This is a genomic window from Phenylobacterium sp. GW821-FHT12F10 (assembly GCF_058806695.1).
The window spans coordinates 217,643-327,901 of record NZ_JBXAPY010000003.1 but is presented as its reverse complement, the minus strand read 5'-3'; the positions used below and the strand labels follow the sequence as shown (position 1 = coordinate 327,901).

General features: G+C 69.7%; 109 protein-coding genes and 2 tRNA genes (2 of these 111 only partly in view). 41 read left to right on the top strand and 70 right to left on the bottom strand.

The genetic code is table 11. From position 1 onward, the window contains the following. From AC1RN5_RS17635 to AC1RN5_RS17625, 3 genes are all read right to left on the bottom strand, one after another. Positions 1-521: the 5' portion of a F0F1 ATP synthase subunit delta gene (locus AC1RN5_RS17635; RefSeq protein ID WP_493042446.1), read on the bottom strand. Its footprint begins 34 nt before the window's first position; 521 of the gene's 555 nt are visible here — the first part of the coding sequence; it begins with the start codon at positions 519-521; its stop codon lies off the left edge, out of view. 191 nt (positions 522-712) lie between these two features. Next, positions 713-1,012, bottom strand: a complete 300-nt coding sequence (locus tag AC1RN5_RS17630) for a PaaI family thioesterase (RefSeq protein WP_421933958.1) — start codon at positions 1,010-1,012, stop codon at positions 713-715. Positions 1,013-1,317: 305 nt separating this feature from the next. After that, complete coding sequence (locus tag AC1RN5_RS17625; protein WP_421933957.1) at positions 1,318-1,656, bottom strand: DUF8200 family protein; 339 nt, start codon at positions 1,654-1,656, stop codon at positions 1,318-1,320. Between the two features lie 298 nt (positions 1,657-1,954). Between AC1RN5_RS17625 and AC1RN5_RS17620 the strand changes: the two genes are divergently transcribed. Beyond that, entirely contained in the window at positions 1,955-3,910 is a 1,956-nt protein-coding gene (locus tag AC1RN5_RS17620; RefSeq protein ID WP_493042444.1) for a transglycosylase domain-containing protein, read from the top strand. Between the two features lie 50 nt (positions 3,911-3,960). Here the strand turns inward: AC1RN5_RS17620 and AC1RN5_RS17615 are convergent, their stop codons facing one another. The 3 genes from AC1RN5_RS17615 to AC1RN5_RS17605 all read right to left on the bottom strand — a co-directional run bounded on the left by AC1RN5_RS17615 (position 3,961) and on the right by AC1RN5_RS17605 (position 6,896). Next, positions 3,961-4,698 (bottom strand): M48 family metallopeptidase, encoded by a 738-nt coding sequence (locus AC1RN5_RS17615; RefSeq protein WP_493042442.1) that lies wholly within the window; start codon positions 4,696-4,698, stop codon positions 3,961-3,963. 105 nt (positions 4,699-4,803) lie between these two features. Further along, positions 4,804-6,084, bottom strand: a complete 1,281-nt coding sequence (locus AC1RN5_RS17610) for a polyhydroxyalkanoate depolymerase (RefSeq protein ID WP_493042441.1) — start codon at positions 6,082-6,084, stop codon at positions 4,804-4,806. A 221-nt stretch (positions 6,085-6,305) separates the two neighbouring features. Continuing rightward, on the bottom strand, positions 6,306-6,896 hold the full coding sequence (locus AC1RN5_RS17605; protein ID WP_493042440.1) for an SCO family protein: 591 nt from the start codon (positions 6,894-6,896) through the stop codon (positions 6,306-6,308). Between the two features lie 54 nt (positions 6,897-6,950). Between AC1RN5_RS17605 and AC1RN5_RS17600 the strand changes: the two genes are divergently transcribed. Both AC1RN5_RS17600 and AC1RN5_RS17595 read left to right on the top strand, forming a co-directional pair. Next, positions 6,951-8,333, top strand: a complete 1,383-nt coding sequence (locus AC1RN5_RS17600) for an ActS/PrrB/RegB family redox-sensitive histidine kinase (protein ID WP_493042438.1) — start codon at positions 6,951-6,953, stop codon at positions 8,331-8,333. A gap of 94 nt (positions 8,334-8,427) precedes the next feature. Next, positions 8,428-8,985: an ActR/PrrA/RegA family redox response regulator transcription factor gene (locus tag AC1RN5_RS17595; protein WP_421933951.1), complete on the top strand. Its 558-nt coding sequence runs from the start codon at positions 8,428-8,430 to the stop codon at positions 8,983-8,985. 7 nt (positions 8,986-8,992) lie between these two features. Here AC1RN5_RS17595 and mmcB read toward each other — a convergent pair whose 3' ends face one another. From mmcB to AC1RN5_RS17550, 9 genes are all read right to left on the bottom strand, one after another. After that, the gene (gene mmcB / locus AC1RN5_RS17590; RefSeq protein ID WP_493042437.1) at positions 8,993-9,445 is read right to left on the bottom strand and encodes a DNA repair putative endonuclease MmcB; all 453 of its coding nucleotides are present in this window, start codon (positions 9,443-9,445) and stop codon (positions 8,993-8,995) included. A 41-nt stretch (positions 9,446-9,486) separates the two neighbouring features. After that, positions 9,487-9,651, bottom strand: coding sequence for a hypothetical protein (locus AC1RN5_RS17585; RefSeq protein WP_493042436.1), 165 nt, complete (start codon positions 9,649-9,651; stop codon positions 9,487-9,489). A gap of 55 nt (positions 9,652-9,706) precedes the next feature. After that, entirely contained in the window at positions 9,707-10,225 is a 519-nt protein-coding gene (locus AC1RN5_RS17580) for a lipocalin family protein (RefSeq protein ID WP_493042435.1), read from the bottom strand. A 189-nt stretch (positions 10,226-10,414) separates the two neighbouring features. After that, entirely contained in the window at positions 10,415-10,873 is a 459-nt protein-coding gene (locus AC1RN5_RS17575; RefSeq protein ID WP_493042433.1) for a deoxycytidylate deaminase, read from the bottom strand. Positions 10,874-10,956: 83 nt separating this feature from the next. Further along, the gene (locus AC1RN5_RS17570; RefSeq protein ID WP_493042432.1) at positions 10,957-12,087 is read right to left on the bottom strand and encodes a ferritin-like domain-containing protein; all 1,131 of its coding nucleotides are present in this window, start codon (positions 12,085-12,087) and stop codon (positions 10,957-10,959) included. A gap of 227 nt (positions 12,088-12,314) precedes the next feature. After that, positions 12,315-14,132 (bottom strand): DUF885 domain-containing protein, encoded by a 1,818-nt coding sequence (locus tag AC1RN5_RS17565; protein ID WP_493042430.1) that lies wholly within the window; start codon positions 14,130-14,132, stop codon positions 12,315-12,317. A gap of 122 nt (positions 14,133-14,254) precedes the next feature. Continuing rightward, positions 14,255-14,806 carry a hypothetical protein gene (locus tag AC1RN5_RS17560; RefSeq protein WP_493042426.1) on the bottom strand — a complete coding sequence of 184 codons (552 nt, stop codon included), beginning with the start codon at positions 14,804-14,806 and terminating at the stop codon, positions 14,255-14,257. A 15-nt stretch (positions 14,807-14,821) separates the two neighbouring features. Continuing rightward, positions 14,822-15,346, bottom strand: a complete 525-nt coding sequence (locus tag AC1RN5_RS17555) for a hypothetical protein (protein ID WP_493042423.1) — start codon at positions 15,344-15,346, stop codon at positions 14,822-14,824. A 281-nt stretch (positions 15,347-15,627) separates the two neighbouring features. Continuing rightward, a complete protein-coding gene (locus AC1RN5_RS17550) occupies positions 15,628-15,834 on the bottom strand; it encodes a DUF4287 domain-containing protein (RefSeq protein WP_493042421.1) in 207 nt (68 codons plus the stop codon). Positions 15,835-16,210: 376 nt separating this feature from the next. Between AC1RN5_RS17550 and AC1RN5_RS17545 the strand changes: the two genes are divergently transcribed. Together AC1RN5_RS17545 and AC1RN5_RS17540 are read left to right on the top strand one after the other, a co-directional pair. Continuing rightward, a complete protein-coding gene (locus tag AC1RN5_RS17545) occupies positions 16,211-16,927 on the top strand; it encodes an HNH endonuclease (protein ID WP_493042420.1) in 717 nt (238 codons plus the stop codon). Between the two features lie 312 nt (positions 16,928-17,239). Beyond that, the gene (locus tag AC1RN5_RS17540) at positions 17,240-18,181 is read left to right on the top strand and encodes a DUF5655 domain-containing protein (protein WP_493042419.1); all 942 of its coding nucleotides are present in this window, start codon (positions 17,240-17,242) and stop codon (positions 18,179-18,181) included. An 82-nt stretch (positions 18,182-18,263) separates the two neighbouring features. On the opposite strand, the gene AC1RN5_RS17535 is transcribed toward AC1RN5_RS17540, so the two are convergent. The 5 genes from AC1RN5_RS17535 to AC1RN5_RS17515 all read right to left on the bottom strand — a co-directional run bounded on the left by AC1RN5_RS17535 (position 18,264) and on the right by AC1RN5_RS17515 (position 21,806). Continuing rightward, positions 18,264-18,743 (bottom strand): VOC family protein, encoded by a 480-nt coding sequence (locus AC1RN5_RS17535; protein ID WP_493042418.1) that lies wholly within the window; start codon positions 18,741-18,743, stop codon positions 18,264-18,266. 194 nt (positions 18,744-18,937) lie between these two features. Then, positions 18,938-20,068, bottom strand: a complete 1,131-nt coding sequence (locus tag AC1RN5_RS17530) for a ferritin-like domain-containing protein (protein WP_493042417.1) — start codon at positions 20,066-20,068, stop codon at positions 18,938-18,940. A 158-nt stretch (positions 20,069-20,226) separates the two neighbouring features. Beyond that, complete coding sequence (locus AC1RN5_RS17525; RefSeq protein ID WP_493042416.1) at positions 20,227-20,694, bottom strand: response regulator; 468 nt, start codon at positions 20,692-20,694, stop codon at positions 20,227-20,229. Between the two features lie 157 nt (positions 20,695-20,851). Next, positions 20,852-21,244, bottom strand: a complete 393-nt coding sequence (locus AC1RN5_RS17520) for a metallopeptidase family protein (RefSeq protein ID WP_493042415.1) — start codon at positions 21,242-21,244, stop codon at positions 20,852-20,854. Further along, positions 21,237-21,806, bottom strand: a complete 570-nt coding sequence (locus AC1RN5_RS17515; protein ID WP_493042414.1) for a hypothetical protein — start codon at positions 21,804-21,806, stop codon at positions 21,237-21,239. Before AC1RN5_RS17515 ends, AC1RN5_RS17520 begins: the two co-directional genes overlap by 8 nt. Positions 21,807-21,894: 88 nt before the next feature. Here AC1RN5_RS17515 and divL point away from each other — a divergent pair, with 88 nt between their 5' ends. The 3 genes from divL (at position 21,895) to AC1RN5_RS17500 (ending at position 26,164) form a co-directional block, all read left to right on the top strand. Then, entirely contained in the window at positions 21,895-24,213 is a 2,319-nt protein-coding gene (gene divL, locus AC1RN5_RS17510; protein ID WP_493042413.1) for a cell cycle protein kinase DivL, read from the top strand. A 64-nt stretch (positions 24,214-24,277) separates the two neighbouring features. Continuing rightward, entirely contained in the window at positions 24,278-25,261 is a 984-nt protein-coding gene (locus AC1RN5_RS17505; protein ID WP_493042412.1) for an NAD(P)H-dependent flavin oxidoreductase, read from the top strand. 153 nt (positions 25,262-25,414) lie between these two features. Beyond that, on the top strand, positions 25,415-26,164 hold the full coding sequence (locus AC1RN5_RS17500) for a carbon-nitrogen hydrolase family protein (RefSeq protein WP_493042411.1): 750 nt from the start codon (positions 25,415-25,417) through the stop codon (positions 26,162-26,164). A gap of 109 nt (positions 26,165-26,273) precedes the next feature. On the opposite strand, the gene AC1RN5_RS17495 is transcribed toward AC1RN5_RS17500, so the two are convergent. Further along, complete coding sequence (locus tag AC1RN5_RS17495; RefSeq protein ID WP_493042410.1) at positions 26,274-27,107, bottom strand: terminase small subunit-like protein; 834 nt, start codon at positions 27,105-27,107, stop codon at positions 26,274-26,276. Positions 27,108-27,425: 318 nt separating this feature from the next. Between AC1RN5_RS17495 and AC1RN5_RS17490 the strand changes: the two genes are divergently transcribed. Further along, a complete protein-coding gene (locus AC1RN5_RS17490) occupies positions 27,426-28,019 on the top strand; it encodes a sigma-70 family RNA polymerase sigma factor (RefSeq protein WP_493042409.1) in 594 nt (197 codons plus the stop codon). Positions 28,020-28,379: 360 nt separating this feature from the next. On the opposite strand, the gene AC1RN5_RS17485 is transcribed toward AC1RN5_RS17490, so the two are convergent. The 7 genes from AC1RN5_RS17485 to sdhC form a co-directional block, all read right to left on the bottom strand. After that, complete coding sequence (locus AC1RN5_RS17485; protein ID WP_493042408.1) at positions 28,380-28,700, bottom strand: 2Fe-2S iron-sulfur cluster-binding protein; 321 nt, start codon at positions 28,698-28,700, stop codon at positions 28,380-28,382. 19 nt (positions 28,701-28,719) lie between these two features. Further along, complete coding sequence (locus tag AC1RN5_RS17480) at positions 28,720-29,949, bottom strand: NAD(P)/FAD-dependent oxidoreductase (protein WP_493042407.1); 1,230 nt, start codon at positions 29,947-29,949, stop codon at positions 28,720-28,722. Positions 29,950-30,073: 124 nt separating this feature from the next. Then, positions 30,074-30,856, bottom strand: a complete 783-nt coding sequence (locus AC1RN5_RS17475; protein ID WP_493042406.1) for a succinate dehydrogenase iron-sulfur subunit — start codon at positions 30,854-30,856, stop codon at positions 30,074-30,076. 55 nt (positions 30,857-30,911) lie between these two features. Beyond that, positions 30,912-31,655 carry a class I SAM-dependent methyltransferase gene (locus AC1RN5_RS17470; RefSeq protein ID WP_493042405.1) on the bottom strand — a complete coding sequence of 248 codons (744 nt, stop codon included), beginning with the start codon at positions 31,653-31,655 and terminating at the stop codon, positions 30,912-30,914. Between the two features lie 7 nt (positions 31,656-31,662). Then, complete coding sequence (gene sdhA, locus AC1RN5_RS17465; RefSeq protein WP_493042404.1) at positions 31,663-33,450, bottom strand: succinate dehydrogenase flavoprotein subunit; 1,788 nt, start codon at positions 33,448-33,450, stop codon at positions 31,663-31,665. A gap of 8 nt (positions 33,451-33,458) precedes the next feature. Continuing rightward, entirely contained in the window at positions 33,459-33,845 is a 387-nt protein-coding gene (gene sdhD / locus AC1RN5_RS17460; protein WP_421933921.1) for a succinate dehydrogenase, hydrophobic membrane anchor protein, read from the bottom strand. Next, positions 33,845-34,252 carry a succinate dehydrogenase, cytochrome b556 subunit gene (gene sdhC / locus AC1RN5_RS17455; RefSeq protein WP_493042403.1) on the bottom strand — a complete coding sequence of 136 codons (408 nt, stop codon included), beginning with the start codon at positions 34,250-34,252 and terminating at the stop codon, positions 33,845-33,847. The genes sdhD and sdhC overlap by 1 nt, the downstream gene beginning before the upstream one ends. Before the next feature lie 216 nt (positions 34,253-34,468). Here sdhC and AC1RN5_RS17450 point away from each other — a divergent pair, with 216 nt between their 5' ends. Next, positions 34,469-35,350 (top strand): LysR family transcriptional regulator, encoded by an 882-nt coding sequence (locus AC1RN5_RS17450; RefSeq protein WP_493042402.1) that lies wholly within the window; start codon positions 34,469-34,471, stop codon positions 35,348-35,350. Here the strand turns inward: AC1RN5_RS17450 and zapE are convergent. Beyond that, on the bottom strand, positions 35,347-36,459 hold the full coding sequence (gene zapE, locus AC1RN5_RS17445) for a cell division protein ZapE (protein ID WP_493042401.1): 1,113 nt from the start codon (positions 36,457-36,459) through the stop codon (positions 35,347-35,349). The two genes, AC1RN5_RS17450 and zapE, sit on opposite strands and share 4 nt — an antisense overlap. 101 nt (positions 36,460-36,560) lie before the next feature. Between zapE and AC1RN5_RS17440 the strand changes: the two genes are divergently transcribed. Continuing rightward, positions 36,561-36,794, top strand: coding sequence for a hypothetical protein (locus tag AC1RN5_RS17440; protein ID WP_493042400.1), 234 nt, complete (start codon positions 36,561-36,563; stop codon positions 36,792-36,794). 7 nt (positions 36,795-36,801) lie between these two features. Here AC1RN5_RS17440 and AC1RN5_RS17435 read toward each other — a convergent pair whose 3' ends face one another. The 3 genes from AC1RN5_RS17435 to AC1RN5_RS17425 are packed head-to-tail and all read right to left on the bottom strand — an operon-like array spanning position 36,802 to position 39,894. Continuing rightward, on the bottom strand, positions 36,802-37,467 hold the full coding sequence (locus tag AC1RN5_RS17435) for a hypothetical protein (protein ID WP_493042399.1): 666 nt from the start codon (positions 37,465-37,467) through the stop codon (positions 36,802-36,804). Positions 37,468-37,515: 48 nt separating this feature from the next. Next, positions 37,516-39,027, bottom strand: coding sequence for a CoA-acylating methylmalonate-semialdehyde dehydrogenase (locus tag AC1RN5_RS17430; RefSeq protein WP_493042398.1), 1,512 nt, complete (start codon positions 39,025-39,027; stop codon positions 37,516-37,518). A gap of 9 nt (positions 39,028-39,036) precedes the next feature. Continuing rightward, on the bottom strand, positions 39,037-39,894 hold the full coding sequence (locus tag AC1RN5_RS17425) for an alpha/beta hydrolase (RefSeq protein WP_493042397.1): 858 nt from the start codon (positions 39,892-39,894) through the stop codon (positions 39,037-39,039). Positions 39,895-40,034: 140 nt separating this feature from the next. Between AC1RN5_RS17425 and AC1RN5_RS17420 the strand changes: the two genes are divergently transcribed. The 7 genes from AC1RN5_RS17420 to trxA all read left to right on the top strand — a co-directional run bounded on the left by AC1RN5_RS17420 (position 40,035) and on the right by trxA (position 50,063). Continuing rightward, entirely contained in the window at positions 40,035-40,904 is an 870-nt protein-coding gene (locus AC1RN5_RS17420; RefSeq protein ID WP_493042396.1) for a GNAT family N-acetyltransferase, read from the top strand. Continuing rightward, a complete protein-coding gene (tsaE, locus tag AC1RN5_RS17415) occupies positions 40,901-41,368 on the top strand; it encodes a tRNA (adenosine(37)-N6)-threonylcarbamoyltransferase complex ATPase subunit type 1 TsaE (RefSeq protein WP_493042395.1) in 468 nt (155 codons plus the stop codon). The genes AC1RN5_RS17420 and tsaE overlap by 4 nt, the downstream gene beginning before the upstream one ends. Next, positions 41,346-42,443: an N-acetylmuramate/N-acetylglucosamine kinase AmgK gene (amgK, locus tag AC1RN5_RS17410; RefSeq protein ID WP_493042394.1), complete on the top strand. Its 1,098-nt coding sequence runs from the start codon at positions 41,346-41,348 to the stop codon at positions 42,441-42,443. The genes tsaE and amgK overlap by 23 nt, the downstream gene beginning before the upstream one ends. Then, complete coding sequence (locus tag AC1RN5_RS17405) at positions 42,440-43,168, top strand: nucleotidyltransferase family protein (RefSeq protein WP_493042393.1); 729 nt, start codon at positions 42,440-42,442, stop codon at positions 43,166-43,168. The genes amgK and AC1RN5_RS17405 overlap by 4 nt, the downstream gene beginning before the upstream one ends. Beyond that, a complete protein-coding gene (gene addB / locus AC1RN5_RS17400) occupies positions 43,165-46,200 on the top strand; it encodes a double-strand break repair protein AddB (protein ID WP_493042392.1) in 3,036 nt (1,011 codons plus the stop codon). Before AC1RN5_RS17405 ends, addB begins: the two co-directional genes overlap by 4 nt. Beyond that, the gene (addA, locus tag AC1RN5_RS17395; RefSeq protein ID WP_493042391.1) at positions 46,197-49,658 is read left to right on the top strand and encodes a double-strand break repair helicase AddA; all 3,462 of its coding nucleotides are present in this window, start codon (positions 46,197-46,199) and stop codon (positions 49,656-49,658) included. The genes addB and addA overlap by 4 nt, the downstream gene beginning before the upstream one ends. 81 nt (positions 49,659-49,739) lie before the next feature. Beyond that, a complete protein-coding gene (trxA, locus tag AC1RN5_RS17390) occupies positions 49,740-50,063 on the top strand; it encodes a thioredoxin (RefSeq protein ID WP_421933906.1) in 324 nt (107 codons plus the stop codon). A gap of 151 nt (positions 50,064-50,214) precedes the next feature. Here the strand turns inward: trxA and AC1RN5_RS17385 are convergent, their stop codons facing one another. The 7 genes from AC1RN5_RS17385 to mscL all read right to left on the bottom strand — a co-directional run bounded on the left by AC1RN5_RS17385 (position 50,215) and on the right by mscL (position 56,681). Next, complete coding sequence (locus tag AC1RN5_RS17385; protein WP_493042390.1) at positions 50,215-51,075, bottom strand: hypothetical protein; 861 nt, start codon at positions 51,073-51,075, stop codon at positions 50,215-50,217. Between the two features lie 73 nt (positions 51,076-51,148). Further along, on the bottom strand, positions 51,149-52,468 hold the full coding sequence (locus AC1RN5_RS17380) for a bifunctional folylpolyglutamate synthase/dihydrofolate synthase (RefSeq protein WP_493042389.1): 1,320 nt from the start codon (positions 52,466-52,468) through the stop codon (positions 51,149-51,151). 78 nt (positions 52,469-52,546) lie between these two features. Further along, on the bottom strand, positions 52,547-53,479 hold the full coding sequence (accD, locus tag AC1RN5_RS17375; RefSeq protein WP_493042388.1) for an acetyl-CoA carboxylase, carboxyltransferase subunit beta: 933 nt from the start codon (positions 53,477-53,479) through the stop codon (positions 52,547-52,549). Positions 53,480-53,483: 4 nt separating this feature from the next. Continuing rightward, positions 53,484-54,317: a tryptophan synthase subunit alpha gene (gene trpA, locus AC1RN5_RS17370; protein ID WP_493042387.1), complete on the bottom strand. Its 834-nt coding sequence runs from the start codon at positions 54,315-54,317 to the stop codon at positions 53,484-53,486. Beyond that, a complete protein-coding gene (gene trpB / locus AC1RN5_RS17365) occupies positions 54,314-55,537 on the bottom strand; it encodes a tryptophan synthase subunit beta (RefSeq protein WP_493042386.1) in 1,224 nt (407 codons plus the stop codon). The genes trpA and trpB overlap by 4 nt, the downstream gene beginning before the upstream one ends. Positions 55,538-55,579: 42 nt before the next feature. Further along, the gene (locus AC1RN5_RS17360; RefSeq protein ID WP_493042385.1) at positions 55,580-56,224 is read right to left on the bottom strand and encodes a phosphoribosylanthranilate isomerase; all 645 of its coding nucleotides are present in this window, start codon (positions 56,222-56,224) and stop codon (positions 55,580-55,582) included. Positions 56,225-56,255: 31 nt separating this feature from the next. Then, positions 56,256-56,681: a large-conductance mechanosensitive channel protein MscL gene (gene mscL / locus AC1RN5_RS17355; RefSeq protein ID WP_493042384.1), complete on the bottom strand. Its 426-nt coding sequence runs from the start codon at positions 56,679-56,681 to the stop codon at positions 56,256-56,258. A 58-nt stretch (positions 56,682-56,739) separates the two neighbouring features. Between mscL and AC1RN5_RS17350 the strand changes: the two genes are divergently transcribed. After that, positions 56,740-57,606: a phosphotransferase family protein gene (locus AC1RN5_RS17350; protein WP_493042383.1), complete on the top strand. Its 867-nt coding sequence runs from the start codon at positions 56,740-56,742 to the stop codon at positions 57,604-57,606. Positions 57,607-57,609: 3 nt separating this feature from the next. Here AC1RN5_RS17350 and AC1RN5_RS17345 read toward each other — a convergent pair whose 3' ends face one another. From AC1RN5_RS17345 to aroA, 4 genes are all read right to left on the bottom strand, one after another. Beyond that, the gene (locus AC1RN5_RS17345) at positions 57,610-57,894 is read right to left on the bottom strand and encodes an integration host factor subunit beta (protein WP_215343259.1); all 285 of its coding nucleotides are present in this window, start codon (positions 57,892-57,894) and stop codon (positions 57,610-57,612) included. Between the two features lie 315 nt (positions 57,895-58,209). After that, complete coding sequence (rpsA, locus tag AC1RN5_RS17340; protein WP_421933898.1) at positions 58,210-59,919, bottom strand: 30S ribosomal protein S1; 1,710 nt, start codon at positions 59,917-59,919, stop codon at positions 58,210-58,212. Positions 59,920-60,093: 174 nt separating this feature from the next. Next, complete coding sequence (gene cmk / locus AC1RN5_RS17335) at positions 60,094-60,744, bottom strand: (d)CMP kinase (RefSeq protein WP_493042382.1); 651 nt, start codon at positions 60,742-60,744, stop codon at positions 60,094-60,096. After that, entirely contained in the window at positions 60,741-62,063 is a 1,323-nt protein-coding gene (gene aroA / locus AC1RN5_RS17330) for a 3-phosphoshikimate 1-carboxyvinyltransferase (RefSeq protein WP_493042381.1), read from the bottom strand. Before aroA ends, cmk begins: the two co-directional genes overlap by 4 nt. Positions 62,064-62,180: 117 nt before the next feature. Here aroA and AC1RN5_RS17325 point away from each other — a divergent pair, with 117 nt between their 5' ends. The 8 genes from AC1RN5_RS17325 to AC1RN5_RS17290 all read left to right on the top strand — a co-directional run bounded on the left by AC1RN5_RS17325 (position 62,181) and on the right by AC1RN5_RS17290 (position 67,834). Continuing rightward, positions 62,181-62,660 carry a TIGR02300 family protein gene (locus AC1RN5_RS17325; RefSeq protein ID WP_421933895.1) on the top strand — a complete coding sequence of 160 codons (480 nt, stop codon included), beginning with the start codon at positions 62,181-62,183 and terminating at the stop codon, positions 62,658-62,660. Positions 62,661-62,848: 188 nt separating this feature from the next. Further along, positions 62,849-62,924, top strand: a tRNA-Ala gene (locus AC1RN5_RS17320). Between the two features lie 276 nt (positions 62,925-63,200). Continuing rightward, positions 63,201-63,785, top strand: a complete 585-nt coding sequence (locus AC1RN5_RS17315) for a pyridoxamine 5'-phosphate oxidase family protein (RefSeq protein ID WP_493042380.1) — start codon at positions 63,201-63,203, stop codon at positions 63,783-63,785. Between the two features lie 273 nt (positions 63,786-64,058). Further along, entirely contained in the window at positions 64,059-65,861 is a 1,803-nt protein-coding gene (locus tag AC1RN5_RS17310) for a methyl-accepting chemotaxis protein (RefSeq protein ID WP_493042379.1), read from the top strand. A 1-nt stretch (position 65,862) separates the two neighbouring features. Then, positions 65,863-66,327 (top strand): chemotaxis protein CheW, encoded by a 465-nt coding sequence (locus AC1RN5_RS17305; RefSeq protein WP_493042378.1) that lies wholly within the window; start codon positions 65,863-65,865, stop codon positions 66,325-66,327. Between the two features lie 148 nt (positions 66,328-66,475). Then, a complete protein-coding gene (locus tag AC1RN5_RS17300) occupies positions 66,476-66,895 on the top strand; it encodes an Hsp20 family protein (RefSeq protein WP_493042377.1) in 420 nt (139 codons plus the stop codon). Between the two features lie 45 nt (positions 66,896-66,940). After that, positions 66,941-67,207: a DUF1150 family protein gene (locus tag AC1RN5_RS17295; protein WP_421933891.1), complete on the top strand. Its 267-nt coding sequence runs from the start codon at positions 66,941-66,943 to the stop codon at positions 67,205-67,207. Positions 67,208-67,435: 228 nt separating this feature from the next. Beyond that, positions 67,436-67,834: a GIY-YIG nuclease family protein gene (locus AC1RN5_RS17290; protein WP_493042376.1), complete on the top strand. Its 399-nt coding sequence runs from the start codon at positions 67,436-67,438 to the stop codon at positions 67,832-67,834. A gap of 126 nt (positions 67,835-67,960) precedes the next feature. On the opposite strand, the gene ptsN is transcribed toward AC1RN5_RS17290, so the two are convergent. From ptsN to AC1RN5_RS17275, 3 genes are all read right to left on the bottom strand, one after another. After that, entirely contained in the window at positions 67,961-68,425 is a 465-nt protein-coding gene (gene ptsN, locus AC1RN5_RS17285) for a PTS IIA-like nitrogen regulatory protein PtsN (protein ID WP_421933890.1), read from the bottom strand. Between the two features lie 72 nt (positions 68,426-68,497). After that, entirely contained in the window at positions 68,498-69,151 is a 654-nt protein-coding gene (gene hpf, locus AC1RN5_RS17280; protein WP_493042375.1) for a ribosome hibernation-promoting factor, HPF/YfiA family, read from the bottom strand. 31 nt (positions 69,152-69,182) lie between these two features. Then, complete coding sequence (locus AC1RN5_RS17275; protein ID WP_493042374.1) at positions 69,183-69,809, bottom strand: exopolysaccharide biosynthesis protein; 627 nt, start codon at positions 69,807-69,809, stop codon at positions 69,183-69,185. Between the two features lie 284 nt (positions 69,810-70,093). Here AC1RN5_RS17275 and AC1RN5_RS17270 point away from each other — a divergent pair, with 284 nt between their 5' ends. Both AC1RN5_RS17270 and AC1RN5_RS17265 read left to right on the top strand, forming a co-directional pair. Continuing rightward, positions 70,094-71,140 (top strand): aspartate-semialdehyde dehydrogenase, encoded by a 1,047-nt coding sequence (locus AC1RN5_RS17270; protein WP_493042373.1) that lies wholly within the window; start codon positions 70,094-70,096, stop codon positions 71,138-71,140. Next, complete coding sequence (locus AC1RN5_RS17265) at positions 71,130-71,789, top strand: glutathione S-transferase family protein (protein WP_493042372.1); 660 nt, start codon at positions 71,130-71,132, stop codon at positions 71,787-71,789. Before AC1RN5_RS17270 ends, AC1RN5_RS17265 begins: the two co-directional genes overlap by 11 nt. Here the strand turns inward: AC1RN5_RS17265 and rpoN are convergent. The 7 genes from rpoN to AC1RN5_RS17230 all read right to left on the bottom strand — a co-directional run bounded on the left by rpoN (position 71,786) and on the right by AC1RN5_RS17230 (position 78,276). After that, the gene (rpoN, locus tag AC1RN5_RS17260; RefSeq protein ID WP_493042371.1) at positions 71,786-73,282 is read right to left on the bottom strand and encodes an RNA polymerase factor sigma-54; all 1,497 of its coding nucleotides are present in this window, start codon (positions 73,280-73,282) and stop codon (positions 71,786-71,788) included. The genes AC1RN5_RS17265 and rpoN overlap by 4 nt on opposite strands. A 102-nt stretch (positions 73,283-73,384) precedes the next feature. Beyond that, positions 73,385-75,442 (bottom strand): prolyl oligopeptidase family serine peptidase, encoded by a 2,058-nt coding sequence (locus AC1RN5_RS17255; protein ID WP_493042370.1) that lies wholly within the window; start codon positions 75,440-75,442, stop codon positions 73,385-73,387. An 85-nt stretch (positions 75,443-75,527) separates the two neighbouring features. Beyond that, on the bottom strand, positions 75,528-76,253 hold the full coding sequence (gene lptB / locus AC1RN5_RS17250) for an LPS export ABC transporter ATP-binding protein (protein ID WP_493043007.1): 726 nt from the start codon (positions 76,251-76,253) through the stop codon (positions 75,528-75,530). 41 nt (positions 76,254-76,294) lie between these two features. Beyond that, positions 76,295-76,840, bottom strand: a complete 546-nt coding sequence (locus AC1RN5_RS17245) for an LptA/OstA family protein (RefSeq protein WP_493042369.1) — start codon at positions 76,838-76,840, stop codon at positions 76,295-76,297. A 52-nt stretch (positions 76,841-76,892) separates the two neighbouring features. Beyond that, the gene (gene lptC / locus AC1RN5_RS17240; protein WP_493042368.1) at positions 76,893-77,513 is read right to left on the bottom strand and encodes an LPS export ABC transporter periplasmic protein LptC; all 621 of its coding nucleotides are present in this window, start codon (positions 77,511-77,513) and stop codon (positions 76,893-76,895) included. A gap of 7 nt (positions 77,514-77,520) precedes the next feature. Further along, on the bottom strand, positions 77,521-78,138 hold the full coding sequence (locus tag AC1RN5_RS17235) for a ribonuclease D (protein WP_421933880.1): 618 nt from the start codon (positions 78,136-78,138) through the stop codon (positions 77,521-77,523). A 51-nt stretch (positions 78,139-78,189) separates the two neighbouring features. After that, positions 78,190-78,276 (bottom strand) — tRNA-Leu (locus tag AC1RN5_RS17230). A gap of 153 nt (positions 78,277-78,429) precedes the next feature. On the opposite strand from AC1RN5_RS17230, the gene AC1RN5_RS17225 reads away from it, so the two are divergent. After that, positions 78,430-79,401 (top strand): complex I NDUFA9 subunit family protein, encoded by a 972-nt coding sequence (locus AC1RN5_RS17225; protein ID WP_493042367.1) that lies wholly within the window; start codon positions 78,430-78,432, stop codon positions 79,399-79,401. 7 nt (positions 79,402-79,408) lie between these two features. On the opposite strand, the gene AC1RN5_RS17220 is transcribed toward AC1RN5_RS17225, so the two are convergent. Further along, positions 79,409-80,215, bottom strand: a complete 807-nt coding sequence (locus tag AC1RN5_RS17220) for an undecaprenyl-diphosphate phosphatase (protein ID WP_493042366.1) — start codon at positions 80,213-80,215, stop codon at positions 79,409-79,411. A 223-nt stretch (positions 80,216-80,438) separates the two neighbouring features. Between AC1RN5_RS17220 and AC1RN5_RS17215 the strand changes: the two genes are divergently transcribed. Further along, positions 80,439-81,875, top strand: a complete 1,437-nt coding sequence (locus AC1RN5_RS17215) for an NAD(P)-dependent oxidoreductase (protein ID WP_493042365.1) — start codon at positions 80,439-80,441, stop codon at positions 81,873-81,875. Positions 81,876-81,946: 71 nt separating this feature from the next. Beyond that, positions 81,947-86,527, top strand: a complete 4,581-nt coding sequence (gene gltB / locus AC1RN5_RS17210; protein ID WP_493042364.1) for a glutamate synthase large subunit — start codon at positions 81,947-81,949, stop codon at positions 86,525-86,527. A gap of 176 nt (positions 86,528-86,703) precedes the next feature. On the opposite strand, the gene AC1RN5_RS17205 is transcribed toward gltB, so the two are convergent. Continuing rightward, positions 86,704-87,870 (bottom strand): citrate/2-methylcitrate synthase, encoded by a 1,167-nt coding sequence (locus AC1RN5_RS17205; RefSeq protein WP_493042363.1) that lies wholly within the window; start codon positions 87,868-87,870, stop codon positions 86,704-86,706. Between the two features lie 89 nt (positions 87,871-87,959). Between AC1RN5_RS17205 and AC1RN5_RS17200 the strand changes: the two genes are divergently transcribed. From AC1RN5_RS17200 to queG, 4 genes are read left to right on the top strand one after another with little or no spacing between them, the layout of a single operon-like run. Beyond that, positions 87,960-89,030 carry a citrate synthase/methylcitrate synthase gene (locus tag AC1RN5_RS17200; RefSeq protein WP_493042362.1) on the top strand — a complete coding sequence of 357 codons (1,071 nt, stop codon included), beginning with the start codon at positions 87,960-87,962 and terminating at the stop codon, positions 89,028-89,030. A gap of 53 nt (positions 89,031-89,083) precedes the next feature. After that, the gene (locus AC1RN5_RS17195) at positions 89,084-90,016 is read left to right on the top strand and encodes a cation diffusion facilitator family transporter (protein ID WP_493042361.1); all 933 of its coding nucleotides are present in this window, start codon (positions 89,084-89,086) and stop codon (positions 90,014-90,016) included. Between the two features lie 39 nt (positions 90,017-90,055). Continuing rightward, the gene (fzlA, locus tag AC1RN5_RS17190; protein ID WP_493042360.1) at positions 90,056-90,730 is read left to right on the top strand and encodes an FtsZ-binding protein FzlA; all 675 of its coding nucleotides are present in this window, start codon (positions 90,056-90,058) and stop codon (positions 90,728-90,730) included. Continuing rightward, positions 90,711-91,820, top strand: a complete 1,110-nt coding sequence (gene queG, locus AC1RN5_RS17185) for a tRNA epoxyqueuosine(34) reductase QueG (RefSeq protein WP_493042359.1) — start codon at positions 90,711-90,713, stop codon at positions 91,818-91,820. Before fzlA ends, queG begins: the two co-directional genes overlap by 20 nt. On the opposite strand, the gene AC1RN5_RS17180 is transcribed toward queG, so the two are convergent. Both AC1RN5_RS17180 and AC1RN5_RS17175 read right to left on the bottom strand, forming a co-directional pair. Then, positions 91,817-92,497: a hemerythrin domain-containing protein gene (locus AC1RN5_RS17180; RefSeq protein WP_493042358.1), complete on the bottom strand. Its 681-nt coding sequence runs from the start codon at positions 92,495-92,497 to the stop codon at positions 91,817-91,819. The two genes, queG and AC1RN5_RS17180, sit on opposite strands and share 4 nt — an antisense overlap. Positions 92,498-92,568: 71 nt before the next feature. Further along, on the bottom strand, positions 92,569-93,063 hold the full coding sequence (locus AC1RN5_RS17175; RefSeq protein WP_493042357.1) for a VOC family protein: 495 nt from the start codon (positions 93,061-93,063) through the stop codon (positions 92,569-92,571). Positions 93,064-93,217: 154 nt separating this feature from the next. On the opposite strand from AC1RN5_RS17175, the gene AC1RN5_RS17170 reads away from it, so the two are divergent. Next, on the top strand, positions 93,218-94,111 hold the full coding sequence (locus AC1RN5_RS17170) for a LysR family transcriptional regulator (protein WP_493042356.1): 894 nt from the start codon (positions 93,218-93,220) through the stop codon (positions 94,109-94,111). Positions 94,112-94,117: 6 nt separating this feature from the next. Here AC1RN5_RS17170 and AC1RN5_RS17165 read toward each other — a convergent pair whose 3' ends face one another. The 7 genes from AC1RN5_RS17165 to AC1RN5_RS17135 form a co-directional block, all read right to left on the bottom strand. Beyond that, a complete protein-coding gene (locus tag AC1RN5_RS17165; protein ID WP_493042355.1) occupies positions 94,118-94,762 on the bottom strand; it encodes a glutathione S-transferase family protein in 645 nt (214 codons plus the stop codon). Positions 94,763-94,827: 65 nt separating this feature from the next. Further along, positions 94,828-95,646, bottom strand: coding sequence for a crotonase/enoyl-CoA hydratase family protein (locus tag AC1RN5_RS17160; protein ID WP_493042354.1), 819 nt, complete (start codon positions 95,644-95,646; stop codon positions 94,828-94,830). A 12-nt stretch (positions 95,647-95,658) separates the two neighbouring features. Further along, the gene (locus AC1RN5_RS17155) at positions 95,659-96,576 is read right to left on the bottom strand and encodes a glutathione S-transferase family protein (RefSeq protein WP_493042353.1); all 918 of its coding nucleotides are present in this window, start codon (positions 96,574-96,576) and stop codon (positions 95,659-95,661) included. Positions 96,577-96,866: 290 nt separating this feature from the next. Then, entirely contained in the window at positions 96,867-97,652 is a 786-nt protein-coding gene (locus tag AC1RN5_RS17150; protein WP_493042352.1) for a 3-hydroxybutyrate dehydrogenase, read from the bottom strand. Then, positions 97,649-98,785, bottom strand: a complete 1,137-nt coding sequence (locus AC1RN5_RS17145) for a patatin-like phospholipase family protein (RefSeq protein WP_493042351.1) — start codon at positions 98,783-98,785, stop codon at positions 97,649-97,651. The genes AC1RN5_RS17150 and AC1RN5_RS17145 overlap by 4 nt, the downstream gene beginning before the upstream one ends. A gap of 123 nt (positions 98,786-98,908) precedes the next feature. Continuing rightward, a complete protein-coding gene (locus tag AC1RN5_RS17140) occupies positions 98,909-100,333 on the bottom strand; it encodes an MFS transporter (protein ID WP_493042350.1) in 1,425 nt (474 codons plus the stop codon). Positions 100,334-100,442: 109 nt separating this feature from the next. Continuing rightward, on the bottom strand, positions 100,443-100,874 hold the full coding sequence (locus tag AC1RN5_RS17135; RefSeq protein ID WP_493042349.1) for a globin domain-containing protein: 432 nt from the start codon (positions 100,872-100,874) through the stop codon (positions 100,443-100,445). Positions 100,875-100,997: 123 nt separating this feature from the next. On the opposite strand from AC1RN5_RS17135, the gene AC1RN5_RS17130 reads away from it, so the two are divergent. After that, positions 100,998-102,095, top strand: a complete 1,098-nt coding sequence (locus AC1RN5_RS17130; protein WP_493042348.1) for an NADH:flavin oxidoreductase — start codon at positions 100,998-101,000, stop codon at positions 102,093-102,095. 73 nt (positions 102,096-102,168) lie between these two features. Next, entirely contained in the window at positions 102,169-103,245 is a 1,077-nt protein-coding gene (locus tag AC1RN5_RS17125) for a sensor histidine kinase (RefSeq protein ID WP_493042347.1), read from the top strand. A gap of 4 nt (positions 103,246-103,249) precedes the next feature. On the opposite strand, the gene AC1RN5_RS17120 is transcribed toward AC1RN5_RS17125, so the two are convergent. Genes AC1RN5_RS17120 through rfbC form a run of 4 tightly spaced genes read right to left on the bottom strand, consistent with a single transcriptional unit; the run spans position 103,250 to position 106,616 of the window. Then, positions 103,250-104,566 carry a metal-dependent hydrolase family protein gene (locus tag AC1RN5_RS17120; RefSeq protein ID WP_493042346.1) on the bottom strand — a complete coding sequence of 439 codons (1,317 nt, stop codon included), beginning with the start codon at positions 104,564-104,566 and terminating at the stop codon, positions 103,250-103,252. Positions 104,567-104,619: 53 nt separating this feature from the next. Continuing rightward, a complete protein-coding gene (locus AC1RN5_RS17115) occupies positions 104,620-105,210 on the bottom strand; it encodes a DedA family protein (protein ID WP_493042345.1) in 591 nt (196 codons plus the stop codon). 15 nt (positions 105,211-105,225) lie between these two features. Beyond that, a complete protein-coding gene (locus AC1RN5_RS17110) occupies positions 105,226-106,062 on the bottom strand; it encodes an acyl-CoA thioesterase (protein WP_493042344.1) in 837 nt (278 codons plus the stop codon). After that, complete coding sequence (gene rfbC, locus AC1RN5_RS17105; protein ID WP_493042343.1) at positions 106,062-106,616, bottom strand: dTDP-4-dehydrorhamnose 3,5-epimerase; 555 nt, start codon at positions 106,614-106,616, stop codon at positions 106,062-106,064. The genes AC1RN5_RS17110 and rfbC overlap by 1 nt, the downstream gene beginning before the upstream one ends. 61 nt (positions 106,617-106,677) lie before the next feature. Between rfbC and AC1RN5_RS17100 the strand changes: the two genes are divergently transcribed. After that, complete coding sequence (locus AC1RN5_RS17100) at positions 106,678-107,667, top strand: glycosyltransferase family 2 protein (protein ID WP_493042342.1); 990 nt, start codon at positions 106,678-106,680, stop codon at positions 107,665-107,667. A gap of 128 nt (positions 107,668-107,795) precedes the next feature. Here the strand turns inward: AC1RN5_RS17100 and argE are convergent, their stop codons facing one another. After that, positions 107,796-108,965, bottom strand: a complete 1,170-nt coding sequence (argE, locus tag AC1RN5_RS17095; protein ID WP_493042341.1) for an acetylornithine deacetylase — start codon at positions 108,963-108,965, stop codon at positions 107,796-107,798. Positions 108,966-109,069: 104 nt separating this feature from the next. Between argE and purU the strand changes: the two genes are divergently transcribed. Next, positions 109,070-109,912 carry a formyltetrahydrofolate deformylase gene (purU, locus tag AC1RN5_RS17090; RefSeq protein WP_493042340.1) on the top strand — a complete coding sequence of 281 codons (843 nt, stop codon included), beginning with the start codon at positions 109,070-109,072 and terminating at the stop codon, positions 109,910-109,912. 194 nt (positions 109,913-110,106) lie between these two features. Here the strand turns inward: purU and AC1RN5_RS17085 are convergent, their stop codons facing one another. Further along, positions 110,107-110,259: the final stretch of a phosphotransferase family protein gene (locus AC1RN5_RS17085; RefSeq protein WP_493042339.1), read on the bottom strand. It continues 921 nt past the right edge of the window; 153 of the gene's 1,074 nt are visible here — the last part of the coding sequence; its start codon lies off the right edge, out of view; the stop codon is at positions 110,107-110,109.

Sequence of the window (110,259 nt, the reverse complement as noted above, 5' to 3'; positions counted from 1 at the left end):
AGCTTCGAACGAAGTGAAGCATCGAACAGTCGCGAGCCGACCCGCACCTTGATGCCGCCCAGGATGGACGGATCGACACGGGTCTCGATTTCAGGGTCCTTGCCAAGCGCGGTGCGCAGCGAGGCTGCGACGCCCTTGGCCTGGGCCGCGGTCAGGGCGACCGCGGTGGTGACGGTGGCCGCGACGACGCCGCGGGCCTTGGCCGAGAGTCCCTCGAAGGCCTCGATCGCCGCCGGCAGCGCCGCGAGGCGGCCATTGGCGGCCATCAGGCCCAGGAACTTCTTGGTCGTGGAATTGAACTTGGCCTTGGCGGCCAGGGCGGCGACAGCCTTCCCCTTGTCCTCGGCGCTGAAGGCCGGAGAGGCCAGCAGGGTGCGGAAGTCCTTTGACTCGGCGCGCATCTTTTTCAGCGCCTTGAGGTCGGCCTCGACGGCCGCCAGGTTCCTGTCTTCGGTCGCGAGATCGAAGAGGGCCTGAGCATATCTGCCGCCCACATTCGAAGTCCTGGAATCGTCCGCCACTTATTTGTCCGCCCGTGCGTGTCGAAAGCCGGCGATAAGGTGCCCCTTACTGCCGCCTAAAGGCTTGAAAGCGCTTGGAAAAGCACATTGGCCGTCGAGACCTGAGTAGCCCCCTGGCCCGAAGCCGCGCGCCTGATAGCACGCGACTTTACAGGCCGCAACCAAACCGGACCCTCTAGAGCCCGCTGCGCTCATTTAACCTGCTCCGCCGGGGCGGCGTCGCGGCGGAACACCGCCGAGCCGCTGGCGGCGAGAACGCCGTTCGCGCCCACCAGGCGGGCGTGGGCGAAGACCAGGGTGCGGGTGGCCCGGTCGACCCAGGCCTCCACGGTGACCGGATCGCCGGCGGCGAGGCCGCGTCCATAGTCGAGGGTGAGCGACACGGGCTCGGCGCCGGGCCCCGCCGCCTGGGCCAGCAGGGGCTCCAGCAGCGCGGCCGAGCCGGCGGGACCGGCCGGGAAGGCGGTCTCTTGTCTGAGGGTGTCGGTCATGTGTGCGCCCTTCTAGAGCGCGTCAGGGCGAAGTGGAAGCCGGTTCGCCCGCCCGACGCGCTCAATGTTCTTTGGGTTTGAAGCCCTTCTGCATGGGTCAGATGAATTCATCTGACCCGAAGGGCTCCGGGGGTGCAGCGCAAAAGAAAAGGGCGCCGAGGCATCTCCGGCGCCCTCAAGTTCAGGCTCGACATAAATTTGGAGCGGCTGGGAGGCTGCGCCGGGAGCCCTCGGGCGCCCGGAGGCGCCAGGGTCTAGGCGATGCGGGAGGGCTGGAGAGCCCGCCCGTCCCGCATCGTGGAGGCTTAGCGGTTGGCCAGCTGGGTGGCCGAGGCGGCCACGGCGTTGCAGGCGCCGAGCTTGTCGGCGTCCAGGGTCTTGCCGCCGACGCCGAAGGAGGTCACCGCGCCCACGGTCTTCGCCACGCTCTTGCAGGTGGAGGCGGCGAAGGTCTGGGACGAGGGGGCCGAGGCGACGCAGGCGTCGGCCTCGCAGAGGAAGACCGCGCCGCCGGCGATGAACTTGGCCTTGGCGGCGAGCGGCGCCTGCAGCTTGACGGTGACCGGGTCGGCCGCGAAGGCGGCGCCGGCGAAGGACAGGGAGACGAGGGCCGCGCAGGCGGCCGAAAGGGTTTGGAGCTTCATGGGAGCCCTCCAGCGTTCGGGGAGAAAACAGATCCCCGGAGGGAACCTGGCCGTTCAGGCCGTGGGTCGCCGCGGGTATCCCCACCCTTGGCGCGCCCTGAACTAAGCATCGCTAAGATAACACTGTTAAGATCGCCGGCAATCGCTTTTTTCGCAACCCCGCTATGCGGTTTTGCAGAGGTCGGGGATGGGGCCGCGAAAGCGCCCCATTCACACCCCGTCAATCTTGTCGCGTGTTTGGTGCGGCTGAGCTATCAGTCGGCCCGACGGGGCGACGAATTTAGGACTTCATACCCTTATGGCCAACGCGCAGTCGCCAGGTCCCCGCCGGGCCCCTCGCACCCCTGCCCAGGCGGTTCTCTACTGGAGCGCTGTGATCGGGGTCTGGGGCCTGATCTTCCTGGTGGCCTTCTTCGCGGTCTTCGCCGTCGACCTGCCCGACACCTCCAAGCTCTACGACGTCAAGCGTCAGCCCTCGATCTCCTATCTGGACCGGTCGGGCGCCCTGGTGGCCGTGCGCGGCAGCCAGTACGCGCCCCCCGTCGACCTCGACAAGCTGCCGCCCTACGTGCCCAAGGCCTTCATCGCCATCGAGGACCGCTGGTTCTACTGGCACTGGGGTTTCAACCCCTGGGGCATCATCCGCTCCACCCTTTATAATGTGACCCACCACGGCGGGCCGCTGCGGGGCGGCTCCACCATCACCCAGCAGCTGGCGCGCAACCTCTTCCTCACCGCCAACCAGACCTATCGCCGCAAGGCCCAGGAGCTGATCCTGGCCGTCTGGCTGGAGGCCAAGTTCACCAAGAAGGAGATCCTCTCCCTCTATCTGAACCGGGTCTATTTCGGCGCCGGGGCCTATGGCATCGAGGCCGCCGCCCAGCGCTACTTCAACAAGCCCGCCTCCCAGCTCACCATCGGCGAGAGCGCCCTGCTGGCCGGGATGATGAAGGGGCCCTCGCGCTATTCGCCGGTCTCGGCCACCGACCGCGCGGCGCGCCGCGCCACCATCGTGCTGGACGAGATGGTCCGCACCCACGCCATCACGCCCGAGCAGCGGGCCGAGGCCTTCAAGACCCCGGTCCGCGTCAATCCGGTGCTGGCCAACCAGCGGGCCCAGTACTTCACCGACTGGGTGGACGACCAGGTCCGCTCCCTGGTGGGGGAACCCACCGAGGACCTGGTGGTGGAGACCACCCTGGACCTGCCGATCCAGACCGCCGCCGAGCAGGCCCTGCGCCGCGGGGTCGAGGCCTCCAAGGCCCAGGGCGTCGGCCAGGGCGCCCTGGTGGCCATCGACGGCGAGGGCCGCATCCGCGCCTATGTGGGCGGCTCCTCCTACGCCGACAGCCAGTTCGACCGCGCCACCATGGCCCAGCGCCAGGCCGGCTCCTCCTTCAAGCCCTTCGTCTATCTCACCGCCATGGAGCAGGGCCGCACGCCCTCGACCCCGGTGGTGGACGAACCCCTGAAGATTGGAACCTGGGAGCCCAAGAACTATACCGGCCGCTTCCTGGGGCCGATGAGCCTGCAGACGGCGCTGGCCCAGTCCATCAACACCGTGGCCGCCCGGCTGGCCAACGAGGTGGGCACCGGCAACGTGGCCGCCACCGCGCGCCGGCTCGGCATCACCTCCCACATCCAGCTCGACCCCTCCATGGCGCTGGGCGCCGTCGAGGTCAGCCCCATGGAGATGGCCCAGGCCTACGCCCCCTTCTCCAACGGCGGCTTCCTGGCCAAGGGCTACGGCATCGAGCGGATCCGCACCGCCAGCGGCAAGGTCCTCTACGACCACAGCGTCGACAAGGGTGAGCGCCGGGCGGTGATCGGCTCGCCGGCCCTGCAGTACATGAACCAGATGATGCGCCAGGTGATCACCAGCGGCACCGGGACCAAGGCCCGGGTTCCGGGCTTCGACATCGCCGGCAAGACCGGCACCACCAGCGACTACCGCGACGCCTGGTTCGTCGGCTACACCGGCGGCTTCGTCACCGCCGTCTGGGTCGGCCGCGACGACAACACCCCCATGAAGAAGGTCACCGGCGGCGGCGCCCCGGCCGGCATCTGGCGCGACTTCATGACCGCGGCCCTGCCCCGCCTGAAGACCCAGGCCATCCCCGGCGGGACCATGGCCCCACCGCCGGTCGAGGCCCCGCCCCCCTCCGACCCCATCGGCGACCTGCTCTCCGGCGACGGCCCGGCCCCCAAGGCCGACGCCCCGGCCGAGAAGCCCGCCGAAGAGATTCCGTACTAAACTCAAGATCCGCTCATCCCCGCTCTCGCGGGGATGACGGGGAATGGGCCCTAGGCCCCGAACGCGTGCAGGGCCGCGCCCTCCGCCCGCAGCCAGGCGCGGTGCGGTCGCTCGTCCCCCACCAGGGCCTTCACATGGCCCCAGAAGCGCGGGCCGTGGTTCAGCTCCAGCAGGTGGGCGCACTCGTGGGCCACGACATAATCGGCCACCTCGAAGGGGGCGAGCGCCAGGCGCCAGCTGTAGCGGATCGAGGCGGGCTTGCCCGGCAGGCCCGGGCGGCATGACCCCCAGCGGCCGCGGGCGTCCATCACGGTCACCGCCGGCATCTTGGCCCCCAGCCGTTCGCAATAGTGGGCGGTGCGCTCGGCGAAGACGATCAGGGCCTGCTTCTTCAGCATCCGCACCACGGCCCGGGAATAGGTCTCCCCCTCGCCGCGGGCGGCGATGCGGGCCGGCTCGGCCTCGCTGGCCGGGAAGTGGCGCACCGGATGGGCGGCGGCCTCCAGCCGGCAGGGCTGGCCGAACAGGGTGATGGTGATCCCCGGCGCGATGGACTGGCCCTGGGGCAGCTCGGCCAGGCGGGCGGCGATCCAGGCGGCCCGCTCGGTGGCGAAGGCCGCGGCCTCGGGCAGGCGGCGGACGGAGGGGGCGGTGGCCACCACCTCGCGCCGGGTGCGGTCCAGCCGCAGGGAGACGCGGCGGGCGCGGGTGTGGACTTTCAGGCGGACGACGGCGCCGGCCACGTCCAGCCGGTCGCCATCGGCCAGGGGGCGGCCGAACAGGGACATGGCCCCTATCTAAGCTGCTTTCCCGCGAACGGGAGACCCAAGAGCGTGACAGCCTAAAGTGGACGCCAGTTCAGGCGCTCGGCACGCTCCAGACAGAGACTCGCCTCAGGCGGCGTTGGCGGCGTCCCGGGCCTTCTCGAAGCCGGCTTCCTGGCTGCGGATGAAGGCCCGCACCCGGGGATAGATCTCCTCGCGGAACCGGCGGCCGTTGAAGACCCCGTAGTGGCCCACCAGGGGCTGGACATAGTCCTGCTTGAATTCGTCCGGCAGGCCCGAGCAGAGGGTGTGGGCGGCCTGGGTCTGGCCGATCCCGGAGATGTCGTCGTTCTCGCCCTCGACGGTCAGCAGGCCGATGTCCTTGATCTTGGACGGCTGCACCGGCCGGCCGCGATGGGTCAGCTCGCCCTTGGGCAGCAGGTAGGACTGGAACACGTAGTCCACCGTCTGCAGATAGAACTCCTCGGGCAGGTCCAGGACCGACAGGTACTCGTCGTAGAATTCCAGGTGCTTCTCGGCGGCGTCGCCGTCGCCCTTCATCAGGTCCTCCAGGTAGCGCTTGTGGGCGTCCTGGTGCTTCTCGGCGTTCATCGACATGAAGCTGTAGAGCTGCACGAAGCCCGGATAGACGCGTCGGCCCATGCCCGGATAGGGGGCCGGCACGGTGTCGATCATGTTGGACTTGAACCAGGCGAAGGGCTTTTCCTCCGCCAGCTTGTTGGTGACGGTGGGCGACAGCCGCGCGTCGATGGGCGAGCCCATGAAGGTCATGGTGCCCGGGCGGCTCTCCTCCTGGTCCTCGGCCATCAGGGCCGCGGCGGCCAGCACCGCGGGGCCCGGCTGACAGACGGCGACGACGTGCGGTCGCGGGCCGAGCAGGCGCAGCATCTCGCGGACATGGTCGAGGTAGTCGTGGAAATCGAAGCGGCCGGCGTGCAGGGGCACGTCGCGGGCGTTGGACCAGTCGGTGACGAACACCTCGTGGTCCTGCAGGAAGGCCTCCACCGTGCCGCGCAGCAGGGTGGCGTAGTGGCCCGACAACGGCGCGACGATCAGCACCGCCGGCTCCAGCTCCCGATGCCCGGCCTTGCGCATGTCGGCCATGTTGCGGCTGAAGTGGGTGAGCTTCACCCAGGGGCTGGACCACACCTCGGTCTGGGTGACCCGCACCGGCTTGCCGTCGATCTCGACGGAATGGATGTTCCAGGCCGGGCGGCCGTAGCGGCGTGTCAGGTTGGCGAACAGGTCGGCGCCGGCGAACAGCCGCCGTCCCAGGTCGCTGTCCTTCGCCGGATTGAGCGGCGACGACCAGAAGTTCCGCGACATCCGCGCGGCGAACCGCAGGGGCGTGGAGGCGTAATAACCAGCTTCGTACAGGGTATAGAGCATACGCGATGGTCCCGTTGTGCAATGCAGCATGCACGCCGAGGCTTAAGAGAGTCCACCCCTCTTTGGTTGCAGCCTGCGGCGTGGGGACGCGGTGACGCTTCCTCCCTCCCCTTCAGGGGGAGGGGAAGATCGCGAAGCGATCGGGGTGGGGGAGTCCGGCGGGTGTTCCCCACCCGTCCGGCGTTCCGCCGTCCACCCTCCCCATGTAGGGAAGGGAGGGCTCAGCCCTCGCGCATCGCCGCGCTGACCTGGGTCACCACCTCGTCGGGGCCGATGCCGAAGGGGATCACCCGGTCGAAGGCGCCCTTGGGGTTCATCAGATAGCTCGGGGTGGAGTGGTTGATCAGGTAGTCGGCGCCCTCGCCGGACTTCTCGTAGAACACCCGGTAGGCCTTGGCCGCGGCGGCCACCTGGGCCGGGGTCCCGGTCAGGCCGATGGTCCCCTTGGGAAAGGCGTCGTTGGCGAGATAGGTGGCCATCTGGGCCGGGGTGTCGCGCTCGGGGTCCACCGAGATGAAGACGAACTGCACATCCTTGGCCTTGGGACCCAGACGCTCCTGGGCCTGGGCCATCACCTGCAGGGTGGTCGGGCAGACGTCGGGGCAGTAGGTGAAGCCGAAGAAGACCACGCTCCACTTGCCCTTCAGGATCTTCTCGCTGACCGGCTTGCCGGTCTGGTCCACCAGTTGGAAGGGACCGCCCACCAGGGCGGTCTGCCTGGGCTGGAACATGCCCGAGGAGACGGCGAAGGCGCCGGCCAGGATCGCCACCAGGACGAGGGCGGCGATCACGATAAGGTTGCGGCGGGCCATGGGTGAACCTTTTGTCTCGTCAGGGGGCGCGATCTGCACGATGCTCGCCTGGCGATGGCGTCAGTACACACCACGACGCCGTCGGGGCCAGCATCCGGCCTCGATAGGCAAACCCCGGCCCCGGCGCAAGCCGACCTCGCCTGGGACATCCGCGGGGCCGGCCACGGGCGCTTGCGCATGCGCACCCTCGTCACCCTGCGCTGGACCCTGATCCTCGGCGAGGTGAGCATCCTGCTGGCGGGCGGGCTGCTGCTGGGCTTCCAGGCGCCCTACGCCCTCTGTTTCGGCCTGATCGGCGCCGCGGCCTGGATCAACCTGCTCACCGGGGTCGCCTCCCCCGGGCAGAGGATGATCGCCGACTGGGAGGCCACCGCCCAGCTGGCCTTCGACGTCGCCCAGATCAGCATCCTGCTCTACCTGACCGGCGGGACGGCCAACCCCTTCATCCTGATGCTGATCGCCCCGGTCACCCTGGCGGCCGCCACCCTGCCGCTGCAGCCCCTGCTGATCCTGGGCGGGGCCGCGGTGGGCGCCTCCATCGCGCTCGCCTTCTTCCACATGCCCCTGCCCATGGCCCACGGCCAGGGGTTGGACCTGCCGATGAGCTTCATGCTGGGCGCCGCCGGGGCCAATGTGGCCGGCATCGCCGTGATCGCCGGCAGCGTGCGCCAGGCCGCGGCCGAATCCACCCGCATGGCCCTGGCCCTCGACGTCACCCAGACGGTGCTGTCGCGGGAGCAGAGGCTCTCGGCCCTGGGGGCCCTGGCCGCCGCCGCGGCCCACGAGCTGGGCACCCCGCTCGCCACCATCGCCATCGTCGCCAAGGAGATGGCCCGCGAGGCCGACTCCCCCCAGGTCAAGGAGGACGCCGAGCTGCTGATCGCCCAGGCGGCCCGCTGCCGCGAGATCCTGCGCCGGCTCACCGACGCCCCGGCCGAGGCCTCCGACGAGGTCCACGAGCGGATGAGCCTGCTGCAGCTGGTCCACGAGGTGATCGAACCCCACGCCGGGGTGAAGGGGGTCCGGGTCGAGGCCATCGTCACCGGCGCGGCCGGCGTCGCCTCCCCCGACATCTGGCGCATGCCCGAGGTGCTGCACGCGCTGACCTCCTTCGTGGAGAACGCCGTCGATTTCGCCACCTCCGAGGTGCTGATCACCGCCCGCTTCGACGCCCAGAGCGTGTCGATGGAGGTGCGCGACGACGGCCCCGGCTTCGCGCCGGAGGTGCTGGCCAAGCTGGGGGAGCCCTATGTCACCACCCGTCCGGGGGCGGAGGGATCGCGCACCGGCCACATCGGCATGGGTCTGGGATTCTTCATCGCCAAGACCCTGTTGGAACGAACCGGAGCCGTGGTGACTTTCCAGAACGGGCGCCCCCGCGGCGCGGTGGTTTCCGCGCGCTGGCCGCGCGCCCGTATCGAGGCGCCGACGAGCTGAGGATCTGCGGGATTGTTCTTGCGCGGCGCGATCAAGCCGCGACATGATGCCGCAGCGAGCGAACAAGACGAACAAGAATATCCGGGGTTGCGTAATGACCGATCTCTCCGCCGACATCGCCGCCCTCGCTGACAAGAGCCTCCTGGTTCTCGATGACGATGCGCCGCTGCGAACCCGGCTCGGGCGGGCCCTGGAACAGCGCGGCTTCGAGCCGGTCCTGGTGGGCTCCGTCGCCGAGGCCCTGGCCGCCGTCCGCGCCGCGCCCCCGGCCTATGCGGTCCTGGACATGCGGCTCGAGGACGGCACCGGCCTGAAGGTGGTGGAGGCCGTCCGCGAGGCCCGGCCCGACGCCAAGGTCATCATGCTCACCGGCTACGGCAACATCGCCACCGCCGTCGCCGCGGTGAAGTCCGGGGCCATCGACTACCTCTCCAAGCCCGCCGACGCCGACGACGTGGCCCGCGCCCTGCTGGCCCGCAAGGACGAGAGCCCGCCCCCGCCCGAGAACCCCATGAGCGCCGACCGCGTGCGGTGGGAGCACATCCAGCGGGTCTACGAGCTCTGCGGCCACAATGTCTCGGAGACCGCGCGGCGCCTCAACATGCACCGCCGCACCCTGCAGCGCATCCTGGCCAAGCGCGCCCCGCGCTAGGGGCGGCTCAAGGCTCCAGCAGCACCGCCGACCCACCCGCCGCGCGCAGGGCCGCCAGCCGGCCGAAGGCGATGGTCAGCGCTTTGCGCCGCGCCCCGGCCAGGGGCGAGAGCGGCGCCTCGCGCAGCACCGCGCCCCCGAAGGCGTCGCAGATGATCAGCCCCGGCTCCTCGGGCAGGATCTCGCGGGGGAACTCCGGGGCCACGGCGAAGGCGAAGTGGTCGCAATAGGGCATGTACTCATGCCACTTGCGGTCGACGCGGAAGTCCTCCAGCCCCGACTTCACCTCGACGATCAGGATCTGGCCCTTGCGCGACAGGGCCATCAGGTCGGCACGGCGGCCGTTGGGCAGGGTCACCTCGGCCAGGGGGGCGAAGCCCAGGTCCACCAGCAGGCGCGCGGCGCCGCGGGTGACGGCGGTGGTGATCTCCGGCCGGGTGATGGTGACGATGACGTCCATGACCAATTCTTGTTCCGGCTTCGTTCCGGATGCAAGGGGGGTCACGCCTCGGGGTCGGGCCGATCGCGCGGATCCTCGCCGATCACCACCGACCGGTAGACGGTGATCCGCGTCCGCAGCAGCTCGATCTGGCGGCGCAGGTCCTCCAGCACGGCGTCGGGGTCGCCGGGGTCCCAGCTTCGCGGTTCTTGGGGCGGTTGCGTCATATGGAGCCGAACCCGTCAAACGGGTGTCATGTTCCCGACATCCGGAAGGCTCGGACTAATTTCGCGCCGGCAGCGGGAATTCCAGGCGGCTGACGTCGTAGCCCAGCTGCTTGACCCGGGTGATGGCCTGGGCCTTGGCGGCGGCGCTCAAGGTCGGGCGCTGGGACATCAGCCACATATAGTTGCCGTTCGGGGTGCCCAGGATCAGCCAGTCGGACTTGTGATCCAGCACCCAGTATTCCTGGCTGAGCATGCCGCCGAAGAAGCTCATCTTGATGCGGGCGTTGGTCTTGGGGTCGATGACCTTGGCCTTGGCCTTCCACTCGGTGGCCGGCGCGGTCAGCCCGCCCTTGTGGCAGGCCTGGACCACCGCATAGGTGTCGCCGGTGCGGACCCAGTCGGAGGTCCCGCCCTGGCAATCCTTCTGGGTCTTGTTGGGCAGGCGGGCCACCTCGTACCAGCGGCCCGTCATCTTGGTCAGTTCGATCTTCTCGGCCGGCGGCGCGGGCGCGGCCACGGCGGGCGCGCCCATCAGGACGGCGGCGGTGAAGAGCGCGGGGGCCACGATACGCATGGTCATCATCGCTAACCGTTACCTGCAGATTGTGAAACTTCAAACGCCCCCCGCGCGAACGGAAGGCGTGGGACAGGAACAGCACGAATTAGACCATTACAGGGCGTTCATCTTCGCCCTTTCGCCCCGTTTCGGCGACAAATCGCCCCAGCGCCCGGCGCGCGGGCGCCGCCGGCGTGCCATTCTGGCCTAGGCCTCGTCCGTCAGCTCGATGGTGGTGATCGGCACGCCGGCCTCGCCGAGGATGGTGGCGGCCAGGTCGAAGCTCGCGCCCCAGCGCTGGTGGCGATGCCCCGGATGGGGCAGGCGGTAGACCTGGGCGACCCCGGCCTGGATGATCAGCTTGGCGCACTCGGCGCAGGGGGTGAGCGTCGTGAACAGGGCCGCCCCGTGCACCGAGCGGGTGGCGTTGAGCACCGCATTGACCTCGGCGTGGATCATGCGCGGCAGCTTGGCCTCGGGATCGGCCAGCAGGGCCGGATCGTCGGGAATGCGGTCGGGAAAGCCGTTGAACCCCAGCCCCACCACCCGCTTGCGCTCGTCCACCAGCACCGCGCCCACCCCGCCCTTGGGGTCCTTGGACCAGGAGGCCACTTCCAGGGCCAGGCGCAGGAACCGCCGTGACCAGGTGGGGGAGAAGGTCTGCATCGGGCGCGGCGTCCAGGCGGCGGAGAGAGGCCGCTGTCTTGCCGTGCGCGAGCCCGCGGGGCAAGCGCCGCGCCCGCGCCCCCCTACTCCGCGGCGATGGTCAGGTTGGCCGCCACGCGGTCCTTGAAGTTGATCTTCTGCAGGTACTTGATCCCCTCCTCGGCGATGTCGTCGCCCACCATGCGGTCGCCCTCGGCCTTGAGCTCCTCCATGTCGACATACATGCCGTAGAAGGCCCGCGTGCGGTCGGTGATGATGCCGGCGTTCAGCAGGGTCTTGATCAACACCCGGAAGATGTTGGACGCCTCCTTCATGTCCTCGCGGCGGGCCTCGTCGGTGGCGATCAGCTGGATCTCCTCCAGCACGCGCATGGGATCGAGCCCGAACTCCTCGTAGAGGGCCACCTGTTCCGAGGGCGAGACCAGGTTGAAGAGCACCGCCTGGAAGCAGTGGGCGGCCCAGTCCTCGACGATGTTGTGCTCGGCGGGGCTGAGCTTGGGGATGGTGCGGTCGGCCCAGATCTTCCCGAACTTGTGGTGGAAGGCCTCGTCGGTCATCACCAGCTGCATCAGCTGGCGGCCCAGGGGGTCGTTGAGCTTCTGGTAGAAGGTGGCGAAGGCGCCCATGGCCAGACCCTCCACCAGCATCTGCATGCCGATGATCTTCTTGTAGACCTCGGGGCTGCCGATGATGTCCACCAGCAGGTCCTGCAGCACCTTGCTGCACTCGATCGGCCGGCCCCAGCGGGCCTTGATGTACTTGGCGAAGGCCGTCACGTGACGGGCCTCCTCGCGGGTCTGGTTGGCGGCGTATTCCTGCGCCCCCTGGTCCAGCAGCACGTGGCACAGGCTGGCCGACAGGTTCAGCGCCCCCTGCTCCCCGTGCAGGATCGAGGAGAAGGAATAGAGCAGCGACTTGTTGAGGAACTGGGCCCGCAGGGCGGGGGTGTTCAGCCTGTCCTTGACGTAGTCGGTCTGCAGGGCCGCCGAGAGCTCCTCGGGCATCAGGGCGTCGTTCTCCATGTCCCAGGGGGCGGAGAAGTCGATATATTTGGGGTCCAGCGGATCCCAGAAATGGTCGTGGGTGGCCGAGATGATCTTGTCGAAGGCCGTGGACCGGTTGCCGTAGCGGTCGAGGTCCAGCATGGCCTCGAAATCGTCCGGCGCCACGGCGTCGTAGATGATGTCCTTGGTGATGTTGCCGTCGGCGGCCATGGGGAGGCTCCTCCTGATATTTTCGCGGAGCTTCATCCGGAAACCACCGGTCGTCAAAACAAAATGACGCACCCGTCAGTTTTGTAATCTTGACGTTTCATCATCCCCGTCATCCCGGCCGCAGCGAAGCGGAGAGCCGGGACCCAAGGGCCCGGCGCGCGGCCCCTGGGTCCCGGATCGGCCTCGCGGCCGTCCGGGATGACGGAGCTAGTGTTGAGAGCCGAGCGCTACGCCGCGCGCTTCACCCACCGCCGAACCCGCGTCTCCAGCACCGGCAGGGGCAGCGACCCCGCCCCCAGCACCAGGTCGTGGAAGGCCCGCTGGTCGTAGCGCGCCCCCAGCGCCGCGCGGGCCTCGGCCCGCAGGGCCAATATCCGCGACTGCCCCACCATGTAGGCGCAGGCCTGGCCCGGCATGACGAAGTAGCGGCGGACCTCCGAGGCGATCTTGCCCGCCGGCTGCGGCGAGTTGGCGCTGTAATAGGCCAGCGCCTGGGCCTCGCTCCAGCCCTTGGCGTGGACGCCGGTGTCCACCACCAGCCGGATGGCCCGCCAGATCTCCCGGCCCAGCCGCCCGAAGTCGCTGTAGGGGTCGGCATAGAACCCCTCCTCGCGGGCCAGCCGCTCCACATAGAGCCCCCAGCCCTCGGCATAGGCGCCGTAGCCGTACTGGGTGCGGAACACCGGCAGGCCGGTCAGCTCCTGGGCGATGGAGATCTGCAGGTGATGTCCGGGCAGGCCCTCGTGATAGGCCGTGCCCTCGATCTCGTAGATCGGCGTCGCCCGGGTGTCGGCCAGGTGCACATAGAAGATCCCCGGCCGCGAGCCGTCCGCCGCCCCGGAGCTGTAGTGCGCCGCCCCGCCCGGCTCCTCGCGGAAGGCCTCCACCCGTTTCACCACCAGATCGGCCCTGGGCAGCCGCCCGAACATCGAAGGCAGCCGGGTCTTCATCCCGGCCAGATAGCCCTCGGCCAGCTTCAGGTACCTGGCCCGGCCCGCCTCGTCGTTGGTGACATAGAACCGGTCGTCGGTGCGCAGGAAGACGAAGAATTCCTCGAGAGACCCGGCGAACCCGATCTTCCCCTTCAGCGCCTCCATCTCGGCCCGGATGCGCGCCACCTCGGCCAGGCCCAGCGCATGGATCTCATCGGCGGTCATGTCCGTCGTGGTCTGCTGGCGCAGCATGGCCTGGTAGAAGGCCGCCCCGTCCGGCAGGGCGCCGGCCCCCTGGGGCGAGGCCGAGGCCTTCTCCCGGTCGGCCGCCAGCCAGGCTTGAAGGCGGTCATAGGCGGGCTTCATGGACCCGGTCATGGCCGCCGCCGCCCCGCTCACGAAGCCGGCCTCCTGCCCCGCGTCGATCTTGCCCGACCCCCGCAGGGCGCCGGCCTTGGCCTTGGCGTCGGCGAACAGGGCGGAGTCCGCGCCGGCGTCGAAGGGCGCCCCGGTGGTCAGCCGCTTCACCTCGCTGGCCGACTGGTCATAGGAAAACCGCGGCATGCGCACCCCGGCCGCCGCCGCGCGCTTGGCCTTGTCGAGCTCCACGTCCAGGGCCGGCCCGATGGCCGAAAGCCGGGCCACATAGCCCGCCATGTCGGCCGCCGTATCGACCCGGTGCTGGTTGATCATGAAGTTGGGCAGGCCGGTATGGGCCCCGTTGCGGGCGAAGACGTAAGCGTGCCCCCGCCAGCGATGGGCCTCCTCGGCCCGGGCCAGCTCCAGGACCCAGATGTCATAGGAGGTGCGCGCATCCTCCCCGAGCTTGCCGCGCCCAAACCGCCGCATCATCTCCGCGACGCTCCTGCGCCGCCAGTCCAGCCGCGCCGCCTGGGCCGCCTCGCTTTGGTCGGTGAGCCGGTCATTGGCGGTCTTGCGCCCCAGCTGGGTCAGCCGCTCGGGATCGAGGGCCAGCTCCTGCTCGAAGGCCGCGTCGAGATAGGCCGTGAGGGCGGCGTCGAGGCCGGTGGTCGCAGGACCTGCCGCCCGCGCGCCCGACGCCACCGCCGCGCCGGCGATCCCCAGTCCGAAGCCACGTCGCGAAAGGTGCATGGGGGGGGGAAACTCCTGCCAGATCCGAGGGCCGACCCTAATCGCCTTGTCGGCGCCCGGCACGACGAAAAACGCCCGCCGGGGTCAGCGGCGGGCGTTCGTCATGCCGGTCAGACGAAGAGCTATTTCTTGCCCTTGTCCAGCTTGACCTTGGAGGCGATGAACCGCGCCTCGTCGGCGGGGACCAGGCGGAAGCCGCCGGTCACCACGCCCATGCGCACGGTCTGCTCGGCATAGTAGGTGGCGCCCGGCTCGACCTCCAGGCGCAGCCGGTCCTCGGCCTTGTTCACCGCCATCGGCCCGGTGATGTTGTAGCTGTGGATGCCCGGCTCGGCCTCCAGGATGAAGGCCCCGCCATTGGGCAGGTCCCCCAGGATCGGCGCGTCCTTGGCGGGCTTGCCGTCATCGCCCACCTCGACGATGTGATAGGTGTAGATCGCGCCCGTCAGCCGCGAGGGCCGGAAGAAATAGATGCGCCCCTTCTCGCTCGGCGTCACAGGCTCGACGGTCGGCGCGGGCGCCGCCTCCGCGGGGGTGGCCGGCGCGGTGGGCGCAGCGGCGGCGGGCGCGGCGGCCTCCGCCGGCGCGGGCGCGCTCGGCGCCTCCTGGGCGAAGGCCGAGGCCCCCAGCAGCAGCGAGAGCGCCGTGGCGGCCGCGATGGTCAGGTTCTTCACTGGTAGTCCCCCGGTCTATGGTTGGTTTGCGTGGAGCGGCAGGTCGACGTCTTCCGCCAACCGCACCGTCGCCCGCGCGCCCGCGGGAATCTCGATCTCGCCGCCCTTGATGAGGATCGAGGCGAGCCCGACATAGGGGACCAGCATGACCCCGGTCGCCAGGTCCACCCGGCTCTTGCCCGAGGTCGTCAGGGTCATGCCCCGCACCCGCACCCGGGCGCCGTTCAGGTCCAGGTAGCGGGCCGAGATGATCAGCTTGCCTTGCTTGCCGCTGATGCCCGCGCGCGCCACGTCGATCACCTCGCCCTCGCCCGGCGCCCCGGAGGCCACCACCTCGACCCCGTCGCGGACGACGGGCGCCGCCAGCCGGATCGAGAACCGGTCGGCCAGATGGCTGGTCAGCGAGCTGATCGTCTCGGCCATCTCCACCTCGATCGGGGTCCCGGCGGAGAGATGCAGCACGGCGGGGGCCGGCGGCGCGACAGCCGCGACGGCGCCGCCCTCAGGGGCGGCCTGCGCCACGGCGAACGAAAGAAACACGGCCGCCAACATCAAACCACCAAGCGTTGCAGCACCATGGCGCGGCTCTACCGGTCGGGCAAGAGGCCTCCCTCCCTCCCCTTCATGAGCGAGGACAGATCACGGGCAAGATCCTCCCCCAGGCGCGCAGCGCCGATGTGGGGGAGGTGGCGCGGACCGCAGGTCTGTGACGGAGGGGGACCAACGTAGTTGGCCCATACCGCCCCCAAACGAGAGTCAAAGTCCCTCTCAGGCGCTCCGCGCCAGCTCCCCCAGAAGGGGAGCATCTTGAGAGCCGCCCCCTACTCGCCCGCTTCCGCCAGCGTGTGCGCCACGACGGCGTTCGCATGCCCATGCCCCATCCCATGCTCGGCCTTCAACATGGCGACGAGCTCCATGTGCTTGGCCGGCATCCGCGCACGCACCATGGCCTTCCACTCGGCGATCGGCCACCCGTAGGTCTTCTCGATGGACGGAAAATAGGACGCCGGGCCCTTGGTCTCAGCCATCGGGTGATCTCCCTGCTCAGTCCTCAAAGGACGAACGGAGTGCGGGCCATCCGACAATGACGGCCCATCTCCGGAGGCGCATTTGCGTCGGTCGGGGAATGGTGCAGCTGTCCCCGTATTCCACCTGGAGTGAACAGCTGAAGGGAGTCCAGTGTCGTTGACGGTGGCCGGACAGGAAGGTGGCGCATGTGATTCACCAGCGGACCTTGTTTAATTGTGGAAAGCTGACATTCAACTTAGAGCGGCATAGCAAGGTTTGTGCGGGGGCAGGATGAAAAGCGGGCAAAACTGGGATCGAGCCGCCGGCATCATATGGCCCCACTTAGTGAACGCTGCAGCGTCCAAGGCTCTGCTTTTCTACAGTGACCTTGCGAGCTTGATCCCGACCAATGCTTTGAACGTCGGTCAGGCGCTGGGCCCGATCCAAACATACTGCCTTGACGCGAGGCTTCCTCCGCTGACGGCGCTTGTCGTCAATAAGGCGACCGGGCGGCCTGGGACGGGCTTCATTGCCTGGGACGTCGATGCGTTCGAGGACGCGGTGAGCGCGGTGAACAACTTCCAATGGGCCGTGATCGAGAATCCGTTCCGTGCCTTCATTGACGGTGAAACCGAGGCAAGTTTAGCTGCACAGCTCACTGAGTCACCGAGCACGGCAGAAGCGGTCTACCGGAAAATACGTGATCGCGGCGTAGCCCAGCGAGTCTTCAGGCGAGCCCTTTTGAACGCCTACGAAAGCCGTTGTTGCGTTTGCGGTGTCAGCTTCGAGGAGGTGTTGCAGGCGGCTCACATCACAGCCTGGAACCTCAGCTCAGCGCAGGAGCGCATGGATCCTCGAAATGGCCTCCTCCTCTGCGCGAACCATCACGCACTTTTTGACGCGAACAATATTTCAGTGCGGCCCGACTATCGCGTTGAGTGCGCGGACCCTGACGGGAAAGATGGCGTGTATTCAGCGGCAGACTCGGCGCTCTCGATCGGGGTCCACAATCAGACCATCTTGCTTCCGCAGAACCCAATTCTTCGTCCCGACGCCAACGCCCTTCGCCGGCGGCGCGCGCTGCATGAATGGGCGACCACTGACCAAGACTAGGTGGTCGGCCCTGCGTCAGTTACAGACCCTCACAGTCGCTCGCTTCTTCTTCGCACAAGCCGCCCCACTCGGGGTTACGGTGACGCTGTAAAAAATATCGTAACCGCGCCAGTTACCGACCTTGTTCGACCACGGACAGCAGACACTAAACTCCTTGCCAGCCCCCGGCCCGCTATCAAATCCATGTCGGACCTTGGAGAAATCCGCTTCACTGACCGCGAGGTGATGCATGGACAGAGTCAATCTGCTCGCATCATGTGGTCGCCGACCAATGTTCAAGCTTCGGCTGGAACGCCTGCGTTCAGAGGCATTATGAGCGACATCAAGCTCTTCACGTTGCAGCGGTCCGGGATCGTCGAAGTGCCTGCGCAATCCGCGCAGATCGAGAAGTCTCTCCAAGCCCTCTTCGAGGCCAATCTGGAAGTTCTGCTCGGCGTCCGCTTCCTTGCCACCGAATATTCCACTGGGCCAGTACATGGCGGCCGGATCGACACCCTCGGCCTCGACGAGGACGGGTCGCCGGTGATCGTCGAATACAAGAGGGCCGTGAATGAGAATGTTATAAATCAGGGTCTATACTATCTCGACTGGCTGATGGACCACAAAAGAGAATTTCAATGGCTAGTAATGGAGAGGCTGGGCAAGGACGTGGCGGACAAAGTCGAATGGTCCGCTCCCCGGCTCGTGTGTATCGCAGGAGACTTTACCCGATACGACGGGCACGCAGTGAAACAGATAAACCGCAGCATCGAACTGCTGCGCTACCGTCGATTTGGTGCCGAGTTGCTAATGATCGAGCTGGTGCATGCGCCGAAGGTCGCCAAGACCGCAGCGCCCGCGTCCGTTCCGGCGAATTTGGCCGACTCGGCTTCAGGGGGCGGAACAGATCCGTATTTCGCTCAGCGGATTGACTATCGCATCGCCCAAGCATCGCCAGAGCTTCGCGATCTATATCAAGCCGTCGCGGACTTCCTCAATGGCCTTGGCGATGATGTTCAGGTGAAGGAACTTAAGCAATACGTCGCCTTCAAGAGGATCAAGAACTTCGTTTGTGCCGAGGTCTATCCTCAGTCGAAGGTGGTGACCTGTTTTCTCAAAGTCGATCCCGACTCTGTGGCCTTGGAGAAGGGTTTCACCCGGGACATGCGGAAGATCGGGCATTATGGGACCGGCGACTTAGAAGTGATGCTTCGGACATTCGATGATTTTGCCAAGGCTCAGCCGCTGTTCCAGCGGGCATACGACGGCAGCTAGATGACGTGCGGATCCGGTGACACTGTAGGAAAGCTCGGATCACAGGTCACCGACGCCCGGGGCGCGCATGTCCGCCACCCCCCTACCCCCTCCGCGCCGCCTCGATCTTCGCCACGTCGATCTTGCCCATGGTCATCATGGCCTCGAACACCCGCTTGGCGACCGCCGGGTCGGGGTCGGTCATGGCCTCGGTGAGCTGGCGCGGGGTGATCTGCCAGGAGAAGCCCCAGCGGTCCTTGCACCAGCCGCACTGGCTCTCCTGCCCGCCGTTTCCGACGAGGGCGTCCCAGTATTTGTCGGTCTGGGCCTGATCCTCGGTCTCCACCACGAAGGAGACGGCCTCGTTGGGCTTGAAGAGGGGGCCGCCGTTGAGGCCCAGGAAGGGGCGGCCCAGGACGGTGAACTCCACGGTGAGTTCCTGGCCGGCCTTGCCGTCGGGAAAGTCGCCGGGCGCCTTGGCGGCCGGGCCCACATGACTGTCGGGGAACAGGCCGGCGTAGAAGTCGGCCGCCTTGCGGGCCTCGCCGTGGTCGAACCACAGGCAGGTGGTGAGCTTGGCCATCGTCGTCCTCCTTGGATGGTGTCTGACCCAAGGACGAACGAGGCGCAGGGTTCCCGACACGCCGACTCCCTCCCCTTTATGGGGAGGGTGGACGAAGCGAAGCTTCGGACGGGTGGGGGAGTCTGGCCGGTATTCCCCACCCCGGCCGGCAAGCCGGCCTGCCCCTCCCCATGAAGGGGAGGGAGAGGCGCTCGCTACTCCGCGGCGATCTTGATCGCCTGGCCGACGCGGTCCTTGAAGTTGATCTCCTGCAGGTAGGCGATGCCCTCCTCGGCGATGTCGTCGCCCACCATGCGGTCGCCCTCGGACTTCAGCTCCTCCAGGTCCACATAGACGGCGTAGAAGGCCCGGGTCCGGTCGGTGATGATGCCGGCGTTGAGCAGGGTCTTCACCAGCACGCGGAAGATGTTGGACTGCTCCTTCATGCTCTCGCGGCGGGTCTCGTCGTTCATGTTGGCGGCCATCTCGGCGATGACGCGGTCGGGATCGAGGCCGAACTCCTCATAGAGGTCGCGCTGCTGGGTGGGGGCCACCAGGTTGAACAGCAGGGTCTGGAAGCAGTGGGCCGCCCAGGTCTCGATGATCTCGTGCTCGGCTTCGCTCAGGTGCGGGATGGTGCGGTCGGCCCAGATCTTGCCGAACTTGTGGTGGAAGGCCTCGTCGGTCATGACCAGCTGCATCAGCTTCTTGCCGAGCGGGTCGCGGATATTGTTGAAGAAGGTGGCGAAGGCGCCCATGGCCAGGCCCTCCACCAGCATCTGCATGCCGATGATCTTCTTGTAGACCTCGGGGCTGCCGATGATGTCGATCAGCAGGGCCTTGAGGGTGGGGCCGGCTTCCACCGGGCGGCCCCAGCGGGCCTTGATGTACTTGGCGAAGGCCGTGACGTGGCGGGCCTCTTCGCGGGTCTGGTTGGCGGCGTATTCCTGGGCGCCCTGGTCCAGCAGCACGTGGCACAGGCTGGCCGACAGGTTCAGCGCCCCCTGCTCCCCGTGCAGGATCGAGGAGAAGGAGCGCAGGGCCGACTGGTTGGCGAACCGCACGCGGGTCTTCCAGTCGCTGAGGTGGTTGGAGACGTAGTCGGTGGACAGGGAGATGATCATGTCCTCCGGCAGGAGCATCTCGTTCTCCATGTCGAAGGGCTCGTCGAAGTCGATGTACTTCTTGTCGAGCGGATCCCAGAAATGGTCGTGGGTGGCCGAGATGATCTTGTCGAAGGCGGTCGAGCGATTGCCGTAGCGGTCGAGGTCCAGCATGGCCTCGAAGTCGTCGGGGGCCACGGCCTCGTAGATGATGTCCTTGGTGATGTTGCCGTCGGCGGCCATGGGGATCGTCTCCTGACACGGGCGCGCGCGCTGGCGCGCCCAGGGTTTCCTCTTGGCCGCGACCCTCTCAAGAGACCGCCGGCGAGTCAAGGAAGTTGACGGGGGCGTCATTTTCTTAATCCGGCGGTAAGGCTGGGGGCGCGGCCGGAAGGGCCGGGTCAGGCGGGCCGGGCGCTGGGGAGCGGGACCACCTGGTGTTCGAACACCGCGGCGCGCTCCACCGCCTCGCGAAACACCTCGATGGCGATCGGCTTGTGCACCAGGTCGTCGAAGCCCAGCCGCAGATAGTCGTCCCGGTCGCGCGAGGTGGTGTCGGCGGTGAGCGCGATCACCGAGACGCACCGGTTCAGCCCGGGGGTCCGTCGCAGCTGGTCCACCGCCTCCAGGCCGCCCATGCCGGGCATATGGATGTCCATCAGCACCAGGTCGAAAGCCAGCCGCCCCAGCTGTTCCAGGCCCTCGGGGCCGCTGGCCGCCGAGACCGCCTCATGGCCGAAGGCGGTCAGGATCTCCCGCACGACGTGGCGGTTGGTGGGATCGTCGTCCACATGCAGGATCACCAGCGGCCGGCTCCGCGACGGGGTCGAGGCCTCTGCGCCCTGCGGCGCCGAAGTCGGTTCTGACACGATCACGCTCCTCGGGGCCGCCCGCGGGACCCCCTGTCCCGCCGCAACCCACGGGCGCAACAGACAACCGGAGACCTTAACACTCTCCGTAATCTCCGGGGGGCGCGGGGTCGGCGGCCTCGCGACCGATTGCCGCGCGCGGGCCGCGCGGGCCGCCTCAGTCGGCCGCCTCGATGCCGTCGATGTCGTCGTCGGAGAGGCCGAAATGGTGGCCGATCTCGTGGACCAGGACGTGGGTCACCAGCTCCTCCAGAGTCACGTCGCCGCGGTCGACCCACTCGTCCAGGATCGGTCGGCGGTAGAGGAAGATCATCGAGGGCTGGGGCGACGGATCGAAGGTGGAGCGGCGGCCGATGTCGACCCCCTGGTAAAGGCCGGTCAGCTCGAAGGCGTCCTCGATCCCCAGCTCGGCCAGCACCTCGGCGCTGGCGAAGTCGTCGACGCGGAAGATCACGTCCCCGGTCATGGCGCGGAACCCGTCGGGCAGGGCGGCGAAGGCGGCCTCCGCCAGGGCGGCCAGGTCGTCGAGGGAGGGGGCGAGGCTACTCATCGGGCATGATGATATGGGGCGCCTCGGGGGGGCGTGTCTCGAACAGTCCGATATCCAGCGGTTGCTGCGGCTTGACCGCCCGCATGGGCTGGCGGGCGAGCGCGCTCAAGGCCTTGTAGTCCAAGGGTTCGCGGGCGCTCTTGCGGGCCTGGCGCGCCTGGGGGCCGCTCGCCTGCGGGACCGCCGAGGCCAGCCGCCAATAGCTCACCTGCAGCCGCCAGGCGGTCCTGGGCGCCGCCTTGGGCGCGGGCCAGCGGCGGCCCTCGGCGAGCACCGGCTGAGCCGGGGGCGGCGGGCGGCCCTCGATCACCTGGGCCAGGGCGCAATAGCGGTCCTCCGGGACCAGGGTCAGGACATGGCCCGGCCGCTCGTCCTCGATCTTGCCGGCATGGGCGTCGAGGGCCGCCTCGCGGCTGGCGTAGGGCGGGCCCACCGGCTCGGTGACGAACACCACCGCCTCGCCGGCCGCGCCCGCGGCCTCGCGTTCGCGCGCGCAGCGGGCGATGGGCGCCTTCAGGGCCGCCTCGGCGTCGGCCGCCACCGGATAGAGGATCGCGCTCATGCCTGGATTATCGCCGAAGACCGCCTGAGCGCCTATGTTCGATCCTGATGATTCGACAGGCAAAAGCACCGGCGTCGCGGGGGACGCGATGAGCGAGCTGGACCTGATCCTGGCCGCCGCCGCCGGCGCCGTGCTGCTGGCCATCTGCGCCACCCTCTGGGCGCTCGCCCAACGCCGCCAGTCCGACCGCCGGATCGACGCCCTTCGCGCCACCATCGCCAGCCTGCAGGCCGGCGCCGAGGCCGCCCAGGCCTCGGCCGAGGCCTTCGATTCGGCCCTGCTGGCGGTGGAGGACGGCCACGCCCTGCTGGCGTCGGGCGAGGAGAGCCTGGCCGCCTGCATCGCCGCCCTGGGCCTGCCCGAAAGCGATCCGCAGCACGTCGTCGCCGCCCTGATGCGCGCCGACCCCGACCACGCCCGCCGCCTGCGGGCCCTGTTCGAGCGCGGCGAGGCTTGCGCTTTCGAGGTCCGCGGGCCGGGCGGCATGGTGGCCGTCGAGGGCCGGGCCGCAGGCGCCCTGGCCTGGCTGCGGCTCTCGGCCGTGGTGGGGGAGGACGCAGGGCTCCCCACGGCCCCGCGCTTCGCCGCCTTCCTGGACGCGCGGTCCACCCCGGCCTGGATCGCCGCGGCCGACGGCAGCCCGGTCTGGGTCAACGCCGCCTGGCTGGCCTCGGTGGACGCCGCCAGCCTGGACGAGGCCGCCGCCCGCGGCGTCAGCTTCGACAAGGCCGCCGACGCCCTGGCCGCCGAGGCCGCCAATCTGGGCCAGAAGCGCGAGACCATGCGCTGGTCCAGCTTCGCCGGACGCCGCCGCGCCTTCCAGGTCGTGGCCCAGCCGCTCGAGGGCGGCGGGGTCGGGGTCTGGACCGAGGACGTCACCGAGACCGAGGAGATGCGCGAGGCCCTCAAGCGCCACGTCGAGGCCCACGACGAGACCCTCAACCACATCGCCGACGCCGTCGCCATCTTCTCCAAGACCAAGCGGCTGATCTTCCACAACACCGCCTTCGCCGAGCTCTGGGGCCTGGAGCCGGCCTGGCTGGCCGAGCGCCCGACCCATTCGGAGATTCTCGACCGCCTGCGCCAGCGCCGCCGCCTGCCCGAGACCGCCGACTACACCAAGTGGAAGGCCGCCGAGCTGGACCGCTACGAGTCCCTGGACGCCAGCCCCGACGACATGTGGTCCATCCCCGACGGCCGCACCCTCAAGGTCGGCCGCCAGGTCCATCCCCTGGGCGGCATCGTCCTGTTGTTCTCCGACATCACCGGCGAGCTGCGGCTGAAGGCCCAGTACAACGCCCTGATCCAGGTGCAGCAGGCCACCCTGGACAAGCTCAACGACGCCGTGGCGGTGTTCGGCGCCGACGGCCGCCTGCGCCTGCACAACGAGGCCTTCGAGCGGTTCTGGAACATCACCCCCCAGCAGCTCGACCAGGCCCACGACTTCGAGGGCGTGGTCGAGCTCTGCATCCCCCGCCTGCACGACATGGGCTTCTGGCGCGAGCTGAAGGGCCGCGTCGCCGACACCGACCCCGCCGCCCGCGCGCCGATCTCCGGCGAGGTGAAGACCAGCGACAGCCGCATCGTGGTCTACCAGTCGCGCCCCCTGCCCGACGGCGCGACCCTGATCGCCTTCGGCGACGTCACCGACGCCCGCAAGCTGGAGAGCGCGCTCGCCGACCGCTCCGCGGCCCTGGCCGAGACCGAGCGGCTGAAGCGCGACTTCGTGGGCAATGTCTCCTATGAGCTGCGCACCCCGCTCACCACCATCATCGGCTATTCCGAGCTGCTGGAGCGCTCGGGCGAGAACCTCTCCGAACGCGGCCGGGGCCACGCCGCCGCCGTGCGCTCGGCCGCCACCCAGCTCGCCCGCTCCATCGACGACGTGCTGGACATGGCCCAGATCGACGCCGACGAGATGGCGCTGGACCTGGAGGACGTCCACGTCGCCCAGCTGCTCAACGACGCCGCCGCCCGCCGCGCCGACGAGGCCGCCGCCGCCCAGGTGACGGTCAAGGTGGAGTATCCCGACGACATCGGCGTCATCCGCGGCGACATCAAGCGCCTGGCCCAGACCCTGGACCACCTCTGCGAGAACGCCATCCGCCAGACCCCGCCGGAGGGCGTCGTCACCATCTCCGCGCGCCGGGCGCTCGGCGAGATCCAGCTGCAGGTCACCGACACCGGGCGGGGGATCCCCTTCCACGTCCAGGCGCACATCTTCGACCGCTTCATCGGCCGCGAGCGCGGCGGCCCGGGCCTGGGCCTGGCCCTGGTGAAGTCCCTGGTCGAGCTGCACGGCGGCTGGGTGGCCCTGGAGAGCGAGCCCGGCGCCGGCGCCACCTTCACCTGCCACCTCCCCGAACAGGCCCAGGGCGCGGCCGGCCATCCGGAGTTGGGCTTCTAAAAGCCCGTCACCCCCTGCTAGTCTGGCGCCAACCAGACAAACGCACTTCAGCAGGGGACGAGACATGATCAGGACCAGGATCACGGAGATGTTCGGCGTCGAGACGCCGATCGTCATGGGCGGCATGACCGGCGTCGGCTACGCCCGCCTGGTGGCCGCCGTCGCCAACGCCGGGGCGCTGGGCTTCATCACCGCCCACCATTCCAGCAACAAGCAGGAGCTGCTCGACGAGATCGAGCTGTGCCGCAGCCTCACGGACAAGCCGTTCGGGGTGAACCTCACCCTGCTGCCGTCGCTGAACAAGATTCCCTATGACGAGTACCGCGAGGCCATCATCGAGAGCGGGATCAAGATCGTCGAGACCGCCGGCCGCAACCCCACCGACCACCTGCCCGCCTTCAAGGAAGCCGGGGTGAAGGTGATCCACAAGTGCACCTCGGTCCGCCACGCGGTGACCGCCGCGCGCCACGGGGTGGATATCGTCTCCATCGACGGCTTCGAGTGCGCCGGTCACCCGGGCGAGGACGACGTCGGCCTGATCGTCCTGCTGCCGGCCACGGTGGACGCCCTGGGCGACACCCCGGTGATCGCCTCGGGGGGCATGGCCGACGGCCGCAGCCTGGCCGCGGCCCTGATGCTGGGCGCCGACGGCGTCAACATGGGCACCCGCTTCATGGCCACCCAGGAGTGCGCCATCCATGAGAACGTGAAGAAGAAGATCGTCGAGAACACCGAGCGCGACACCCTGCTGACCAACCGCACCCTGCGCAACACCAGCCGCGTGGCCCGCAACGCGGTCTCGGAGGAGGTGGTGGCGATCCAGCAGGACTCCACCAAGACCATCGAGGACGTGCGCCACCTGGTGGCCGGCGTCCGCGGCCGCACCAATGTGATGGGCGCGGGCGACACCGACGGCGGCATCTGGACCGTCGGCCAGAGCCAGGGCCTGATCCACGACATCCCCACCTGCCAGGAGCTGGTGGCCAACATCATGCGCCAGGCCGAACAGGTCCTCACCAAGAACGCCCAACGGGTGGTGGCGGCCTAACCCCCCCCCCCCGCTCATCCCCGCGAAAGCGGGGACCCAGGCTTTTTCTGTTCAGGAAGAGCCTGGGCCGGAGCGGCGGCTGTCGGCCATTTTACAAAAACACCTGGGTCCCCGCTTTCGCGGGGATGAGCGGATTTGAGGGAGCCCTGAACCATGCCCCGCATCGCCGCCGCCCAGACCCCGGAGTTCCGCGAGGACCTCGACGCCGCCCTGGCTTATGCCGCCGGTGTCATCGCCGACGCCACCGCCCAGGGCGCCGACCTGCTGGTCTTCCCGGAAGGCTACCTCCAGGGCTACCTCACCGACGAAGAGCCCGCCCGCCGCCACGCCCTGGACCTCTCAAGCCCACAGTTCGAGGCCCTCCTCGCCCGCCTCCCGACCACCGGCCCCACGATCGTCCTCGGCCTGATCGAGGCCGACGCCGGCGCCCTCTTCAACACCGCCGTCGTCATCCACGCCGGACAGCTGATCGGCCGCTACCGCAAGACCCACCTGCTGGGCCGCGAACAGCTCTTCGCCCCCGGCGCCGACACCCCCGCCTTCGAGGCCGGCGGCGTCCGGTTCGGAATCAATATCTGCTACGACACCAACTTCCCCGACGCGGCCCGCAAGGTCGCCGAGGCCGGCGCGACCCTGCTGGTCTGCCCCGCCAACAACATGATGGCGCGCCCCACCGCCGAGCACTGGCGCGACCGCCACAACCCCGCGCGCGGCGACCGCTGCCGCGAGACCGGCCTGTGGCTGATCTCCGCCGACGTCACCGGCGAACGCGACGGGGCCGTCGCCTGGGGCCCGACGGCGGTGCTGAACCCTCAGGGCGAGGTGGCGGCCCAACTGCCCCTGGAGCAACCGGGCCTGCTGGTGTTTGATCTGCCTGCGGGTCGCGCTAGCTGCGCGAACTGACGAAAGCGGCCTCAAGTCGCGAGCGCCAAACGCAGCCCACCAGGGCCCCTTCAAACTCGGCGAGGTAGTCCCGATCCATTCGAGAGCATCCCACACCTTGGGAACTTGCCTATAGCGATGTTCGCACCCCCGCCAACGCATCGGCCCTTTCCACCTTCTCCGCGCCGCGCGCCCAGCGCCCTTCCTCCCGCGCCCAGGCCAGCATCCTGGCGAACTCCGGGTCGCGCCGCTGCCAGGCCATCAGGGTGACGTAGTGCGGGATGCCCGGCGCCTGGGCGACCTGGCGCAGGGACGCGCCGGTCACCATGCGGGTCAGGATGTGGTCGAACAGGGCCGGCGGGCAGGGTTTGGCGCTGCGGCGGATGTGGCCGCCCCGCTGGGCCAGGCGCAGGGCCTTGGCGAAGTCGGGTCGCAGCCGCTTCCAGCGCCGAATGTTCACCTTGTCCGGCAGGCCCCTGGCCGCCTCGATCTCCGCCATCGTCTCGCCGGACGCCACCCGTCGGATGATCTGGTCGGCGACGGCCTCGTCATAGAATTCCCACCTGCGAAGCCGCATCCGGTGGGCAAGCCGCGCGGCCTCGACCAGGGCGGCGGCGAAGTCGGGCCGCTCGGACTTCCAGCGGTTCAGGCGGTCCCGGTTCGGCCACTCCGGCCGCCGCACCAGGTCGCGCACCGCGTGGCCCCGCTTGACCTCCAAAAGGAACGCCTCGGCCCGCTCGGGATCGAACACCGGCCCCGCCGTGGCGCTGACCTTCAGGCCATGGCGCCACTCGCGGGCGTATTTCAGCCGCTGGGCGAAGGCCGGGTCCGCCAGGGTCCAGCGATAGATGGTCTGCCGGCTCGGCCACCCCGGCCGCTGCTCCAACTGCTCCAGCCGCCAGCCCTTCTCCACCGCCTCGCAGACGCGGACCATCATCTCCTTGCGGGGATAGGCGGGAACCATGGGCGCAGGATATCAGCGAGACCCAAAAAGAACAAAAAATGAACGAAAATTCTCGCGTCACCCATATCGTGTCATCCCGGTTTCCGCGTCGCGGAAGACCGGGACCCAGACGCGCGGGGCCTTCCGGAAAGATCGGCGTCTCTGGGTCCCGCACGTCCGCGCCTGCGGCGCTCCATGCGGGATGACACGGGAATTGGCGCCAAGCCCCCCACGGCCAAGATTCTTTTCACAATGGCGGAGCTTTCTCGCAACGGCCGCGTTTGGTTTTCACGGGGGTTGGTGACGGCCCCCTCCGAGACGCTTTCCAGAGGGTGCTTCATGACCGCCACGACGATCCCCGCCGACAAGGATTTCATGGGCGAACTCACCGCCCTCATCCCCCACATGCGGGCCTTTGCGCACTCCCTGTGCCGCAACGCCGTGGAAGCCGACGACCTGGCCCAGGACGCCCTGCTGCGGGCCTGGAACAACCGGGCCAGCTATCAGCCGGGCACCAACATGAAGGCCTGGACCTTCATGATCCTGCGCAACCAGTTCTATTCCGACAAGCGCCGCTCGTGGCGCTCGACCCAGCTCGATCCGGAAACCGCCGAACGCACCCTCGTGGCGGTCTCCAACCCCATGGCCACCCTGGAGCTGGACGAGGTCCGCCGGGCGCTCGCCATGCTGCCCGACGACCAGCGCGAGGCCCTGATCATGATCGGCGCCGGCGGCCTGTCCTATGAGGAAGTCGCCGAGATCTGCGGCGCCGCCATCGGCACCATCAAGAGCCGCGTCAGCCGCGCCCGCGACCGTCTGGCCCTGATCCTGGCCGAGGGCTCCTACGAGGAGGACACCATCCTGCCCTCGAGCGCCATGTCGACCCTGATGGGCACGCTGGACCGCCTCTGCGCCCCGCGCCTGGCCGCTTAGCTAAAGAGCCCCGACCCGGAGCCCTCCTAGCTCCACCGATTCAAGCCGCCGCTGCCCCGCAGCCGGCGGCTTTTTTCTGCGCCCCCTCCTGACCGTCATCCTCGGGCTTGTCCCGAGGATGACGGCTGGGTGGAATGGGATGTGGAAATGGGTGTCATCCCGGTTTCCGCGGCACGCGGAAGACCGGGACTCGCAGATCCTCCCCCAGCGCGTAGCGCGATGTGGGGGAGGTGGATCGGCGCGCAGCGACGAGACGGAGGGGGATCAACGTTGTTGACCCCTTAGACCCCAAACCAAGGGTCAAAGTCCCCCTCAGTCAGCTTCGCTGACAGCTCCCCCACGAGGGGAGCATCCAGCTGTCTAGTGCTGGCTTTCCGGCATCCGGACGATCAGGCCGTCCAGCTCCTCGGTGACCTTGATCTGGCAGGAGAGCCGGCTGTTGGGCTCCACGTTCTCGGCGAAGTCGAGCATGGATTCCTCCATGGCCGAGGACGTCCCGGTCTTGTCCTTCCAGGCCTCGTCCACATAGACGTGGCAGGTGGCGCAGGCGCAGGCGCCGCCGCAGTCGGCGTCGATGCCCGGGATATTATTCTTCACCGCGCCTTCCATCACCGTCAGGCCCGGCTTCACGTCGATGACGTGTTCGGTTCCGTTGTTCTCGATATAGGTGATCTTGGCCATTTACTCCCCTTCGCCCGCCTTAAGCGGCGACCTCTTTCATGGAAATGGATGGGTCCGCAAGCTTGTCAAGATTGACCGGCTTTCGGTTCCCGATGAGCTGGCGGCCCATCATGTATTCCGGCGGCGCGTTGACCGCCTCGACGGATTGGATCAGGTCGCCCTTCAGGTGGAAGATGGCGAACTTGCCCGACGCGGGGTCGCCCCGCACCAGGATCTTGTCGGCGTCGAAGGGCAGGCCCGCGATCTGGAGCTTCAGGTCGTACTGGTCCGACCAGTTCCAGGGGACCTCCGGGGTCGGCGCCGGCCGGCCGGTGATGGCGGCCGCGGCCTGCTTGGCCTGCTCGAGCGCGCTGGGCACGCTCTCGGGGCCGAACATCCGGTCATAGTGGGGCATGGGCCGATGGCTGACGTCGCCGATGGCGAAGATCGAGGGATCCGACGTGCGGGCCTCCAGGTCCACCACCACGCCGCGGGCGGTCTCCAGGCCGGCGTCGGCGGCCAGCTCGTCATTGGGCTTGCCGCCCACCCCCACCAGCACCACGTCGGCGGGGATGGTCCGGCCGTCGGCGAGCTTCACACCGGTGACCTTGCCGCCCGCCCCGGTCAGGCTGTCGACCCCGGCGCCCAGCTCGAATTTCACGCCCCGGGCGCGGTGATAGTCGGCGAAGAAGGTCGAGAGCGCCTCGCAGGCGCTGCGGGCCAGGATGCGGCTCTCGCGCTCGATGACCGTGGCCTCCGCCCCCAGGGCGCGGGCCGAGGCCGCCACCTCCAGGCCGATATAGCCGCCGCCGATGATGGCTAGGTGGGCGCCGGGCTTCAGGTGGGCCTTCAGCTGCTCGGCGTCGGCCGCCGTGCGCAGGGAGAGCACGCCCTCCAGCTCCGCGCCGGGAACCGGCAGCTTGTTGGGCCGCATGCCGGTGGCGATCACCAGGATGTCGTAGGCCAGGGTCGAACCGTCGGAGAGCTCGACGACCTTGTCGGCCCGCTTCAGCTTCACCGCGGCGACGCCGGGGCGGAAGTCGATCTGGTTCTCGGCGTAGAATTCCAGGGGCTTGAGCGCCAGGGAGTCGGCGTCGGCCTCCCCCTTCAGCCATGCCTTGGACAGCGGCGGCCGCTGATAGGGGGCGATGGGCTCGTCCCCCACCATGGTGATGGCGCCTTCGAAGCCGTACTGGCGCAACAGGGCCACCAGGGACCCCCCGGCATGGCCGGCCCCGAGCACCACGACATGTGCAGCCGATGAACTCATGACAGCCCCATGCAGAAAAATGACGGAGGCGTCAACTTAACGAACGCCGTTTGGATAACTCTAGAGCGTCGAAGCCTGTCGTGAAGACCGGTTCAGGCGCCCGCCATTTCCGGTTTGGCGGACCCTAGACGACCCGATCGGCCAGGGTCTTCTTGATCTCGGCGATGGCCTTGGCGGGGTTCAGGCCCTTCGGGCACACCTGGGCGCAGTTCATGATGGTGTGGCAGCGATAGAGCTTGAAGGGGTCCTCCAGGGCGTCCAGCCGCTCGCCGGTGGCCTCGTCGCGGCTGTCGATCAGCCAGCGATAGGCGTGCAGCAGGGTGGCGGGGCCGAGGTACTTGTCGCCGTTCCACCAGTAGCTGGGGCAGGAGGTCGTGCAGCAGGCGCAGAGGATGCACTCATAGAGGCCGTCCAGCTTCTCGCGGTCCTGCGGGCTCTGGATCCACTCCTTCTGCGGCTCCGGCGTGGTGGTGTGCAGCCAGGGCTCGATGGAGGCGTACTGGGCGTAGAACATGGTCAGGTCGGGGATCAGGTCCTTGACCACCGGCATGCTGGGCAGGGGGGCGATGGTGCAGTCGGCGCCGGGAACCTCGTCATGGCCGTGGGTGCAGGCGAGCGTGTTGCGGCCGCCGATGTTCATGGCGCAGGAGCCGCAGACCCCCTCGCGGCACGACCGCCGGAAGGCCAGCGTCGGGTCCATGGTGTTCTTGATGTGGATCAGGACGTCCAGGACCATGGGGCCGCAGTTGTCGACGTCCACGTCATAGGTGTCCCAGCGGGGGTTCTCGGTCCCCTCCGGGTCGTAGCGATAGACCTTGAAGGTCTTGGTCTTGCCGGACCCGGCCGGGGCCGCATGGTGGCGGCCCTTCTGGACGCGGGAGTTCTTCGGCAGGGTGAGCTGGACCATCAGACGGCTTCCTTGGCGGCCGGGCTGCGGACCCGGCGGGTGAAATCTTGGGGGCTCATGACTGGGCCTCGCGGCGGGCGAGGATCAGCACCCCGTTGTGGCCGTCGTGGTGGGTGGAGACGAGGTTCATCTCCTCCACCCCATGCTCGTTGAGCAGGCGGACGACGGCGGAAAGATCGTAGTCGAACATCATCACCAGACCCTTGGGCGGGGTCGGCGGGGTCTTGGAGCGGCGCAGGAAGGGCGGCACGAAGGCCCGCCAGCCGGTGCGCGGCGCGGGCGTCGGCGGGCCATGGCGGGCGTCGCGCCAGACCGTCAGCTGCAGGCTCAGCAGGCCGCCGGGCGCCAGGCGGTCCAGCAGGTCGCCGATCAGGCCCATGCCGCGCTCGGGCGGGATGTGCTGCAGGACGATGAAGGAGTTGATCCAGTCGAAGGGCCCGGCCGGCAGCTCGCCGACATAGGTGGCCCGCCCGCGCTTGCGGGCCTCGTTCAGCATGCCGGGCGAGATGTCGTAGCCGACCGTCTCGCCCGCATAGGCGATCATCGCCTCGGTCAGCCGCCCGGCGCCGCAGCCGAAGTCCAGGGCCCGGCCCTGCGGCCGCGCCCCGTACAGCCGCTGGAACGACTCGACCAGCCTGTCCACGTGCTCGACGCCCGAGGCGTAGAACTGCGCCAGGGCGTCCTTCGTCAGGTTCTCGGTCCGGTAGCTCGGATGCGTCAGCACGCCCCAGTAGGGCTGGGTCGCGCCCAGCTCCCGCCAGTCGGCGTCTGTGTCGCGCTGGAGCGCCTGGACCGCCATCGCCGGCTCAGTACACCCGCGCCTTGGGCGGGATGTAAGCGATGTCATTGGTCATGGTGAAGTCGTGCACCGGCCGGTAGTCGATGGCCACCTTGCCGCTGGCGTCGTCGAACCAGGTGAGCGTGTGCTTCATCCACTCCTTGTCGTTCCGATCGGGGAAGTCCTCGTGGGCGTGGGCCCCGCGGCTTTCGGTGCGGTTGTGCGCCCCGACGACGGTGGTGACCGCCTGGCCGATCAGGTTGTCCAGCTCCAGGGTCTCCATCAGGTCGGTGTTCCAGACCAGGCCCCGGTCGGTCACCTTCAGGTCGCCGCGCTTGGCCTGGACCGCGTCCAGGCGCCGGACGCCGGAGGCCAGGCTCTCGCTGGTGCGGAACACCGCGGCGTCCTCCTGCATGGACATCTGCATCTCCAGACGCAGGGCCGCCGTCGTCGTGCCGCCCGAGGCGTTCCGGAACCGGTCGAACCGGGCCAGGTGGGCGTCGGTCTCGGTCTTCTTCATCTCCGGCTGGCTCGCCCCGGCCTTGATGGTCGCCGCGGTCCGCAGCGCCGCCGAGCGGCCGAACACCACCAGGTCGATCAGGGAGTTGGACCCCAGCCGGTTGGCCCCGTGCACCGAAACGCACGCCGCCTCACCCACCGCCATCAGCCCCGGCACCACCTTGTCCGGATTATCCCCGTCTCGAGTCACGACCTCGGAGAAGAAGTTCGTCGGAATACCGCCCATGTTGTAATGCACGGTCGGAAGCACCGGAATCGGTTGTTTCGTGACGTCAACACCTGCGAAGATCTTGGCGCTTTCTGAAATCCCCGGCAGGCGCTGGTGCAGGATCTTGGGATCCAGGTGATCGAGGTGCAGGTGGATGTGGTCTTTCTTGGGACCGACGCCCCGGCCTTCGCGGATCTCGATGGTCATGGCCCGGCTGACCATGTCCCGCGGCGCCAGGTCCTTCACCGACGGCGCGTAGCGCTCCATGAAGCGCTCACCCTCGGAATTGGTCAGGTAGCCGCCCTCGCCCCGGGCGCCCTCGGTGATCAGGCAGCCGGCGCCATAGATGCCGGTGGGGTGGAACTGCACGAACTCCATGTCCTGCAGGGGCAGGCCGGCCCGCAGCACCATGCCGCCGCCGTCGCCGGTGCAGGTGTGGGCGCTGGTGGCCGAGAAATAGGCCCGGCCATAGCCGCCGGTGGCCAGGATCACCTGCTGGGCCTGGAACCGGTGCAGGGTCCCATCGTCCAGCTTCCAGGCCGTCACCCCCCGGCACACGCCCTCGTCCATGATCAGGTCGAGGGCGAAGTACTCGATGAAGAACTCCGTGTCGTGGGCCAGGGACTGCCCGTACATCGTGTGCAGCATGGCGTGGCCGGTGCGGTCGGCCGCGGCGCAGGTGCGCTGGATCGGGGCCTCGCCATAGTTGCGGGTCATGCCGCCGAAGGCGCGCTGATAGATCTTGCCCTCCGGCGTGCGGGAGAAGGGCACGCCCCAGTGCTCCAGCTCGTAGACCGCGGCCGGCGCGTTGCGGCAGAGATATTCGATGGCGTCCTGGTCGCCCAGCCAGTCCGACCCCTTGACGGTGTCGTACATGTGCCAGCGCCAGTCGTCCTCGCCCATGTTGCCGAGGCTGGCGGAGATGCCGCCCTGGGCCGCCACGGTGTGGGAACGGGTCGGGAAGACCTTGGTGATGCAGGCCGTCTTCAGGCCGGCCTGGGCGCAGCCCAGCGCCGCGCGCAGGCCGGAGCCGCCCGCGCCCACCACGACGACGTCGAACTTGTGGTCGATGAATTCGTAAGTCGCCATGGGACCGATCAAGCGCCTCCCAGCGCGACCTTGAGGATGGAGAACACCGCCAGCGATCCCGCCAGGGCGCAGACGAAGAGATTGAGCAGCAGCAGGGCCGACTTGCTCAGGGACTTGTGGATGTAGTCCTCGACGATCACCCGCATGCCCGCATGCATGTGCAGGAAGGACACCGCCGTCAGCAGCACCATCAGCACCGCGTTCACCGGATTGGCGATCCAGGCCACCGCGCCGTAATAGTCGGTGCCGGCCAGGGTGATGACCCCGAACACCGCCCACAGGACCAGGGGAACCAGGGCCACCGAGGTGACCCGCTCGGAGATCCAGTGGCCGACGCCGTGCTTGGCCGAGCCGAGGCCGCGGGCGCGGCGCAGCGGGGTGCGATAATTTTCCATCACAGGGCTCCGGTCATGGCCGCGATGGCCCAGACGGCCAGGGTCGCGGCGACGGCGAAGGCGTAGCAGGCCACGGCGCCCATATTGGCGGTGGCCAGCTTGAACCCCGCGCCCACGTCCCAGAACAGGTGCTGAACGCCCTTGGCCAGGTGGTAGAAGACCGACAGGGTCAGGCCGAACATCACCAGCTTGCCGAGCGGCGAGCCCAGCAGCTCCATGAAGGTCTGGTAGGCGTCGGGCCCGGCGGCCAGCGACATGGCCCATCCGGCGAGGATCAGGGCGCCGACATAGAGCGCGCCCCCGGTCATCCGGTGCAGGATCGACCCCACCATGGTGGCGTGCGGCCGCCAGACCTGGAGGTGCGGCGACAGCGGGCGTTCGCGAGGCCCCTGGGTGGTTTCTGTCATGGCTGTTTCCGATCGGATGAGGCGGCTCCGCTTTTAAGCGCCGGGCGCCCGGTGTCAACGAACCGCCGGGGCGGCGCCGGTCGGCGCCCAGGCGGGACGTTCATCACCACGCGCCTTGACGAGGCGTCACCAACTTCGCTGCACCCGAAGGGTGATGGCCTTTGATCCTTCGCGCAATGCGTCTTACAAGCAGCTATCCTTCGCCGGAGACGAAAGATGCGCTTCGATCTCGTGGACCTTCGGCTGTTCTGCGACGTCGTCGAGGCTGGCTCCATCACCCACGGCGCGGCCCGCAGCCGCCTGGCGCTGGCCGCCGCCTCCACCCGGGTCCGGGCCATGGAGGAGGCGATCGGCGCCGCCCTGCTGGTGCGCAGCCGCCAGGGCGTCGTCCCGACGCCCGCCGGCCAGACCCTGCTCAAGCACGCCCGCCTGATGCTGGAGCAATCGGCCCGCCTTCGGGAGGACCTGGGGGCCTTCGCCGGCGGCCTCACCGGGGAGGTCCGCCTGCTGGCCAACACCAACGCCTCCACCGAATTCCTGCCCGAGGCGCTGGGGCGTTTCCTCGCCGCCAACCCCAAGGTCCGGGTCGACCTGGAGGAGCGGCTGTCGGACGAGATCGTCGGCCTGATCGCCGAGGGGGTGGGGGACATCGGCATCGTCGCCGGCACGGTGGACGTCGGCGGCCTGGAGACCTTTCCCTTCCGCTCCGACCGTTTCGTGGTGGTGGCCCAGAAGGGGCATCCGCTGGCGGCCCAGGCCCGCGTGGCCTTCGCCGAGGTCCTGGCCTTCGATCTCGTGGGGCTGGAGCGCACCAGCGCCCTGCAACGTTTCCTGGCCGACAAGGCCGCCCGCCTGGGGGCCGGCCTCAACCTGCGGGTCCAGCTGCGCAGTTTCGACGCCGTCTGCCGGCTGGTGGAGGCCGGCGTTGGCGTGGGGGTCGTGCCCCAGTCCACCGCCGCCCGGGTCGCCCAGACCACGCCGCTCGCCGTCATCGAGCTGGAGGACGATTGGGCCGTCCGCGACCTCACCCTCTGCGTCCGCCGCTTTTCCGACCTGCGCCCCTACGCCCAGGACCTGGTGACCAGCCTGCGCGCCTAGTCCTCCGCCAGCCAGTCGGCCGAGCGCATCTCCTGCAGGCGCGAGGCGGTGCGTTCGAACTCGAAGGCGCCGTCCCCCTGCGGATAGAGCGCCATCGGCTCGGCCTCGGCCAGCACGATCAGCTTGGTGCGCGCCTCGTAGAGGGCGTCGATCAGGATCACGAAGCGCCGCGCCTCCTCGCGCCGGTTGGCCGTCAGCCTGGGCAGGTCCTCCAGGAAGACGGTGTGGAAGCGTTCGGCGAGCGCCACATAGTCGTTGGGGCCGAGCGCCACCGAGCACAGGCTGGCGAAGGAAGCCCGCACCAGGCCGCCCGAGGCGTGGGGCAGGTGGACCTTGCGGCCCAGCACCTCAAGGGTCTCGCCGATCTCCGCCTCGCCCCCCAGCATGTCGCGCCACAGGGCCAGGAAGCTGCGCTGGTTGTCGGGATCGTCGGGCGAGAACCAAACACCGGCCGCCCGCAGCCGGTCCAGGCGATAGTCGTGGCCGCCCGCCACGCTCACCACCTCCAGCCTGTTCTTGATCATCTCGATGAAGGGCAGGAAGAGCTGGCGGTTGATGCCGTCCTTGTAGAGGGCGTCGGGAACCCGGTTGGAGGTGGCCACCAGGGTCACGCCGCGGGCGAACAGGGCCTCGAACAGCCGCCCCAGGATCATGGCGTCGGCGATGTCGGTGACCTGGAATTCGTCGAAGCACAGCAGGCGCGCGCCTTCGGCCACCACATCGGCCACCGCGGGGATGGGGTCGTCGCCCCTGTGCTGGCCGAACCGAGCCTTGCGGGCGGCGGCGTCGCCGGTCCGCCAGGCGCCGATCAGCCGGTGGATCTCGCCCATGAAGACGTGGAAGTGGGTGCGGCGCTTCCTGGCGACCGGCGCGGTCTCGAAGAACAGGTCCATCAGCATGGACTTGCCCCGCCCCACCGGCCCCCAGAGATAGACCCCGCGCTGGGCCTCGGGCTTGCGGAAGAAGGCCGTCAGCCCCGAGGGCTCGCTGGCCGCCAGATCCCCCTCCAGCCGCACCAGGGCGGCCAGGCCGGCGGTCTGGGCGGGGTCGGGACGGATGACCCCCTGGGCGAGGCGGGCGTCATAGGCGGCTTGCAGGGCGGAGGCCATCGCACCCCGCCTAACCGCAGATGATCTAGATCACAACGGCGGGCGCGAAACTTCCTAGCGTGGGATCAGTTGGGATCGTGTCCAGTCCGGAAAGGAAGCCCATGTCCGACACCAACCCCGAGAAGCCCTTCATCGGCACGCCCGCGGGTGTCGACCCCCACGACTTCGAGGGCCGCGACAGCCCCCAGCTCGACTGGGGCGGATCGGAGCCCGGCGCCCTGCACGGCGCCAATCACAGCCGGCGGCCGATCAAGACCGAGGCCGAACGGGGCCAGGGGCCCAAGACGCGGCTGCGGAACAAGGAAATCGTCAGCGGCAAGCCGTTCAAGGCCTGACGGCGGCTCAGTCGGCGCCCAGCTCCTTGCGGACGAAGCGGTAGGTCTCCCGCTGCTCGCAGGCGCAGGCCCGCATCTCGCCCTTGGCGTTCCACCAGACCAGGGTGGGGTAGCGGATGCCCGTCGGATCGCTGACCGCGACGCCGTTCGCCTTCAGCAGCGGCCGCAGGTCCTCGGTCATCTTGCGGCCGGCCTCGATCACCGCGCTGCGGGCCATGTCGCCGTCGGCCGGCGGGATGCCGGGGGCGGTCCAGGCCTCGGGAACGACGGCCTCCCACTGCTCCATCAGCTCCCAGGCCCTGGGCGTCCCGTGCCGGATCCACAGCTCGGCCACCGTGGCGCGCTCCACCGGGGTGGACTTGGCGATGCCGTTCTTGTCGCGCCGGGCGATCTCGATCACCCGGGTGTCGACCCCGGCCGCGTGCAGGCCGGGGAATTCCTCTTTCTTGAACCTCAGGCAGTCGGGGCAGGTGCGGAACGAGACCATGTAGAGCTTGGTCTTGGTCAGGCCCGGCGAGCCCCAGCCGGCCTGTTCCAGGATCTTGGTGATCTCGGCCTGGTGCCTGGTGATGGTCTTGGGCCGCCAGCGCAGGTCGGTCTGCCACCAGGCATAGGCGCCGACGCCCGCCAGAACCACCACCAGGATCAGGATCGCCCAGGTCCGGAACTTCATCGCCAACTCCTAGTCAAGCCATAGGCTTATCGCCAAGCGTCCGTCCTGTCACCGCATGGTGGGGATGACGAAGGCGGAGTCCTCGCTCGCGCCCTCCGGCCAGCGGGCGGTGATGGTCTTGACCTTGGTGTAGAACTTCACCCCCTCCATCCCGTGCTGGTTGGTGTCGCCGAAGGCTGAACGCTTCCAGCCGCCGAAGGAGTGGTAGGCCACCGGCACCGGGATCGGGACGTTGATCCCCACCATGCCGACATTGACCTGGGCCGCGAACTCGCGGGCCGCCCGGCCGCTGCGGGTGAAGATGGCCACGCCGTTGCCGTACTGGTGGGCCGAGGGCAGGGCCACGGCCTCCTCGAAGGTCTCGGCGCGGACGATCTGCAGGACGGGCCCGAAGATCTCCTCGTTGTAGGTCTTCATCCCCGGCTTCACCTGGTCGAACAGGCTGGGGCCGATGAAGAAGCCCTTCTCGTAGCCCTGCATGGAGAAGCCGCGGCCGTCGACCACCAGCTCGGCGCCCTCGTCGACGCCGATCTGGATGTAGTCGGCGATCTTCTGCTTGTGGGCGGCGGTGACCACCGGGCCGTACTGGGCGGCGGCGTCGTTGGAGAGGCCGACCTTCAGGGTGTCGATCTCGGCCATCATCCGCTCGCGCAGGGCCTGGGCGGTCTTGGCGCCCACGGGCACCACCACCGGCAGGGCCATGCAGCGCTCGCCGGCCGAGCCGAAGGCCGCCCCCGACAGGTCCTTGACCACCTGGTCCAGGTCGGCGTCCGGCAGGACGATGCCGTGGTTCTTGGCCCCGCCCATGGCCTGGACCCGCTTCCCGTGCGCCGTCCCCGTCGAATAGACGTAGGAGGCGATGTCCGAGGAGCCGACGAAGCTGACGGCGGCGATGTCGGGGTGGGTGAGGATGGCGTCGACGGCGACCTTGTCGCCATGGACGACGTTCAGCACGCCCTTCAGGTCCATCCCCAGGGCCGCCCCGGCCTCCATGAACAGCTCGGCCAGCCGCACCGGCAGGGTCGGGTCCTTCTCCGAGGGCTTCAGGATGAAGGTGTTGCCCACCGCGATGGCGATCCCGAACATCCACATCGGGATCATGCCGGGGAAGTTGAACGGGGTGATGCCGGCGGCCACGCCCAGGGGCTGGCGCATGGAATAGACGTCGATCCCGGGGCCCGCGCCCTCGGTATATTCGCCCTTCAGGGCGTGGGGGATGCCGCAGGCGAACTCGATGACCTCCAGCCCCCGCTGGATGTCGCCCTTGCTGTCGGCGATGACCTTGCCGTGCTCGGAGGAGAGCAGCTCGGCCAGGTCCTGCATGCGGGCCTCGACGAGCCGCTTGAACTCGAACATCACCCGGGCCCGGCGCTGCGGATTGACCGCCGCCCAGGACCTCTGGGCCCGCACGGCGGCCTGGACGGCCAGGTCCAGCTCGGACGGGGTCGCCAGGGCCACGCGGGCCTGGACCTCGCCGGTGTTGGGATTGAAGACCTCGCCATGGCGGCCGGAGGTCCCTGCGACGGACACGCCGTCGATGAAGTGTGTGATCTCGCGCATGGCGAGCTTTTAGGACGTCGCGGCGCCGGTGGGTAGAGGCGCGAACACCGATCTCAGGCCCCGGCTGAGCGCGGCGGGGATCACCGAGGTGTGGCTCTCGCCGTCGAAGACCTGGGAGACCACCGGCAGGCCCCGGCCCGTCAGCCGCCGCGCCATCTCGGCCATGTGATCGGCCATGGGCCAGCGCGGGTCGGTCTCCAGCCCGCCCGCCGACAGGAACAGCCGGGTCGCCGGGTCGGGGTCAGACGCTGCTTCCGTCGCGAAGGCCTCGCCGTCCCGCCACCACAGGGCCGGACTGTTCGCGACGTGTCGCCGGAAGGCGCCGGGGCGGGTCAGATAGGCGTGCAGGCTGAACAGGCCCCCCAGGGAACTGCCCACCAGGGTCTGGTCGCCCGGGTCGGTGGCGTAGCGCCCGGCGATGAAGGGGCGGACCTCATGGATCAGGAAATCCAGGAAGGCCTCGCCGCCGCCGGCCGGGCCGATGTCGGGGAGGGGGCGGTCCCCCAGCTGGGCCAGCAGGGTCTCGTGGAAGGCGGGATCGAAGCTGGGGGTCAGGTCGCGGGTGCGCAGGCCGCCATAGTCGCGCCGCCGCCGCCTCGGCCCCTCCAGCTGATAGCCCACCCCCACCAGCAGGCAGGGCGGGACCCCGTCGGCGTTCTGCAGGAAGCGCAGGGCCTGGGCGGCGATCCCGAACACCGTATTGGCGTCCATCACATAGATCACTGGCAGGGGATGGTCGGGCCTCTGGCCGGCCCAGGGACTGGGCAGGGCGACATCGATCTGGAAGGTCTCGCCGATCGCCGCGCTATGCAGGGCGTGGCGATGGGTGGCCAGGATCGTCGCCGGTTCATGGTCCGTGTTCGTCATATCTTCCCCCCGGGATGGAGGCGAAGCTTCGGCGGGATGGCGGCGGCCCGCCAGACTTGAAGATCGCTCATTTCTTCCCAGGTCAGGGACAGGGGCCCAACCCCTTGCACCGGGCGCGCGGGCAAGGGCATCTTGCCCGCATGAGCGTCGCCACCGAGGCCCTGCCGGCGCGGCGGGCCTATCACGATCACATCGTCGACACCCTGATCGCCGAGCGCGCCCCCAAGCTCTCGGGCGGGGCGGTGTGGCCGCTGATCCGGCCCCTGCTCTACCGGCTGCTGGACTATCGCAAGGCCCGGACCATGGCCGACGACATCGCCCAGATGTCGGGCCGCCAGGCCCTGGAGCACGTCTCGGCCCTGCTCGACGTCAAGGTCAGCGTGCGCGGCCTGGAGCGGATTCCCGCCCGCGGACGGGTGGTGCTGATCTGCAATCACCCCACCGGCATCGCCGACGGCATCGCGGTCTATGACGCCGTCAAGGGCCTGCGCCCCGACCTCTGCTTCTACGCCAACGCCGACGCCCATCGGGTGTCGCCGGCCTTCAGCGAGGTGCTGATCCCGGTGGAATGGGTGGAGGCCAAGCGCACCCGCGAGCGCACCCGCCTGACCCTCAACCTCACCCGGGAGGCCATGGAGGCCGAGCGCGCCCTGGCGATCTTTCCGGCCGGGCGCCTGGCCCGCAAGGCCGCCGACGGGACCCTGATGGATCCCCCCTGGATGCCCAGCGCCTTCTCCATCGCCCGCAAGTACGAGGCGCCCATCGTCCCCATGCACCTGTCGGGGCCCTGGTCGACCCTGTTCCACTTCTTCAACGACTTCTCCGGCGAGCTCCGCGACATCACCCTGTTCCACGAGCTGCTGAACAAGCGGGGCCGGGCCTTCGACCTGACCGTGGGGCCCTTGATCCCCCCCGAGCGCCTCGACCCGGACGTCAACCTCGCGACCCTGGCGGTGAAGGCCTATATCGCCGGCGTCCTGCCCCACCATCCCGACCGGCCCTTCGCATGATCCGCCCGGCGGCCGGCGAGATCGCCCTGAAGGACGAGGCCGCCACCTCGGCCCTCGGCGCGGCCCTGGCGGGCGCGCTGAAGCCCGGCGAGGCCATCTGCCTGACCGGGCCCCTGGGGGCCGGCAAGTCGACCCTGGCCCGGGCCCTGATCCGGGCGCTCACCACGCCCGACGAGGACGTGCCCAGCCCCACCTTCACGCTTGTTCAGTTCTATGAGGGGGCCTCCATTTCGGTGGCCCATTTCGACCTCTACCGGCTCACCAGCCCCGACGAGGCCTATGAGATCGGCCTGGACGAGGCCCTGGAGGACGGGGCGGCCTTGATCGAGTGGCCCGAACGCCTGGAAGGTCGCCTGCCGCCCGACCGGCTTGATATAGAGATCATCCTCGAGGGGGAGGGCCGCCGCGCGCGCCTGACCCCCAGCGGCGCCTGGAAAGGACGTGGGTTTGAGTTCCGATCGTGAGGCCATCAAGTCCGCCTTCCTCGCCGCCCACGGCTGGGGGGACGCGCGCCGCGTGCCCCTGAGCGGCGACGCCTCGACCCGGGCCTATGAGCGGCTGCATCCGACCCGTGGCCCCAGCCTGATCTTCATGGACCAGCCCCCCAACGCCGAGACCGCCCCCTGCGCCCCCGAGGCCACGCCGGAGCAGCGGGCGAAGTCCGGCTACAATGCGCTGGCCCGCCTGGCCGCCGGCCGGGTGGACGCCTTCGTGGCCGTCGCCGAGTGGCTGAAGGCCCAGGGCCTGTCGGCGCCCGCCGTCCTGGCCCACGACGCCGCCCAGGGCCTGGCGGTGCTGGAGGACCTCGGCGACGACCTCTTCGCCGTCCTGATCGCCGGCGGCCAGGACGAGGCGCCCCTCTATGACGCCGCCATCGAGGGCCTGGTGAAACTGCACACGGCCACGGCGCCCAAGGTGCTCACCGCCCCGGGGATCGCCTGGCCGCTGCTGGACTATGACGAGACGGCGCTCAAGACCGCGGGCGACATCCTTCCCGAATGGCTCCCGAGGCTGAAGCCGGAGCTGGCCTTCAGCGACGCCGCGGTGGCCGAGTGGGACGCGATCTGGGCCCCGATCCGCGCCCACGGGGCGGCCGGCGCCAGCGTCTTCTGCCACCGCGACTACCACGCCGAGAACCTGATCTGGCTGCCCGAGCGCCAGGGGGCGGCCCGGGTCGGCCTGCTGGACTTCCAAGACGCTGTCCGCGCCCACCCGGCCTGGGACATGTCCATGCTGCTGCACGACGCCCGCCGGGATGTCTCGCCGCAGCGGGAGGCCGCGGCCCTGGCCTATTATTTCAAGCTCCGCCCGGACCTCGACCAGGCCCAATTCCTGGCCGACTACCACGCGCTCGGCGCCCTCAATATCGTCCGCATCCTGGGCATCTTCGCCCGCCTGGTGACCCGCGACGCCAAGCCCCGCTACGCCGCCTTCATGCCGAGGCTGTGGCGCTATCTGGACGCCTGCCTGGCCGACCCGGCGCTCGGCGACCTCAAGGCCTGGTTCGACGCCCATGTGCCCGCGGAGTCGCGGACGTGACCGCCGGTCCAGGGGATGGCGGCCCGAAGACCGCGATGGTCCTGGCCGCCGGGATCGGCAGCCGCATGCGCCCCCTCACCGACGACCGGCCCAAGGCCCTGGTGCAGGTGAAGGGCAAGGCCCTGATCGACCACGTGCTGGACCGGCTGGCCGAGGCCGGGATCGAGACGGCCGTGGTCAATGTCCACCACTTCGCCGACCAGGTGGAGGCCCACTTGGCCGGCCGCACCCATCCCCGCGTGCTCATCGTCGACGAGCGGGCCGGCCTGCTGGACTCCGGCGGCGGCATCAAGAACGCCCGCCACCTGCTCGGCGACGACCCGATCCTGGTGGCCAATATCGACTCCCTCTGGGTGGGGGGCGAGACCCCGCCCCTGGAGGCCATGAAACAGGCCTGGGATCCGGCGAAGATGGACCTGCTGGTCCTGCTGGTGCCCCGTGAGAAAGGCGTCGGACTGGAGGGCCCGCGCGGCTTCCGCATGGAGCCCGACGGGCGCATCGTCCACATGGCCGACGACGCCAATCCGGCGCCGCTGGCCAATGTCGGGTTCCAGATCATGAAGCCGCAGCTGCTGGACGATCAGCCGGAGGGCGCCTTCTCGGTCCTGCCGATCTGGTGGCGGCTGCAGGACGAGGGCCGCATCTTCGGCGTCGCCATGGACGCCTTCTGGCTGCACGTCGGCGACCCCGCCGCGCGAGACGAGGCCGAAGCGAGGCTGACGTGATCCCCCTGCTGGCTGGCGCAGGCCCCCGCTGGTTCAACATCCCGGCCCACCGGCCCTTCGTCCACGACCTGGCGCGCGGCCTGTTCGACGCGCTCTCGCCGCTGGGCCCTCAGGCCCTGTCCCAGGCCGTGGTGCTGACCCCCACCCGCCGCGGCGCCCGGGCGCTCGCCGACGCCTTCATCGCCGCCGCGGGCGGCCGCGCGGTCCTGCCGCCGCAGATCCGGCCCCTGGGCGACCTGGACGAGGGCGAGCCGCCCTTCGAGCCCGGCGAGCTGGCCATCGACCTGCCCGCGGCCATCGACCCCCTGCGCCGCCGCTTCGAGCTGATCGCCCTGGTGAAGGGCCACGAGAAGGCCCTGAACCGCGACCTCGACGCCTCGGCCGCCCTGGAGTTGGCCGACGCGCTGGGATCCTTCCTCGACAGCCTGCAGATCGAGGAGGTCAGCGCCAAGGACGGCCTGGCCGACCTGGTGAGCGCCGATCTGGCCGAGCACTGGCGGGTCAGCCGCGAATTCCTGGAGACCGCGCTGGTCGCCTGGCCCGCGCGCCTGCGCGAGCTGGGGGTGGTGGATGTCAGCCAGCGCCGGGTGGCCCTGCTGCGCGCCCTGGCCGAGGCCTGGGACCACCGGCCGCCGGAGGGGGTCCTGATCGCGGCGGGCTCCACCGGCACCGCCCCGGCCACCGCCGACCTGCTGGCGGTCATCGCCCGTGCGCCCCAGGGGGCCGTGATCCTGCCCGGCCTCGACGAGAGCCTGGCGGAGGCCGCCTGGGCCCAGGTGGGGGAACAGCATCCGCAGGGGGCCATGAAGCGGCTGCTGGCCCGCGCCGGGGCTGCGCGGGGCGACGTCGTCCTCTGGCCGGCCTCTGACACCCTCGACACCGCCGGCCGCTGGCGCCGCCGGGTGATCAACGAGGCCCTGCGGCCGGCCGAGGCGACCGCCGACTGGCTGACCGTCATCGAGACCCTGCGCGCCGAGGGCAAGGCCGAGGGGGTCGATCCCATCGCCGCGGGCCTGGAGGGCCTGTCGGTGGTCACCGCCCGGGCCGAGGAGGAGGCCGCCACCGTGGCCGCCCTGCTGCTGCGCGAGGCCCTGGAGACGCCGGGCATGACCGCGGCCCTGGTGGCGCCAGACCAGACCCTGGCCCGCCGCGTCGCCGCCAAGCTGGCCCGCTGGGGCGTCGGCGCGGACTCCTCGGCGGGCTCGGCCCTGGCCGGCTGCCGCTGTGGCGTGCTGGCCGCCCTGACAGCGCGGGCGGCCAGCGACCCGCTGGACCCCGTCACCCTGCTGGCCATCGCCAAGCACCCCTTCGTGCGCCTGGGCCTCGATCCCGAGACCCTGGACCGCCGCCGCGCGGCCCTGGAGCTGCACGGCCTGCGCGGCCCCCGCCAGACCACCTGGGAGGCCCTGGACGCCCGCCTGCGCCGCCGGATGGGCGAGCCCCGCGCCGACCTGCCGGCCCTGGAGGAGGCGCTGGCCTTCGCCGCCCAGCTCCGCGCGGTCCTCGCCCCGCTGCTGACCCCCTATGCCGGGGATGTGGCGCCCCCGGCGGCCGCCGCGCGGGCGCTGGCCCAGACCATGGAGGCCCTGGCCGCCGACGAGACGGGCGACGCGGGCGAGCTCTGGGCCGGGCACGGCGGCGAGGCCCTGGGCCGGCTGCTGTCGGGCCTGATGAGCGAGTCCGACGGCTCCCCGGCCGTCAGCCCCCGCGGCTTCGCCGACCTGCTGGCCCGCCTGATGTCCGGCGAGAGCATCCGATCCGGGGGCGCCACCCATCCGCGCCTGCGCATCCTGGGCGCCATCGAGGCCCGCCTGACCCGGGCCGACCGGCTGATCGTGGCTGGTCTGGAGGAGGGCGTCTGGCCCCAGGGGGCGACGCTCGATCCCTTCCTCTCGCGCCCCATGCGCCAAGCCCTGGGCCTGCCGCCGCCGGAGCGCCGGGTGGGCCTGGCCGCCCACGACTTCGCCCAGGCCGCCTGCGCGCCCGAGGTGATCCTGCTGCATTCCGAGCGCCGCGAGGGCGCGCCGGCCGTGAAATCCCGCTGGCTCTGGCGCCTGGAGACCCTGGCGCGCGGCGCCGGCGTCGCCCTGCCCACCCGGCCGGAGGTCCTCGACTGGGCCCGCTCCCTCGACGCGGCCGCCGACTACGCGCCCGCCAAGCGTCCCGCCCCGCGCCCGCCCGTCGCCGACCGCCCCCGCGAGATGGCCGTCACCCGCGTCGAGGCCCTGACCCGCGACCCCTACGCCGTCTGGGCCCGCGATATTCTGCGGCTCTACCCCCTCGAACGTCCCGATGAGGCGGTGGAGGCCCGCGCCCGGGGCACCGCCATCCACAAGGCCTTCGAACGGTTCGCCGAGGCCCATCCCGTGGAGGTCCCACCCGACGCGGCGGCGATCTTCGAGGCGATGTACGTCACCGCCCTGGAAGAGGCCGGCATGCCCCACGAGGCCCTGGCCCGGGAGAGCGCGCTGGCCCGCGAGGCCGCCCTGTGGGTCGCCGACCTGGAGCGCCGCAGACGCGCCGACGGCCGCACCATCCATGTGGAGCTGAAGGGCGAGCTGGAGATCATGGCCCCCGCCGGCCTGTTCAAGGTCAATGCGCGGGCCGACCGCATCGAACTGTCGCCCGACGGCTACGGCCACATCCTCGACTACAAGACCGGCAAGGCGCCGTCGCAGAAGGTGGTGGACACCGGCTTCTCGCCGCAGCTCACCCTGACGGCCGCCATCCTGGCCTATGGCGGCTTCCCCGGCCTGGGCCGCCCCATGCCCGGCGACCTCACCTATCTGGAGGTCACCGGCCGCAAGCCCGCCGGCCGCGAGGAGGTGCGCGCCGCCGCCGGAGAGGAGAGCGAGGCCGCCGCGCGGACCGCCCTGGACGGCCTGGGCAAGCTGATCGCCCGCTTCGACGACCCGGCCCAGCCCTATCTCTCGCGCAGCGCGCCGCAGTTCGTGAAGACCCACATCAGCGACTACGACCACCTGGCCCGGGTGTTCGAATGGTCCACCAGCGGCGACGAGGAGGGCGAATGACCCGGCTCGATCCGCAACGTGTCGCCGCCGATCCCGAGCTCTCGGCCTTCGTCACCGCCAACGCCGGCTCGGGCAAGACCAAGACCCTGATCGACCGGGTCGCCCGCCTGCTGCTGGCCGGCGCCGAGCCCGCCACCATCCTCTGCGTCACCTACACCAAGGCCGCCGCCGCCGAGATGCAGCGCCGGCTGTTCGGCCTCCTGGGCGACTGGTCGGTCTGCGACGACGCCAAGCTCAGCGGGGCCCTGGCCGCCCTGGAGGGCCGTCCGGTCGCCGACTACGATCACCTGCGCCTGTCAGCCGCCCGCGCCCTCTTCGCCCGCGCCCTGGAGACGCCGGGCGGCCTGAAGATCCAGACCATCCACGCCTTCTGCGAGAAGCTGCTGCGCCGCTTCCCCCTGGAGGCCGGGGTCTCGCCGGGCTTCCGGGTCATGGACGACGCCGCCTCGGCCGCCATCGCCGCGGCCGCCCGCAAGGGGGTGGCCCGTCTGGCCCTGACCGGCGAGGGGCGGGTGGCGCTGGCCTATGCCCGCTTCTCCGTGGCCCTGGACTTCCAGAGCTTCCAGGCGATGTTCGGCGCCTTCGAGAGCGCCCGCGGCCGCCTGGCCGCCTATCTGGAGCGCACCGGCGGCCTGGCCGGCGCCGTGGCCGACGTCTGGGAGGCCTGCGGCTTCCCCGATCCCGTCGATCCGGAGACCGTCGAGCTCCAGGCGGTCGCCGCCCTCAACCTGCGCAGCTGGCGCGAGGCCGCGGAAGTCCTGGCGCAGGGCGGCAAGGCCGACGCCAAGAACGCCGCGGCCCTGGCCGCGCTGGCCGCCGAGCCCAGCTTCTCGGGCGCCCTCGCCTGCCTGTTCACCGACAAGGGCGAGGGAACCCCGGCGACCTGGGTCGCCAAGACCGGCGGCCTGAAGAGCCACGAACCCCTGCGCTCAGCCCTGCTGGCCGACCAGGAGGCCCTGGAGGAGGCTCGCGCCTGGCGCCGCGCCGCCCAGGTCGCGGTGGACACCGACGGCGCCCTGACCCTGGCCGCGGCCTATCTGGCGGCCTACGACATCGAGAAGCGGTCCCAGGGCGCGCTGGACTTCGCCGACCTCATCGAGAAGACCTGCAAGCTGGTGGACAACAGCCCGGCGGCGGCCTGGGTGCTCTACAAGCTGGACGGCGGCATCGACCACATCCTGGTGGACGAGGCCCAGGACACCGCGCCGGACCAGTGGGCGATCGTCCGCGCCCTGGCCGGCGAGTTCTTCTCCGGCGCCGGGGTCCCGACGGCCACCCGCCTGGAGCGCAACATGTTCGTCGTCGGCGACGAGAAGCAGTCGATCTATTCCTTCCAGGGCGCGCGGCCCGAGCTGCTGATCCAGGAGTTCGAGTTCCACAAGGACCGCGCCACCGGCGCCGGCTTCCGCTTCGAGCGGGTGGACCTGCTGGACTCGTGGCGCTCCACCCCGCAGGTGCTGGCCTATGTCGACGCCACCTTCTCCCCCCCGGAACTGGCCTCGGCCATCCTGCCCCGGGCGCTGGCCGAGCCCATCGTCCACCAGCCCCGCCGGGTGGACCACGCCGGCTGCGTGGACATCTGGCCCCTGGAGCGGGAAGAGAAGGGCGACGTCCGCGAGGCCTGGGACGCCCCCCTCGACCAGGAGACCCAGGGCTCCGCCAACAAGCGCCTGGCCGCCCGCATCGCCGGCGAGATCGCCGCCCTCCTGGCCCGCGGCGACGGGGTGTTCGACAAGGAGACCCGCGTCTGGCGTCCCGCCCGCCCCGGCGATGTCCTGATCCTGGTGCGCCGCCGCAAGGCCCTGTTCGAGGAGATCCTGCGGGCGCTCAAGCACGCCAAGATCCCCGTCGCCGGCGCCGACCGCCTGGCCCTCTCCGAGCACATCGTCTTCGACGACCTGGTGGCGGTGGCCCGCTTCGCCCTGTTCCCGGCCGACGACCTGACCCTGGCCGCCCTGCTGCGCAGCCCCTTCTGCGACCTCTCCGACGAGGACCTCTACGACCTGGCCAGGCCGCGGGGGAAGGCCAGCCTCTGGGCGACCCTCACCGCCCGGGCCGAGGAGCGCCCGGTCTGGCGGGAGGCCCACGCCCTGCTGGCCGGCCTGCTGGAGGAGGCCCGCGAGCGGCGGCCCTTCGAGCTCTACGCCCGCCTGCTGGGGACCCGCGACGCCCAGGGCCGCGCCATGCGCCAGCGCCTGCTGCGGCGCCTGGGGAGCGAGGCGCAGGACGCCCTGGACGAGTTCCTGGCCCAGGTCCTGGCCGCCGAGGGCCGGGGGATCGAGGACCTGGAGAGCCTGGCCGCCGCCTTCGCCAGCCTGGACATCACCGTCAAACGCGAGATGGAGGCCGGTCGCGACGAGGTCCGGGTGATGACCGCCCACGGCGCCAAGGGCCTGGAGGCGCCCATCGTCTTCCTGCCCGAGACCACGCTCAGCCGCGGCGCGCGCGGCACGCCCCTGCTGGAGACCGAAGCCGGCGGCTTCCTCTGGTGCGCGGCGGCCAAGGCCGACTGCGAGGCCTCCGCCGCCGCCCGCGAGCGCCGCGCCGCCCGCGAGGAGGACGAGGCCTACCGCCTGCTCTATGTGGCCCTCACCCGGGCCCGCGACCGCCTGGTGCTCTGCGGCCGGGTCGCCGCCAACGCCAGGGAGGAGAATCTCAAGGGCTGGTGGGGGGCGCTGACGGCCGCCTTCGACCATGCTGAGATCAACCCCCATAAGCGCGTCGTTCGCCAGGGGGAGCTGGAATTCCTGCGCTTCGGCCCCGATCCCCAGGCCCTGGGCCAGGCCACGGACCTGGCCGCCGCCGCGGCCCCCGCCCCAGCTTGGACGCAGGCCCAGGCGCTCACCGAGCCCCACGCCCGCTACGCCTCCCCCTCCCAGCTCGGCGAGGACGCCGCCGCGCCCGCCGCCTCGCCCCTGGCCGCCGTGGCCGGCCTGGGCCGCTTCCGGCGCGGCGACCTGATCCACCGCCTGCTGCAGATCCTGCCCGACCTGCCCCTGGAGGGTCGCCCCGCCGCCGCCCTGCGCCTGCTGGCCCGGGAGCGGGACCTCACCGAGGCCCAGCGCGCCGAGATGACCGCCGCGGCCCTCGGCGTCCTGAACGATCCCCGCTTCGCCGAGGTGTTCGGCCCCGGCAGCCGCGCGGAGGTGGCGCTCGCCGGAACCGCCGCCCGCCTGCCGGCCGGCCTGGCCATCTCGGGGCGAATCGACCGCCTCGTCGTCCTGCCCGATCGGGTGCTGGTGGCCGATTTCAAGACCAACCGGCCCTCGCCGGCCCGCATCGAGGACGCCGACCCGGCCTATCTGCGGCAGATGGCGATCTACGCCGCCGTGCTCGCCGAAGTCTTTCCCCAGCACGCGATCGAGGCCGCCCTTGTGTGGACCGACGGCCCCAAGCTGATGGCGATCCCAGAAATACTTATCGGCCAAACCCTTGCCGAGCTCGGGCGCGCCGGTTGATACCAGGACAGGCGCCGCCTATGTGGCGGATCGAACATCGCGGCTCATCCGTTGAGGCCGCAGCGTAACAAGGAGCTTTTGATGAGCACCGTAGCGGTCACCGACGAGTCCTTCGACAAGGACGTCCTGCAGTCCTCCAAGCCCGTGCTGGTGGATTTCTGGGCCGAATGGTGCGGCCCCTGCAAGCAGATCGCCCCGGCGCTCGAGCAGATCGCCGCCGAGATGGGCGCCCAGGTCACCGTGGCCAAGCTCAACATCGAGGAAAGCCCCACCACCCCCTCGCGCTACGGCGTCCGCGGCATCCCCACCATGATGCTGTTCAAGGACGGCCAGATGGCCTCGATGAAGGTCGGCGCCATGCCCAAGCAGAAGATCGTCGAGTGGCTCAACGAAGCCGGGCTCTAGGCCCCGACTGAGCCACCCCGCTGTGTCATCCCGGAAGCCGCGCAGCGGCTGTCCGGGACCCAGAGGCGCGGGGCGTGCCGGAGAGTTCGGTGTCTATGGGTCCCGCACTTCCGGCCTACGGCCTACATGCGGGATGACACCCTCTGGGTTTTCAAAGAGCCCCGTAGGCCTGCAGCGTCCGCAACGCCGCCACGGTCATCACGCCGCGATATTCCAGCTGCGGCCCCGGGCCCACCGTCTCCCAGCTGATCGGCCAGCCGCCGTCCTGCGCCTGCCGCGCCGCCAGCGCCGCCAGGTGGCGGCCCAGCACCTCGGGCGAGAACAGCCGGTGGCAGAAGCTGGCGGGCGAGGGCGCCCAGTCCAGGGGCTTCTTCACATAGCCCGCCGCGTCCACATCCAGCTCCACCAGGCCCGGAATCCGCGCCGCCAGCTTCGCCAGCGCCGCCTCCGCGCGCGGCCGGTCTGGCGTGTGCTCGAGGAAGCAGATCATCGGCGCCAGGTCGTGGAACTTCTCGGTCTGCGAGCCGTCGATCACCGACCAGCAGAAGGCCTCCCCCCTGGCCACCCACGGATGGTCGATCCCGTGCTTGCGCAGCAGGCCGACGATGGCGGCGGTGGGATTGATGTCGGCCGGGGGCTGGGCGCCCTCCACGGCCCACCAGACCGCGTGCGGCGCCGCGTTGACGCTGGGCAGGGCGAAGGGGACCCCGCCATCGGCCGTGGCGACCCCGGCCAGCCAGTCGCAGGCCCGCCCGGCGATCAGGGGATCGAAGGCGTCCACCGCGTCGAGGATCTCGAAGGCGACCTGCACGTCCACCGGCTGGCTGGCGGGGTCGCGCTTGTCCGGCTCCAGGGCCGAGCCGAACCCCCCGTCGCGGCCCTGATAGGCCACGAGCGCGCGCACCACCGGCTCGGCCGAGGCCCCCTCGAAATGATGTTCGAACAGTCGCCGCTCCAGCAGGCGGCCGTTGCGCAGCAGGAAGTCGCGGGCGCGGTCCAGGACGGAGGTCATGGGAACGATCCTTCAGCTCTGGAACAAAACTAGAACACGAAGGGCGCGGATGGCAAGGGGACTCACGCCCCCTTCAGCTCGGCCAGGTCTCGGGGCTCATGGCCAGCACCTCGCCGGCGAAGTGCAGGCCGCCGCAGATCAGGATGTGGGGCGGGGGATCGGCGCTCTTCAGGGCCTGGCGCACGCCGGCCTCCACATCGGCGACGATCTCCGCCTCCAGCCCCGCCCCGCGGGCGGCGGCGGCCAGGTCCTCGGGGGAGGCGGCGTTGGCGGAGTCGAACCCGGTGGTGAACACCTTGGGCTTCAGCGCGCCGAAGGGCTGGAAGAAGCCCAGCGCGTCCTTGCGGGCGTACATGGCGGTCACCAGGGCCAGCCCCCGCCCGTCGCGGGCGGTCAGCCGGCCGGCGGCCTCGGCGAGCGCCCGGCCGGCATGGGGATTGTGCCCCCCGTCCAGCCACAGGTCCGCCCCGCCCGTCGCCGCCAGCTTGGCCAGCGGCCCCGCCGTCAGCCGCTGGAACCGCGCCGGCCAGACCGCTGAGGACACCCCCTTGGCGAGCGCCGCCTCGTCTATGGCCGGATGGCCCCAGGCGATGGCGGCCATCACCGCGGCCCCGGCGTTGGCGAACTGGTAGCCGCCGAACAGGCTCGGCGCCGGCAGGTCCAGCAGCTGGTCCGGCGTCTGCACCATCAGCCGGCCACGCTCCTCCCAGGCGTCGAAGTCGCGGCCCATCAGCAGCATGGGCGCCTCCAGCGCGTCGGCCTCCCGGGCGATGACCTCCAGGGCCTCCTCCAGCTGGCGGGCCACCACCACCGGGCGGCCCCGCTTGATGATGCCGGCCTTCTCCCAGGCGATCTTGGAGAGCTCCGGCCCCAGCATCTCCAGGTGGTCGTAGTCCACCGGGGTGATCACGCTCACCGCCGGGGCCTCGAAGACATTGGTGGAGTCGAACCGTCCCCCCAGGCCCACCTCGATGATGGACAGGTCGGCGGGCTTGTCGGCGAAGGCGACGATGGCCATGGCCGTCAGCATCTCGTTGAAGCTGATGGGTTGGTCGGCGTTCACCGCGATCATCTTGTCGATCAGGGCCGTCAGCTCGGCCTCGGTGATCAGCTCGCCCGCCACCCGGATCCGCTCGGCGAAGCGCACCAGGTGCGGCGAGGTCAGCACATGGGCCTTCAGGCCGGCGGCCTCGGCGATGGCCCGCAGGTAGGCGGTGGTGGAACCCTTGCCGTTGGTGCCCGCCACATGGATCACCGGCGGCAGCCGATCCTGCGGCCGGTTGAACTGCCCCAGCAGCCGCTCGATCCGCCCGGTGGACAGGTCGATCAGGGAGGGAAAGCGCTCGCGCAGGCGCGCGATCATCGCGTCGAAGGCGCGGATCTCATCATACATGGGGCGTGGCCTGGAGAGGGCTGGATGGGACTGGAGCGGGTGGAGACGTGGGAACCCCGCCCGCGATCCGCGTGTGATCTAGGCGGCTTTGGAAGCGTTGCGTCCCATCATGAGGGTCTTGAGGATGGAGCCCAGCACCGTGGTCATCTCGCTGCGGGTCACCACCCGGTCCACCATGCCGCGCTCCACCAGGAACTCGGCGCGCTGGAAGCCCGGCGGCAGGGTCTCGCGGATCGACTGCTCGATCACCCGGCGGCCGGCGAAGGCGATCATGGCGTTGGGCTCGGCCAGGTGGATGTCGCCCAGCATGGCGTAGGAGGCGGTGACCCCGCCGCTGGTGGGGTCGGTCATCACCACGATGTAGGGCAGGCCGGCTTCCTTGACCTCGTTGACCGCCACCGTGGTGCGGGCCAGCTGCATCAGGGACAGGGTCCCCTCCTGCATGCGCGCGCCGCCCGAGGCGGTGAAGATCACGAAGGGAACCTGGCGGCGCACGGCCTCCTGGGCGGCCTTGATGAAGGCCTCGCCCGCGGCCATGCCCAGGCTGCCGCCCATGAAGGCGAAGTCCTGCACCACCACCACGGCGTTCTGGCCCTTGATGGCGCCATAGGCGATGACCATGGCGTCCTGCTCGCCGGTGGCCTTGCGCGCGGCCTTCAAGCGGTCGGGATAGGCTTTGTCGTCGGGGAATTTCAGCGGGTCTTCCACCACGGTCGGCGAGGCGATGCGCTCATAGCTGCCGTCGTCGAAGGTGTATTCCAGGCGCTTGGCGGCGCCGATCCGCATGTGGTTGCCGGACGGGGTGACCCACAGGGCCGCCTCCAGGTCCGAGCGGTAGATCATCTCGCCGGTGTCGGGGCACTTGACCCAGAGGTTCTCCGGGGTCTCGCGCTTGGCCACCAGGTTGCGCACGCCCGGCGCGATCTTGGCCAGCCATCCGCCCCGCTCCCGCGGCGTGGGTACGCTCGGGGGCTTCTGGGACTTGTCGTTTCTGTGCTCAGCCATCGCCATGGGTCTACACCGTCGGGCTAGCGACTCGCGCGAAGCGCACAGCCTTAGCTAAGGAATCTACTTTGGAAAGAACCCGCGTGGTCACGGTTTCGTTCATTGCCAGGGCCGCGGCGATCTCCTCGACCAGGGCCGAGCCAACCACCACGCCGTCGGCGACTCGCGCCACGGCTTCGGCGCGCTCCGGCGTGCGGATACCGAACCCGACGCAGACCGGCAGGCCGCCGGCGGCGCGGACACGGGCCACATGGGGCGCCACCACCGCGGCGTCGGCTTCCTTCACCCCGGTCACCCCCGCCACCGAGACGTAGTAGGCGAAGCCCGAGGTGCGCCGGGCGATGATCTTCAGGCGGGCGTCGTCGCTGGTGGGCGTCGAGAGCAGCAGCAGGGACATCTGTTCGGCGTCGAGGGCGTCAGCGAGGGGATCGGCCTCCTCCGGCGGGATGTCGACGACGATCAGGCCGTCGGCCCCGGCGGCGGCGGCGTCCTTGGCGAAGGTCGAAAAGCCCCGGTTCACCAGGGGATTGGCGTAGCCCATCAGGATGATCGGCGTGGTCTGGTCGCCCTTGCGGAACTCGGCGATCATGGCCAGGGTCTTGGTCAGCGTCATCCCCTTGTCCAGGGCGCGCAGGGCCGCGCGCTGGATCGGCGGGCCCTCGGCCATGGGGTCGGAGAAGGGGAAGCCCACCTCGATCAGGTCCGCGCCGGCGGCCGGCAGACCCTTGAGGATCTCCAGGCCGGTGTCGTAGTCCGGGTCGCCGGCCATGACATAGGCCACGAAGGCGGCGCGGTTCTCCGCCTTCAGCGCGGCGAAACGCGCGTCGATACGAGCCTTGGTCAAATCGTGCGTCCCAGGTGGGCGGCGACGGTCGCCACGTCCTTGTCGCCGCGGCCCGACAGGTTCAGCACCACGATGCCGCCCTTGCCCACGTCGCGGGTGACGTCGGCCAGGCGGGCCAGCGCATGGGCGCTCTCGATGGCCGGCAGGATACCCTCCAGCTCGGCGCACAGCTTGAAGGCGTCGAGGGATTCGGTGTCGGTGGCGGTGAGATAGGTGGCCCGGCCGACGTCGTGCAGCCAGGAATGCTCGGGGCCGATGCCGGGATAGTCCAGGCCCGCCGAGATCGAGTGGGCCTCGGTGATCTGGCCCTCGGGGTCCTGCAGCAGATAGGTCATGTTGCCGTGCAGGACGCCGGGACGGCCGCCATTGATGGCCGCGGCGTGACGTCCGCTGTCCATGCCCTCGCCCGCCGCCTCGACCCCGATGAGCTGGACGCCCTCGTCGTTGAGGAAGGGGTGGAAGATGCCGATGGCGTTGGAGCCGCCGCCGACGCAGGCCACGACGGCGTCCGGCAGCCGGCCCTCGGCCTCCAGGATCTGGCGGCGCACCTCCTGGCCGATCACCGACTGGAAGTCGCGGACCATCTCCGGATAGGGGTGCATGCCGGCCGCGGTGCCGATCATGTAATAGGTGTCGGCGACATTGGTGACCCAGTCGCGCAGGGCCTCGTTCATGGCGTCCTTGAGGGTCGCCGACCCGGAGGTCACCGACTCCACCGTGGCCCCCAGCAGGTTCATGCGGAAGACGTTGGGTTTCTGCCGCTCCACATCCACGGCGCCCATATAGACCACGCAGGGCAGGCCGAAGCGGGCGCAGACCGTGGCGCTCGCCACCCCGTGCTGGCCGGCGCCGGTCTCGGCGATGATCCGGGTCTTGCCCATGCGGCGGGCCAGCAGGATCTGGCCCATGCAGTTGTTGATCTTGTGGGAGCCGGTGTGGTTCAGCTCCTCGCGCTTCAGATAGATCTTCGCCCCGCCGAAATGCTCGGTCAGCCGCTCGGCGTAATAGAGCGGGCTGGGGCGGCCCACATAGTGCTTCAGGAACCCCGACAGCTCGGCCTGGAAGGCCGGATCGGCCTTGGCCGCCTGGTAGGCGGCGTCCAGCTCGTGGACCAGGGGCATCAGGGTCTCGGGGACGTAGCGCCCGCCATAGTCCCCGAACCGCCCGGCGGCGTCGGGATAGGCGGCATAGTCGTTGGGTTTGGCGGCAGGCGCGTTCACGTCACTATCACTCGGCTCGGGATCGGGGCTCAGGCAATACGTTCAGGCGCGGCGTACGGCTTCAAGGAACGCCGTGATCAAGGCCGGGTCCTTTAGGCCGGGACCGCGCTCCACGCCAGAGGAAACGTCCACCATGGGCGCGCCCGACAGCCGCACGGCGTCGACGACGTTCCAGGGATCGAGCCCGCCCGCCAGCAGCCAGGGCCGCTGGAAGCGGTGGCCCATCATCAGGCCCCAGTCGAAGCGCGCGCCGTTGCCGCCGGGCAGTTCGGAGTCGGCCGGCGCCCTGGCCTCGAACATCAGGTGGTCGACGGCCGCCTCATAGGCCTTGGCGGCCGAGAGGTCGTGGGCGGTGGTGACGGGGATCACCTTGATGACCCCGGCCCCGGTGCGGCGGGCCACGTCGCGGGCCCGGGCCGGGGTCTCGGCGCCGTGCAGCTGGATGAGGTCGGGTTTCAGGAGGGTCGACAGCCGCGCCAGCAGCTCGTCGTCGGGATCGACGGTGACGGCGACGACCTTGACGTTCTTGGCCCGCGCCGGGGGCGTCAGGCGCGCGGCGGCGTCGGGGGCGATGTTTCGCGGGCTCTTGGGAAAGAAGATGAAGCCGATGTGGCTCGCCCCGCCGTCGACGGCGGCGCTCACCGCCTCGGGCGTGGACAGGCCGCAGATCTTGGTGGCGATCGTCATGGGCCCGATAAGGGGCGCCGGCCTTGGAAATTCAAGGCTTGGCCGCGCCTTGGCTCTTCAGCAGGTCGCGGATCTCGATCAGCAGGGCTTCCTGCGCGGTGGGGGCCGGCGGGGCCGCGGGCGCCTGGGCGTCCTTGCGGCGCACGGCGTTCACGCCCTTGACGATCAGGAACACCACCCAGGCCACGATCGTGAACTTGATCATGGTGTTGAGGAAGGCGCCGTACTGGATGGCCACCAGTTCGTTGGCCTTGGTGATCGGATTGTCCGGCTTGAGCACGAATTCCAGGTGCGAGAAGTCCACCCCGCTCAGCAGCAGGCCGATGGGGGGCATCACCACCTGGTCCACCAGGCTTTTGACGATGTCATTGAAGGCCGCCCCGACGATCACGCCCACGGCCAGGTCGATGACATTGCCCCGGGCGATGAATTCCCGGAATTCGCTGAAGATGCTCATGGTGACGCTCTGGCCTAGGGATGTGTCAGGATCATGAGCGGGCTGAATCGGGTCAAGCGTGAGCGAGCAGGCGCTAAAGCATTTTGGGGTGACGGAGGCCGACCTGCTGGGCGCGGGGGTTCAGAGTCGCGCCTATGGTCTGGGCGCCGAGGCCGTGCTGCGGGTGTTCTCGGACGACACACCGTTGGCCCAGGTCCAGGCCCTGGACGCCTTCTACCGCAGGCTCGACGGACGCGCCGTCGACTTCCAGATTCCGCGCTTTGAAGAGGTTCGCGAGATTGGCGGCTGTCCCTGCGTGGTCGAGCCCCGCATTCCGGGCGTCGAACTGACCCGTTTTCTGGAATCCGCCGCGCCGGAGGCGCGCACTCGGGCGCTGGCCAGCTACATGGCCGCCGCGGGCGAGATTCAACTGATCCTCTTTGACGCGCCCTATCACGGCCAGATTCTGGGCGAGGCGCCCATCCGCGCCGACGCCTGGCCGAACTATCTGACCCGCCGCGCGCGGACGTCCCTCGAGGAGGCGCCCTGGGCCTTGGCCGACCTGCAGGCGCCCGCGGCGGTTCTGCGAGTGTTCGATGGCCTGGCCCAGGCCCGCGCCGAGGCGCCGCGGCGACTGGCCCATGGCGACTATCATCCGGGCAATGTGCTGGTGGACGAAGCCGGCCTCGTCACTGGGGTCATCGACTTCAGCGTCCAGGCGGTGATGGGTGATCCGCTACTGGACCTGACCTCAGCGGCCTTCTTCTTCGACGACAAGGCCGACCGGGCCTATGCGGCGAGCCAGGCGCAGACCGTGCCTGGTTTCGAGGAGGCGACCCGGCTCTACTGGCTCTATTACAGCTTCTTCTACCTCAGCACCAAGGCGACCAAACCCGCGCTTTACGCTCTATGCGTCAAGAGCCTCAACGCGGCGATCGAGGCCTGAGGCCTATTCGTCGGCGTTGAGCCGCTCGCGCAGTTCCTTGCCGCTCTTGAAGAAGGGCACGTGCTTGGCGCGGACCTCGACGGCCTCGCCGGTGCGCGGGTTGCGCCCGGCCCGGGCGTCGCGCGAGCGGACGGACAGCGCGCCGAAGCCACGCAGCTCCACCCGGCCGCCGTTCTCCAGGGCCTGGATCATCCGCTCGAGAATCACCCCCACCACGCGCTCGATGTCGCGCTGGGTGAGGTGCGGGTTTTCCTCAGCGAGTTTGGCGATCAGCTCAGACTTGATCATGCCTTCTTCCGGTCTTTCGGCTGCGGAACATGGTCGAGTCCCTGAGGATGTTCAAGGCAGGAAAAGGGTTTACGTCCCATCGACCATGATCTGCGCCGAAAGCTTAGGCTCATCGTCCCCAAATCGGGGCGGTGGAAGGGCTGAGCCCTGGACTCCTCCCCCCTTCGAACATCCCCGACCGACACGCTGACGTCACCTGACACAGAACCGGCCCTGCGCCCGGTCAACTCAGGATAGTGCCATTGGCGAAAAAGAAAACGGCGGACCGGTTTCCCGATCCGCCGCTCTCAACCTATTCAGGCAAGACGACGAGGCTTAGTCGTTCTTGGCCTTCTCGCGCAGGGCGGCGCCCAGGATGTCGCCCAGGGAGGCGCCCGAGTCCGACGAGCCGAACTGCTCGATGGCTTCCTTTTCCTCGGCCATTTCCAGAGCCTTGATCGACAGACCCACCCGACGGGCGGCCTTGTCGACATTGGTGATCTGGGCATCGACACGATCGCCGACGGCGAAGCGTTCCGGACGCTGGTCGGCGCGGTCGCGGGACAGGTCCGACTTGCGCACGAAGGCGGTCATCGGGGCCTCGTCCTCACCGAAGCGGACTTCGATGCCGCCGGTGGTGACTTCGGTCACGGTGACGGTGACGGTCTGACCCTTGCGGAAGCCGTCGCCCACCATCGGATCGCCGGCCAGCTGCTTGATGCCGAGCGAGATGCGTTCCTTCTCGACGTCGACGTCCAGCACCCGGGCCTTGACCATTTCGCCCTTGTGATACTTGGCGATGGCTTCTTCGCCCGACGCCGTCCAGTCGAGGTCCGAGAGGTGGACCATGCCGTCGATGTCGTTTTCCAGGCCGATGAACAGGCCGAACTCGGTGGCGTTCTTGACCTCGCCTTCCACGGTCGAACCGACCGGGTGCGCCGCGACGAACGCGTCCCAAGGATTGTCCATGGCCTGCTTCAGGCCCAGCGAGACGCGACGCTTGGACGGATCGACGTCCAGGACCACGACCTCGACCTCTTGCGAGGTGGAGACGATCTTGCCCGGGTGGACGTTCTTCTTGGTCCAGGACATTTCCGACACGTGGACCAGGCCCTCGACCCCGGCTTCCAGCTCCACGAAGGCGCCGTAGTCGGTGATGTTGGTGATCCGGCCGGTGAACTTCGCGCCGACGGGGTACTTGGCTTCCACGCCGTCCCAGGGGTCGGACTGCAGTTGCTTCATGCCGAGGCTGATGCGCTGGGTGTCGGGGTTGATCTTGACGATCTGCACCTTGACGGTGTCGCCCACGGCCAGGACCTGGCTCGGGTGGTTGACGCGCTTCCAGCTCATGTCGGTGACGTGCAGCAGGCCGTCGATGCCGCCGAGGTCCACGAACGCGCCGTAGTCGGTGATGTTCTTGACCACGCCTTCGCGGATTTCACCCTCTTGCAGCTGGGAGACCAGCTCGGTGCGCTGTTCGGCGCGGGCTTCTTCCAGGATGGCGCGACGCGAGACGACGATGTTGCCGCGCGGACGGTCCATCTTGAGGATGGCGAAGGGCTGTTCCTTGCCCATCAGCGGGCCGACGTCGCGCACGGGGCGGATGTCGACCTGGCTGCCCGGGAGGAAGGCCGAGGCGCCGCCGAGGTCGACGGTGAAGCCGCCCTTCACGCGGCCGACGATGGAGCCCATCACCGGTTCGTTCTTCTCGTAGACGCCTTCCAGACGGGTCCAGGCCTCCTCGCGGCGGGCCTTGTCGCGGCTGATCACCGCTTCGCCCATGGCGTTCTCGACGCGTTCGAGGAAGACCTCGACGGTGGAGCCCACCACGATCGGCGTCTGGTCGTCGCCTTCCTGGCCGAATTCCTTCAGGGACACGCGCCCCTCGGTCTTCAGACCCACGTCGATGATCGCGAAATCCTTCTCGATCCCGACCACGATGCCCTTGACCACCACGCCTTCCATGAAGTCGCGGCCGCCCATGGATTCGTCCAGCAGGGCCGAGAAGTCGTCGCGGGAGGGGTTCAGGCTCATATCGTCAGCCATAATATTCTTTCGTCTTCAGTGACGCCGTCCGGGAAACGGAGTTGGCCCGATCCGCATGAGCGGTCGGAGTCCCGGCGTCGGGTTAAGGGTTGCAAACCGAAGGCGTCGGGGCGGACCCCAGCGCGGTGAAATTCGCCCGCAGCCATCGAGGGAAGGGTGCGTTTGGATTGCCCGTCAGGAGGTTTCCCACCGGGCTCGCGCCGCCTCGACCGTGCGGCGGGCCGCATCGGTGGCCTGCTCTATAGTCATTTCGCTGGTGTCCAGCAAGACGGCGTCGTCGGCGGGCACCATGGGGCTGTCGGCGCGGCCCCCGTCGCGTTCGTCGCGCTTGCGGATGTCCTCCAGGATCTCCGGCAGACTGACCTCTTCCCCCTGGGCCCGCAGCTGCTTCCAGCGCCGCTGGGCGCGGACCTCCGGGCTGGCGGTGACATAGAGCTTGGCCGGCGCCTGCGGGCAGATCACCGTGCCCATGTCGCGGCCGTCCAGCACCGCCCCGCCGGGGGTGCGGGCGAAGGCCAGCTGCAGGTCGCGCAGGGCCAGGCGCACCGCCGAATGCACCGCCACCCGGCTGGCGCACTCCCCGGCGCTGCGGGTGCGGAATTCGGGATCGTCCAGCATGGCCGCTGTCAGGGTCATGGCCACGGCGCCGGCGTCCTGCTCGCTGTCGAGGTCCTTGCCCGCCCGGCGGGTCAGCACGCCCACCGCCCGGTAGAGCAGGCCGGAATCCAGCACCGGCACGTCGTAGAGCGCGCCGAGCCGATGGGCGATGGTCCCCTTGCCCGAGGCGGCGGGGCCATCGACGGTGATGATGAAGGGCGGCTTCACGCCAGGTCCCCGCCCAGCCCGCGCATCATCTCGACGAAGCCCGGGAAGCTGGTGGCGATCATGCCGGGCTCGTCGACGCTGACCGGCGCCTCGGCGGCCAGGCCCATCACCAGGTGGGACATGGCGATCCGGTGGTCGCCCTTGGTCACCACCTTGGCCCCGCCGGCGGCCGGGTGGTTGGCGCGCGCGGCGCCCACCACGATCAGCCCCTCCGGCTCCTCCTGCACCCCGATGCCGCAGGCTGAGAGCCCCTGCGCCATCAGGCTGATGCGGTCGCTCTCCTTGACCCGCATCTCGCCGATGCCGCGCATGTGGGTCGGGCCCTCGGCGAAGGCCGCGGCCACCGCCAGGATGGGATATTCGTCGATCATCGAGGGCGCGCGGCTCGCCGGCACCTCGACCCCGCGCATCGCCGAGCAGCGCGCGGTGACGTCGCCCACCTGTTCCCCGCCCTCGTCGCGCAGGTTCGAGATCGTCAGGTCCGCGCCCATCTCCTGAAGGGTCGTGAAGAGGCCGGTGCGCAGCCCGTTCAGCAGCACGCCCTCCACCGTCACCTCCGAGCCCGGGGTGATCAGGGCCGCCACCAGGGGGAAGGCCGCCGAGGAGGGGTCGCCCGGGACGACGATCCTCGTCCCCGTCAGCCTCTGGCCGCCGGCCAGGTTGATGTGGCGGGCGCCGTCGCGGTCCTCCACCTCGACCACAGCCCCGAAGGCCCGCAGCATCCGCTCGGTGTGGTCCCGGGTCGGCTCCGGCTCGATGACGCCGGCCCCGCCGGCCGCGTGCAGCCCCGCCAGCAGCACCGCCGACTTCACCTGGGCCGAGGGCTCGGGCAGGCGGTAGTCGATGCGCCTCAGGCCCCCGCCCTGCAGGGTGAGCGGCAGCCGCCCGCCGGTGCGGCAGGCGAAGACCGCCCCCATCTCCCGCAGGGGCTTCATCACCCGGTTCATCGGCCGCCCGCGCAGGGAGGCGTCGCCGGTGAAGGTGGCGCTGATCGGGAACCCCGCCGCCGCCCCCATGATCAGCCGCACCCCGGTGCCGGCGTTGCCGCAGTCGATCACGTCCTCGGGCTCGGCGAACCCGCCCTTGCCCTCCACGCGCCAGGCGCCGGGCGCCAGATGGGTCACGGCGGCGCCGAACGCCCGCATGGCCGCGGCGGTGCGCAGCACGTCGTCGCCCTCGAGAAGCCCCTCGATCTGCGTCGTCCCCTCCGCCAGGGCCCCGAAGATCAGGGCGCGGTGGGAGATCGACTTGTCGCCCGGGGCGCGCACGCGGCCCCGCAGCGGGCCGCCGCGTTGCGCGGTCAGTCCTGCCGACGTCATGGGATTGCCAAGCCTCCTTAAGGCTCTGCTGTTGTCACGAGGGGGTTTGCTTTTGACAGCGGCGCCCGCCCGTGGCAAGGGACCCGGCTTCATTCGAACCCCTTAGAGGCTTAGCCCTTGGCCAATCCCGAACTGGGCGCAAAGCAGATCTGTCCGAACTGCCAAGCGAAGTTCTACGACCTCACCCGTCGTCCCGCCCACTGCCCGAAATGCGGAACCGAGTTCGATCCGGACGAGGCGGTCCGCAGCCGCCGCAGCCGATCGCGCGTCGCCCCCACCGACCACGAGGTCGAGGAGGACGGCGAAGCTCAAGTCCGCGGCAAGTCGGAGGCCGATGACGACGAGGAAGAAGAAGAAGTCGTCACCCCGGAACTCGACGAAGTGGTCGACGCCCCCATCATCCCCGGCGACGACGATGACGACGACGCCGAACCGGGCGCCACGCCCGAGGACGAGCTCGCCGGCTTCTCCGAGGACGAGGAAGACCTCGAGGAGGACACCGACGACGTGCCCTTCCTGGAAGAGGACGACGAGGACGACTTCGACGACACCGAAATCGAGGGTCTGCCCGGCGAGGGCGACGTCGAGGACCGCTAGAGGGTGACAGCCAAAAGTGGGAACCGGTTTTGGCGCCCGTCACACTCGAAAAGTCTGATCTCTTCGCCTGCGACAAGCCGCCTGCAAATTTCCTTGCAGGCGGGCTTGATCGCCGCGAACTGTCAGACTAGGTTCCGCGCCTCTTCGGGGAGGGCCTTCCAGCCGCCTCCGGAGAAACCCGAGACCTCGGGGCTTTAGCTCAGCTGGTAGAGCGCTTGCATGGCATGCAAGAGGTCAGCGGTTCGACTCCGCTAAGCTCCACCATAACGGCCGCTTCCCACCGGAAGCGGCCGTTTCCATTTGGGGGCGCGGACGCCGCCGCCGCCTGGCCGCCCCACTCCGCTCATCCCGGCGAAGGCCGGGACCCAGGTGAAACCCACTCCGACCTCATTCGGCCCTCAAAGGGTCTAGGGACAATCTCGAACCGCTCCGGATGAATCCGGGTCCCGGCCTTCGCCGGGAGAAGCGGTGGAGGTGATTGCCGCCTTCCAAGGCCCGGGCCTTCTGATGCTATCCTCAGCCAGCGCCGGGGAGCCAACCATGTCCACATACCACCAGGGCCAACGCGACCTGCAGGACGCCTTCGGCAGCCGCGCCCTGGCCGACCGGCTGGACGAGACCCTGCGCCACGGGGAGTTCACCGACCGGGACGCGGCCTTCATCGGCGAGCAGAGCTTCTTCTTCCTGGCCACCGCCGATGAGCAGGGCCGGCCCGACTGCTCCTTCAAGGGCGGGCCGCCCGGTTTCGCCCGGGTCGTCGCCCCCGACGCCCTGATCTTCCCCGACTATGACGGCAACGGCATGTTCCGCAGCCTCGGCAACCTGGCGGTCAATCCCCAGGTCGGTCTGCTGTTCCTGTCCCCCGGCGAGCGGCCCCAGCGCCTGCGGGTCAACGGCAGCGCCGAGCTCCTCCCCGACGACCCGCGGAGGGCGGAATTCCCCGGCGCCCAGCTCCTGGTCCGGGTGACCCCGCGCGACATCTTCCCCAACTGCCCGCGCTACATCCCGACCCTGACGATCACCACCCCCTCGGTCCACGCCCCGCAGGCCGACAGGCCCGCCGTCGAACCCGACTGGAAGGCCCACCCCCTGTTCGCCGACCTGGTCCCGCCGCGCCGGGCCTGATCGCCCCCCGATCAGGCATGGGCGGGGCAGGTTTCGCCCCCGATCCAGCCCTCATGCTCATTCTGAGTATTATTGTCCTCGCTAACTAAGAATGTACTCATTGCGGGTATAGTATATATCGCACGATATGCTTCCGTTTGCTGCGCATTATCATTTCTTTTACTTACAGGCGTCTATTGCAGCGCGAATACCGGCAGGGCCAGCCTAGGTGAGCAGTCGATCATCGCCTCATTGTTGAGCGCGAATATCGCTTTTGTGGTCGGGAGAGACATCATGTTCGGCACGAAAATGGGTTCCAACGCGGACGCCGCGGCGATCCTCGGAGCTCTCGGGCGCTCGCTCGCCATCATCGAATTCGACCCCAAGGGCGTGATCCTGACGGCGAACGAGAACTTCTGCGCCGCCCTCGGCTACAGCCTCTCGGAGATCAAGGGTCGGCACCACAGCCTGTTCGTCGACCCGGAGGTGGTGCGCGGCCCCAACTACGCGGCCTTCTGGGCCAAGCTGGGCCGCGGTGAGTTCGACTCCCAGGAATATCGCCGGATCGGCAAGGGCGGCCGGGAGGTCTGGATCCAGGCCTCCTACAACCCGGTGACGAACGCCCGGGGCCAGGTCCTGAAGGTGGTGAAGGTGGCGACCGACATCACCGCCCAGAAGCTGAGGAACACCGACTTCGAGGGGAAGATCGAGGCCATATCCCGCGCCCAGGCCATGATCGAGTTCACCGTCGACGGCGACGTCCTCGACGCCAACGAGAACTTCCTCAAGGCCCTCGGCTACGACCTCGCCGAGATCAAGGGCCGCCACCACCGGATGTTCGTCGAGCCGAGCTTCGCTCAGAGCGCGGAGTATCACGACTTCTGGCGGCGGCTGAACGCCGGGGAGTTCGTGGCCGCCGAGTTCAAGCGCATCGGCAAGGGCGGCCGCGAGGTCTGGATCCAGGCCTCCTACAACCCGATCTTCGACTCCGACGGTCGGGTGATCAAGGTGGTCAAGTTCGCCACCGACATCACCGGCCGGGTCCAGGCCGTGGACGAGATCGCCGGCGCTCTGGCGAAGCTGGCCGACAACGACCTCACCTATCGCATCGCCCGCGCCATCGACCCCGCCTTCGAGAAGGTTCGCACCGACTTCAACGCGGCGATGACCACCCTGCAGGAGACCATGACCGCGGTCTCCGCCTCCACCGCCAGCGTCGGCGGGGGAGCCGATGAAATCGCCAGCGCGTCGGACGACCTGTCGCGGCGAACCGAGCAGCAGGCCGCCTCCCTGGAGGAGACCGCCGCGGCCCTCGATGAGATCACCGCCACCGTCAGGCGCAGCGCGGCCGGCGCCAAACAGGCCTCCGGCGCCGCCTCGAGCGCCCGCGCCGAGGCCCAGCGCTCCGGCGAGGTGGTGCGCGAGGCCGTCTCGGCCATGGGGGAGATCGAAGGGTCGTCCAAGCAGATCAGCCAGATCATCGGCGTGATCGACGAGATCGCCTTCCAGACCAATCTGCTGGCCCTCAACGCCGGGGTCGAGGCCGCCCGCGCCGGCGAGGCCGGACGCGGCTTCGCCGTGGTCGCCTCCGAGGTTCGGGCCCTGGCCCAACGCTCGGCCGACGCGGCCAAGGAGATCAAGTCCCTGATCGCCACCTCCGGCGCCCAGGTCGAGCGGGGCGTGAAGCTGGTGGGCGAAACCGGCGAGACCCTGCTGGGCATCGCCGAGAAGGTCGCCGAGATCGACGGCCTGATCTCCGAGATCGCCCTCTCCTCCCAGGAACAGGCCACCGGCCTCGCCCAGGTCAACACAGCGGTCAACCAGATGGACCAGGTGACCCAACAGAACGCCGCCATGGTGGAGCAGGCCACCGCGGCCGCCTCCAGCCTGCGCGGCGAGGCCCGGGAGCTGGTGCGGCTTGTCAGCCGCTTCCAGTCCGGCGCCGTCGTGCATGGCGGGGCGCGGCTGGAGCTGGCCGACCCCGGACGGCATGTGGCCGCCCGCAATCCCGTCGCGCAGCAGCGCGGCCGGCTGAAGGGGGCGTTCGGCTCGGCGGCCGCGGCCCAGCCGGTGGCCAGCGAATGGGCCGAGTTCTGAGATGACGGGCCTGGAAAACCCGGCCGACGGCGCCCTGGAACTGATCTCCTTCGAGATCGCGGGTCAGGAATTCTGCATCGACATCCGGTCGGTGCGCGAGATCCGGGGCTGGACCCCCGCCACCCGCATGCCCCACACCCCGCCCTATGTCCTGGGGGTGATCAACCTGCGGGGCCTGGTCATGCCGGTGGTCGATCTGCGCAGCCGCCTGGGTCTGGGGGACACCGAGGCCACCTCGCGCCACGTCTTCGTGGTGGTCCAGCACGAGGAGCGGGTGATGGGGCTGATGGTCGATGCGGTGCAGGAGACCTTCATGGTGGACTCCGCCCTGCTGCAGACCCCGCCGGCCATGGACTGCGAGCCGGGGGCGGCCTTCGTCGACGCCATCATCCCCCTGGAGGGCCGGATGCTCAGCCGTCTGGTGGTCTCCGCCCTGCTGCCGGCCCAGGAGCGGCTGGCCGCCTAGGGCCCGGGGCCGGACGCGCGGGGGGCGGGGGGCGGCCACCTCCACCATTGAAACCCGCCGTCCCGCTCACCATCTTCTGAGTCATCCGGTGGGCCGCGCCAGGTCTCGGGCGGTCTTCCGGAGAGTCGCTTACAGCGAGGACTCTGAAATGACCCGGTCGATCGTCTTCGACTCACCTTTCCTGCTCGGCTTCGAGCACACGCGCAGCCTCATCGAGCGTGCCGCCAAGGCCGCCGCCGAGAGCTATCCGCCGTACAATGTGGAAGACCGCGGCGACGGCGGCCTGCGGATCACGCTCGCGGTGGCGGGGTTCACCCCCGACACCCTGCAGGTGACCATGGAGGACCGCCAGCTGGTGGTGGCCGGCAAGCGCGAGGACGCGGGCAAGGCCGAGGACGCCTATCTTCACCGCGGCATCGCCGCCCGGGGCTTCATCCGAAGCTTCGTCCTGGCCGATGGCGTGGAGGTGGAGAAGGCCCTGCTCGAACATGGCCTGCTGCACATCGACCTCGCCCGCCCCGAGCCCGACAAGCTCATCAAGCGGATCCCGATCCAGACGGCCGGCTGAACCCAGCGGTCCTAGTACGCGTTGCCCTTACAAGGAGGTGGTCTGATGACGCCTAACACGATGATAGATCTCACGACGGAAGCCTTCGCCGCCCTCGGCGCCCCCGATCTCGTCTATGTCCGGCCCATCAAGGCCTCCGAGATCCTCGCCTCGACCCCGGCGGCCCAGATCGAGGGCTTCAAGCTCGATCCCGAACAGACCCTCTATGCGGTCCACCGCGCCGACGGCGAACGCCTGGCCGTGATGACCGACAAGGACTCCGCCGTCGCCGCCGCCCTGGCCCACGAACTGGCCCCCGTCTCGGTGCACTGAGGATCAACGCGCCCTCCCTTTCGGGGGAGGGACAGATCGCGAAGCGATCAGGGCGGGGGAGTCTGGGCGCATCCAGTCCCCCTCCCCTCGTCATCCTCGGGCTTGTCCCGAGGATCCATAGACTCCGTGGCGGCCGCTCAGCGCATCGCGCCGCCGTCGCACCCTTTCCTGAACCGCTCAGATCATGGATCCTCGGGACAAGCCCGAGGATGACGATGAGGGTGGGAAGTGAGCGCGAGGAACGCCGTCTACATCATGGCCAGCGGCAGGCACGGCACCCTCTATGTCGGTGTGACAAGCGACCTGATCCTGCGGGTCAGTCAGCATCGCGAAGGGACCAAGGGCGGCTTCACCTCACGCTATGGCGTCAAACGGCTCGTCTGGTTCGAACGTCATGATGGCATTGTCGACGCGATCCAGCGGGAAAAGTCTCTGAAGCGGTACAATCGCGCCTGGAAGATCAACCTGATCGAACAGGACAATCCAAACTGGGACGACCTCTATGAAGGCCTGTTTGCGGAGCCGCCAGGCCCCCTGTCCCATCTCAATCCGGGCTTGACGCAGACGGGGGTGCCTTCAATCCAACCTATAGTTCGTCATCCTCGGGCTCGTCCCGAGGATCCATAGACTCCGCGGCGGCCGCAGGACGCTGGCGGCCCCGCCTCGCCCTCTTCGGAAGCTCGGAGATCATGGATCCTCGGGACAAGCCCGAGGATGACGGTTGTGGGGTGGGAGGCGGAAGGCGAGGCGAACTCAGGCCGCGCTCGACCGCGCTTCCTGCACCAGGAGCGCATGGATCGCGTCGGGCGTCCGGGCCTGGCGCAGCTGTTCGCGCAGGTCGGCCTGCCGCAGCAGGCGCGAGACCCGGGCCAGGGTCCGCAGGTGTTCGGTCGAGGCGTTGGGCGGGGCGAAGAGGGCGAAGATCAGGTCCACCGGCTGGTCGTCGATGGAATCGAAGTCCACCGGATGGTCCAGGCGCACGAACACCCCGCGCATCCGCTGCAGGCCCTCGAGCCGGGCGTGCGGCACGGCGACGCCGGAGCCGACGCCGGTGGAGCCGGCCTGCTCGCGCTCGGCCAAGGCGTCCAGCACCACCCCGGCGTCCAGGCCGAACTGGCGCGCGGCCACCTCGGACACCACCGCCAGGACCTGGCGCTTGTTGGGGGCGCTGACACGCGGCGCGATGGCCGCGCGTTCCAGAATCTCACCGATCAACATCGTTCGTGACGCCCAAAACAAACAGAAACCGGCCCGTGGGAAGACCAGATCGCCACGGGCCGGGCCGGAACGTCACGCCGTGACGTGGGTTCCGTTCAGTCCGTTCCCGTTCAGCGATTTGGTGCGTTCGGGGTCGATCCAGCCGATATTCCCGTCGGGTCGGCGGTACACCACGGACAATCCACCGTGAGCGGCGTTCCTAAAGACGATTGTTTGAGATTCCGTCAAGTCCAGCTCCATGACCGCCATGGAAACGGTCATGGTCCGAAGGTCCTTTTCCGTTTCGGCGATGACCATCGCGGCGGGCAGGGCATGGGGACCGTGCGACGTTTCGCCCTCGTCGCCGACGTCCCAGGCCTCGTCCTCCTCGCCCTCGGGGGCGCGGATCACGAAATAGGCGGCGGTTTCGGCGGCCTTGGCGTTGGCCGCGGTGGAATGACTTTTCAGCCTTCGCTTGTAACGTCGGACTCGCGTCTCGATCTTGGACAGCGCCTGGTCGAAGGCGCCGTGGGCGTCGGAGCCCAGACCGTGACTCTGCAGCGCCTGGCCTGTGGCCAGCTTGACTGCGCAGTCGACTCTGAAGGAATGGCCCTCTCGGCTGACGACCACGTCCGCGGCGCCGCCGCGTTCGAAGTACTTGCCGATAGAACCGGTGATTTCGTCGGTGACCCGCTCACGCAGGGCCTCCCCAACGGCGACATGCTTGCCGGAAACCGAGACTTGCATGAGCTCACAACGCGCCTGACCGCCGATGGTGTCAAGCGCCTCCGAACCACCCCACGAGATGGTGTACGGCGCCCATCACGACCCCGGCGCTGAGGAACAGCAGGCCCCCCGAAATGGCCGCCAGCACGTAGCCGGCCAGGGCCAGCAGGCCGTCCCTCTGCACCATGGAAAAGCCCAGGACGGCGATGGTCAGGGCCGGCAGGACGTTGCCCAGGGGGATGGGCAGGATCAGCACGAAGGACAGCAGGGTGCAGACCAGGCCGATCAGCCGGTCCCCCACCGGGCCGAACATGAAGATCAGCCGCGGCCGCGAGACGCGCTCGATCCGCTCCAGCCAGGGCAGCAGCTTCTCGAAGCCCCGGGCCAGGTCGGCCCGGCTCATCTTGCGGTCGTCGATGAAGGCCGGCAGCCACAGGGTCTGGAAGCCGATCACCATCTGCGGCGAGATCAGCAGCAGGGGCGCCCCCAGGACGGTGGTGGAGCCCGGCGGCAGGGGCAGCAGGTTGGGTAGGGCCAGGACGAACATCAGGGCGCCGAAGGCCCGGCGCCCGAAGGTGTCGATGATCTCGCCCAGGGTCACGGTCTCGGCCGATTGCCGGCCGAGCGCGCGGATATGGGCCGAGAGGCTCAGGTGCTCGGGGGACTCTCGGTCAGGCATGCGGTCTCATATCGTCGGGCGCAGGCCCTGTCGCCAGCACAACGCTTCGCGAGCGAAAACGGCGGCCGTGGCTTTACAGGGGCGCGGACTTTCGGCTAGGAGGCGCGCCATGCGGATCGCCGTCATTAAACGCGCCATTAAAACCACCAGGCTCTCGGGGCCTGGGGGTTCGCGCGCGCACGCCGCGTAGCCACCCCCAGCACCCCGCCGGAAGGTCGGGTGCTTGAAGGTCCACGAGACTTGAGACAGCCCCGCCCTCCGGCCCTCGAACCGGAGAACGACCCATGTCTGTCCAAGCCGAACTTGAGAATCCCCCCCGCCAGCGCCTGTTCACTGTCGCCGTCGTCGGGGCCACCGGCGCCGTGGGCGCCGAGCTGATCGGCTGCCTGGAGCGCCGCGACTTCCCGGTCGCCAGCCTGAGGCTGCTGGCCTCGCCGCGCTCGGCGGGCAAGACCCTGATGTTCAAGGGCCAGCCGGTGACCGTCGAGGCCCTGACGCCGGAGGCCTTCGAGGGCGTCGACATCGCCCTGTTCTCGGCCGGGGCGTCGATCAGCCGTGAGTTCGCCCCCATCGCCGCGGCCCGAGGGGCCCTGGTGGTGGACAATTCCTCGGCCTTCCGCATGGACGCCGACACCCCCCTGGTGGTGCCGGAGGTCAATGGCGGCCTGCTGGAGGCCCGCCCGGCCATCGTGGCCAATCCCAACTGCGTGGCCGCCATCGCGGTGATGGCCCTGGCGCCCCTGCACGCCCGCAACCCCATCGTCCGGGTGATCGGCTCGACCTACCAGTCGGCCTCGGGCGCCGGCGCGGCGGCCATGGAGGAGCTGGAGCTTTCCACCGCCGCCTATCTGGCGGGCGAGGCCTTCGCCCCCAAGGTCCTGCCGCACCCCTACGCCTTCAATGTCTTCAGCCACAACACCGCCATCGATCCCCTCACCGGGTACAATGGCGAGGAGAGCAAGGTCATGGCCGAGATCCGCAAGATCCTGGCCGCCCCGGACATGCGGGTGTCCTTCACCTGCGTGCGCGTGCCGGTGCTGCGGGCCCACTCCATGGCGCTCACGGTGGAGTTCGACGGTCACATGTCGGTCAGCGTGGCGGAATCCCTCCTGGCCAAGGCGCCGGGGGTCCGCATCGTGAACGACAGTGAAAACAACCACTTCCCCATGCCCGTCGAGGCCTCGGGCCAGGACGACGTGCTGGTCGGTCGGCTACGTGTCGACGCCAGCGATCCGTCGGGCCGCACACTCACCCTTTTCCTGGCCGGGGATCAGCTCTTGAAGGGCGCCGCCTTGAACGCCGTCCAGATCGCCGAGCAATATGCCGCCTGATCCCTCCGTGGAGACCGACATGTACGAGCTGCACTATTCACCGGGCACGGCCAGCCTGCTGCCCCACATGATGCTCCGTGAGCTGGGGGTCCCCTTCCAGCTGCGGACGGTGGACCGGGAGGCCGGGGAGCAGGCCGGCCCGGCCTACCGGAAGCTCAACCCCAATGGACGCATCCCGGTCCTGGTGGCGGACGGCCGGGCCCTCTACGAGACCGCCGCCATCGCCCTCCACCTGGCCGACCGCCATCCGGGCCTGGCCCCGGCGCTGGGGGACCCCGACCGGGGCGACTACTACAAGTGGATGGTCCACCTGGCAAACACCACCCAGGCCGAGTTCCGGGCCTGGTTCTATCCCCATGAGTACATTGACGATCCGGCCCACGAGGCCTCCGCCAAGGCCGCGGCCGGCAAGCGCCTGGCGGCCAACTTCCAGACCATCGCCGGCCAGCTCGAGGGCCGCGACTGGCTGCTGCCCTCGGGCTTCTCGGCCGCCGACCTCTACCTGCTGATGATGGTCCGCTGGGGCCGCACCCTGCCCCATCCGGCCCGGGAGATCCCGGTCCTGGGGGCCCACGCCGCCCGCGTCCTCGCCAGGCCCGCGGTCCAGGAAACCCTTGCCGTGGAAGGGCTTGCGGCGCCCTTCGTCTAGCAGGCGGCCTTCAGCACCCGGCGGCGTTCCACCGAGGACGGGATGCGCATGGCCTCCCGGTACTTGGCCACCGTGCGGCGGGCGATGTCGACCCCGGTCTCCTTGAGGATCTCCACGATCCGGTCGTCGGAATGGACCTCGGCCTCGTTCCGCTCGGTCTCGATCAACTGCTTGATCCGGTGGCGCACGCTCTCCGAGGAGTGGGCCTCGCCGCCGCCGGAATTGGCGATGCCGGAGGTGAAGAAGAACTTCAGCTCGAACATGCCGCGCGGGGTGGCGATGTACTTGTTGGAGGTCACCCGGCTGACCGTGGACTCGTGCATGCCGATGGCGTCGGCCACGGTCTTCAGGTTCAGCGGCCGCAGGTGTTCCACGCCGTAGGCCAGGAAGCCGTCCTGCTGGCGCACGATCTCGCTGGCGACCTTCAGGATGGTCTTGGCCCGCTGGTCGAGGCTCTTCACCAGCCAGTTGGCGCTGGCCATGCAGTCGGCGACGAAGACCTTCTCCTGGTCGGTCCGCGCCCCGGCGGAGACCCGGGCGTGGTAGCGCTGGTCCACCAGCAGGCGGGGCAGGGTGTCGGAGTTCAGCTCCACGTGCCACAGCCCCCCCAGGCCCTCGCGGACGAAGACGTCGGGGGCCACGGGCTGGCTGGGCTCGCCGCCGAAGGCCGCGCCCGGGCGGGGCGTCAGGGACTTCAGCTCGGCGATCATGTCCTTGAGGTCCTCGTCGTCCACGCCGCAGGCCTTGCGCAGGGCGCCAAGGTCGCGGCGGGCCAGGAGGTCCAGGTTGTCCAGCAGGGCCATCATGGCCGGGTCGCAGCGGTCGCGCTCCTTGAGCTGCAGCATCAGGCACTCGCGCACGTCGCGGGCGAAGACCCCGATGGGCTCGAAGCGCTGCAGCATGCGCAGCACGTCCTCCAGGAAGGTCGGGTCGCAGCCCAGCCGCTCGGCGGTCTCGGCCATGTCGACCCGCAGGTAGCCGCCCTCGTCGACGCCATCGACCAGCACGCTGGCGGCGGCGTACTCGATGCCGGAGAAGCCCGAGACCGCCAGCTGGTCGTGGAGGTGCTCGGCCAGGGTCTTCTCGCGGGTCAGGCGCTGCTCGAAGTCGTCGGTGTCCTCGAAGGAGCCGCCCTTGCCGGCGCGGGACCAGTCGATGGCGCCCCCGGCCTCGCCGGCGCCGTCGGCGGCGTCCCCGGTGTTGCGCTCGCCCGGCGAGGCCTCGGCCTCATGGCTGACGTCCATATGGGCCTCGGCCGCGCCCTCCGGAATCTGGTCGGAGGCGAAGTCCTCGGCGTCGCGGGGGCCGGCCTCGACATCGGGTTCTGAGTCGCGTTCGTCGCGCTGGAGCAGCGGGTTCCGCTCCAGTTCGCCTTCCACATAGGCCTCCAACTCCATGTTGGAGAGCTGCAGCAGCTTGATGGCCTGCTGCAGCTGGGGGGTGATCACCAACCCCTGGCCTTGCCGCATCTCTAAACGCGCGCCGAGCGCCAAAATCGCCTCCTGGCCTGTTTCTTGCTGGACAGGCTAGGCGTGCATTCACGAGTGATTGGTTAACCGGCCTGCGACCTTTTGGTTAACCATGATCTTTTCCCGTTATTTGGGCGCCGTCGGCCGGTAGCGCTCGAACCAGGCCAGGATGGTCGCGGCCTTGGAGGCCGCCTGGGACGGCCGTGACGCGATCCCGCCATGCGAGGCGCCGGGCACCTTCACCAGGGCCGTGGGCACGCCGCGCAGCTGCAGGGCCTGGTAGTACTGCTCGGCCTCGCTGTCGGGGGTGCGCAGGTCCTTCTCCCCCACCACCACGAGAGTCGGCGTGGTGACATTGCCCACCAGGGAGAGCGGCGAGCGGGCCCAGTAGCCCTGGGGATCCTCCCACGGCATCTTGCCGAACCAGTACTTGGCCATGCTGTTGTACCCGTCGGTGGTCAGCACCTCGCTGGTCCAGTTGATCACCGGCTTCTGGGTGGCCGCGGCGGCGAACCGGCCGGTCTTGCCGACGATCCAGGCGGTCAGGGCCCCACCGCCGGAGCCGCCGGTGACGAACAGCTGCTTGTCGTCGACGAACCCCCTGGCGATGGCGGCGTCCACCACGCTCATCAGGTCGTCATAGTCGTGGCTGGGATAGTTGCGGTCGATCTCGTTGGCGAAGGCCTCGCCATACGAGGTCGAGCCCCGGGGGTTCGAATAGACCACCACATAGCCCGCCGCCGCATAGAGCTGGTCGTCGGTGGAGAAGACCGGGCCATAGGCCGAGAAGGGCCCGCCGTGGATCTCCAGGATCAGGGGATATTTCTTGACTGGGTCGAAATTGGGCGGGGTGACGATCCAGGCGCCGATGGGCTTGCCGTCATAGGAGGAGGTGACCGGCAGGGCCTCCACCTTGCCCAGGGTCTTACCCGCCAGCAGGTCGGTGTTCAGGGCCGTCAGCCGCTTGGCCGGGCCGCCCTTGCGGGCCACGGCGATGTCGGAGGGCCGCAGGGGCGTGCCCTGCGTGAACGCCACCATGCCGTTGTCGGCCACCGAGAAGTCGCCGCCGGTATAGGGCCGGTCCAGCCCCGAACCGGTCAGGCCGGCAGCCACGGTCTCGACCTTGCCGTCGAGGCCGACCCGGGCGACCTTGGTCTCGCCCTTGTCGTCATAGCTGACATAGAGGCCGCGGCCGTCGGCGGACCAGCGGGGGGAGCCCACGGAGCGATCCAGGCCGGCGCTCAGCGCCCGGCTGTTCCCGCCGTCGCGATCCATCACGTAGAGCACCACGTTCTCGTAGCCGCGCTGGCGGGCGTCGTCGAAGCCGAGATAGGCGATCTGGCGGCCGTTGGGCGACACCACCGGATTGAGGTCGGGCCCCACCCGCTTGGTGAGCGGGGCGAGCGTCCCGTCGGCCAAGGTCAGCTGATAGACCTCGCTCTCCTGGGGGTCGCGCTCCCAGTTGGCGTTGCGGTTGGAGGCGAAGAGCAGGGCCTTGCCGTCGGGGGTGAAGGCCAGGGGCCCGACGGCGTCGAAGCGCCCGAAGGTGAGCTGGCGCGGCGCCCCGCTCTCGGCCGAGACCACGAACACCTGGGAGAAGCCGGGCTTCAGCTCGCCGGCCCCGTCGGCGCGCCAGGTGACCCGGTTCTCCACCGTCAGCGGATCGGCCCAGCTCGCGCCCTCCGGCTTGGCCATCGGGGTCCCCAGCCGGTGCCCCTCGTCGGGGGTCAGCATGGTGAAGGCCAGGCTCTTGCCGTCCGGCGACCAGGTGATGTCGCCGGGCGACTGGTTCAGGCTGGCGAGCCTGGCCGACCGGCCGGTGGCCATCCATCGCACATAGAGCTGCGCCCCGCCGGGGCCCGCCGCCACATAGGCCAGGCGCTGGCCGTCCGGCGACCATCGGGGCGAGAAGTTCGAGGCCTCGTCGGCCACCAGCGGGCCCTGGGCGCCGCTCTGCGGGTCCACCAGCCAGATCGAGCGCCGGGCCCGGTCGGTCATGATGTCGTTGGTCGCCCGCACATAGGCGATGGTCCCGCTGTCGGGGCGAATCTCGGGGTCGGAGGCGACCTCCAGCCCGAACAGGTCACGGCCGGTGAACAGTCGCTGCGGCCCCTCCAGCACCTGCCCCACCGCGGGAGCGGTCAAGAGGGCGCAGAGGGCCGTGGCCAGCAGGACAGAACGCATGAAAATCCCCACATCACAGGACGAGACGCAAACCTAGCGGCCCATTAGAGGCGGTCGGGGGATGGATTGTCCAGCTTGGGCCGGATCAGCCGAAGCGTTCGCCCAGATAGACGCGGCGGACCTCGGGATCGTCGACGATCTCGGCGGGGGTCCCCTCGAACAGCACCTCGCCGGCATGGATGATCGCGGCGCGGTCGATGATGTCCAGGGTCTCGCGGACATTGTGGTCGGTGATCAGGATGCCGATGCCGCGGCTCTTCAGGAAGGCGATCACCTCACGGATATCGGAGATGGCCAGGGGGTCGATGCCGGCGAAGGGCTCGTCCAGCAGCATGAAGGAGGGTTCGCTGGCCAGCGCCCGGGCGATCTCCACCCGGCGGCGCTCCCCGCCCGACAGAGAGATGGCCGGCGCCTTGCGCAGGTGCTCGATGTGCAGGTCGGTGAGCAGCTGGGTGACCGTGGTGCGGGCCTGGCCCATGTCCTTGGCCCGCAGCTCCACCACCGCCATGACGTTCTCCTCCACGGTCATCCCCCGGAAGATGGAGGTTTCCTGCGGCAGGTAGCCGACGCCCATGCGGGCGCGCTGGTACATGGGCTGGGCGGTGATGTTCTCGCCGTCGAGATAGATGGCGCCGTAGTCCACCGGGATCAGGCCGGTGATCATGTAGAAGCAGGTGGTCTTGCCGGCCCCGTTGGGGCCCAGCAGGCCGACGACCTCGCCACGACGCAGACGCAGGGTCACCCCCTTCACCACCGGGCGGCCACGGAAGGACTTGCCGATATTGTCGACCACCAGCCCTTCGCCGGCCAGACCGGGGAGCGCGACGAAGCTTTCGGACTTCACCCTGGCCCCTAGCGCCGCGCGGCGGGCTGTCCCGCCTGCTGCTTGGGATAGAGCACGGTGCGGACGCGGCCGGGCTTGTTGCGGCCCTTCACGCCGCTCTGCATCTGGGCGTCGCCGGTGGAGACCTTGATCACCAGCTTGGAGCCGCGCAGGACGTTCTGGGCCTGGGCGGCCACCACGTCGCCGGTGATGGTGATGGTGTCGGCCGCCGCGTCATAGACCGCCGCGTCGCCGCGGACCCGCTGCTGGGGGGTCACGTAATAGACCGAGCCCTTGGCCTCCATGCGGTCGAGCTGGTTGCCGCAGGAGGCGCCGGCCTGGCCGGTTCCGCCCGGCTTGGCCGAGGGATTGGGCTTGTAGAAGATCTTCAGCACGTCGGCCCGCAGGCGCACCGTGTCCTGCAGGGCCTCGGCCCCGCCGGAATAGGTGGCCAGGCACTGGGCGTTGACCACTTCCAGCTCGTCGGCGGTGATGTCCACCGGCGCGTCGGAGTTCTGCGCCAGTTGCGCCGCGGCCGGTCCAGCCACGAACAGCCCGCAGGCCAGTGCGCCCATCGCCCAATGCTTCATCGTCGCTAGCCTGATCATGCCCATGCCGTTCGAAAGTCTAGTGCGACTCGACGCGCGTGTGCACGCCGCCCTTGAACACCATGCGTTCGCCCTTGTCGTAAACGCCATAGGACTTCGCGATGATTTCTCCAAGCGCGCCGGCGCCCTGGATCTCGCCCGCGCCCTCCAGCTCGCCGGTCGCAGTGTTGAAGATGGAGGTGGCGGTGGAGAAATTCACGTCCCCGCCGTTCAATTTCACGCCACCCTCGAGATTCAGCACCCGCTTGTCCTCGCGATAGACCCCGGCCTTGGCCGAGATCCGGGTGGGGCGCGGCCCCTCCTCGTCGAGGATCAGCATGGGGGTGTCGAGCATGACCCGCTGATAGTCCTTGGGATCGCGCACCGCGACCTTGGCGGTGAGCACGAAGGCGCGGCCCTTGTCGTCGCGGCCAAGGAAGCGGGGATTGACCAGCTGGATGGGGGCGTCGGCGTCCTGGGGCTTGTCCTTGGACCCGGCCAGGGTGCTCTGGATCACGAAGCCGACCATGGACAGCAGGATCAGGCCGATGATCGCCGGCAGGATCACCCGCAGGCGCCGGATCAGCCGCGAGCGCTTGCGCCAGCGTTCGAAGTCGGCGCTGAGCTGGGGATAGGTTCCCTCGGCGAAGGCGGCGGTCACCGCGGCCTCACATATGGGCGAAGATGTCGACCTCTTCCCAGCCGGCCACGTCGAGCAGGGCGCGGTGAGGCAGGAAGTCGAAGCAGGCGCGCGCCAGGTGGTCGCGGCCCTCGCGCACCAGCATGGCGTCCAGCCGCGCGCGCAGGGCGTGCAGGTGCAGGACGTCGGAGGCGGCGTAGGCGATCTGGTCGTCGCTGAGCTTGGCGGCGCCCCAGTCGGAGCTCTGCTGGGCCTTGGACATGTCGATCCCGGCCAGTTCCTTGGAGACGTCCTTCAGGCCGTGGCGGTCGGTATAGGTCCGCGCCAGCTTCGAGGCGATCTTGGTGCAGTAGACCGGAGCCGTCACCACGCCGAGGTGCAGATAGAACATGGCGATGTCGAAGCGGCCGAAGTGGAAGATCTTGGTCACCGCCGGATCGGTCAGCAGGGCCTTGAGGTTCGGGGCGTCATAGGTCGACCGGTCGAGCTGGACGAGGTGGGCGTCGCCCTTGCCGTCGGAGATCTGCACCACGCAGAGCGGGTCGCGGCCGAGCCGCAGGCCCATGGTCTCGGAATCCACCGCGACCGAGGTCGCGCCGGCGAAGGCGCCCTTGGGTAAATCGCCGATGTGCAGATGATTCGCCAAGGTCGCCTCGCTCCGGCGCAAACTAGATCCTCTCCCATATAGGGAGAGGGATGGTGCCCAGGAAAGGACTCGAACCTTCACGGCCGTTAAGCCACTGGCACCTGAAGCCAGCGCGTCTACCAATTCCGCCACCTGGGCCCGATCCACCGGATCGCGCGAGGGGGGTTCCTTAGGGCGCCGCCCCGGCCCGGTCAACGCCCCGCTTCACCTTCCTATCAAGTCGCATTGCGGCGCGGGGTCGGTTCGTCTATCCGAAGCGCCTCAAGACCCACTCAAATCCAAGCGAACCCCATGCAGGATCTGGTCACCGTCTTCGGCGGTTCGGGCTTTCTCGGAGCCCAAGTCGTCCGCGCCCTCGCCAAGCAGGGCCTGCGGGTCCGGGTGGCCGTGCGCCAGCCGCACCTGGCCTACAAGATGCGGCTGCTGGGGGATGTCGGTCAGATCGAGGTGGTCCAGGCCAATATCCGCAACCAGGCCTCCATCCGCCGCGCCGTCGAGGGCGCCGAGGCGGTGGTGAACGCCGTGGGCATCCTCTACGAGACCGGCCGCCAGAAATTCCAGAGCGTGCACGGCATGGGCGGGCGCAACATCGCCACCGTGGCCAAGGCCGCCGGCGTGCGCCGGTTCGTGCAGATCTCGGCGATCGGCGCCGATCCCGACTCGCCCTCCAAGTACGCGCGCACCAAGGCCATGGGCGAGGCCGCGGTCCGCGAAGCCTTCCCCGACGCCGTGATCGTGCGCCCCTCGGTGGTGTTCGGCCCGGAGGATCACTTCTTCAACAAGTTCGGCGAGATGGCGGTGATCAGCCCCGCCCTGCCCCTGATCGGCGGCGGCGAAGGCAAGCTGCAGCCGGTGTTCGTCGGCGACGTCTCCAAGGCCGTCGCCCGCTGCGTGGTCGATCCCGACTGCGCCGGCCGGACCTACGAGCTGGGCGGCCCCGTCGCCTACAGCTTCCGCCAGCTCATGGAGATCGTCCTGGCCGAGACCGGCCGCAAGCGGATGCTGCTGCCCCTGCCCTTCCCGGTGGCGGCCCTGATCGGCAAGGTCTGCGAGATCCTGGCCCTGACCCCGATCGCCCCGCCGCTGACCGAGGACCAGGTCGAGCTGCTGAAGTCCGACAACGTGGTCTCCGGCGCCCTGCCCGGCCTCGCCGAGCTGGGGATCGAGCCCACCGCGGTCGAGGCGATCGTGCCGGCCTATCTCTACCGCTTCCGCAAGGGCGGCCAGTACGCCGACGAGACCGAGCGCCTCGCAGCCGCCTAGACCGTGGCTAGCGGCCCACCACGCCGAGCGCCACCAGACCGCCGACCCCCACCACGATCCGCCACCAGGCGAAGGGGGCGAAGCCGTGGCGGCCGACGAAGTTCACCAGGGTGCGGACGAAGATGAAGCCCACCACGAAGCTGACCGCGAAGCCGACGGCGATCAGTCCGGCCTGGTCGACATTAAGGGCGTCCTTGTTCTTGTAGAGATCGACGGCGAAGGCGCCGGCCATGGTGGGGATGGCCAGGAAGAAAGAGAACTCGGCCGCGGCCCGCTTCTCCACCCGCATCAGCATCGAGCCGACGATGGTGGCGCCCGAGCGCGAGACGCCGGGGATGAGGGCCAGGGTCTGGAAGAGACCCACCACCAGGGAGGTCTTCCAGGTCAGGGCCATGGCGTCGCCCTCCCGCGGCGCCGGGGACCAGCGATCCAGGGCCAGCAGCACCACCCCGCCGACGATCAGCGACCAGCAGATCAGGCGGGGGCTCTCGAACAGGATGGTCTTGATCACGTCGTGCAGGGCCAGGCCCGCGATGGCGCCCGGTATGAAGGCGATCAGCACCGAGATGGCGAAGGACCGGGCCTCGGCGCTGGTGGGCAGGCCGATCAGCACCTTCCAGAGCTTGCCGAAATAGAGGGCCACCACCGCCAGGATCGCGCCCAGCTGGATCAGGACCGTGAAGGTGTCCCAGAAGCCGTCGGGCAGACCCAGCAGGGTCTTGGTGAGCAGCAGGTGGCCGGTGGAGGACACCGGGATGAACTCGGTCACCCCTTCGACGATGCCGAGAATGACGGCGTAGATCCAGTCGGACATGGGCTGCTTTCAGGGCGCTTGAGGATATCGCCCCCAAGGAGGTGGAACAGGGTAAATTTGAGGTTCATCCCGTTTATGGACTATATACGCTCGGGATTTAAGTGGTTGGCGTGCCTGGTCAGTCTCTGAAGGCCGTATCGTCCTTAAATTAGACCATCATATTTCCGGCCCCTGAAAAGGCGCGTAAAAGCCCCCTGCCCGCGGATTGGGCGGAGGGACGGCCATGGCCGAGCGGATGCTGAAGTTCACGACGGTCGAGCGGGCCACGCCGCCCAAGCGGGCGGCGGGCGAGCGGGCCGGCGATTTCCATGAGATCTACGCCGACTTCATCGACGCCAAGGCGCGCGAGCAGGCCTCGCGCTGCTCTCAGTGCGGCATCCCCTTCTGTCAGACCCACTGCCCGCTGCACAACAACATCCCCGACTGGCTGCGGATGACGGCCGAGGGACGGCTGCAGGAGGCCTACGAGCTCTCCCAGGCCACCAATTCCATGCCCGAGATCTGCGGCCGCATCTGCCCGCAGGACCGCCTGTGCGAGGGCTCCTGCACCATCGAGCAGTCCGGCCACGGCACCGTCACCATCGGCGCCGTCGAGCGCTACCTCACCGACAAGGCCTGGGAGGAGGGCTGGGTCCAGCCCCTGGTCCCCGGCCGGCCCCGCAGCCAGTCGGTGGGGATCATCGGCGCGGGGCCCGCGGGCCTGGCCGCCGCCGAGCGCCTGGTGGAGATGGGCTACGCCGTCACCGTCTATGACCGCCACGACCGGGCCGGCGGCCTGCTGATCTACGGCATCCCCAGCTTCAAGCTGGAGAAGGACGTGGTGATGCGGCGCACCGAGCGGCTGGAAGCCGGCGGCGTGAGATTCGAGCTGAACTTCGAGGTGGGCCACGACGCCACCCTCGACGACCTTCGCGACCGGCATGACAGCGTGCTGATCGCCACCGGAGTCTATGCCGCCCGCGACCTGGTGGTCCCCGGCGCGGGTTCGGCCGGCGTCACCCCGGCCCTGGACTACCTGATCGCCTCCAACCGGGCGGGCCTGGGCGACGAGGTTCCGGAGTTCGTCTCCGGCGCCCTGCACGCGAGAGGCCGAGACGTTGTGGTGGTGGGTGGCGGCGACACCGCCATGGACTGCGTGCGCACCGCCGTGCGGCAGGGGGCGAAGTCGGTCACCTGCCTCTATCGCCGCGACCGGGCCAACATGCCGGGCTCGGCCCGCGAGGTGGCCCACGCCGAGGAGGAGGGCGTGGTGTTCGAATGGCTGGCCGCGCCGCGCGCCGTGCTGGGCAAGGCCGATCTCGCCGCCGGGGTGCGGTCCGCCCGTATGCGGCTGGGGGCGCCCGACGCCACGGGCCGCGCGGCGCCGGAAGAGATCGAGGGCGCCGACTTCGAGGCGCCCGCCGACCTGGTGATCAAGGCCCTCGGCTTCGATCCGGAGGACCTGCCCACCCTGTTCAAGGCGCCCGACCTGGCGGTGAGCCGCTGGGGCACGGTGAAGGCCGACTTCGGCAGCCTGATGACCAGCATCCCCGGCGTCTTCGCCGCCGGCGACATCGCCCGCGGCGCCTCCCTGGTGGTCTGGGCGATCAAGGATGGCCGCGACGCCGCCGACGCCATCCACCGCTACCTGACGGAACCCGCGCTCGTCGCGGCGGAGTGAAGACCATGAGCCAATATCCCGCTCATCCCGGCGAAGGCCGGGACCCAGGTGAAACCCACCAAGCGCCCCAGATGAATCTGGGTCCCGGCCTTCGCCGGGATGAGCGGTGGGGGGCCGCCGACACGGCCCGGTTCATTTCAAATCGCGCCAAGCTCATCGAAGGCCATGCCTATGATCCCGACAGTGAACGGGACGCCTGCGGGGTGGGTCTGGTCTGCGCCCTGGACGGGCAGCCGCGCCGCGAAGTGGTGGAGCTGGCGATCCGGGCGCTGAAGAGCGTCTGGCACCGGGGCGCCATCGACGCCGACGGCAAGACCGGCGACGGCGCCGGCGTGCTGGTCAGCGTGCCGCAGGACTTCTTCGCCGACCAGGTGAAGCGCACGGGCCACAAGCTGCGCCCCGGCCCCATCGCCGTGGGCCAGGTCTTCCTGCCGCGCAACGACCTCAACGCCCAGGAGGCGGCCCGCACCATCGTCGAGGCCGAGGCCCTGAGGTTCGGCTTCTACATCTACGGCTGGCGCCAGGTCCCGGTGGACACCAAGGTCATCGGCGAGAAGGCCAACGCCACCCGCCCCGAGATCGAGCAGATCATGCTGGCCGGCCCGGCCGGCCTGGAGGGCGAGGCCCTGGAGCGGGCCCTGTTCCTGTGCCGCAAGCGCATCGAGAAGCGCGTGGGCCAGGCCGGCATCCAGCAATTCTACCTGTGCTCGCTCTCGGCCCGGTCGCTGATCTACAAGGGCATGTTCCTGGCCGAGCACATCGACGCCTTCTATCCCGACCTGACCGACGAACGGTTCACGGCCGCGGTGGCGATCTTCCACCAGCGCTATTCCACCAACACCTTCCCGGAATGGCGGCTGGCCCAGCCCTTCCGGATGCTGGCGCACAACGGCGAGATCAACACCAAGAAGGGCAACCTGAACTGGATGAAGAGCCACGAGATCCGCATGGCCGCCGACGCCTTCGGCGACTTCGGGGACGACGTGAAGCCGGTGATCCAGGACGCCAGCGGCTCGGACTCCATGGCGCTGGACAACACCTTCGAGGTGCTGGTCCGGGCGGGCCGCGACGCCCCCATGGCCAAGGCCCTGCTGATCCCCGAGGCCTGGGCGCACAAGAGCGACGACCAGATCAGCCCGGCCCACAGGGCGCTCTACGCCTATTGCAACGCGGTGATGGAGCCCTGGGACGGCCCCGCCGCCATCTGCGCCACGGACGGCCGCTGGGTCGTGGCCGGCAAGGACCGCAACGGCCTGCGGCCCCTGCGGGTGACCTATACCGACGACGGCCTGCTGATCATGGGCTCGGAGGCCGGCATGTGCCGGGTCGACGAGGCGCGCATCGTGCGCAAGGCCCATATCCAGCCTGGCCGCATGGTGGCCGTCGACCTCGCCGAGGGCCGCCTCTACGAGGAGGACGAGATCATCGACCGCCTCGCCGCCCAGCACCCCTATGACCAGTGGCTGGGCAACATGGTGGACCTGGAGGCGCAGATCGCGCCGGGGCCCGAGCCCCGCGCCTATGGTCGGGAGGAGCTGACGCGGCGCCAGGCCGCCGCCGGCATGAGCCTGGAGGACCTGGAGCTGCTGCTGGCCCCGATGATCGAGGACGGCAAGGAGGCGGTGGGCTCCATGGGGGATGACGCGCCGCTGGCGGTGCTGAGCGACCAGTACCGACCGCTCAGCCACTTCTTCCGGCAGAACTTCAGCCAGGTGACCAACCCGCCGATCGACTCCCTGCGGGAGACGGGCGTCATGAGCCTGAAGACCCGGTTCAAGAACCTCGGCAACATCCTGGCCCAGGACGAGGCCCAGACCGACGTCTTCGTGCTGGAGAGCCCGGTGCTCACCACCGGCATGTACCAGCGGATCATGGGCTTCATCGGCGAGGGCTCCGTGGCCAGCGTCGACTGCACCATGCCGATCCCGGCCGACGAGGCCCGGCCCGGCGACGCCCTGCGGGCCAATCTCGACCGCATCCGCGCCGAGGCCGAGGACGCGGCCCTGCGCGGCTGCGCCACCATCGTGCTCACCGACGAGGCCTCTGGGCCAGGCCGCGTGGGCCTGCCGATGATCCTGGCCACGGGCGGGGTCCACTCCTGGCTGGTGGCCAAGGGGCTGCGGTCCTACGTCTCGATCATCGTGCGCTCGGCCGAGTGCCTGGACACCCACTATTTCGCGGTGCTGGTGGGCGTGGGGGCCACGGCGGTGAACGCCTATCTGGCCCAGGAGAGCTTCCAGGACCGGCTGGAGCGCGGCCTGGCCGGGGAGCTGACGCTCCGGGACGTCTGCCTGAACTTCAAGCACGCCATCGAGGGCGGCCTCCTGAAGATCATCGCCAAGATGGGGATCGCGGTGATCTCCTCCTATCGCGGCGGCTATAACTTCGAGGCCGTGGGCCTGTCCCGCGCCCTGGTGGCGGAATTCTTCCCCGGCATGCCTTCGCGTATCTCGGGCATCGGCCTCGCCGGCCTGGAGGCCAAGGCCGTCGAGGTGCATCGCCGGGCCTGGGATCCGGGGGCCGTCAGCCTGCCGGTGGGCGGCCTCTACAAGGCCCGCGCCAGCGGCGAGAGCCACGCTTTCGAGGCGCGGATGATCCACACCCTGCAGCGGGCCTGCGACAGCGGCGACTACGCCGCCTACCAGGCCTTCTCCGCGGGGATGCGCCGCCAGCCCACCATCCAGCTGCGCGACCTGCTGGACTGGCGCTCGCCAGAGCGCCCGGTGGCCCTGGACGAGGTCGAGAGCGTCAACGAGATCCGCAAGCGGTTCCTGACGCCGGGCATGAGCCTGGGGGCGCTGAGCCCCGAGGCGCACGGGGTGCTGAACATCGCCATGAACCGCATCGGGGCCAAGTCCGTCTCCGGCGAGGGGGGCGAGGATAGCGCCCGCTACAAGCCCCTGCCCAACGGCGACAACCCCAACTCGGCGGTCAAACAGATCGCCTCGGGGCGGTTCGGGGTGACGGCGGAATATCTCAACCAATGCCGCGAGATCGAGATCAAGGTCAGCCAGGGCGCCAAGCCCGGCGAGGGCGGGCAGCTGCCCGGATTCAAGGTCACCGAGCTGATCGCCCGTCTGCGGCACGCGACGCCCGGCGTGATGCTGATCTCACCCCCGCCGCACCACGACATCTATTCCATCGAGGACCTGGCCCAGCTCATCTATGACCTCAAGCAGATCAACCCGACGGCCAGGGTCTGCGTGAAGCTGGTGGCCATGACCGGCATCGGGGCGATCGCCGCCGGCGTGGCGAAAGCAAAAGCAGATGTGATCCTGATCTCCGGCAATGTCGGCGGCACCGGGGCCTCGCCCCAGACCTCCATCAAATACGCCGGCGGGCCCTGGGAGATGGGGCTCTCCGAGGCCAACCAGGTCCTGACCCTGAACAACCTGCGCCACTCGGTGCGCCTGCGCGCCGACGGCGGCATGCGCACCGGCCGCGACATCGTCATCGCCGCCATGCTGGGGGCCGAAGAATTCGGGATTGGAACCGCGAGCCTGATCGCCATGGGCTGCATCATGGTGCGCCAGTGCCATTCCAACACCTGCCCGGTGGGGGTCTGCACCCAGGACGAGGCCCTGCGCGAGAAGTTCTCCGGCAGCCCGGAGAAGGTGATCAACCTCTTCACCTTCATCGCCGAGGAGGTGCGCGAGATCCTGGCCTCCCTGGGCTTCCGTTCCCTCCAGGAGATCGTCGGCCGCACCGACCTGCTGGCCCAGGTCTCCCGCGGCGGCGAGCACCTGGACGACCTGGACCTGAACCCCCTGCTGGTGATGGCCGATCCGGGCTCGAACCCGCGCCATTGCGTCGTGGAGGGCCGCAACGAGGTGCCCGACACCCTGGACGCCCAGATTGTGCGCGACGCCGCCCCCCTGCTGGAGCGGGGCGAGAAGATGCAGCTCACCTACACGGTGCGGAATACGGCGCGGGCCATCGGATCGCGCACCTCCTCGCACATCGTGCGGAAGTTCGGGATGACCGGCCTGCCGGCCGGGCACCTGACCGTGCAGCTCAAGGGCTCGGCGGGCCAGAGCCTGGGAGCCTTCGCAGTCCAGGGCCTGCGCATCGAGCTGACCGGCGAGGCTAACGACTATGTCGGCAAGGGCCTGTCGGGGGCGACCATCGTCCTGCGCCCCTCACCGCACCTGGCGGCGCCGGAGGCCAACGCCATCCTGGGCAACACTGTCCTCTATGGCGCGACCGCGGGCCGGCTGTTCGCCGCGGGCCTGGCCGGGGAACGGTTCGGGGTGCGCAACTCCGGGGCCGTGACGGTCGTCGAGGGCTGCGGCGCCAACGGGCTGGAATACATGACCGGCGGGCGGGCGGTGATCCTGGGGCCGGTGGGCTTCAACTTCGCCGCCGGCATGACCGGGGGCATGGCCTATGTGCTGGACCTGCACGATCGCTTCCTGACCCACCTGAACACCGACAGCGTGGTGGTGCAGCGGATCGGGACCCGGGCCTGGGAGGCGGAGCTGAAGGGGCTGGTGGAGGAGCACGCGCGGGAGACCGGCTCGGTGTTCGCCGCGGGGATTCTCCGCGACTGGGACCGGCATCTCGGGAAGTTCTGGCAGGTGGTCCCCAAGGAGATGGTGCACCGCCTGGACAAGCCGCTCGCCGAGGAAGAGGCGGTGCATCACCGGGCGTAGGTGTCTGCCGCTGGGGGAAAGGCCAAAGGTCAGCACCCCCTCTCCCGCCTGCGGGAGAGGGTAGGGTGAGGGCACTTTCTGAACGTCCGTTGTTGCTCCGGCGTCGAGACGCGCAGCTCGGCTGCGCGCCCCCTCACCCTACCCTCTCTCCCTGAAGGGGGAGAGGAGGAGAGAGATCACGCCACCTCCACCCCCACATAGCGCGCCCGCGGCCGGATGAGCGCGCCGGTCTGGCCCTGTTCGATGGCGTGGGCGATCCAGCCGGCGCAGCGGGCGACGGCGAAGAGGGCGAAGGGGGCCTCGCGGGGCAGCTTGAGGGCGTCGGACATGGCCACCAGGGCGAAGTCGATATTGGGCGCCAGGCCGGTGATGTCCTCCACGGCGGCGCGCAGGCTGGCCATCTCCGGGGTCAGCTGGAAGCGGTCCAGCAGGGCGGCGGCGCGGGGATCGTGGTCGGGATAGAGCTGGTGGCCGAAACCCGGCAGGAGGCGGTCCTCCGCCAGGCGCGCGGCGATGACGCTGCGGGTCCCGCCCTGGGCCGCCTCGGCGCAAAAGCCGCGGATCGCCGCCGGCGCCCCGCCGTGACGCGGGCCCGACAGCGTCGCCAGGCCCGCCAGGGCGGCGGCGGCCAGGGAGGCCCCCGTCGAGGCGGCTACCCGGGCGGCGAAGGCCGAGGGGTTGAGCTCGTGGTCGGCCAGCAGCACCAGCACCCGGCGCACCAGGTCCGCCCCCGGCCCGCCGGGCCCCAGGCCCCAGGCGAAGGCCAGGCGGTTGTGGATCGCCCCGCCGCCGACCTCGCCGGCGACGGCGTCGGTGAGCACGTCCAGCAGGGTGGCGGCCTCCACCGCCAGGGCCAGGGGATGACGGCCGAGGGCGGGGGCGTCGACCCCGGCGCGGGCGGCCAGAGCCAGGAAGGCCCGGGCGGTCATGTCGGCCCCTTCCGGCGGCCGGGGCCGGTCGGTGCGCTTCAGGGCCGCCCCGTGGCCGCCGCGCAGCAGGCGGGCGACGGATTCCAGGGTCTCGGTCTCCGCCAGCTCAACGGCGTCGCGGCCGCGATAGAACAGGTGGCCCTGGGAAATGGTGGTGATGGCCGAGACCAGCACCGGCTCCCCCCAGGCGATGGCGCCGGCCGCCACCTCCGAGGCCTTGCGGCTGCGGGTCTTGCGCTGAACGAGCGCCGCGATGTCCGCCGAGCGGTAGAGGCTGCGACGCGGGTCGCGGGGATCGATGCGGTTCTGGACCCGGCCGCGGCTGACATAGGCGTAGAGGGTCTGGGGCCGGACCCCGAGCCGTTCGCGGGCCTCGTCGGCGCCGATCCAGTCGCTGGCCTTGGTCTGAGGCATCTTATGTTGATTATGTTGATCAAGATTGACGCTCCCAGCTTGGCGGCAAATATCGCCCTTAGCAAGTTTGGAAAAAAGGAGGTCCTCCCATGACGGACGGACTGGAAGACGTCGTCGCCGCCCACACCGTGATGTCCGACGTGGACGGCGCGGCCGGACGGCTGATCATCCGCGGCCGGTCCCTGGACGAGCTGGCCGGGCGCGCCAGCTTCGAGGAGGTCACCCGGCTGCTGTGGGACGGGTTCTTCGACCACCTGCCCGCCGACCTGGCGGGACCGCTGGCCGCCGCGCGGGCCGAGGTGTTCGCCGAGGTCTCGGCCCTGGACACCGGGATCCTGGCCCTGTCGCCCATCGAGGCCATGCGGGCGCTCACCGCCCGGCTGGCGGACGGCGACGATCTGGCCACGGCCCTGCGCCTGCTGGCGGCGCCTGCGGTGTTCACCGCCGCGGTCGTGCGGGGCCAGGCCGGCGAGGCGCCGATCGCGCCCGACACCTCGCTGGGGCACGCCGCCGACATCCTGCGCATGCTGGGCAAGGCGCCCGACCAGGCGCAGGCCGAGGCCCTGGACACCTATCTGGTGACGGTGAGCGACCACGGCTTGAACGCCTCGACCTTCGCCGCCCGAGTGGTGGCCTCGACGCGGGCGGGCCTGGGCTCGGCGGTGCTGGCCGGGATCAGCGCCCTCAAGGGTCCGCTGCACGGCGGCGCGCCGGGGCCGATCATCGACATGCTGGATGGGATCGGCGGAGCGGAGAACGCCCGGCCCTGGATCGAGGCGGCCCTGGCCCGCGGCGACCGGCTGATGGGCTTCGGCCACCGGGTCTACCGGGTGCGCGATCCCCGCGCCGATGCGCTGAAGGGCGCGATCCGCCGGATGGGGACCCGGGCGGGCCGGCTGGAGTTCGCCGAGGCCGTGGAGCGGGCGGTGCTGGAGATCCTCAAGGCCCACAAGCCCGACCGGAGCCTGGACACCAATGTGGAGTTCTACACCGCCCTGCTGCTGGAGGCCCTGGCCTTCCCGCCCTCGGCCTTCACCTGCGTCTTCGCCATGGGGCGCACGGCGGGCTGGATCGCCCACGCCCGCGAGCAGCTGGCGGGCGGCCGCCTGATCCGGCCGCAGTCGGTCTATGTGGGCCCCACGCCGCGCGCGGCTGCGTGACCTGCGAGTCGTTAGCGCTGGGGCGGCGCGCGGGGCCGAACTAGATAGGGGCCATGCACGCGCCCGCTGGCCTCGACCCCAAGACCGCCGCCGCCCTCACCCGGCGCATCACCCTGCTGTCGGTGGCCACGGCCACGGTGCTGGTGGCGATCAAGGCCGGGGTCTGGCTGATCTCGGGCTCGGTGGCGCTTCTCGCGTCGGCGGCGGACTCGGGGCTGGATCTGATCGCCAGCCTGGTGACCTTCTACGCCGTCCGCTACGCCCAGGCGCCGCCGGACGCCGAGCACCGGTTCGGGCACGGCAAGGCCGAGGCCTTCGCCAGCCTGACCCAGGCGGGCCTGGTCTTCGCCTCGGCCGCCCTGGTGGGCCGGGAAGCCATCGTCCACATCCTGCACCCCGCCCCGGTCCAGAACGAGGCCTGGGCGGTGGGGGTGATGGCGATCTCCACCGTGCTCACCGGCCTGCTGATCGTGGCCCAGGGCCGGGTGCTGAAGCAGACCAGCTCGGTGGCGGTCTCCGGTGACCGGGCCCACTACCTCACCGACGTGGCCTCCAACATCATCGCCCTGCTGGGTATCGCGGCGGCGGCCTGGCTGGGCTGGTTCGCCCTGGACGCCTTCGCCGGCCTGGCCGTCGCGGCCCTGCTGCTGTGGGCGGCGATCGGCGTGTTCCGCGAAGCCTCGGGCCAGCTGCTGGACGCCGAGCTGCCCGAGGCCGACCGCGCCCGGGTGGTGGCCCTGGTGGCCCAGGACGCCCGGCTGACCGACGTCCACCAGCTGCGCACCCGGGCCTCGGGCCCCTATGTCCACATGCAGATGCACGTCGACCTCGATCCCGACCTGACCCTGGAGGACGCCCACCGGGTGATCGTCGAGGCCGAGAAGCGGATCCTGGAGCACTTCCCCCACGCCGACATCCTGATCCACGCCGATCCGCGCGGCCGGGCCGAGCCGCACGGCGGCGCCTTCGCCGAGCACGCTCAGTAAACGCGCCCTTAACGCAGGCCGTGCTAGGCCGCATCGCCCATGTCCCCCGAACGCGTCCTGCACCACTTCCCCCTCGATCCCGCCTCCCGCCAGGTGCGCCTGGCCCTGGGCGAAAAGCGCCTGGCCTTCGCCGAGAACCCGGTGCGCTACTGGGAGCGGCCCAAGGAGCTGGTGGCGCTCAACGCCTCGGGCCTGACCCCGGTGCTCACCGAGGGGTCGCTGGTGCTCTGCGAGAGCCGGGCGATCCTGGACCACCTGGAGGAGACCTATCCGGAACCCGCCCTGCTGGGCCGCGAGCCCGCCGAGCGGGCCGAGGCCAGGCGGCTGCTGCAATGGTTCGACCGCAAGTTCGACTACGAGGTCGGCGGCTTCATCCTGCACGAGAAGATGGAGAAGCGGCTGCTGGGCCTGGGCGCCCCGGACCTGGCCGCCCTGCGCCAGGGCCGCGAGGCCCTGCGCGGCCACATGGTCTATATCGACAGCCTGCTGGCCGAGCGCGACTGGCTGGCGGGCCACCGCCTCTCCCTGGCCGATTTCGCCGCCGCGGCGCATCTGTCGGTGATCGACTATTTCGGCGACGTGCCCTGGGCGGACTTCCAGGCGGTCAAGACCTGGTACATGAAGCTGAAATCGAGGCCGGCCTTCCGGCCGCTGCTGGCCGACCGCTGGCCCGGCCTCGCGCCGGCGCCGCATTATGACGACCTCGACTTCTGAGCTGATCGCCGCCAAGGCCGCCGAGCTGGGCTTCGACGCCTGCCGTTTCGCGCGCGTCGACGCGCCCTGGGCCGCCGGCGACCGCCTCCAGCAGTTCATCGGCCATGGCCGCCACGGCGAGATGGCCTGGATGGCCGACACCGCCGAGCGGCGATCCCACCCCAACGCCATGTGGAACGGGGCGCGTTCGGCCATCATGCTGGGGGTGAACTACGGCCCCGACCGCAATCCCCTCGAGGCTCTCGAACACACCGACCGCGGCGTCATCTCGGTCTACGCCCAGGGCGACGACTATCACGAGCTGATCAAGGGGCGGCTCAAGCAGCTGGCCTCCTGGCTGGCCTCCAGGTTCGGCGGCGAGCTGAAGGTCTTCGTCGACACCGCCCCTCTGATGGAAAAGCCGCTGGCCGCCCGGGCGGGCCTCGGCTGGCAGGGCAAGCACACCAACCTGGTGAGCCGCGAATTCGGCTCCTGGCTGTTCCTGGGTTCGATCCTGACGGAACTGGAGCTCGAGGCCGACGCGCCGGAGACCGATCACTGCGGCTCCTGCCAGGCCTGCCTGGACATCTGCCCGACGGGGGCCTTCCCCGCGCCCTACCAGCTGGATGCGCGGCGCTGCATCTCCTATCTGACCATCGAGCTGAAGGGGCCGATCCCCCGCGAGTTCCGCGCGCCGATGGGCAACCGCATCTACGGCTGCGACGACTGCCTGGCGGTCTGCCCCTGGAACAAGTTCGCCGCCGCGGCGCGCGAGCAGAGGCTGCAGGCCCGCGACGCCCTGAAGGCGCCGACCCTGGCCGAGCTGGCGGCCCTGGACGACGCCGGCTTCCGCGCCCTGTTCTCCAAGAGCCCGGTCAAGCGGATCGGGCGCGACCGGTTCGTGCGGAACGTGCTCTACGCCATTGGCAATTCCGGCGAGCCCCGCCGGGCGGCGGACGCCGAGCGGCGGCTGGAGGATCCGTCCCCCCTGGTGCGTGGGGCGGCGGTCTGGGCGCTGTCGCGGCTGCTGCCGGCCGAGGTCTTCGCCGGCCTGAGGGCCCGCCACGTCCCCGCCGAGGCCGACGGAGACGTGCGCGCCGAGTGGACCTAGGCCGCCTGACGCAGGCCGGTCAGGGCGACGGACAGGGCGTCCCACTCACTCGCCGGCAACGCGCTCCGGACGCCGGCCGCCACCGCCTCATAGACCTCAGCCGGGGCGCCGGACCGCAGGTCGGCCATCAGCATCAGCCGCTCCTGGGGGCTGGCGGCGGCGATGATCAGCTTGAAGTAGGCCACCAGCCGGTCGACGGGGATCGAGGCCTTGATGCGGTTGTGGATGGCCTCCAGCGCCGCGTCGTCGAACAGGTCCTGCAGGCGCGGCAGGGCCTCCTCCTCCTCGCGGGCCATGTGCAGCAGGTCCTCCCCCAGGTGGCGCGAGAAGCGCAGGTAGAGGCGGTGGCCGGCCCGGCGGCGCGCGTCCCCCTCGGCCCGCTCCACCTCGGCGAGGGCCTGGTCCAGGCCCTCGAAGGCGGCGCGATGATCGTCATGGTCGTGGTCGAGCCGCACCCCGAGGCCCGGCGTCGCCTCGCGCAGGAGCACATTGATCTCGCCGTCCTCGTGATCGAGGTGCTTGGCCAGGAGGACCAGGTGGGCGCGCAGCTGCTCGAGCAGGTCGCCGCCGGCCGCAGGGTCGCTCCAGTCGACACAGCCCAGGGCGGTCAAAAGGCGCATGGACCCCAGGCGCAGGCCCTTGTGGATCGGGCCGTAGAAGTCGTGACGTTCGGACATAGGTTCTCCTTCGCCGCCCACCGCGGGCGGCTGTTGCTGTCGAAAGGGGGAAGGCGGCGACGCCGGAGGCGTCAGACCGCGACGGGATCGCGCCGGCGCTCGGTCCAGGCGGCGAGCTGGGCCCGGGCCTTGCCGCGTGCCATCGAAAGCACCTCGTCGCGCCGGGGCGTGGGAACGGCGAGTTCGACGACGTAACCGTTGGGGTCGCGGAAATAGGTCGAGCGGATGAAGTCGTGATCCGAGGGCCCCCGGACCTCGAGGTCCCGCGCCCTGGCCGCCGTGACCGCCGCCTGGACCGCGGCCAGATCGGCCGTCAAGGCGATGTGCAGGTCGAAGTCGTGCTGCGGCTTGAACGCGAACGGCTGGTCGGGAACCTCGAAGAAGGCCAGGAACGAGCCGTCGCGGATCTCGAAGAAGCTGTGCAGGGCTTGGATGGGACGGCCGGTGGCGCTGGTCTTCAGTTCGAGGACCGCGGCCAGGGGCAGGCCGATCACGTCTTCATAGAAGGCCCGGGTCTCTTCGCTGTCCCGGCAGCGGAAGGCCATGTGGTGGAGCTGATGGATCATGGTCGACGCCTTATGCCGCGGGCCGGGTACGCAGGTTGAAGGGGATGGAGCGCGGCGGGCGCGCTGAACTCTTGGCCGGGGTGATATCTCCGGAGAACGGCGTTCTCAATCCGCACTATTGCCAAGCTGTGCGGCGAATATGCAGTATTGGCCCATGGACTGGGACGATCTTCGCATCGTGCTGGCGGTGGCTCGGTCAGGGGCGGCCCTGAGCGCGGCGAGGGCGCTGGGCGTCAACCAGACCACCGTGATCCGCCGCATCGCCCAGATCGAACGCGCCGTGGGCGCGCAGCTCTTCGAGCGCCAGAGGACGGGCTATCGCCTGACCGAGCTGGGGGCGCGGGTCGCCGAGACCGCCGAGCGCATGGAGCGGGAGGTTCAGGCCCTTTGCAGCCTGCTGGAGGCGCAACACCGCGCGCTGAGCGGCGTGGTCCGCCTGACCACCAGCGAGATCCTGGCCAACTACCTGGTGGCGCCCTGCCTGCTGCAGTTCCAGAAGCGGCACCCGGGCGTGCTGATCGAGCTCATCACCCAGGATCGTCGCCTGGACCTGGCCCGCGGCGAGGCCGAGGTGGCTCTGCGGGCCGGATCGCGGCCGGAGGGGGCGGGGGTCGTCGCGCGCCGCATGTGCGACGCGGCCTGGAATGTCTATTGCAGCCGGGCCTATGCCGAGGAGCACGGCGCGCCCCGGCGGCGGGAGGATCTTCGCGGCCACAGCATCATCGGCATGGAGGGGCTGATGGCCAATGTCCCCCAGCCCATGTGGCTGCAGGCCTCGGCGCCCGACGCGGTGATCCGCTTCCGCTCCAACAGCCTGACCAACCTGGTCTCGAACCTGCGGGCCGGCCTGGGGGTCGCCATGCTTCCGTGTTTCGTGGGCGATGGCGAGCCGGACCTGCTTCGATGCCTCCCGCGGATCGCCGAGATGGACTCCGAGCTCTGGCTGATCGTGCGCGAGGATATGCGCAACGCCCCCCACGTGCGCGCCTTCGCCGACTTCCTGGCCGAGTACATCCACGGGGAGAAGCCCCGCCTGCAGGCCCGATGAGCCGCCTCAGGCCTGCCAGGTGGCCGCCGGCGCGTCGGCCTGGGCGGCCTTCGCCTTCCGGAATCCCTCGCGGTCCTGCAGCCGCGCCCAATAGTCCCGGACCGCCGGACTGAACCGCTCATTCAGGCCCAGCGTCTCCGCCAGCAGCAGGGCGTAGCCCACCGAGATGTCGGCGCCCGTGAACCGCCCGCCGCAATACCAGCCGCCGTTGGCGGCCAGACGCGGCTCCAGGCCCTTGAGGCGGGCGTTGAACCAGCGGCCGTAGTCCTCGGCCACCTGCGGGTTGCGGCGCTCCTTCGGCTCCAGGCGCGTGTAGCGGAGCACCAGGGTCTGGGGGAAGGTGAGCGTCGCCTCGCCGAAGTGCAGCCCGTTCAGCCAGTCGCCATAGGCCGGGTCACCAGGCTCCACCGAGAGCGCCGTGGGCCCGTCGCGGGTGGCCAGGTACTGGACAATGGCCGCGCTCTCGGTCATCCGCGTCGCCCCGTCCACCAGCAGGGGGATGGTGCCCAGGGGGTTCTCTGCGAGATAGTCCGGCGCCAGGGCCCGGGGCGGGAAGGGCAACAGCTTCAGCTCATAGGCCAGCCCCAGCTCCTCCAGGGCCCAGAGGGCCCGGAAGGAGCGCGCGTCGGCGCAGTGATAGAGAGTGGGCACAGGCGGCTTATCCTTGGTCGCGTGACGGGCGCCAAGACCGGCGTCCACTTTTGGCTGTCACGCGCCTAGTCGGCGTAGACGGCGGGCCGCTTCTGCATGTTGGACATCACCGCCTCCACCTGGTTGGGGGAGCCGATCAGGGCGCCCTGCTCCTGGCTCTCGGCCAGCAGGATGGCGTGCTGGTCGGCGTCGTGGACCATGTCCAGCAGGCGCTTGGAGCCGCGGATCGCGTCGGGGCTCTTGCCGGCGATCTCGGCGGCCAGGGCCAGGGCCTCCTCCAGGGGATCGGAGCAGACGCGGGTGGCGAAGCCCAGGCGATAGGCTTCCTCGCCGTTGAAGATGCGGCCGGTATAGGTCAGCTCCCGGGCGACGTCGTCGCGCACCAGGCGCTTCATCAGCACCAGTCCGCCCATGTCGGGGACCAGGCCCCACTTGATCTCCATCACCGCCATGCGGGCGTCGGGGGTGACGAACCGCAGGTCGGCGCCCAGGGCCAGCTGGAAGCCGCCGCCGAAGGCCACGCCGTGGATGGCGGCGATCACCGGGACCGCCTGTTCGCGCCAGACCATCACCGCATGCTGGGCGCGGTTGGAGCCGCCCGCGGTGCGCTTGGGCGTCAGCAGGGCCTCGCCGGTGGAGGACTGGCCGCCCGAGCGCTCGCCCGAGGCCATCTTGCCGAAATTGCCCATGTCGAGGCCGGCGCAGAAGGCGCGGCCCTCGCCCGACAGCACGATGGCGCGCACGCCCTTGCGGGTCTTCAGCTCCTCCCCGGTGTCGATCAGGGCCTGAAACATGTGGTCGTCGAGGGCGTTCATCTTGTCGGTGCGGACCAGGCGCACGTCGGCGACGCCGTCCTTCATCTCAACCTTGATGCGGTCTTCCATGGGCGGGCTCCTTCAAATGGGCTTGGCGCGGACGGCGATATAGCCGGCGCGGGGGAAATGGATGTGCAGGGCGCCCAGCTCGGCGGAGTCGCGGGCGATCACCAGACGGTCGGGGGTGGCGGCCACCAGGGCGCCGGCGATGGGGTCGCGGCCGTAGTCGTCGGCCATCACCGTCACATGGGTTCCGGGCGCCAGGCCCAGGGGGTCGGCGGGATCGTGGGGCGGCGGGATGCGGGGCCGGGTGTCGCGGGCGATCTCCAGGGCCACGTGGGGCGCCATCTCGGTGCGGATCCCCTCCCCGAGGGCCGTCATCCGCTCGCGCCAGGCGGGCAGGCGGCCGAGGCCGGCTGTCAGGGCGGCGGCGGTCTCCGGCAGGGCCCGGTCCAGCCAGACCACGTTCATATAGGCCGCCACGTCGGCCAGGCCGGGCGTCTCGCCTGCGAGGAAGGGCTGGGCGGCCAGGCCGCGGTCGATCCAGGCGGCGTGGGCCCGCCACTGGGGCCGCATCACCCCGGCGGCGGCCTTCATGGCCGCCACGTCGAAGGGGCGACCCGAGAGCTTCTCGCGATCCTCGATGAAGGCCTGGGGCACGGCGTCCCCCAGCTCCCCGAAGATCACCGGCACGGTGGTCTGGAAGAACAGGCGGTCGGCCCAGAAGTTCACCGCCCAGGCCGGGCCCGTGGCCGCCGGAGGCTGGGGGGCTATGGCCTCGATCTCGGCCAGGATGACCTGGCTGTCGCAATAGACGTCGGCGCCGATCTGCATCACCGGGGCCCGGCGATAGCCCCCGGTGAGCGGGGTGAGATCGGGCTTGGGCATCATGTTGGGCGTGATCACCGAGGACCAGGCCAGGCCCTTCAGCCCCAGGAAGCAACGCACCTTCTGGGAGAAGGGCGAGGCCTCGTAGTGGTGCAGGATGATCCCGGTCATGACGTCCGTCCCCGGCGGGTCTGAGGCGCCCGCGCGAGGATCACGCTGTCACGGAATCCGGCCCGCGGAAACCGTGACGCGGGGGCAGGAGGGGGTGATCGCGCCCTTCTCTCCCTACGAACTCCCGCTGACCTCACCTCCCTGATCGTCATGGTCGGGCTTGTCCCGACCATCCATAGACTCCGCGGCGAAGGCGGCCCTCGGCGGCGAGGTTCGCGCGCCCTTCGAGGAGTCGGAGATCATGGATCCTCGGGACAAGCCCGAGGATGACGATTGAATGAGACGGATCGCTATTCCGCCGTCCAGCCGCCGTCCACCGAGAGGTTGGCGCCGGTCATCTGCTTGGCGGCCGGCGAGCAGAGGAAGACGGCGATGGCGGCGACCTCCTCGGGCGTCACGAACTGCTTGGTGGGCTGGGCCTCCAGCAGGACGTCGTTGATCACCTGTTCGCGGGTCAGGCCGCGCGAGGCCATGGTGGCGGGGATCTGGTTCTCCACCAGGGGGGTCCAGACATAGCCCGGGCTGATGCAGTTGACCGTCACCCCGTGGGTGGCCAGCTCCAGGGCCGCGGTCTTGGTGAGGCCGGCGATGCCGTGCTTGGCGGCGACATAGGCCGACTTGAAGGGGGAAGCCACCAGGGAGTGGGCCGAGGCCGTCGAGATGATCCGACCCCAGCCGCGGGCCTTCATGCCGGGCGCCGCCGCGCGGATGGCGTGGAAGGCGGCCGACAGGTTGATGGCGATGATCTGGTCCCACTTGTCGATGGGGAAGTCCTCGATGGGGGAGACGAACTGCACCCCGGCGTTGTTGACCAGGACGTCCACCGCGCCGAGCTCCTGTTCGGCCTGGGCGATCATGGCGGCGATCTCGGCGGGCTTGGTCATGTCGGCGGCCGAATAGATGGCCTTGACCCCGAACTCGGCCTCGATGCCGGCCCGCTCCTTCTCGATGGCCTCAGGCGTGCCGAAGCCGTTGATCAGGACATTGGCCCCCTCGGCGGCGAGCGCCCGGGCGATGGCCAGACCGATGCCGCTGGTGGAGCCGGTGACGACGGCGGATTTGTCTTTCAGGATCATGCGGGCGTCCTTGGGGCCGGAGAGCTGGGTTCGTCGCGATTGGGGTCGAAGGCCTTGGCCTCGCCGGCGGCCGGCGTGGCCAGGCGCTTTTGCAGCGCGTGGCGGGCGTCCTCCACGCCGGAGGACCAGTGGTCGAGCATGGTCTGGCGGGAGAACTCGAAGTCGGCGAAGCCGCCCTCATAGGGCTTGCGGCGGTAGATGAGCTGGACCACCGCCACCGAGCTCTCCCGGGCCAGGCCCGACAGGAAGGCCACATTGGGATCGGCCGCCAGCTCCTGGGGCAGGATCTTCACCAGGGCGCGGATCGCCGCCTTGGCCTGGCGCAGTTTCAGGTTGGCGTCGGTGTTGAGCCGGGTGCGGCTGGAGAAGCGGATGTCCTTCTCCCGCTCGGCGGCCTCGGCGAGCGTCCGGGGCATGGGCCCCCGCGCATTGAACAGGTCCACCTGGTGGATCAGCAGGTCGTCCTGCTCGTCCTCGTCCAGCACATATTCCAGGGGGGTGTTGGAGACGATGCCGCCGTCCCAGTACCACTGGCCGTCGATCTCGACCGGCGGGAAGCCGGGGGGCAGGGCGCCCGAGGCCATGATGTGCTCGGGGCCGATCCTCTGATGGTCGTTGTCGAAATAGGCGAAGTTGCCGGTGTGGATATTGACCGCGCCGACGCTCAGCCGGGTGTCGCCGGCGTTGAGGCGGTCGAAGTCCACCAGCCGCTCCAGGGTCGCCTTCAGGGGGGCGGTGTCATAGAGGCTGAGCGCGCCGGGGGAACCCGGCGGCTGGAACACCGGTCCGGGGATGCGCGGAGTGAAGAAGCCCGGCGCTCCGAGGGTGGCGGTCCAGGCGGCGCTGGCGTCGCTGACCATCGAGCGGCCATGGTCGCCGAAGCTGGCGATCGGCGGCTCCCAGCCCGAGGAGACCAGGGTCCAGAACTCCCGCAGGCGCGCCACCCGCGTCTCCGGGGGATTGCCGGCGATGATGGCGCAGTTGATCGCCCCGATGGAGATGCCCGCCAGCCAGTCCGGCTGGGCCCCGGCCTCGTGCAGGGCCTCATAGACCCCGGCCTGGTAGGAGCCGAGCGCGCCGCCGCCCTGCAGGACCAGGACGTGACGGGGGGTGGGGGTGTCGGAGATCGGCATGGCGACCGGGGTGAAGAGCCGAAGGATGGTCGGCTATCCACGCTCATATTGCGGCGCACAAAAGGCGCAAGGAGATTTGTCTGAGCCGGCCGCGGGCGCCCAGGGGGGCGAGCGCCTTCGCGCCTAGACCGCCTTGCCGTCCAGCACCGGGATGGCCGGCTCGGTGGAGACGCTCTCGATGATGGGCGCCTCGGCGTATTGGGCGTCTCGGTCGTCGAGGTCGCGGCGGATCTGGGCGTGGCGATCGGCGTCCAGGCGCCAGCCGACGACGCAGGCGCCCCCCAGCATCACGAAGATGATCGGGCCGGCGATATAGGCCCATTCCAGACTGCGGATGGCGGCCGGCGTGTTCACCGCCCCCTCGGCGGCCTTGTAGCCGAGCCGCGCCAGCAGGGGGAAGGTCAGGCCGATGGAGAAGGCCGAGGCGATCTTCGCGGCCAGGGAGTTGAGCGCATAGATCAGGCTCAGCCGCTCCTGGCCCTGTTCCAGACGCACCTCGTCGCCGACATCGGCCAGCATGGCGCGGATCATCAGGTCGAAACCGGCGGCCATGAAGCCGCACCAGAACATCACCGGGATCGCCGCCGCCACATTGGCCTTGGGCAGGACGAGGACCATGCACAGGCCCAGCGAATAGGCCGTGGTGGTGACCATCAGGGTGCGGTGCTTGGAGAGCCGGCGCGCGATCAGGGCGGTGAGCGGGGCGCCGACGATCCCGGCCAGGATATAGACCAGCAGCAGGGCCGAGGCCTGGGTGGGGGTGAAGCCGCGGCTGTCGGTGAAGAAGAAGACGTAGAGGGCGCTCATCCAGCCGGGACCCAGGGTCAGGGCCATCTGGGCCAGGAACAGCCGCAGCAGGTCGGGCTTCACCAGCAGGGAGACGTAGTCGCGCAGGCGGAACTGCGGGTGGCCGGTCTCCGGCGCGATGCGCTCGGGCGTGCGGAACACCATCCAGGCCATGGAGACCGGGATCAACCAGAAGATGAACCAGCCCATGTCGGGCACGATCTCGGCGGTGCTGCGGTGCAGGGCGTTGGCCCCGATGGGGATCAGCAGGACCACGACGGCGCCGATGACGCCGAGCGCCGCCACCACGCCGAACAGGCGCGAGCGCTCGTGATACTCGGTCGACAGGTTCGCCCCCCAGGCCGAGTGCCCGAGGCCGAGGATCGAGGTCCCCAGATAGAAGACCAGCAGCCAACCGATCAGATAGAGCGAGCCGATGCCGTGGGGCGCCTGGAACAGGGCGTAGGTGGCCAGCATCAGGATCGGGGCGCCGATGATCATCCAGAACCGGTAGCGGCCGATCCGGGTGCGGGTGCGGTCCATGACCAGGCCGAGGACGGGATCGACCCCGATGTCCAGCAGCCGGACGATGGCCCAGGCGCTGCCCACCACCGTCAGGCTGACCCCGAGATGGCTGGCGAAATAGGGGGGCAGATAGACCGCCACGGCGACGGCGAGCGCGCCCAGCGGCAGGTTGGAGAGCGAGAAGCCCAGTATGGTGGGCAGGCCGAGCCTGCTGGAGCCTGACGCGCCCTGATTCACGAAGCCTGCTCCCGATCGACGCCGATCAACCGCGGCGCTCTGACGCGGCACAGGAAGCGATTTCCCGAGGCGAGGGCAAGAGCCGACACGAAGGATGACAACAAATACATCAAGCCGGGACCGGGGCCCCCTGGGTCTCGGCCTGGTTGGGGTGGGTGACGTAGAAGTCCAGCTGCGCCAGCAGCTCGGTCCAGGCCTGGTCGATCTCGGGAGTCCAGTCGGCGCCGATCACCTCGCGGACGGTGGCGGCCACCGTGCCGAAGAACACCCGGAAGACGTCGGGGGGCACGTCATAGCCGGCGTGGTTGACCACCTCGGTCTGGATCAGGGTGTGGGCGTAGAGGCGCTCGCCGATGAAATCCAGGATGGCCGAGAACACCTTGGACAGCATCTCGCCGCGGATCGCCCAGTTGGTGTCGCCCCAGAACATCGCCTCCATCTGCGGATGGTCGGCGAACAGGCGGGCATAGACGAGCGGCGTGAGGTCCTCGCAGCGTTCGGCCGCCAGCTCCAGGCTCCGCTCGATGAGTTCTGCGTTCATGGTCGCCTCCCGCGAGATGTTGACGCGATCATCGCGCGCCCTCAGCTTATCGGCAATCACCTAGGCGCGTCCGGCGTTCCCGCCGGACTCCGCGAGGGTGCAAACTCTAGGGGTGAGACGACCTTGACCGCAGACCTGTTCGCCCCGCTGAGCTTCGCCCATGGCCCGGCGATGAAGAACCGCTTCATGCTGGCGCCCCTCACCAACCTGCAGAGCCACCCCGACGGGACGATGAGCGAGGACGAGTTCCGCTGGCTGACCCTGAGGGCGCAGGGCGGGTTTGGCCTCACCATGACCTGCGCGGCCCACGTCCAGCGGATCGGCCAGGGCTTCCCCGGCCAGATGGGGATCTGGTCGGACGCCCACCTGCCGGGCCTGACCCGGCTGGCGGCCGCCATCAAGGCCGCCGGCAGCCTGGCGGTGGTGCAGCTGCACCACGCCGGCTTCCGCTCGCCGAAGGACCTGATCGGCGAGGCCCCGGTGGGGCCCTCCGACGACGAGGCCACCGGCTCGCGGGGCCTGTCCACCGCCGAGGTGGAGCAGCTGGTGGAGGACTTCGTGCTCGCCGCCCTGCGCGCCAAGACCGCGGGCTTCGACGGGGTCGAGATCCACGGCGCCCATTCCTACATCCTCTGCCAGTTCCTCAGCGCGGGGCTGAACCGCCGGACCGACCGCTACGGCGGCTCGGCGGAGAACCGCGGGCGGGTGATCGTCGAGGTCCTGAAGGGCGTGCGCGAGCGCTGCGGCGCGGACTTCCTGCTGGGCCTGCGCCTGTCGCCGGAGCGCTTCGACCTCGACCTCAGGGAGATCGCCGATTTCGCCCAGGCCGTGATGAGCGCCGGCCTGATCGACTTCCTCGACATGTCCCTGTGGGACGCCTTCAAGGAGCCGGCGGACCCGGCCTATCAGGGGCGCACCCTGATGAGCTACTTCACCGAACTGGACCGCGGGACTGTCCGCCTGGGGGTGGCGGGCAAGATCATGAGCGCCGCAGACGCGCGGGCCATGCTGGCGGCGGGCGCCGACTTCGTCCTGCTGGGCCGGGCGGCCATCCTGCACCACGACTATCCTCGGAAAGTCGCCGCCGATCCGGACTTCAAGCCGGTCAGCCTGCCGGTGACGCCCGAATACCTGAAGGCCGAGGGCCTGGGCCCGGCCTTCGTCGGCTACATGTCCACCTGGAAGGGCTTCGTCACGGAGCCGGAGGCGGCGGAAGCCTGAGTGGGCCGCGCGCCCTGGCCTTGCGGGCCGAGCGGGCGCATAGGAGCGGCGGGACGCTAGTAAGGACTTCCGCATGACGCCTCCGGACGAGCGGCTCGAACAGCTGCTGAACACCCCGGACCTGGCCGGCGTGCTGGAAAGCAGCAGCTTCCGCCAGTTCCTGGACCAGGTGCCGATCGCCATCGCCGTGGCCGAACTCGAGCCGGCCGAGCACATCGTCTACGCCAATGTCGAGTTCGAGCGCCTGACGGGCCGCGCGGCCGCCGACCTGGAGGGCCAGGTCTGGACCACCCTCTCTGGCCAGGCCGCCGGGGCGCAGGACGGACGCCGGTTCAGCGACGCCATCACCGAGGACCAGGACTTCATCGGGGCCTTCGACCTCACGGCCGGGGAGCAAGTCCAGACCGTCGACGCCTGGTCCAACCTGATCCAGGACTCCGGGGGCGCCCCGGTGTTCCGCATGCTGGCCCTGGTGGAGGCCGCCCGCCGCGGCGAGCTGGACCTGAGCGACTTCGAGCAAAGGATCCACGACAAGGACGTGCAGCTGAAGGAGCTGCAGCACCGGGTGGGCAACAATCTCCAGATGATCACCGCCCTGATCCGCATCGAGGCGCGCAACGCGCCCGAGAACGCCAAGGACGAGCGGTTCGCCCGCCTGGCCGGCCGGGTCGAGGCCCTGGGCCTGCTCTATCGCTCGCTCTCCGAGGAGGGCCAGGGCGAGAGCATCGACCTGGGCGTCTATTTGAGCCAGATCGCCTCGGCGGTGATGAAGGCCCACGCGGTGGAGGGTATCCACCTGGACCTGCAGGTGGACACCTGGCCGGTCTCCATCAATGTCGCCATGCCCGCCGGCCTGGTGGTCAACGAGCTGCTCACCAACGCCCTGAAGCACGCCTTCAAGGGCCGCGAGGGCGGCACCATCAAGCTGCGCAGCCTGGTGGACGAGACCGGGTGCCGGGTCATCGTCGCCGACGACGGGGTGGGTCTGGGGCCCGGCGAGGTCTGGCCGCGGGCCGGCAAGCTCAGCGCCTTGATCGTCCAGTCCCTGCGTCAGAACGCCAAGGCCCAGGTCGAGGTGGAGCCCAATCCCGGCACCGGCCTGCGGGTGAGCGTCTTCTTCGCCCGCGCCGACGCCGCCCCGGCAACCTGAGCCCTCAGGGGGCCACGGCCTTGCCGCCGGCCTTGTAGACCGTCCCGCCCTTCATCACGAAGCCGACCCGCTCCAGGGTGGTGACATCGGCCAGGGGGTCGCCGTCGACGGCGATGATGTCGGCGTAGCGGCCGGCCTGGACCGAGCCGATATCCTGGGCGTCGCCGATCAGGTCGGCCGCGCTGGCCGTCGCCGCGGTGATGGCGTCGGACGGCGTCATGCCGGCCTTGACCATCAGGGCGAACTCCTGGGCGTTCTCGCCGTGGGCCGACATGCCGAAGGTGTCGGTTCCGAAGGCGATCTTCACCCCGGCGGCATAGGCGTCGTGCAGGTTCTTGACCATCACCGGCACCACCTTGAGGGCCTTCTCGGCGGTGGAGGGGTTGAGCTGTTCGGGATGGGTCTTGGCCCGGTCATAGACCTTGGCGCCCACCAGCATGGTGGGGACGAAATAGGTCCCGTGGGCCTTCATGATCTTGTAGCTCTCGGCGTCGGCGAAGGAGCCGTGCTCGATGGAGTCGACTCCCAGGGCGGCGGCCTTGTCGATGGCCAGCTTGCCGTGGGCGTGGGCGGCCACCTTCATGCCCAGCGCGTGGGCGGTCTCGATGACCGCCTTGATCTCGTCGTCGGCCATCAGCTGCAGGTTGGGGTCGTCGCCGATGGACATCACCCCGCCGGAGGGCAGGATCTTGATCAGGTCGGCGCCCTGGCGCTGCAGGGTGCGCACCACGCGCCGCGCCGCCTCGGGGCTGTCCACCAGGTTGTCCTTCCAGCCCGGATGCTCCAGCTCGGGATCCAGGCCGTTGGCGGCGTCGCCGTGGCCGCCGGTGGGGCTGATGGGGGCGCCGGAGGTCCAGATGCGGGGGCCGGGAATCTCGCCGGAATTGATCGCCTTCTTCAGGGCCACCGTCACGCCGGTCTCGCCGCCCACGTCGCGCACCGAGGTGAAGCCCGCCAGCAGGGTGGCCCGGGCATAGTTGGTGGACTCGATGGCGGTGTCGTAGCTGGTGAGGGTGACGGCGTTGCGGATCGGGTCGCCCTTGTGGAAGCCCGCGGTGATGTGGTCGTGGGTGTCGATCAGGCCGGGGAGGACCGTGCCCGACTTCAGGTCGATCACCTCGGCGCCCGGGGGCGAGACATAGCCCGCCTGCACGCCGGTGATCCGGTCGTCATGGATCAGGATCGAGACCTCGGCGCGCGGCGCCTTGGAGACCCCGTCGATCAGCCGCCCGGCGTGGATGACGATGTCCTTCGCGGTCGCGGGCCCCGCGCCCAGGACCAGGGCCGAAGCCGCCACACTCGCCAGCCAACCGATACGCATGAAATCCCCTCACGAAGCTTTGCGGCGAAGCTACCCAGGGAGATGCCGGTGCGCTAGTCGGCGCGTGGAAACCGCGCCCTCAGACGCGGCCAGGCCCACCGCCCGAGATGGAAGAGCACGAAGGCCGCGGCCAGCACCACGGCGGCCACCACCACGCGGTGCTCGACGTTCTTGTAGCGGCTGAAGGTGGTCTCGATGGTCTGGCCGAACCAGTAGCCCAGGCCGGTGAACACCGCCGCCCAGGCCAGGGCCGAGGCCGCGTTCAGCAGGGCGAAGGTCAGGGATGGAATCTGGGTGACCCCGAGCGCGATGGGGCTGACCATCCGCAGGCCGAACAGGTAGCGGAAGGCGAAGATGTAGCTCACCGGATAGCGCTCGATGAAGCCGAGCGCCTTGGCGAAGGCCGGGGTCTGGGCGGTGCGGATCACGAAATTGGTGCTGCGGAAGCGGCGGCCGGCCAGGAACAGGCCCTGGTCGATCAGGCAGGAGCCCGCCGCGGCGCAGGCCAGCGCCATCCACAGGGTCACCAGGTGCTGGTGGGCCAGGAAGCCGCCGGCGATCACCGCGGCCTGCCCCTCGAAGGCGGCGCCCAGGAAGATCGCGATAGGTCCGTAGGCGACCAGCGCCTGCTGCAGATCGCCCATGGGCGAGACGTCTTTCTACCGATATCGGATCAGGGCTTCCTGGGTGGCCGAGGCCACCAGGGCGCCGTCGGGCCCATAGATGGACCCGCGGTTGAAACCCCGGCCTCCGGAGGCCGAGGGACTGTCCTGCACATAGAGGTGCCACTGGGAGAAGTCGCTGGCCTTGTGGAACCAGAGGGCGTGGTCGAGGCTGGCCACCTGCAGTCGTCCCGAGTCCCAGTCTATCGCGTGGGGCCGCAGGGAGACGTCCAGCAGGGTCATGTCGGTGCCGTAGGCCAGGGCGCACTGGTTGAGGACCACGTCGTCGCCCAGGGAGACGCGGGCGCGGAACCAGCACATGTCGGAGGGCTCGCGCACCTGCGCCACCCCGTGGGGAGAGGGATCGACGGGGCGCACCTCGACGGGCCAGATGCGGCGGCTGGCGGGATCCAGCCCGGCCTTGGCCCGCAGCTGCTCCTCGTTGAGCAGGGTGTCGGGATCGGGCGCGGCGGGCATGTCGAACTGGTGCTCGAAGCCCTCCTCCGGGATCTGGAAGGAGGCGGCCAGGTTGAAGATCTGCTTGCCGTGCTGCAGGGCCACCACCCGGCGCACCGCGAAGGTGCCGCCGTCGCGCACCCGCTCCACCTGGAACAGGATGGGGACCCTGGGGTCGCCCGGCCGCATGAAATAGCCGTGCATGGAGTGGCAGAGCCGGCCGTCGTCGATGGTGCGGTAGGCCGCGGCCATGGCCTGGGCCACCACCTGGCCGCCATAGATGCGGCTGCCGGGCCCGGCCGGGGTCTGGCCCCGGTACAGGTCCAGCTCGATGGGCTCGAGCTCCAGGATGGAAACCAGTTCGGAAACCTCGGCCATCAGAAGCTCACCGGGGCGAGATCCTTCAGGCGCGGGGCGACCCTGTCCTTCTCCGACAGGCTGGCGCCGGCGAAGGCGGGCCAGTCGATCCCGATATCCGGATCGTTCCACAGCACGGCGCCCTCGGTCTGCGGCGCATAGAGGCCGTCGACCTTGTAGGCGATCTCGGTGTCGGGGGTCAGCGTGCAGTAGCCGTGGGCGAAGCCGCGGGGCACGAAGAGCTGCTCGCCCGCCTCGGCGGTCAGGGTGGCCGAGACCCAGCGGCCGTAGGTCGCCGAACCGGGACGGATGTCGACGGCCACGTCGAGGATGGACCCGCGCAGGGCCCGCAGCAGCTTGGCCTGGGGGTGGGGCGCGGTCTGGAAATGCAGGCCGCGCACGGTGCCGGCCTCGGCGCTGAAGGCGTGGTTGTCCTGCACGAAATCGATGTCCAGCCCGGCCTCGGCGAAGGCTCGACGGCTCCAGGTCTCCATGAACCAGCCGCGCGCATCGCCATGGCGCTTGGGCGTGATAAGCAGGACCTCGGGCAGGGCGAGCGGCGTAATCGTCGTCATGGCGCCTCAGTTGGACGGAGTGACGCTTGCGATGGCGCGGGTTGGCGGCAAAGACAAGTCCTTGACGCCCGCCGTCAGCATCATCGTGGTCGCCTATCAGAGCGGCCGCCACCTGGAAACCTGCCTGGCGGCCCTGGAGCGCCAAGGGTTCACCGACCACGAGACCATCCTGCTGGACAACGCCTCCAGCGACGGCGCGCCGCAGGCCGCCGTGGTCGCCCATCCGGGGGTGAGGTTCATCGAGGCCGGCGAGAACCTGGGCTTCGCGGCCGGGGTCAACCGGGCCGTGGGCCTGGCGCGGGGCAGGTGGATCGCCCTGATCAATCCCGACGCCTTCGCCGACCCCGACTGGCTGGAGACCCTGATGGCGGCCACCCAGGCCTGGCCCGCCGTGAAATGCTTCTCCTCCCGCCAGCTGATGGCCGACGACCCCGGACGGCTGGACGGGCTGGGGGACGTGATGTCGGGGGCGGGCTTCCCCTTCCGGGGCGGCTATACCGGCGCCGATCCGGGCCCGGTGGCGCCCGGCGAGGTGTTCTCGGCCTGCGGCGGCGCCATGCTGGTGAAGCGGGACTTCTTCCTGGGTCTCGGCGGCTTCGACGAGCGCCTGTTCTGCTATTGCGAGGACGTCGACTTCGGCTACCGCATGCGGCTGATCGGGGAGCCGACCCTGGTGATCCCCACCGCCGTGGTGCGGCACGTGGGCTCCACCGCCTCGGGCGGGCCGCGCTCGGAATTCGCGGTGTTCCACGGCACCCGCAACCGCCTGTGGGTCTATGTGAAGAACACCCCGCCCCTGCTGCTGTGGCTGACCCTGCCCCTGCACCTCTTCACCACGGCCCTGCTCTTCGTCCGCCACGCCGACCGCCACGAGTTCCGCGCGCCCTGGCGCGGCCTGATGGCGGGGCTCAGGGGCCTGGACGTGGCGCTCGCCGCCCGCCGCGAGGCCCAGGCGACCCGGACGGTGAGCTCGTGGGCCATCGCGCGCGCCATGACCTGGAACCCGCTGGACCTGTTCCTGCGCCGGGTGGTGATCAAGAAGGTGAAATAACGCCCTCTCCTTCATGGGGAGGGTGGACGGCGGAACGCCGGACGGGTGGGGAGCGCCGGCCACACTCCCCCACCCCGATCCCTTCGCGATCTGCCCCTCCCCATGAAGGGGAGGGAGAGGAGGTGGTGCTATTCCCCCGCCGCGGCCCACTCCACCAGACGCTCCATGAAGGCCCCCCCGCGGTCCATCTGGACGGCCTCGACATATTCGTTGGGCTGGTGGGCCTGGTCGATGGAGCCGGGGCCGCAGATCACCGTCGAGAAGCCGGCCTGCTGGAACTGGCCGGCCTCGGTGGCGAAGGCCACCACCCGGGGCGGGCCGTTGTCGCCGGTGAGCCGGCGGGCGAAGACCTCGGCGGCGCCGTCCGGCTCGGGGGCCAGGGGCGGGGTGAAGGAGCGGCGCTCGACCTTGACCCCGGCCTCGGGCGCGCGGGTCTTGAGCTCGGCGTCGAGGGCCGCGGCCTGGGCCATGAAGCCGGCCAGGACGGCCTCGGGGTCCAGCCCCGCCGGATAGCGCAGATCGAACTGGAACACGCACTCCCGGGCCAGGATGTTGCCGGCCGTGCCGCCGTTCACAAGGCCGATGGTGAGCGTCGCCTGCTTGGGGGTGAACAGGGAGGCGGGATCGGCCTCCCGCTCCAGTTTCGCCGCCAGGTCGCGCAGGGCGGCCATCAGGGGCACGGCCTCCATGATCGCCGAGACCCCGAGCTGGGTCTGGCTGGAATGGGCCTCGTGGCCGTTGACCGTCACCCGGTGGTTGATGATGCCCTTGTGGCCGCGGACCGCCTCCATGTTGGTGGGCTCCCCCACCACCACCAGGGCCGGGGCCGGCAGCTCGGCGCCGATCAGGCGGATCAGGTCCGGCGCCCCCAGGCAGCCGATCTCCTCGTCATAGGAGAAGGCCAGGTGGACCGGCTTGCGGGGGTTGGCCGCCGCCAGGTCGGGGACGGCCGCCAGGGCGAGCGCCAGGAAGCCCTTCATGTCGCAGGTCCCGCGCCCATAGATGCGGCCGTCGGCCTTGGGCGTCAGCTTGAAGGGATCGGTGACCCAGGGCTGGCCGTCCACCGGCACCACGTCGGTATGGCCCGACAGCACAACCCCGCCCGGGATCATCGGGCCGACGGTGGCCAGCAGGTTGGACTTGGTCCCCTCGGGATTGGGCGCCCGGCGGTGCGGCACGCCATGGCCGTCCAGATAGGCCTCCACCCATTCGACGAGGGCGAGGTTGGAGAGGTGCGAGGTGGTGTCGAAGGCCACCAGGGTCGCCAGGATGTCGAGGGCGCGGGACGTCAGGGTCATGGGCCACCCTAGCCCTGGGCCGCGATGGGCTCCACCCCGCCGGCGCGCGCAACTGAGCGTGAGCGGCTTGACGTCCGCGCGGTGATCAAGCCTTAGGCAGGGCCATGATCCTGACCCTCGCCTGTCCCGACCGCCCGGGAATCGTCGCCCGCGTCTCGGCCTTCCTGTTCGAGCGCGGCGGCAACATCCTCGACGCCCAGCAGTTCGATGACGAGGAGACCGGCCGATTCTTCATGCGGGTGGTGTTCGACGCGGGCCAGGAGAGCGCCGAGAGCCTGCGCGAGGCCTTCGCCCCCCACGCCCAGGAATTCGGGATGAACTGGACCCTGCGCGGCGCCAAGGACAGGAAGCGGGTGATGATCCTCGCCTCGCAGCAGGACCACTGCCTGGCCGACCTGCTCTATCGCTGGCGGCGCGCTGAGCTGCCCATGACGCTCGCCGCCGTGGTCTCCAACCACGCCGCCGAGACCTACGCCCACCTCGATCTCTCGGGCGTGCCCTTCCACCACCTGCCTGTGACCCGCGACACCAAGATGGAGCAGGAGGCGGCGCTCTGGCGGCTGATCCAGGAGACGCAGACCGAGCTGGTGGTGCTCGCCCGTTACATGCAGGTTCTGTCCGACGGCCTGGCCGCCAAGCTGGAGGGCCGCTGCATCAACATCCACCACTCCTTCCTGCCGGGGTTCAAGGGCGCGCGGCCCTATCACCAGGCCCACCAGCGCGGGGTGAAGGTGATCGGCGCCACCGCCCACTACGTCACCGCCGACCTCGACGAGGGTCCGATCATCGAGCAGGACGTCGAGCGCATCAGCCACCGCGACACGCCCAAGGACCTGATCCGCAAGGGCCGCGACATCGAACGCCGGGTCCTGGCCCGCGCCGTCCGCTGGCGGCTGGAGGACCGGGTGCTGCTGAACGGGAGCAAGACGGTGGTGTTCACCGACTGAGGGCGACGCTGCGTCCCTAGAGTGTCATCCCGGTTTCCGCGGCACGCGGAAGACCGGGACCCAGACGCGCGGGGCTTGCCGGAGAGATCGGTGAGTATGGGTCCCGCACTTCCGGCCTTCGGCCTCCATGCGGGATGACACATGGGGTGAAGCGCCACCGCGCTTGTTTGTGGGGTTCGTTGACGATCCTGTTCTCAGCGCAGCAGCTTCATCGACTCCAGGTCCAGGGCGTGGGCGCTGTGGCGCCGGGCCATGGTCAGGAACATCTGGTCGCCGCGGTCGGTCTGCTTGGTGCTGACCGAGGCGAAGATGGCGGTGAAGACCCCGTGCAGCAGGTAGTGGCGGTA

What these genes read in the sequence shown, in the direction of transcription:
- AC1RN5_RS17425 (WP_493042397.1), bottom strand. Translation starts at nt 39,894, where the DNA reads ATGACGAACACGGACCATGAACCGGCGACGATCCTGGCCACCCATCGC.
- AC1RN5_RS17305 (WP_493042378.1), top strand. Translation starts at nt 65,863, where the DNA reads ATGACGGGCCTGGAAAACCCGGCCGACGGCGCCCTGGAACTGATCTCC.
- AC1RN5_RS17475 (WP_493042406.1), bottom strand. Translation starts at nt 30,856, where the DNA reads ATGGTCCAGCTCACCCTGCCGAAGAACTCCCGCGTCCAGAAGGGCCGC.
- zapE (WP_493042401.1), bottom strand. Translation starts at nt 36,459, where the DNA reads ATGGCCTCCGCCCTGCAAGCCGCCTATGACGCCCGCCTCGCCCAGGGG.
- AC1RN5_RS17540 (WP_493042419.1), top strand. Translation starts at nt 17,240, where the DNA reads ATGAGCGACATCAAGCTCTTCACGTTGCAGCGGTCCGGGATCGTCGAA.
- AC1RN5_RS17170 (WP_493042356.1), top strand. Translation starts at nt 93,218, where the DNA reads ATGGACTGGGACGATCTTCGCATCGTGCTGGCGGTGGCTCGGTCAGGG.
- AC1RN5_RS17150 (WP_493042352.1), bottom strand. Translation starts at nt 97,652, where the DNA reads ATGATCCTGAAAGACAAATCCGCCGTCGTCACCGGCTCCACCAGCGGC.
- queG (WP_493042359.1), top strand. Translation starts at nt 90,711, where the DNA reads ATGACGACCTCGACTTCTGAGCTGATCGCCGCCAAGGCCGCCGAGCTG.
- AC1RN5_RS17195 (WP_493042361.1), top strand. Translation starts at nt 89,084, where the DNA reads ATGCACGCGCCCGCTGGCCTCGACCCCAAGACCGCCGCCGCCCTCACC.
- addA (WP_493042391.1), top strand. Translation starts at nt 46,197, where the DNA reads ATGACCCGGCTCGATCCGCAACGTGTCGCCGCCGATCCCGAGCTCTCG.
- rfbC (WP_493042343.1), bottom strand. Translation starts at nt 106,616, where the DNA reads ATGACGACGATTACGCCGCTCGCCCTGCCCGAGGTCCTGCTTATCACG.
- sdhD (WP_421933921.1), bottom strand. Translation starts at nt 33,845, where the DNA reads ATGGAAAATTATCGCACCCCGCTGCGCCGCGCCCGCGGCCTCGGCTCG.
- AC1RN5_RS17295 (WP_421933891.1), top strand. Translation starts at nt 66,941, where the DNA reads ATGACGCCTAACACGATGATAGATCTCACGACGGAAGCCTTCGCCGCC.
- AC1RN5_RS17135 (WP_493042349.1), bottom strand. Translation starts at nt 100,874, where the DNA reads ATGAACGCAGAACTCATCGAGCGGAGCCTGGAGCTGGCGGCCGAACGC.
- AC1RN5_RS17420 (WP_493042396.1), top strand. Translation starts at nt 40,035, where the DNA reads ATGAGCGTCGCCACCGAGGCCCTGCCGGCGCGGCGGGCCTATCACGAT.
- AC1RN5_RS17575 (WP_493042433.1), bottom strand. Translation starts at nt 10,873, where the DNA reads ATGCAGACCTTCTCCCCCACCTGGTCACGGCGGTTCCTGCGCCTGGCC.
- AC1RN5_RS17110 (WP_493042344.1), bottom strand. Translation starts at nt 106,062, where the DNA reads ATGGCCGAGGTTTCCGAACTGGTTTCCATCCTGGAGCTCGAGCCCATC.
- AC1RN5_RS17435 (WP_493042399.1), bottom strand. Translation starts at nt 37,467, where the DNA reads ATGAAGTTCCGGACCTGGGCGATCCTGATCCTGGTGGTGGTTCTGGCG.
- AC1RN5_RS17270 (WP_493042373.1), top strand. Translation starts at nt 70,094, where the DNA reads ATGTCTGTCCAAGCCGAACTTGAGAATCCCCCCCGCCAGCGCCTGTTC.
- AC1RN5_RS17470 (WP_493042405.1), bottom strand. Translation starts at nt 31,655, where the DNA reads ATGGCGGTCCAGGCGCTCCAGCGCGACACAGACGCCGACTGGCGGGAG.
- AC1RN5_RS17120 (WP_493042346.1), bottom strand. Translation starts at nt 104,566, where the DNA reads ATGCGTATCGGTTGGCTGGCGAGTGTGGCGGCTTCGGCCCTGGTCCTG.
- AC1RN5_RS17380 (WP_493042389.1), bottom strand. Translation starts at nt 52,468, where the DNA reads ATGTATGATGAGATCCGCGCCTTCGACGCGATGATCGCGCGCCTGCGC.
- AC1RN5_RS17300 (WP_493042377.1), top strand. Translation starts at nt 66,476, where the DNA reads ATGACCCGGTCGATCGTCTTCGACTCACCTTTCCTGCTCGGCTTCGAG.
- AC1RN5_RS17565 (WP_493042430.1), bottom strand. Translation starts at nt 14,132, where the DNA reads ATGCACCTTTCGCGACGTGGCTTCGGACTGGGGATCGCCGGCGCGGCG.
- AC1RN5_RS17485 (WP_493042408.1), bottom strand. Translation starts at nt 28,700, where the DNA reads ATGGCCAAGATCACCTATATCGAGAACAACGGAACCGAACACGTCATC.
- AC1RN5_RS17530 (WP_493042417.1), bottom strand. Translation starts at nt 20,068, where the DNA reads ATGGCCGCCGACGGCAACATCACCAAGGACATCATCTACGAGGCCGTG.
- AC1RN5_RS17600 (WP_493042438.1), top strand. Translation starts at nt 6,951, where the DNA reads ATGGCGTCAGTACACACCACGACGCCGTCGGGGCCAGCATCCGGCCTC.
- tsaE (WP_493042395.1), top strand. Translation starts at nt 40,901, where the DNA reads ATGATCCGCCCGGCGGCCGGCGAGATCGCCCTGAAGGACGAGGCCGCC.
- divL (WP_493042413.1), top strand. Translation starts at nt 21,895, where the DNA reads ATGAGCGAGCTGGACCTGATCCTGGCCGCCGCCGCCGGCGCCGTGCTG.
- AC1RN5_RS17385 (WP_493042390.1), bottom strand. Translation starts at nt 51,075, where the DNA reads ATGACCTCCGTCCTGGACCGCGCCCGCGACTTCCTGCTGCGCAACGGC.
- AC1RN5_RS17345 (WP_215343259.1), bottom strand. Translation starts at nt 57,894, where the DNA reads ATGATCAAGTCTGAGCTGATCGCCAAACTCGCTGAGGAAAACCCGCAC.
- purU (WP_493042340.1), top strand. Translation starts at nt 109,070, where the DNA reads ATGATCCTGACCCTCGCCTGTCCCGACCGCCCGGGAATCGTCGCCCGC.
- AC1RN5_RS17440 (WP_493042400.1), top strand. Translation starts at nt 36,561, where the DNA reads ATGTCCGACACCAACCCCGAGAAGCCCTTCATCGGCACGCCCGCGGGT.
- AC1RN5_RS17360 (WP_493042385.1), bottom strand. Translation starts at nt 56,224, where the DNA reads ATGACGATCGCCACCAAGATCTGCGGCCTGTCCACGCCCGAGGCGGTG.
- ptsN (WP_421933890.1), bottom strand. Translation starts at nt 68,425, where the DNA reads ATGTTGATCGGTGAGATTCTGGAACGCGCGGCCATCGCGCCGCGTGTC.
- AC1RN5_RS17265 (WP_493042372.1), top strand. Translation starts at nt 71,130, where the DNA reads ATGCCGCCTGATCCCTCCGTGGAGACCGACATGTACGAGCTGCACTAT.
- hpf (WP_493042375.1), bottom strand. Translation starts at nt 69,151, where the DNA reads ATGCAAGTCTCGGTTTCCGGCAAGCATGTCGCCGTTGGGGAGGCCCTG.
- gltB (WP_493042364.1), top strand. Translation starts at nt 81,947, where the DNA reads ATGAATCTGGGTCCCGGCCTTCGCCGGGATGAGCGGTGGGGGGCCGCC.
- AC1RN5_RS17605 (WP_493042440.1), bottom strand. Translation starts at nt 6,896, where the DNA reads ATGGCCCGCCGCAACCTTATCGTGATCGCCGCCCTCGTCCTGGTGGCG.
- AC1RN5_RS17255 (WP_493042370.1), bottom strand. Translation starts at nt 75,442, where the DNA reads ATGCGTTCTGTCCTGCTGGCCACGGCCCTCTGCGCCCTCTTGACCGCT.
- AC1RN5_RS17145 (WP_493042351.1), bottom strand. Translation starts at nt 98,785, where the DNA reads ATGCCGATCTCCGACACCCCCACCCCCCGTCACGTCCTGGTCCTGCAG.
- accD (WP_493042388.1), bottom strand. Translation starts at nt 53,479, where the DNA reads ATGGCGATGGCTGAGCACAGAAACGACAAGTCCCAGAAGCCCCCGAGC.
- AC1RN5_RS17175 (WP_493042357.1), bottom strand. Translation starts at nt 93,063, where the DNA reads ATGATCCATCAGCTCCACCACATGGCCTTCCGCTGCCGGGACAGCGAA.
- AC1RN5_RS17490 (WP_493042409.1), top strand. Translation starts at nt 27,426, where the DNA reads ATGACCGCCACGACGATCCCCGCCGACAAGGATTTCATGGGCGAACTC.
- AC1RN5_RS17505 (WP_493042412.1), top strand. Translation starts at nt 24,278, where the DNA reads ATGATCAGGACCAGGATCACGGAGATGTTCGGCGTCGAGACGCCGATC.
- AC1RN5_RS17155 (WP_493042353.1), bottom strand. Translation starts at nt 96,576, where the DNA reads ATGACCGGGATCATCCTGCACCACTACGAGGCCTCGCCCTTCTCCCAG.
- AC1RN5_RS17480 (WP_493042407.1), bottom strand. Translation starts at nt 29,949, where the DNA reads ATGAGTTCATCGGCTGCACATGTCGTGGTGCTCGGGGCCGGCCATGCC.
- AC1RN5_RS17550 (WP_493042421.1), bottom strand. Translation starts at nt 15,834, where the DNA reads ATGGCTGAGACCAAGGGCCCGGCGTCCTATTTTCCGTCCATCGAGAAG.
- AC1RN5_RS17500 (WP_493042411.1), top strand. Translation starts at nt 25,415, where the DNA reads ATGCCCCGCATCGCCGCCGCCCAGACCCCGGAGTTCCGCGAGGACCTC.
- AC1RN5_RS17275 (WP_493042374.1), bottom strand. Translation starts at nt 69,809, where the DNA reads ATGCCTGACCGAGAGTCCCCCGAGCACCTGAGCCTCTCGGCCCATATC.
- AC1RN5_RS17215 (WP_493042365.1), top strand. Translation starts at nt 80,439, where the DNA reads ATGGCCGAGCGGATGCTGAAGTTCACGACGGTCGAGCGGGCCACGCCG.
- AC1RN5_RS17515 (WP_493042414.1), bottom strand. Translation starts at nt 21,806, where the DNA reads ATGAGCGCGATCCTCTATCCGGTGGCGGCCGACGCCGAGGCGGCCCTG.
- AC1RN5_RS17615 (WP_493042442.1), bottom strand. Translation starts at nt 4,698, where the DNA reads ATGTCCCTGTTCGGCCGCCCCCTGGCCGATGGCGACCGGCTGGACGTG.
- AC1RN5_RS17245 (WP_493042369.1), bottom strand. Translation starts at nt 76,840, where the DNA reads ATGGGCGCACTGGCCTGCGGGCTGTTCGTGGCTGGACCGGCCGCGGCG.
- mmcB (WP_493042437.1), bottom strand. Translation starts at nt 9,445, where the DNA reads ATGGACGTCATCGTCACCATCACCCGGCCGGAGATCACCACCGCCGTC.
- AC1RN5_RS17620 (WP_493042444.1), top strand. Translation starts at nt 1,955, where the DNA reads ATGGCCAACGCGCAGTCGCCAGGTCCCCGCCGGGCCCCTCGCACCCCT.
- AC1RN5_RS17160 (WP_493042354.1), bottom strand. Translation starts at nt 95,646, where the DNA reads ATGGAAGACCGCATCAAGGTTGAGATGAAGGACGGCGTCGCCGACGTG.
- AC1RN5_RS17630 (WP_421933958.1), bottom strand. Translation starts at nt 1,012, where the DNA reads ATGACCGACACCCTCAGACAAGAGACCGCCTTCCCGGCCGGTCCCGCC.
- AC1RN5_RS17520 (WP_493042415.1), bottom strand. Translation starts at nt 21,244, where the DNA reads ATGAGTAGCCTCGCCCCCTCCCTCGACGACCTGGCCGCCCTGGCGGAG.
- AC1RN5_RS17315 (WP_493042380.1), top strand. Translation starts at nt 63,201, where the DNA reads ATGTCCACATACCACCAGGGCCAACGCGACCTGCAGGACGCCTTCGGC.
- fzlA (WP_493042360.1), top strand. Translation starts at nt 90,056, where the DNA reads ATGTCCCCCGAACGCGTCCTGCACCACTTCCCCCTCGATCCCGCCTCC.
- trxA (WP_421933906.1), top strand. Translation starts at nt 49,740, where the DNA reads ATGAGCACCGTAGCGGTCACCGACGAGTCCTTCGACAAGGACGTCCTG.
- AC1RN5_RS17430 (WP_493042398.1), bottom strand. Translation starts at nt 39,027, where the DNA reads ATGCGCGAGATCACACACTTCATCGACGGCGTGTCCGTCGCAGGGACC.
- AC1RN5_RS17570 (WP_493042432.1), bottom strand. Translation starts at nt 12,087, where the DNA reads ATGGCCGCCGACGGCAACATCACCAAGGACATCATCTACGACGCCGTG.
- AC1RN5_RS17125 (WP_493042347.1), top strand. Translation starts at nt 102,169, where the DNA reads ATGACGCCTCCGGACGAGCGGCTCGAACAGCTGCTGAACACCCCGGAC.
- AC1RN5_RS17220 (WP_493042366.1), bottom strand. Translation starts at nt 80,215, where the DNA reads ATGTCCGACTGGATCTACGCCGTCATTCTCGGCATCGTCGAAGGGGTG.
- AC1RN5_RS17180 (WP_493042358.1), bottom strand. Translation starts at nt 92,497, where the DNA reads ATGTCCGAACGTCACGACTTCTACGGCCCGATCCACAAGGGCCTGCGC.
- AC1RN5_RS17310 (WP_493042379.1), top strand. Translation starts at nt 64,059, where the DNA reads ATGTTCGGCACGAAAATGGGTTCCAACGCGGACGCCGCGGCGATCCTC.
- AC1RN5_RS17200 (WP_493042362.1), top strand. Translation starts at nt 87,960, where the DNA reads ATGACGGACGGACTGGAAGACGTCGTCGCCGCCCACACCGTGATGTCC.
- AC1RN5_RS17585 (WP_493042436.1), bottom strand. Translation starts at nt 9,651, where the DNA reads ATGACGCAACCGCCCCAAGAACCGCGAAGCTGGGACCCCGGCGACCCC.
- AC1RN5_RS17225 (WP_493042367.1), top strand. Translation starts at nt 78,430, where the DNA reads ATGCAGGATCTGGTCACCGTCTTCGGCGGTTCGGGCTTTCTCGGAGCC.
- mscL (WP_493042384.1), bottom strand. Translation starts at nt 56,681, where the DNA reads ATGAGCATCTTCAGCGAATTCCGGGAATTCATCGCCCGGGGCAATGTC.
- AC1RN5_RS17535 (WP_493042418.1), bottom strand. Translation starts at nt 18,743, where the DNA reads ATGGCCAAGCTCACCACCTGCCTGTGGTTCGACCACGGCGAGGCCCGC.
- sdhA (WP_493042404.1), bottom strand. Translation starts at nt 33,450, where the DNA reads ATGGCGACTTACGAATTCATCGACCACAAGTTCGACGTCGTCGTGGTG.
- rpsA (WP_421933898.1), bottom strand. Translation starts at nt 59,919, where the DNA reads ATGGCTGACGATATGAGCCTGAACCCCTCCCGCGACGACTTCTCGGCC.
- AC1RN5_RS17205 (WP_493042363.1), bottom strand. Translation starts at nt 87,870, where the DNA reads ATGCCTCAGACCAAGGCCAGCGACTGGATCGGCGCCGACGAGGCCCGC.
- sdhC (WP_493042403.1), bottom strand. Translation starts at nt 34,252, where the DNA reads ATGACAGAAACCACCCAGGGGCCTCGCGAACGCCCGCTGTCGCCGCAC.
- aroA (WP_493042381.1), bottom strand. Translation starts at nt 62,063, where the DNA reads ATGACGTCGGCAGGACTGACCGCGCAACGCGGCGGCCCGCTGCGGGGC.
- argE (WP_493042341.1), bottom strand. Translation starts at nt 108,965, where the DNA reads ATGACCCTGACGTCCCGCGCCCTCGACATCCTGGCGACCCTGGTGGCC.
- AC1RN5_RS17450 (WP_493042402.1), top strand. Translation starts at nt 34,469, where the DNA reads ATGCGCTTCGATCTCGTGGACCTTCGGCTGTTCTGCGACGTCGTCGAG.
- AC1RN5_RS17625 (WP_421933957.1), bottom strand. Translation starts at nt 1,656, where the DNA reads ATGAAGCTCCAAACCCTTTCGGCCGCCTGCGCGGCCCTCGTCTCCCTG.
- AC1RN5_RS17495 (WP_493042410.1), bottom strand. Translation starts at nt 27,107, where the DNA reads ATGGTTCCCGCCTATCCCCGCAAGGAGATGATGGTCCGCGTCTGCGAG.
- AC1RN5_RS17610 (WP_493042441.1), bottom strand. Translation starts at nt 6,084, where the DNA reads ATGCTCTATACCCTGTACGAAGCTGGTTATTACGCCTCCACGCCCCTG.
- AC1RN5_RS17580 (WP_493042435.1), bottom strand. Translation starts at nt 10,225, where the DNA reads ATGCGTATCGTGGCCCCCGCGCTCTTCACCGCCGCCGTCCTGATGGGC.
- AC1RN5_RS17595 (WP_421933951.1), top strand. Translation starts at nt 8,428, where the DNA reads ATGACCGATCTCTCCGCCGACATCGCCGCCCTCGCTGACAAGAGCCTC.
- AC1RN5_RS17115 (WP_493042345.1), bottom strand. Translation starts at nt 105,210, where the DNA reads ATGGGCGATCTGCAGCAGGCGCTGGTCGCCTACGGACCTATCGCGATC.